The sequence below is a fragment of the Seohaeicola saemankumensis genome, from assembly GCF_021021435.1.
Taxonomy (GTDB): Bacteria; Pseudomonadota; Alphaproteobacteria; order Rhodobacterales; family Rhodobacteraceae; genus Seohaeicola.
Genome location: NZ_JAINWI010000010.1, coordinates 171,581 through 281,701, shown reverse-complemented (window position 1 = coordinate 281,701; position 110,121 = coordinate 171,581). Strand labels below are relative to the sequence as shown.

The window sequence follows — 110,121 nt, the reverse complement described above, 5'->3', positions numbered from 1 at the left end:
GCAGGCCCGTGGAATCGCGCTGTTGGTGCCCGCGCAGGCAGGGCTGCATGTTGCGGAATACGCACCGAATGCGGTGAAGAAAACGGTTGTCGGCGTCGGACATGCGGCCAAGGAACAGGTGCAGCATATGGTGCGGATGCAATTGCCGGGTGTTGTGCTTGCGGGGGCTGACGCGGCCGACGCGCTTGCTGTTGCGATCTGCCATGCCCATCACGGCGCTGCGGGCAATCCATTGGCCAATGCGATCCGGAAGGCCAGCGCATGATCGGCAAGCTGACAGGCCGCATCGACTACCGCGCCGAGGATCACTTGCTGCTTGACGTGGGCGGTGTCGGATATCTTGTCTATTGTTCGGACCGCACGCTGGCGTCTTTGCCCGGGCCGGGCAACGTTGTGGCACTTTATACCGATCTGGTGGTGCGCGAGGACCTGATGCAGCTATACGGCTTTCCGACCCTGCTGGAAAAGGAATGGCACCGCCTGTTGATGGGCGTGCAAGGTGTGGGTGCCAAGGCGGCGCTGGCTATTCTGGGGGCTTTGGGGGCCGAAGGTGTCAGCCGTGCGATTATGCTGGGCGATATGAACGCGATCAAGGCGGCCAGAGGAGTCGGTCCCAAGACTGCACAGCGTGTTGTGATCGAGTTGAAGGACAAAGCACCCGGCGTGATGGCAATGGGAGGCACACTGGCGGCAGCCATGGGCACAGCGCCCGCGGCGGCGGAAGGTGAAGTGATTGACCAAGCCCCTGTGACACGAAAGGTTGCAGAGCCCGCGCGCCCTTCGGGCAGTGCGGCGGCGCAATCGGATGCCTTGTCGGCCCTGACCAATCTGGGCTATTCCCCCGGCGATGCTGCGGGGGCTGTAGCCCGCGCCGCCGCTGACGCGCCCGAAGCTGATACCGCTGCATTGATCCGTGCCGCGCTCAGGGCGCTGGCTCCGAAAGGCTAAGCCATGACGCAGCCCGACCCCATATTGGACCCGACCCGCCAGCCCGAGGATTTCGACCGCGCCCTGCGCCCGCAGGGGCTGGACGAGTTCATCGGACAGGCCGAGGCCCGCGCCAACCTGCGCGTCTTTATCCAATCGGCCCGCCAGCGTGGTGAGGCGATGGATCACACGCTGTTTCATGGCCCCCCCGGTCTGGGCAAAACCACGCTGGCGCAAATCATGGCGCGCGAATTGGGGGTGGGGTTCCGCATGACATCCGGCCCCGTGCTGGCCAAGGCGGGCGATCTGGCGGCGATCCTGACCAATCTGGAAGCGCGCGACGTGCTGTTTATCGACGAGATTCACCGCCTCAACCCTGCGGTGGAGGAGGTGCTGTATCCCGCGCTAGAGGATTTCCAGCTTGATCTGGTGATCGGCGAGGGGCCAGCCGCGCGCACCGTGCGGATCGAATTACAGCCCTTCACGCTGGTGGGGGCGACAACGCGGATGGGGCTGCTGACGACGCCGCTGCGCGACCGTTTCGGGATACCCACGCGGTTGGTGTTTTACACTGATGCCGAGCTTTACGAGATCGTTATCCGCAATGCCCGCCTTCTGGGTGCGCCCGCCGAGGAAGGTGGCGCGATGGAGATTGCGCGGCGGTCACGCGGCACGCCCCGCATCGCGGGGCGACTGCTGCGCCGTGTGGTCGATTTCGCGCTGATCGAGGGCAATGGCCGCGTGACGCGCGAGATTGCCGATTACGCGCTGACGCGGTTGGGCGTGGATCATCTGGGGCTGGACGGTGCCGACCGGCGTTATTTGCGCCTGATCGCCGAGAATTATCAGGGTGGCCCGGTGGGGATCGAGACGTTGTCTGCGGCCCTGAGCGAGAGCCGAGATGCGCTGGAGGAGGTGATCGAACCTTTCCTGCTGCAGCAGGGACTGATCCAGCGCACACCGCGCGGACGGATGCTGGCGCAGAAGGCATGGACCCATCTGGGCCTGGATGCGCCCAAAAGCCAGTCCGATCTGTTCGGCTGAGGCTTGGGTTTGAGTATTTCTGGCAAGATGAATGAAGGGGGCGCGGCATGGCGGAAGCGTTGAGCGCGAGTGATATCGAGACCTTGTTCACAAGGTCTGACGGCGGTTATGTCTTTGCGCGCTGGGGCAGGCCGGTCGCGCCTGTGGTTTTCGGTGTCGAGGCAGAAACCTTGACGGTGATCAAAGGTGCGCTGGAGGCTGTCGTCACGCTGGCAGGGCACCAGATGGCCGAGACCGATCCAGAACTGGGCGCGAACCTGATGGTGTTTTTCTGCCGTAACTGGGACGAGTTGCCGGAGGTTCCCAATCTGGACCGTCTGGTGCCCGATCTGGTGCCACTGGTGGCGCGACTGAAAGAGGCGGAGGCGAACCAGTACCGGATTTTCCGCTTCGATGCCGATGGCGGGATCAAGGCCGGTTTTGTGTTCCTGCGGATGGATGATCATTTGCAAGCGGTCAGTGCGGATGTGCTGGCGCTCAGCCAGATCGTTCAGACGATCCTGCTCTGGTCCGACATGGCGTTCCGCGACCGCTCGCCCTTGGCGGTGCGGGAGGGGCGCACGATCCTGCGGCCCGATATCGCGGGGCTGATCCGTGCAGCCTATGATCCGGTGCTGCCGGTTGCGGCGCAAGACGCGTCGCATGCCTTGCGGCTGTCTGCGCGGCTGCAAAAGGCGCAATAGGTTCAAGCAGGCGGCGTGCCGCCAAGTGCCGCTGTGATTCCGGCTGCGGCATCGGCAACCTGTCGGCCATATTCCGGAATATTGCGTGCATGGAACCGCGCAGAAGGCCCCGAGATCGACACGCCGCCCAACGCCTCGCCCTGCGCGTCGAAAATGGCGGCGCCGATGCAGGACATGCCCAAATGACGCTCTTCGCTGTCAAAGGACCATCCCCGCGCGCGAGACAGGTCAAGATCTGCAAACAACGCTGCGGGTGTAGACAGGGTGTGATCCGTGAAGGCTGGCAGGCCTGACGACTGGATCAGGATGCGTAAACGGTCTGGCGGCAGGCTCGCCAGAATGGCCTTGCCAGTGCCGGAGGCATGCATAGGCGTTCGCGTGCCGGGATTGAAGAGGGCCCGGATCGGGTTCGAGGTCTCGATCTGGCCGATGAACACCACTTCGGCCCCGTCACGCAGCGCCAGATTGGCCGTCTCGCCCGTGGCTTGCATCAGGGCGCGCATCACGGGGCGGCTGATCTCGGCCAGATTCATCCGTTTGAGAAAGGAAGCGCCGGTGCGATACGCCTCGATACCGACCATCCAGTCTTGCGTGGTCTCGTCGAGTTCGGCGAAGCGGTGTTTTTGCAGCGTGGTCAGGATGCGGTGCGTGGTGGCGGTCGGGATGCCCAGGCTGAGCGAGAGGTCCGTCAGTGATGCACGTTCCTGCCGCGCCAGCGCATGAAGCACCCCCAAGGCCCGATCCAGCGATTGCATGGTCTGCGCGCCCGTGTCGGTGAAAGGCGATTTCGGACGACCCCGCGACTTGCGTTCTGTCTGTGCCATTGCGTCCTCCATAACTGCCATCCAGTAATAAAACAATTTTGAAAAATACTTTCAATAACTTTCCATGAGAGGGCATTGAAAATATAAATAATAAATAAAAACAGCAGATAAGGTGATTAATTCTAATTTTGGATAATCTTTTTGAGAAAATTGCCGGATGTGGAAATTCTGCTACCGTAAGGATACCTTTGGAGGAGGAATCCCATGTCCGACCAGAATCCTGTGTTCATCCCCGGCCCGACCAATATCCCCGACCGGTTGCGGCTGGCGATGCAGGTGCAAACCCGCGATCACCGCGCGCCCGATTTTGTCGAGACCTTTGCCCCTGTGCTGGAGGATACCAAGCGCGTCTTCGGCACCACGTCGGGGCGGGTCATCACCTTTCCGTCCAGCGGGACAGGCGGTTGGGAAGCGGCGATCAGCAATACGCTGTCAGCGGGTGATACGGTTCTGGTGGCGCGCTACGGCATGTTCTCGCATCGCTGGATCGACATGTGCCAGCGGCATGGTCTGGATGTGCAGATCATCGAATGCGACTGGGGCGCAGGCGCACCGGCGGCGCGGTTCGCCGAGGCGTTGAACGCGGATAAAGCGCACAAGATCAAGGCGGTGCTGGTCACGCATAACGAGACGGCGACGGGTGTTGTCTCGGATATCGGGGCCGTGCGGCGGGCACTGGATGGGGCGGGGCATCCGGCGCTGTTGATGGTGGATTGCGTGAGCTCGCTGGCCTCGATGCCCTTCGAGTTGGACGCGTGGGGTGTCGATATCGCGGTGGCGGGTTCGCAAAAGGGGTTCATGTTGGCGACGGGCATGGCGATCCTGGGCGTCAGTGAAAAGGCACTGGATCATATGGAAAGCGCCAAGCTGCCGCGCACCTTCTTTGATTTCCGCGACATGCTGGCGGCCAATGCCAAAGGGGGCTTTCCCTATACGCCGCCTTTGCAACTGATTTACGGGATGCGCGAGAGCCTGAAGATGCTGTTCGAGGAAGGGTTGGACAATGTCTATGCCCGTCACACACGGCTGGCGGGGGGAGTGCGTGCCGCTGTGAACGCTTGGGGGATGGGCTTGGTGGCGCAATCGCCGGAGCTTTATTCCGATACGGTGAGCGCGATCTATGTTCCCAAGGGGTTCGACAGTAACGCCCTGACGGAACACGCCTTTTCAGCTTATGGCCTGTCCTTTGGCGTGGGACTGGGGCAGATGAACGGTTGCGCCTTCCGCATCGGGCATCTGGGCATGCTGACGGATGTGATGGTCCTGTCCGGGCTGGCAGGGATCGAGATGGCGATGGCCGATCTGGATTATCCGGTCACGCTTGGTGCAGGCGTGGCGGCGGCACAGAGGCATTTCCGGGTAACACGGACGGCCGCCTTGAAATCAGCGGCATGAGGGCGTGATGAAAGACATGACATATCCGACATTTGACGACGTGATTGCCGCGCATGAGCGTATCCGGCCCTATATCCATCGCACTCCTGTTCTGACATCGACCTATCTGAACGACTTGAGCGGAGCCGATTTGCATTTTAAATGCGAGAATTTCCAGAAGGCGGGTGCCTTCAAGGTGCGGGGTGCCTGCAATGCGGTGTTCGGCCTGCCGGAGGAGAAGCTGGCGCGCGGGGTGGCGACGCATTCCAGCGGCAACCATGCGCTGTCACTGGCTTATGCGGCGGGGCGGCGGGGCATTCCCTGCACGGTTGTGATGCCGCGCACAGCGCCCGAGGCCAAGAAGGCTGCCGTGCGGGGCTATGGCGGGCAGATCGTGGAATGCGCGCCATCGACCAGCAGCCGTGAGGCGGTGTTCGCGCAGGTCGTCGAGGAGACTGGTGCGGAATTCGTGCATCCCTACAATGACTTGCGCGTCATAACGGGGCAGGCGACATGCTCGCGGGAATTGATGGAGCAGGTCGAGGGTTTGGACGGGGTCGTAGCCCCGATCGGCGGGGGCGGCATGATCTCGGGCACCTGCCTGACGGTGGCGAGCACCGCGCCCGACGTAAAGATCTACGCCGCAGAGCCGCACAATGCCGATGACGCGGCGCGCAGTTTTCGCGCCGGGCATATCATAGCGGATGATGCGCCGATGACGGTGGCCGATGGCCTCAAAGTGCCTCTCAAGGAGAATACTTGGCACTATGTCTCGAACCATGTGACCGATATCCTGACCGCGACGGAAGAAGAGATCATCGCGGCCATGAAGCTGACATGGGAGCGGATGAAGATCGTGATCGAACCAAGCTGCGCTGTGCCGCTGGCTGTGATCTTGAAGAATAGGGACGTTTTTGCCGGCAAGCGCATCGGCGTCATCATCACTGGCGGCAACGTCGATCTGGATAAATTGCCTTGGATGCAAGGCCGAGGAGAACACCGATGACCAAACACATGAATCTGTCGGATTATGAAGTGGGCTATGACATTCCCGCATCCATCGGGATGGACGAGGCGGAGATCCAGACGCCTTGTCTGATCCTTGATCTGGACGCGCTGGAACGGAATATTGCAAAGATGGGCCGTTTTGCACAAGAAATGGGCGTCAGACACCGCGTGCATGGCAAGATGCACAAGTCGGTGGATGTGGCGCTGTTGCAGGAACGTCTGGGCGGGTCGGTCGGTGTGTGCTGTCAGAAAGTGTCGGAGGCCGAGGTTTTTGCGCGTGGCGGGATCAAGGATGTGCTTGTGTCCAATCAGGTGCGCGATCCGGCCAAGATCGACCGGCTGGCGCGATTGCCCAAGCTGGGCGCGCGGGCGATTTGCTGCGTCGATGATCTGGCCAATGTGGCCGATCTGTCCGAGGCAGCGGTGCGGCATGGCACGCAGATCGAATGTCTGGTCGAGATCGACTGCGGCGCAGGGCGCTGCGGTGTGACGACGACGCCCGCTGTGGTCGAGATTGCACAGGCGATTGATGCGGCACCGGGGCTGCGGTTTGCGGGCTTGCAAGCCTATCAGGGCGCGATGCAGCACATGGACAATTACAATGACCGCAAGGCCAAGATCGACATTGCCGTGGCGATGGTGCGCGACGCGGTGGACGGTTTGAAGGCTGTCGGGCTGGACTGCGATATCATTGGCGGTGGCGGCACAGGCAGCTACTATTTCGAGGGGAATTCCGGCGTTTACAATGAATTACAGTGCGGCTCTTACGCGTTCATGGATGCGGATTATGGCCGTATTCTGAACAAGGATGGCAAGCGCATTGATCAGGGTGAGTGGGAAAATGCGCTGTTCATCCTGACCTCTGTGATGTCCCATGCCAAGGCCGACAAGGCGATTGTCGATGCCGGTTTGAAGGCGCAGTCGGTGGATAGCGGCTTGCCGGTGGTCTTCGGGCGCGACGATGTTAAATATGTGAAATGTTCGGACGAACATGGCGTGGTCGCCGACCCTGAGGGTGTGTTGAAGGTCAACGACAAGCTGCGTCTGGTGCCCGGTCACTGCGATCCGACCTGCAATGTGCATGACTGGTATGTCGGTGTAAGGGGCGGCAAGGTCGAAACCCTATGGCCCGTGTCGGCGCGCGGCAAGGCGTTCTGAGATGCCGCAGATCAGCATCATTTCCGAGGATGTCTGTGCGCAGGTGGTGACGCCCGAGGCCGCTTTTGCCGCGGTCGAGGGTGTCTTCGCCGCCATGGCACGGGGCGAAGCGCGGAACTTTCCGGTGGTGCGCGAGGCCTTGGGCCATGCGGATGCGCTTTACGGCTTCAAGTCGGGTTTTGACAAGACTGGTATGGCGCTTGGTTTGAAATCAGGCGGTTTTTGGCCGGGAAACATCTCCCTAGGGTTGACCAATCATCAGTCCACAATCTTCCTCTTCGACCCTGATACTGGGCAGTTGCAGGCCCTTGTCGGTGGCAATTACCTGACCGCGATCCGCACGGCGGCGGCATCATCCGTGTCCATCGCGCATCTGGCGCGCAAGGATGCGAAGGTGCTTGGCATGGTGGGGGCCGGGCACCAATCGACGTTCCAGTTGCGCGCGGCCGCCCGCCAGCGTGACTTTGATAAAGTCGTCGCATGGAACCCCCATCCCGACATGTTACCAAAACTGGCGGCTGTTGCGGCAGAACTGGGTCTGCCGTTCGAGGCGGTGGACCGCGAAAGCTTGGGCGCACAGGCGGATGTGATCATCACCATTACCTCGGCGTTTGAACCTCTGATGCTGCGCGACTGGATCAAGCCGGGCACGCATATCGCCTGTATGGGCACCGATACCAAGGGCAAGCAGGAGGTGGACTCCCATCTGCTGGCCGCGGCAGCGGTGTTTACCGACGAGGTGGCGCAATCGGTGAGCCTTGGCGAGGCGCAGCACGCCATCAGTGCCGGTCTGATACAGGAAGGCGATATCACGCCTCTGGGCACCGTGATCAATGGCACGCATCAGGGCCGCGCAAGTTCAGATCAGATTACGCTGTTCGATGGCACCGGTGTCGGCCTGCAGGATCTTGCGGTGGCCCATGTCGCCATGCGTGCGGCGCAGGCGCAGGGCTTGGGGGCAAGTGTGACCCTGTGACCCTTGCGGTCGGGGTGGTTTGTGGCCAATCATGCCTGCAAAGATCCCAGATAGAAGGCCGATCCCATGCCCCATACCTTGCCGATCCGCGTTTACTACGAGGATACCGATATGGCGGGCATCGTCTATTACGCCAATTACCTGCGCTATATCGAGCGTGCGCGCAGCGATTGGGTGCGGGGGCTGGGGATCGACCAGAACGCGATGAAGGCACAGGGGTTTGTTTTTGCGGTCAGGCGGGTTGAGGCGGATTACCTGATGCCCGCGCGTCTGGACGACGAACTGGTAGTCGAGACCGAGGTTTTGCAGGTCACAGGTGCGCGTCTCGTCATGGATCAGGTCGTCCGGCGCGGTAAGGACCGGCTTTTTCATGCGATTGTGACGGTTGTTGTGATCACCGAAAGCGGCCAACCGGCGCGCATGCCGGCAAATATTCGCCAGATGTTGCATTGATGTGATCGAATGACGCAGATGTGTTGGCCTTCCCCTTTCAACTAGGGTAGTTTGCCTGACAAATGGACCGCCAACGCGGCCGATAGTCAGAGCAGGCAATATGGAAACCGATATCATCGCTGGCGCCGCCGGGGCGGACTACACAATGTGGGCGTTGTTTGCCCGCGCCACAATCGTCGTTAAACTGGTCATGATCGTTCTGGTCCTGTGTTCGTTCTGGACATGGGCCATTGTTGTGCAGAAAACGATCCTTTACCGCAAAGCACGAAGTGAATCCTCTGTATTCGATCAGGCTTTCTGGTCGGGCGAGCCGCTGGACGAGCTGTTCCAGCAGATCGGCCCCGAACCCGCCGGCGCATCCGAGCGGGTGTTTGCCGCAGGCATGATGGAATGGCGACGCAGCCATCGCAATGATGGCGGGCTGATCGCGGGGGCCGCCTCTCGGATCGACCGCAGCATGGATGTGGCCATCGCCAAGGAAGCGGACGAATTGCAGTCCGGTCTGACGGTGCTTGCGACAATCGGTTCGGCCGCTCCGTTTATTGGTCTGTTCGGGACGGTCTGGGGGATCATGCATTCCTTTATCGAGATCGCCAAGGCGCAGAACACATCGCTGGCCGTTGTGGCCCCCGGTATTGCCGAGGCGCTTCTGGCGACCGGTATCGGCCTTGTCGCAGCGATTCCGGCGGTGATCTACTACAACAAGCTGAGCGCGGATGCGGATCGCATCATCGGAGGCTATGGTGCCTTTGCCGATGAATTCTCGACCATTCTCAGCCGCCAGTTGGATAGCTGAGCCATGGGTGCAGGGGTTATCAAAAACGGTGGCGACGGATCGCGGCGCGGGCGGCGGCGCGGTGCAGGCCGTGCCGGTGTCGTGTCGGAAATCAACATCACGCCCTTTGTGGACGTGATGCTGGTGCTGCTGATCATCTTCATGGTGGCAGCCCCGCTGATGACGGTCGGTGTGCCGGTGGAACTGCCAAAGACCGCAGCGACATCTTTGCCAGCCGAACAGGAAGAACCGCTAAGCATTACCATGACCGCCGAAGGGCAGGTGATGATCCAGATGACCGAAGTGCCGCTAGGCGATCTGGTGCCGCGTCTGCAGGCGATTGCGTCCGAGCGTGAGGGTGACCGCATTTTTCTGCGCGCCGACGGGGCTGTGCCCTATGCAGATGTGGTGACCGTGATGGGCGCACTTAATCGTGGCGGCTTTTCAAACATTGGTCTGGTGACCGATCTTGGTGGTCCTGCGCTGGACGGAACCCAGCCCGCAGGGCAGGGCAACTGAGGGCGCCGTGCGGATCGGCTATTATATCTCTGGTGCCGGACATATCGGTCTGATCCTGTGGATGTTCTTCGGGGAGATGTTCAACACGCCCCCGCAGTCATTCGAGGTCACCGAGGTTTCGGTTATTTCCGGCGCGGAATTTGATGCGATGATGGCGGGTGTTCAAACCCCTGAAGTCACGACGGATGTGGCCATGCCTGCCCCCGCATTGCCTGCCGAGGTGGTGCCGCCAGCCGAAAGCCGGCCTGACCCCACACAGCCAACACCGCCCGAGCCGCAAGTCACCGAAGCGCCGCAGTCCGATCCCGTGCCACAACAGCCGGACCCGTTGCCGCAGCGGGCCGAGGCCGAGGTCAGCGACGAGGCGCCGGTTATCGCGCCACCGCCGCAAGAAGAAGTCGTGCTGTCCCCGAATATCTCGGATCGTCCGGTGCCGCGCCCGTCCGAGCGCGTGGCCCCTGAACCTGTTGCCGCACCCGAGCCTGATACACAGGTCTCGGATTCCGTGACCGAGGAGGTTGTTCCCGACGAGGAGGCCGAGGTTGTGCGCGAGGAGACCGAGGGCGGTGCGCCCGAAGAAGCGACGACGCGGATCGTGACTGAAGCGATGGAAGAACCCTCTGCCGCGCCGACAACGTCGATCCGCCCGCGCACGCGGCCCGCGCGGCCCGAACCCGCCCCCGTCGCGGAAACCCCGCAAGAACCTGCGCCGCAGCAACAGGCACAAGAACAACCGGCCCCGCAATCAGACAGCACGGCCGATGCAGTGGCCGATGCCTTGCGTCAGGCGCTGGAAGGCGGCGCAGCCAGCCCTGCAGCGGGCGGTCAGAGCGGCCCGCCGATGACCTCGGGCGAGCGTGACGCACTGCGCGTGGCCGTGCAACAATGCTGGAATGTCGGATCACTTTCATCTGAGGCGCTGCGCACAACGGTTGTGGTCGCGGTGTCGATGTCCGAAGATGCCCGGCCTATGGGCGACACGCTACGCATGCTCAGCTATGATGGCGGTTCCGCCGAAGCGGCAAGGCAGGCGTTTGAGTCTGCACGCCGCGCAATCATCCGCTGCGGGGCCAACGGTTTCAACCTGCCGCGCGACAAATACGCCCAATGGCGCGACATCGAAATGACGTTCAATCCCGAGAACATGAGGATCAGATAATGACACGTTTGTTGACCCTGCTGGCGGCCTTGCTCGTCTTTGCCCTGCCGGCGACGGCACAGAACGGTCCTCTGCGGATCGAGATCACCGAAGGTGTGATCGAGCCACTGCCTTTCGCAAATCCGGCGTTCGTCGCGGAAAACGCGGCTGCGACCGAGCTTGCACAGAATATCGCGCGGGTTGTCTCGGACGACCTGATCGGCACGGGCCTTTTCCGCGAAATCCCGCCCAGTGCCTTCATCAGCCAGATCACCAGCTTCAACAGCCCGGTCCAGTTCGCCGACTGGCGCGCGATCAATGCACAGGCGTTGATTTCGGGCGCGGTGAGTGTGGGCAGTGACGGATCCGTTGCGGTCAAGTTCCGGCTTTATGACGTGTTCGCAGGACAGGAACTGGGCGAGGGATTGCAATTCAACGGCACACAGGCCGGATGGCGACGGATGGCCCACAAGGTGGCTGATGCCGTCTATAGCCGGATCACCGGCGAGGGCGGGTATTTCGACAGCCGCGTGGTTTATGTCGCCGAAACCGGCCCCAAGGATGACCGCCGCAAGCGTCTTGCGATCATGGATTACGACGGGGCTAACGTCCAATATCTGACAGACAGCAATTCCATTGTGCTGGCCCCGCGCTTTTCCCCCACAGGCGACCGTATTCTTTATACCAGCTACGAATCGGGCTTCCCGCGTATCTATGTAATGGATGTGGCCTCGGTCGGGCGGCGGGCCTTGCCCACACAGGACGGCACCATGAGCTTTGCGCCGCGCTTTGCGCCGGACGGCAATACGGTTGTCTATTCGCTGACCACGGGCGGGAACACCGATATCTACCGTATGGATGTCAGTTCGGGCAATGCATCACGCCTCACCTCGACACCTTCGATCGAAACCGCGCCCAGCTTCAGCCCAGATGGGAGTCGCATCGTTTTCGAAAGCGACCGCAGCGGCACCCAGCAGCTTTACATCATGGGCGCGAACGGGGGCGAGCCACAGCGCATCAGCTTTGGTCAGGGCCGCTATGGCACGCCGGTCTGGTCGCCACGTGGTGACCTGATCGCCTTCACCAAGCAGTCCAAGGGCCGGTTCCATATCGGTGTGATGCGGACCGACGGTTCCGAGGAACGTCTGTTGACGGCGTCCTTTCTGGACGAGGGGCCGACATGGTCGCCCAATGGCCGCGTGATCATGTTCACCCGTGAAACGCAGGGCGAGGCCGGTGCGGCATCGCTTTATTCGGTTGATATCTCGGGGCGCAACCTCAAGCAGATCCGGACCGAGGGCGGTGCGTCCGATCCGGCATGGTCGCCGCTGCAAAGATAACCAGATTGCGCGCGCAGATTCCCATGCGCGCGCAACTGTGGTAAACACAGGTAAAGACACAGGCACATCTTGATGACACACAACAAAAACGGGGCATCCTCCATGACATTCCTTACGCGCGGCATTCTTCTGGCATCGGTTCTGGCGCTGGCCGCTTGCACAAATCCCGACCGTTTCGACAGTGCCGGCGCCGGCACCGGTGGCGCGGGCGGTGTGGGTGGCATTGGCGCGCCCGGCAGTGCCAGCGATCCGCGTTCGCCCGCCTATTTCCAGCAGACCATCGGTGACCGGGTTCTGTTTCAGGTCGACCAGTCCAGCATCACGCCCGAATACCAGACCGTTCTGAACGGGCAGGCCGAATGGCTGATGACCAACAGCGATTATGTTGCGATTGTCGAAGGCCATGCCGACGAGCAGGGTACGCGGGAATACAACCTTGCCCTTGGCGCGCGCCGTGCGAACGCTGTGCAGGAATACCTGATCTCGCGCGGGGTGGCCCCCAGCCGTTTGCGGGTGATCAGCTATGGCAAGGAACGCCCGATCGAGCTTTGCAGCGTCGAATCCTGCTATTCCCAGAACCGCCGCGCCGTGACGATCATCTCGGCCGGTCTGTCAAGCTGACCTGATGGAGCGGATGATGCGGTTTACAACCTCGGGCAAAGTGGTCGGCCCCCTCGGTCCGGTCCTGCGATCCGTTCTCGGGTCAGGGCGCGCGACTGTTCTGTCCGCCGCCTTGCTGGTAGGGATTGCCCTGCCACAAGGCGCCGAGGCGCAGGACGCGCAGACACTGGCGGATATCCGTCAGGAAATGTCGGTCCTTTTCGTCGAGGTCCAGCGTTTGCGCCGCGAGTTGTCGACTACCGGCGCGCCCGGTGTCGCCATACCGGGCGGTAGCGTGATCGACCGTGTCAACGTGATGGAAACCGAATTGCAACGCCTGACGCGCAAGACCGAGGAACTGGAATTCCGTATCAACTCGGTTGTCTCGGACGGTACAAACCGGCTGGGCGATCTTGAATTCCGGCTCTGCGAACTGGAAGCGGATTGCGATATCAGCAAACTTGGCGACACCAGCACATTGGGCGGCGGCACGGTCCCTGCGACGACCGGGATAATCCAGTCGCCGTTGCAACCTGCGACCGAAGCTCCGGACCAACCGACAATGGAACTGGCTGTCGGCGAAAGAGCAGACTTCGAGCGGGCGCAGGAGGCGCTCGCATCAGGTGACTTTCGCAGCGCCGCGGACCTCTTTGCGACCTTTAATGAGACCTATCCGGGCGGACCGCTAAGCGCCGAGGCCGATCTGAACCGTGGTCAGGCGCTGTCCCAGCTTGACGATGTCCGTGGCGCGGCGCGCGCCTACCTGTCCGCCTTCACATCCGATCAATCCGGTCCAAAAGCACCTGAGGCCTTGTTCCGGTTGGGCGATGCACTGGGACGCTTGGGCCAGACTCAGGAAGCCTGCACCACCCTGCAGGAAGTGGGCTTGCGATTTCCGCAATCACCAAGCGTGACGCAAGCGCAAGAGACCCGCGCGCGTCTGGGTTGCCAGTGACGCAGCAGGCGGTTGCGGCGCAAGGTCTGGCACTGCGGGCGGTGACGGCTGCCTTGCAGGGGAATGACAGGGTTGGGATCGCAGTCTCGGGTGGCGGCGATTCAATGGCGCTTCTGTGTTTGGCGCAACAGGCGGCAGCCCCTTTAGGGTGCAAGCTTGCGGTCGCAACAGTCGATCATGGTTTGCGCGCCGGCAGCGCATCAGAAGCCGCAGATGTCGCACGCTATTGTGCCGCACAGGGTCTTCCGCATGATACACTGCTCTGGGAACACGGGCCAGTCTGCGGAAACCTGCAAGCCGCCGCGCGCGATGCCCGCTACGGCCTGCTTGCAGCATGGGCGAGGGCGCGCGAAATCCCTACCGTTCTGCTGGGCCACACGTTGGATGATCAGGCCGAGACTTTTCTGATGCGCCTCGGCCGCGAAGCGGGTCTGGACGGATTGTCTGGCATGGCGCGCCAGTTTGCCCGCAATGGCGTGCAATGGCACCGGCCACTACTTGATACTACGCGCGCGAAATTGCGCGATACCTTGATCAGCGCCGGTTTGGGCTGGAGCGATGATCCCTCGAACGAGGATCATCGTTTTGACCGGATCAAGGCGCGGACAGCGTTGCAGGCGCTCGGACCATTGGGTATCGACGCGGCTGGGCTGGGGCGGGTCATGTCGCAGTTGCAGGATGCGCGCGATGCGCTGCGCCACGCGGTGCATCGGGTGGCTGTGCAAGCGATCCGGCAGGACTATGGCGCTCTGGTCATTGACTGGCCCGCGCTGGAGGCGGAACCACCCGAGATTCTGCGCCGCTGCATGGTGTCCGCACTGGTCTGGGTGTCCGGCGCACCCTATCCGTCGCGCCGCGAGGATCTGGCCTTGGTGATTGCCGCGATGGCGGACGAAGGGCAGAAAACCCTGTCCGGCTGCATTGTAAAACGGCAGGGGCAGGCGGTGCGGATCATGCGCGAGCATCGCGCTGTGCGGGATCTGGTGACGCGCACGGATGCGATCTGGGACCATCATTGGCGCTTGGACGGACCACACGCGTCGGCCCTTCATATCGGTGCCTTGGGTGAGGCAGGCTTGCGCAACTGTCCGGATTGGCGTGCAACAGGGCTGCCGCGGGCAATGCTGCTGGCCTCGCCCGCGATCTGGGAGGATCAGAGGCTTGTCGCCGCGCCTCTGGCGGGCCACGGAACGGAGTGGACAGCGCGGATTGTCGCGGATTTTCATGACATGCCGGTTTCGCATTGAAGTAAACCATTTGTTGCCTATTTTAGGCGTATGGTGCGCCGCGTCTTGTGGTGCGCCAAAAGATTTGTGGGAGATATGCCTTGGGCAACGCGAGAAACATCGCTTTTTGGGTCGTTCTGTTCCTGCTGATACTGGCCCTATTCAACCTGTTCAGCGGTTCCGGAAATACCCTCCAAAGCCAGAACATCAGCTATTCGGAATTCGTCCGTGCAGTGGAAAGCGAGCAGGTCAGCCGCGCCACACTTGATGGCGAACAGATCCGCTATCGCGGGGCCGATGGCCGTGACTACGTGACGATCAAGCCCGAAGATGCGCAGATCACCGAATTGCTGATTGCTAACAACGTGCCGGTGACCGCAGAAAGCCAGCAGCAATCGGGTTTCCAGACTTTCATCCTGTCGCTCCTGCCCTTCCTGCTGTTGATCGGCGTCTGGGTCTATTTCATGAACCGGATGCAGGGCGGCGGCAAAGGTGGCGCGATGGGCTTTGGGAAGTCCAAGGCCAAGCTTCTGACCGAAAAGCATGGGCGCGTCACATTTGATGACGTCGCGGGCATCGACGAGGCCAAGGAAGAGCTTGAAGAGATTGTCGAGTTTTTGCGCAATCCCCAGAAATTCAGCCGCCTTGGTGGCAAGATCCCCAAAGGCGCGCTGCTTGTTGGCCCTCCGGGTACCGGTAAGACGCTTCTGGCGCGCGCGATCGCGGGCGAGGCGGGTGTACCCTTCTTCACCATTTCCGGCTCCGACTTTGTGGAAATGTTTGTGGGTGTGGGCGCGTCCCGTGTGCGCGACATGTTCGAACAGGCCAAGAAGAACGCGCCCTGCATCGTTTTCATCGACGAGATCGACGCCGTGGGCCGTGCCCGTGGTGCCGGTTACGGCGGTGGCAATGACGAGCGTGAACAAACCCTCAACCAGCTTCTGGTCGAGATGGACGGTTTCGAGGCCAACGAGGGTGTGATCATCCTAGCCGCCACCAACCGCCGCGACGTTCTGGACCCTGCGCTGTTGCGTCCGGGCCGTTTCGACCGTCAGGTGACCGTGCCCAATCCCGACATCAAGGGCCGCGAGAAAATCCTTGGTGTGCATGCTGCAAAGGTGCCGCTTGGCCCCGATGCCGATATGCGGATCATCGCACGCGGTACGCCCGGCTTCTCGGGCGCCGATCTGGCCAACCTCGTCAATGAGGCGGCTTTGATGGCCGCCCGTGTGGGACGCCGTTTCGTGACCATGGTGGATTTCGAGAACGCCAAGGACAAGGTGATGATGGGGGCCGAACGCCGCTCGATGGTGCTGACGCCCGATCAGAAGGAAAAAACCGCCTATCACGAGGCTGGCCATGCTGTGGTCGGTCTGGCCTTGCCGAAATGTGATCCGGTCTACAAGGCCACGATCATTCCGCGCGGCGGTGCTCTGGGGATGGTGGTATCCTTGCCTGAAATCGACCGCCTGAACTGGCACAAGTCGGAATGCGAGGAAAAGCTGGCCATGACCATGGCGGGCAAGGCGGCGGAAATCCTCAAATACGGCGAGGAGAATGTCTCGAACGGTCCGGCCGGTGACATCCAGCAGGCCAGCGCGCTGGCCCGTGCGATGATCATGCGCTGGGGCATGTCGGACAAGATCGGCAATATAGACTACGCCGAAGCGCATGAGGGCTATTCCGGCAATACCACCGGTTTCTCGGTCTCCGCGCATACCAAAGAACTGATCGAGGAAGAGGTGAAGCGCTTCATTCAGGAAGGCTATGAAACCGCGCATCGCATTCTGACCGAGCGCAAGGATGAATGGGAACGCCTGGCGCAGGGCTTGTTGGAATACGAGACTCTGACCGGCGAGGAAATCAAGCGCGTGATGCGTGGCGATCCCCCCAAAGGCGACGAGGATGAGGAGGACAAGTCCGACAAAGGCAACGCCGCCTCGGTCACGGCTATTCCGAAGACCAAGCCCAAGGCGAAGCCCGCCGGCGGGCTGGAGCCCGAGCCGACGTAATGGTCGCACCACGCGACACTGACTGGAACCCCGGAACCTATCACAGGTTTCGGGGTTTACGTTTGCGCCCCGCGCTTGATCTGCTGCGCGCCTTGCCCCCGCTTCCAGACGGTCCTGTGGTGGATCTTGGCTGCGGCAGCGGATCCGCCGCTGCTGTGCTGGCGGGTTTTGGCAGGCCCGTGACTGGCGTCGATGCCTCGCCCGCAATGCTGGCCGAAGCGCGCGCGCTGGGGATCTACCAAACACTTCACCAGATGGATATTTCCGACTGGCACCCGGATGGTCCCGCTCCGGCGCTGATCTTCTGCAATGCCGTTTTGCATTGGTTACCGGATCACGAGAGGCTGATTCCGCGCCTTGCCGGACATCTGGCCCAGGGCGGCACATTGGCGGTGCAGGTGCCGCATCAGAACAACGCCCCGTCACACCGGCTCTGGCTCTCGCTCGCCGAGGAGATGTTTCCCGGATGCGTCGACACGGCCCATGGCCCCGATGTCCTGCGCCCCGCCGAATACCACCGGCTTCTATCCCCGCTGGGAGAGTTGTGTCTATGGGAAACCGAGTATTACCAGCAGCTTGATCCTTGCGAGGATGGTCACCCCGTACGCCGGTTTACTGAAACCACCTATGCGCGGCCTGTGCTGGCGGCGCTGGAGGCGGGCCAGCAGGCGCAGCTGATTGCGGCTTATGAGGCGGTGATGGACAAGATCTATCCAGCCTCTGCGGATGGCTCTGTGTTGTTTCCCTTTAGGCGCATGTTCTTTACGTTGACGGTCTGACCGTTCTGCTGGCAGTTGCTTGCGATATCTACTTCCCTGACCGCGATATTAGGCCGGAAAAAAGGACCAGCACCGACCATGCCCGCCTTGAAACCTACCGATTTCACCGGCCATATCACGTGGTTGGGCCTTGTCCCTGACCGCAATGCCAGTCTGCGCGCCGAAGCCCGGGATCATGTGATGGCGACATTCGCGGGTGTGGCGGGCGAGGACCATGCCGGACTGACTCGCCATTCCTGCAGTCGCGTGCTGTCGCAATACAAGCGCAACACCGAAATCCGCAATGTACGCCAGTTCAGCATCGTCGCGGCCGAGGAACTGGCCCAGATCGCAGACCGTATTGGGCTGGCGCGTTTCGATCCGGCATGGATTGGCGCGTCGATGGTTGTCGAGGGCCTTCCCGATTTCAGCCATCTGCCCCCCGCATCGCGTTTGCAAGGCCCATCGGGCGCGACACTGGTGATCGACATGCAGAACCGCCCTTGCCACCTTCCTGCCCCCGTGATCGACAGTGATCATCCCGGCATCGGCGGCGCGTTCAAGACCGCTGCCAACGGACGGCGCGGCGTCACTGCTTGGGTGGAATGCGAGGGTAAGCTGGCCGTGGGCGACTTGTTGACGCTGCATATTCCTGACCAGCGCGTCTGGAAACATCTTGCCGAGGCACGCAAATAGACGAAGTAGGACGGGTTTGGGTTATGCATCAAAATGCGCCCTTTCTCCTTGCTGGCCGCAAGTTGTGGTCCGAATGTCGGAAACGCGATCTTTACCCGCGCAACCGCTCTGTATAGCCAATGAATGGCCTGACAAAGGCCTGGAACAAGGGACACGACATGACCTTCAAGTCCGATATCGAGATAGCCCGCGAAGCCTGCAAGCAACCGATTCAGGATATCGGCGCCAAACTGGATATCCCTGCCGCGCATCTGCTGCCCTATAGCCATGACAAGGCCAAGGTCGATCAGGACTTCATCGCCTCGCTAAAGGACCGACCCGATGGCAAACTTATTCTTGTGACCGCGATCAACCCGACCCCTGCAGGCGAAGGCAAGACCACCACCACCGTGGGCCTGGGCGATGGGCTGAACAGGATCGGCAGGAAAGCGGCCATCTGTATCCGCGAGGCAAGCCTTGGCCCCTGTTTCGGTATGAAAGGCGGCGCTGCGGGCGGCGGATATGCCCAAGTGGTGCCGATGGAAGAGATGAACCTGCATTTCACCGGCGATTTCCACGCGATCACATCGGCCCACAACCTGCTGTCGGCAATGATCGATAACCATATCTATTGGGGCAATGCGCTGGAAATCGATGCCCGCCGGATCGTATGGCGGCGGGTGATGGACATGAACGACCGCGCCCTGCGCGACACCGTGGTCAGTCTTGGCGGTGTCTCGAACGGCTTTCCGCGCCAGACCGGATTTGACATCACGGTCGCATCCGAAGTCATGGCGATCCTGTGCCTGGCCACCGATCTGACCGATCTGGAGCGGCGTCTGGGCGATATCGTCGTGGCCTACACGCGCGAGCGCAAGCCGATTTTTGCCCGCGACATCAAGGCCGATGGCGCCATGACAGTGCTGCTTAAGGATGCAATGCAGCCCAATCTGGTGCAGACGCTGGAAAACAATCCCGCTTTCGTTCATGGCGGCCCCTTCGCCAATATCGCGCATGGCTGCAATTCGGTCATCGCCACGACAACGGCATTGAAACTGGCCGATTACGTGGTGACTGAGGCGGGGTTCGGCGCCGATTTGGGGGCCGAGAAATTCATGAACATCAAATGCCGCAAGGCAGGGCTTTCCCCCGCTGCGGTTGTCGTCGTTGCCACAGTGCGCGCGATGAAGATGAATGGCGGTGTCGCCAAATCCAATCTGGGCACCGAGAACGTCGCGGCGGTGCAGGCAGGTTGTCCGAACCTTGGACGCCATATCGGCAATATCAAGTCCTTCGGTGTGCCGGTCGTGGTTGCGGTGAACCATTTTGCGGGTGATACAGAGGCGGAAATTCAGGCCGTGCGCGACTATGTCGCCGAACAGGGGGCCGAGGCGGTGTTGTGCAAACACTGGGCCCTGGGCAGCGCGGGGATCGAAGAACTGGCCCACAAGGTTGTGGCGCTTGCGGATAGCGGGCAGGCGCAGTTCGCCACGCTCTATCCCGATGAGATGCCGCTGGTCGACAAGATCGAGACGATCGCGAAACGGATCTACCATGCCGACGGGGTGTTGGCCGATGACAAGATCCGCGCCCAACTGGCCGAATGGGAAGCGGCAGGCTATGGCCATCTGCCGGTCTGTATGGCCAAGACGCAGTATTCCTTTACGACTGATCCGACACGGCGCGGCGCCCCCGAGGGGCATACCGTGCCGGTGCGCGAGGTGCGTCTGAGCGCGGGGGCTGGTTTCGTGGTGGCAATCTGTGGCGAGATCATGACCATGCCCGGCCTGCCACGCGTGCCAAGCGCCGAGGCGATCCGGTTGAACGATGCGGGCCAGATCGAAGGCCTGTTCTGAAATGCTGCTGGGGAAGCCTCCGGCGGGGATATTTGAAGCAAGAAGAAGCAAGGAGTGCGGCCTATGACAGCCAGCATCATTGACGGTAAGGCATTCGCGGCGCAGTTGCGTGGCAGGGTGGCAAACCACGTCGCGGCACTGACAGACCACCACGGGATCGTACCGGGGCTGGCAGTTGTCCTGGTGGGGGAAGACCCTGCCAGTCAGGTCTATGTCCGCTCCAAAGGCAAGATGACGGTCGAGGTGGGAATGCGGTCCTTCGAGCACCGTCTGGCGGCGGATACCGATGAAGCCAGCTTGCTGGGCTTGATTCAGGCTCTCAATAACGATCCACAGGTGCATGGAATCCTTGTGCAACTTCCGCTACCGGACCATCTGGATTCCGATCTGGTGATCAATGCGATTGATCCGGCCAAGGATGTAGATGGTTTCCATATCTCTAACGTGGGCCTGCTGGCGACGGGGCAGAAGGCGATGGTGCCTTGCACGCCGCTGGGCTGCTTGCTGATGTTGCGCGCCCATCACGGAAGCCTTTCGGGGATGGACGCGGTGGTGATCGGCCGCAGCAATATTGTCGGCAAACCGATGGCCCAATTGTTGCTTGGCGAAAGCTGCACGGTGACGGTGGCGCATTCGCGCACCCGCGATCTGGCAGCGGTAGTCGGGCGTGCGGATATTGTTGTGGCCGCTGTCGGGCGACCCTGCATGGTTCAAGGGGACTGGATCAAGCCGGGGGCCACGGTGATCGACGTGGGTATCAACCGCATCGACGCGGGCGAGGGCAAATCGCGGCTTGTAGGCGATGTGGATTTCGACAGCGCCAGTGCCGTGGCCGGTGCGATCACGCCCGTGCCGGGCGGTGTGGGTCCGATGACCATCGCTTGTTTGTTGGCAAATACGGTTACAGCCTGCTGCCGCGCCAATGGCCTGACGGAGCCTGAAGGGTTGGGCGTCTGAGGGGCAGCCGCCAAAGACGACCTGATACAGAACCCGACCGGGCAACGGGATGAAAAGGCCTGCGCCGATCAAGGCACCGCGTGTCAGACCTTTCACGGTCTGCCGGTGATCTTTGATCCGGTGCCCGCACGCCGCAGACCAGCGTGACCAGTGTCAGCACGGATGGCCCACGGATCGGGCTGAACGGTTCGATCTTGCGGATGTCGTGAATGGGAAAGCTTGATGCGGCCATCGCCGCAAGCCCCAAACCCATATCCAGCCACGTATACGGTGAAGAGGCGACACTGGGGGTGGCGCAGAGATGATGCAGGTCAGCGGACCAAGCGCCGGTGTCCGCATGGCATGGGACGGGACCCACCCCTCCTGTGCGAGAGGTGGCGAGAATATGTGCGTCATCTTTACAATCGGCGATCGCGTGGTCCGCTTTGACTTTCAACAGATTGGGAGCCGTGCATTATACCATATGTATTTAAAATAATAACTTCGTGATATGTCCGGAGTATTCGTGAATGACCGACAAGCTGCGTGTTTTGATATCCGCGCTTCGTGAACGGCGAGACATTTGGTTTCCACTTGGGCTATGGGTGCTGATGACCGCGGCGGCAGCCATCACGGGACCGTTTCGGACTTACGATTGTCTGGCTCCTCTGCCAAGGACCTTCTATTGGGGTTTTGTGGTTGCTGTTTCGATAGTGGTCAGTATCGCCCACCTGCGGTGTGTCAACAAATATAGCGGCGCAGCGCGCATCATGTCCTGGGCACCCTTCGCATTTGGATTTGCGGCATTTCTGCAGGCTCTGAACACCGCAGTGTTCGATTCCTGGTCAGGTTGGCCGGATTACTTTTGGCTGGTCGGGGTTGTGTTCGCGATCAGCATGTTGACGGAATTTGCCGCAGCCCTGTTGAAGCCCGAAAGCAAAAGCCAACCAGTGCCGCAACAGGATCCTTTCGCGACCCTGATGGAAAGGCTGCCGCTTGAGAAACGTGGCCGCCTGATCCGGATCGAGGCACAGGATCACTATTTGTCGATTGTCACATCTGCGGGTGAAAGCCTGATCCTGATGCGCCTGTCAGATGCCGAGGCGCTTCTGGCCGGCGCCGAAGGCCTGCGGGTGCATCGTTCCCATTGGGTGATGCAGTCCGAGGTCCAGCAGCATATCAGACGGAAGAGGCGCGATTTTCTGGTGATGTCGGACGGTGCCGTGGTGCCAGTCAGCCGCGGGTCTCGTGATAAGGCGGTGGCGGCTGGCTTGATTCTCGGCAGAAGTGCTGCGTAAATTCAGACAAGTCCTTCGAACGGCACCATCGTCCCTTGCAGGATGGCGATCAACGTCCATTTGACAGGCTTTCAGGTTTTGGTCGTAGCGTCACGGCACTTGGGCAGGGTCCCCGCACTTGTCCGGACGGATAACGCTCGACAATCTGTGCTGGAGACCCATACCTGCCACAAGTATCGTCCATTTTTGAATGTAATTGAGCAGTTTTATGATTAATGTGCTTGTTTCAGCATTTTTACGGTTTCTACGCCCCTTGAAGGCGCAGGGGCGGCTCACTATTGCAGCTATGGTGTTCCTCGCATCCGTGGCCGCAGGGCCTTTCGATACTTTGACACGAATTTCACTGGGCGAGCGGTTTGTCTATTGGGCCGGTATCGTCATTACCGCGCTCGTTACGGCACGGCTTGTGCGGATGCTGTTTCGCTCTGTCGCCGCGGGGAAACCGCAATGGCAGATGTCCCTGATGTATTCGGCAACCATGACACTGGTTTTCACTCCGTTTGTCTATGGCTGGACCCATCTGCACGTCCCGCCGCGTGGCGATAGCCTGATGGGATATCACTGGTTCGCCATATATGTCGCCCTGATCAGCATGATCATCTTCCATGCGCACGGGCTGGTCGGGCGGACTCGCCGTTCAAATGATTTCCGCCATTCCGAGGCAGGAACGCTTCCTTTCATTACTCAAGAGGACAAGGACGTCGTCCCCCGCCTTTTGCGCCGGATCAATGCGGATGATCCTGGTCCGATTATCCGCATCGAAGCGATGGATCATTTCGTCACCGTCGTCACGATGCAGGATCAGTACATTCTGCGGCTCAGGTTCGCGGATGCAGTCGATGAGATGGACGGTGTAAAAGGGTTGACCACGCACCGCTCGCACTGGGTCGCCCTTGCCGGTGTGATAGGGCACAAACGCGAGAAAGGCAGGCTGTTCTTGCACATGTCCTGCAACACCTATGTCCCTGTCAGTCGCAAATATTTTCCGGATGTCACCGCGAGAATTCTGAACGCATCGACATCAACGGGGCATCGGAACCGCCAAGGTCCGCTTGCCGATCAAAACAGCGATAGCATTGGCGCCCAGTAAGCCGGCCAGCGCCACATCGCTGCTTCGCAATCCTCCGGTATAGGTGCCATAGGCGGGTAGGATGACCCTGCGGTCGTCGATCAGGAAGGCGGGACGGCTCAGGCGGCCTGCGCGGCTGTGAAGCACGGCTTTGGGATGGTAATGCCCTGAAATTTCGCCGGTTTCGCCGGGCATAGCGATATGCCGGAATGACAGGGGCGGCAGGCTGACCTCGGCCAGATGCGTGCCGCCCAGATCAACGGGGCCGGGGTCGTGGTTGCCCTCGACCCAGATCCAGCGCCGCCCTGCCTGAAGCCGGGCGATCCACAAGCGCGCCTCTTCGGGAAGACCGTCCGAGGCGGCCATATCGTCAAAGCTGTCACCCAGACAGATCACGGTTGCGGCGCTTGTCTTGTCCAGATCGGCTTGCAGCCGCGTCAGGGTCTCTTGCGCCTCGTAGGGGGGCAGCACCATGCCGCCATGCCGTACACGGCGTTCGGATTTGCCGAAATGAAGATCCGACACGCAAAGCAGTGCCTGCGCCGGCCAGAATAGCGCGCCCGATGGCAAGGCGTGCAGGGTTTCTCCTGCTAGAGTAAGGGCGTGATGGGTCATGGTTTGGGTGATGGCAGGCGCTTGCGGTCAAGACAAGAGGGGTCAGGACAGACCGGCCTCGCGCATCAAGTCCTCTGCGGCTTCGGCCATCAGACGCTCGCGCGCCACCCCTTCAACGGGGACGCGGCCGACTTCCAGCAGCAGGGGGGCCGCAAAGGGTGTAAGGCGGTTCAGCCGCAGATGGTCGATCCGGTCGCCGACCCGCTCCAGCATCTCGCGCACGCGACCGAAATCGACAAGGCCGCGCATTGCCTCGGTTCGCGTGATCCTGAGCAGCAGGTGATCGGGGTCGTATTTAACCAGCGTATCATAAAGGATGTCGGACGAGAATGTCGCCTGCCGCCCTGACTTGCGTTGTCCGGCGCTCATGCGGTCGATCAGACCCGCGATCGTCGCCGAGGCGCGGAAGGTGCGCTTCATCACAGCATTGCCTTTGAGCCAGTCTTCCAGACCGTCCTCCAGCCGTTGCGGATCAAGCAATTCCTCCGCATCGGTCAAGGGTTTTAAGCTCCAGATCAGCGTCGCGTAATCGGTGGCGACAAATCCCAAGGGATCAAGACCCATCTCTTCCATACGCTTTGTCAGAAGCAGTCCCAGAGTTTGCTGCGCGTTGCGCCCTGCGAAACCGTAAATGCAGGTATGTTCGCGCCCTTCATGCGGAAAGCTTTCGATCAGTAGCCGCCCCGGTGCCGGCAGTTTGCTGTAGCGGCGCTGCAGGGCAAGCCATGTCGTGGTGTGGTCGGGAAGCTGTGGCCAGTCCGTGGCTTGCAGCAGATGCAGGATACGGGCGCTGAGCTGGGTCGATGTTGCAAATTTCGTTCCCATGAAGGTGGCGATCTTGGGCTTGCGGCCCGGATCGCGGCTGACCTCGACGGTCATTTCGCGCAGCCCTTCATAGCGCACGATCTGCCCGCCGATCAGGAAGGTATCGCCTGCGGTGAGTGTGGCGGCAAAGGCCTCCTCGACCTCGCCCAGCGGCTTGCCGCCGCGATTGCGTTTCAACCTGACCTTCAGTGTGTCGGTGTCCTGAATGGTGCCGATATTCATGCGGATCTGCCGCGCGGCCCGGGGATCGCGCAATTGCCACAGCCCGTCAGGGCGCTGCAACAGCCTTTGCCAGCGGTCATAGGCGCGAAGGGCATAGCCGCCGGTGGCCACGAAATCCAGACAGGCGTTGAAATCGGCGCGCGCCAAGGAGGCATAGGCACCGGCTGTCGTCACCTCGGTGAAAAGTGCATCCGCATCGAATGGACCGGCACAGGCGGCAATCAGGATCTGCTGACAGAGCACGTCCAACGGGCCATCCCCGCGCGCTTCGCCATCCAGATCATGGGCGCGCACGGCCTCGAGTGCCGCCAGACATTCTATAACCTCGAAACGGTTGGCAGGCACAAGTAGGGCTTTGGAGGGCGCGTTATAGCGGTGATTGGCCCGCCCGATCCGCTGCACCAGACGTTTGACATTCTTGGGCGCGCCGATCTGGATCACAAGGTCCACATCGCCCCAGTCGATCCCCAGGTCCAGTGAGCCGGTGCAGACAATGGCGCGCAGATCGCCGCGCACCATCGCAGCCTCGACCCGCTGGCGCTGCACCTTGTCAAGCGAACCATGATGGATGCCGATGGGCAGGCCTTCATCGTTGGCAAGCCAGAGGTTGTGAAAGAAAATCTCGGCCTGCGCGCGGGTGTTGTGAAAGATCAGCGTCGTGCGATGCGCTTTGACTTGCTCCAGCACGGCTGGGATGGCATAGGCAGCCCCCCCACCGGCCCAAGGGGGCGGTTGGTCGGTTCTCAGCATGGCGATATCGGGATCAGGACCGGGATCGGCGGTCAGGATCGGGCAGGGATCAGGGTGGCGCGCCAGAAAGCGTGCGATAGCCGCCGGATCATCCACCGTGGCTGACAGCCCAACCCGCCGCATGTCTGGGCAAAGATGCTGGAGGCGGGCCAGCGCCAGCATCAACTGGTCGCCGCGTTTGCTGTCTGCCAGGGCGTGGATCTCGTCGACAACGACACGTTTGAGACCGGCAAAGATGCGGGGGGCATCTTCGTAACTTGTCAGCAAGGCCAGACTTTCCGGCGTGGTTAGCAGGATATGTGGCGGATCGGCGCGCTGGCGGCGTTTGACATGGGCCGAGGTGTCGCCGCTGCGATCCTCGATCCGCACAGGCAGGCCCATTTCTGCCACGGGTATTTCCAGATTGCGCCGGATGTCGGCGGCCAGCGCCTTGAGCGGCGAGACATAGAGCGTGTGCAACCCCTTATGCGGCGCAGTGGCAAGATCGGCCAATGTGGGCAGAAACCCGGCCAGCGTTTTGCCACCCCCCGTAGGCGCGATCAGCAGCAGGGCCGGATCATCATCGCGGGTCAGCATATCCAACTGATGCGGGTGCGGGGCCCAGCCCTTGTTCTGGAACCAGTCGGCGATGATGGCGGGCAAGGCGGTGCTCATGCGGGCTTAGGTAGGGCAAGCGCGGCACCGAGGCTAGGGGGAGACAGGGCCGCATGTGCCTTGTCCGCGGTGTCATTCGATGGATCCCTTTCCAAGGAGTGTGATTTCAAGACGTTACGCGGACGTGTTACGGATTTTTTTAAGTGATCGGGGGGCGCTATGGCTTGTCGGTCGTGCTGGTTTCGCTTGTCTTGAAACTGGCACACATCGAACCGTCATACACATCGCGTTTCGCATAGGACGCCGTGTAGTAATGGGCGTTTTCTTTACCATTCGACTGGGCAACGATTTTGGCAAGACCGCATGCGATGACATCCATGGCATGGCCGCCAATGCGGGATTTTTCTTGTAGCTGAATACCGATGTCATAGCGGTTGAAACGGGTGGTCGTGATCGCCGTTGCTGCGCTGCGGAGGGGGTCAAGCGCCTCTCCGGTGTGGAAAAGGCGATAGATTACGGGCCAGTCCTGGGTGATCTCGTTGTTGTTCAACGCCATCCATGACCAGTTGGTGACGGGCGAACTGTTGAACGCGTAGACAGCCTTGATCTGGGAGAAGCGATACCCGGCCTGCTGTGCCAGACCGCCGCCTAGCGAATGGCCGGCGGCGTAGATCGAGAGGCCCTCATATTGCGGCTTTTGGAATTCCTCGAACAGTTTTTCAAGTTCTTGCAGCGCCCTACGATATTGCAGGGGTTCAATCCCTGTCACATTGGAGAGGTTCGCGCTCCAATCCCGTAGGCTTGGGCCTTCTGTGCCACGGAACACGATGACCGCTTCCAAGATATTGCTGTTGGGCGATGTGAAGAGAAAGGTTTCGTAGAAAACCCCGCTGGGATCGTCGAGACAGAAATTAACGCCGGGCAGGTTTGCGGCCCGTTCCCACTTTCCCAGGTTGGTATCACTGGGCAGCTTCATGAGTGCGGGATCATCGGCGGGTCGCTGGCACGGCGTGGGATGGCTGAAAGGCGCGCGGTAGTAGACCATTTCGGATAGGACCGCCATGAATCCGAAACGGGCGGCAATCTCTTGGATGAAGGGATCCTGGCCAAGAAAAGGCTCTTGTATCTTGTTCTTATGAACCAGATAGGCGACCGGCGTGACCACCGCACCACAAGCGGCCAGCAGAAGGGCGCAGATCAGAAGGGCGATGAGGTTCTTGATGCAAAGGCTTTGGCGCAACAGTCTACTCGCAAACGGCAATTGTCAAAAAAGGGTTCGTCCCGACAGGCTGGCATGCAGCGCCATGCAGATCAAGCCGTTTCCCAAGCTGTGGTGTTTGAACGGACGATCACTACCGCCTTTTGGGAAAGGGGGGGGCGGCTGTCACTGCTCTGACACCCCGGCCCCCCCTTGCCGCGCGGTTCGTCTTGCGCGTTTTAAGTCGTGGCGCTAGGCCAGTGGGATGAGTATTCCGATGACCCCGAAACAGCACCTGCGCGCGATTGCCGTGCTGGGCTTGCCCCTGATCCTCAGCCATGTGGCGCAGTTCTCGATCTCGTTGACCGATGCGCTGATGCTGGGCTGGTATGATGTGACGGCACTGGCCGCACAGGTGCTGGGCGGCATGATGTTTTTCGTGCTCTTCCTGTTCGGATCGGGCTTTGCATGGGCCGTGATGCCGATGGTCGCCGAGGCCGAGGCAGCGGGACAAAGCCAGCAGGTGCGCCGCGTGACGCGCATGGCGATGTGGTTGTCGATCCTGTTCGGGGCGGTGTCGATGCCCATGATGATCTGGTCCGAGCCGCTATTGCTGATGCTGGGCCAGACCGAAGAGATCGCGCGCGAGGCCAGCCGCTATCTGCGGGTGGCAGGCTGGGGCATTTTCCCCGCGCTTCTGGTAATGGTGCTGAAATCATACCTGGCGGCACTGGAACGCACACAGGTCGTTCTGTGGGTCACGGTTGGTGCTGTCGTGGTGAATGTGATTGTCAACTATGCCTTGATTTTCGGCAATTGGGGCGCACCGGAACTGGGGATTGTCGGGGCGGCCTGGGCCTCGGTCGCGGTGCAGGTTGTGTCGCTACTGTTGCTTGCGGTCTATGCGGCGATTGTCACACGGGAACACGCGCTTTTCATCCGCTTCTGGCGTCCCGACTGGGAGGCGTTCGGACAGGTGTTCCGCCTTGGCTGGCCCATCGGGATCACTACCCTGGCCGAGGTCGGGTTGTTCGCTGCCTCGTCCGTGATGATGGGCTGGCTTGGCACGCTGCCGCTGGCGGCGCACGGGATCGCGTTGCAGATATCCTCGCTGATGTTCATGATCCATCTGGGTCTGGGCAATGTAGCCACGGTGCGCGCGGGCCGTGCGCTGGGGGCAAGGGATATTTACAGTTTGCGGCGTGGCGCGCAGGTGGTGCTCGGGCTGTCACTGGTGACGGTGGTTATCACGATTGTCCTGTTTCTGGCGGTGCCCGAATTCCTGATGGGCCTGTTTCTGTCGCCGGACGAACCGGACCGTCCGGGCGTGATCGCAATCGGTGTGGTCCTGCTGGTAGCAGCAGCGCTGTTTCAGTTGGCGGATGCCGCGCAGGTGATGGCGCTGAGCCTTTTGCGCGGTGTGCAGGACACGCGCGTGCCGATGATTATCGCAACCCTGTCCTATTGGGCGGTCGGGATGCCTGTGGCCTATGTGCTGGGTTTTGTCTTCAATTGGGGCGGTTTTGGTGTCTGGCTGGGGCTTGCCATTGGTCTGGCGCTGGCAGGGGTTTTCATGATGTGGCGCTTCTGGGGCGTGATCCTGCCCCGCCTGAGCCATCAGCCGGAACCGGCGCTGCGCTGACATAGTGTCACCGTCCGGACTTGCAGGAAAGCAGGCAATACAGCGCGCCTACAGCGCCGCGCGCAATTTCGCCCCCGGCGCACTGATTTCAAAGCCGGTGATCCGCTTGAGCGCTGGCAGCAGGGCCAGATCGTCAATGGCCTTGGCTGTGATATTGGTCGGCATATCCCCCGCGCCAGAGTCCCAGAAACGATGCAGATGCTGCATGTCGGCCAGTCCGCCGTCCAGACACCGCTGGACTGGTCCAATGACGCGACCTGCTCCAATAATGCAGGCGGCAAAGGCGTGTCTGTCGAAGCGCGGCCCCAGAAGAGATCGCCGATACATCACCCCCTCGATCACGAGCAGTTTCAGACCGCTATCCCAAAGCAGATTGCCCTCTTCTCCAGCAAGTGCGCGGGCCGTCAGACGGGCGCGGACAAGACCGGCAACAGCAGGCACAATGTCGGGGTGCTTGTCCAGCAAGGTCAGTGCTGCGGGATTGCGCGGGGCGAGAAAGGCTGCCAGCGGATCGGGACAAAGCGGCTTGATTTCGACCTGTAATTCCTTGGTCAGAACTGTCCCATAAGACTACATGCGCGCTGTGAAGGCGCAGGATTTTGTTGACCACGTCCGATAGTTTTCCCATATGGCAAGGGGCACAGGCGGGCAGATCGAGCTGTCGGTCATACCGCGCAACTGTAAAAAAACAGGTTGGAAAAACCGGATGATTCTGGCCAAGCTCTTCAAATATAGCGAATTTTGCAAGCTGGCTACCGTTTGCAAAAAGCAAGACATCGGCTATCCCTGCTGCGGCTGCGGCTGCGGCTGCGGCTGCGGACGGGGACAGATTGCTTTCATTACGGCAATGAGCGATCAGGGCTGTAGCGGCGTTGTGGAAGGTGGCGTTTTACAGCGCTGTGCGTGTCGGTGGCTGATCCAGTTCGGCTGGCCACGCAGCATGGATTTGCTGCCTGTCCGCATGACTTGCCGGATCGCTGTTCGCCATCTCAAGAAGACTTAACAGGTCTGCAAGAGCGTTCATGCGCCCTTGAGCAAGCGATCCGCCTTCTTGCGGACAAGAACCATCCGCAAATCATGCATGGCCAGAAGCAAAGTATCGGTCACCGCATCCAACTGGTCGTCGGTGGCACGGGTCTGCACCCACTGCGTCGTCAGGTTCATGTGATCGACCGCGCGCAGGATGTCATCCACGTCGCGGGCCGCAAGAAGTGCTGTGCGCTGGGCCATCCAGTCCGTGATGGCGGCCATATCCCCGTCGCTCAGGCGGCGGTCGCCATGAGGTTTGACCTCGCCGTTGCGGATATTGATAGTCGCAATCTGGTCCATCTCGATCCGGCGCTGCCGGTTCTCGGTATCCACCCGAAACACCAGCGCACCGTTTTCCCGCACGCGGAAATAATAATCTGGAAGATCGCCTGCCATCCTGTCCGCTCCCTTGTCTTTCAGACCAGACCACCGCAGAACCGCTGAATCCGGGCGCAGGCCTCGGTGAGCGCTGCGTCGGATGTAGCGTAGCTGATGCGGAAGTTGGGTGAAAGGCCGAAGGCAGCCCCGAAAACAACGGCAACACCTGTGTCCTCGAGCAGTGCGCGGGCAAAGACCTCGTCATCCGTGATGACCTTGCCTGCGGGTGTCTTTTTGCCGATCAGACCCGCAATTGACGGGTAGACATAGAAGGCGCCTTCCGGAACCGGGCAGGACACACCCTCGATCTCGTTCAGGGCCTTGACGACAAGATCGCGGCGACGGGCGAACATCTTATTGTTGGGGGCGATGAAATCATGCGTGCCGTTCAGCGCCTCGACCGCTGCCCATTGACTGATCGAACAGGGATTCGATGTACTTTGTGACTGCACTTTTCGCATTGCGTCGATCAGGGGTTTCGGCCCCGCGGCATAGCCGATCCTCCAGCCGGTCATGGCATAGGCCTTCGACACGCCGTTCATCGTCAGTGTGCGGTCGTAAAGTGCCGGCTCCACCTGCGCGGGTGTGCAGAATTTGAAATCGTCATAGGCAAGATGCTCGTACATGTCATCGGTCAACACCCAGACATGCGGGTGGCGCATCAGCACATCGGTCAGGGCTTTCAACTCGTCCCGGTTATACCCCGCTCCGGTCGGGTTGGAGGGAGAGTTGAAAAGGAACCATTTTGTCGCAGGCGTGATCGCTGCCTCAAGCTGGTCGGGCGTGATCTTGAAGGCGTTTTCAAGCGTCGCTTCGATAAAGACCGGCGTGCCGCCCGCCAGAAGGACCATATCGGGGTAGCTGACCCAATAGGGCGCGGGGATCACCACCTCATCGCCGGGGTTCAGCGTGGCCATGAAGGCGTTGTAAAGCACCTGTTTGCCACCTGTCCCCACGCTGACCTGTGCGGGGATATAGTCTAGCGCATTGTCGCGCTTGAACTTGGCGCAGATCGCCTGCTTCAACTCGGGAATGCCATCGACGGCGGTATAGCGTGTCTTGCCGGCATTGATCGCTTCGATCCCTGCGGTGCGGATATGCGCGGGCGTATCGAAGTCGGGCTCGCCCGCGCCGAGACTGATAATATCCCGCCCCTGCGCCTTCAATTCCATTGCAAGATTGCTGACCGCGATGGTCGGTGACGGTTTCACGCGGTCAAGTGTCTTGGACAGAAAGGACATGGTGGGGGCCTCTGGTTTGAATTTGGCAAGTCAATGTCTTAGGATGCGTAGCAATGCCGATCAAGCAGGATCGGTGGATAGGGGAAATATGACAACGGACCAAGAGAATACCCATATCGAGGCCGACGGACCGGATATTGACGAAAACTGGTACGGACCCGAGATGGCCACCTTCGGTGACCGTGTTGCAGCCGCCCGCGAAGCCGCCGGTATGAGCCAGAAACAGCTGGCGCGGCGGCTTGGTGTCAAGCAAAGCACCGTGCGCGGATGGGAGGACGATCTGTCGGAACCCCGCGCGAACAAATTGTCGATGATGGCAGGGCTTCTGAATGTCTCGATCGTCTGGTTGCTGACCGGCGAGGGCGATGGGGTTGCGGCCCCTGTTGACGAAGCGGCCATTGCGCCCGATATCAATGCTGTTCTGGTCGAGATCCGCGACCTGAAAACCCAGATCGGTGCCGCAGCCGAGCGTTTGGGGCGGCTTGAGAAAAGCCTGCGGATGAAGCTGAAGGGCGAATGAGATGCTGATCGAACAGGCCCCGCAAGGCGAATTGCCGGAAACACGCCTGCGCCGTTTGGTGATGCGGTCGATGCGGCGCGGCATCAAGGAGATGGACGTAATCCTGTCGCGCTTTGCCGAAACGCGTCTGGCCGGTCTGGATGCGGATATGCTGGACAGCTATGACGCCTTGCTGCGCGAGAATGACCATGATCTTTATTACTGGGTCAGCGGGGTGCAGGAACCACCCGAAGCCTTTGCCCCGATCGTGGGCGAAATCCGCTCGATGCTGACCGGAAATTCTCATAACACGCCACGCTGAAACGGGGCTTTCCAGCCCAGCTTGTGAAAATCCGAAGGTTTTTAGGGAATTACGTCCCAGCTTAACGCAATTTTCGGTTTTTCACGTCAGTCTCCCTTTCGGTATCAATACCGTCGGAGACATTCATGACGATGCACAATCCCTTGGCCGCCGGTTCCCGCAGCGGTTTCATTCCCAGCTATCTGGAAGCCCTGTCGCTGGTGGAACGTCTGCACAGATTGCTGCTTGACGTCATCAAGGACGAATTCGAACGCGTCGGCATGCTTGAGGTGAACGCTGTTCAGGCGCTGCTGCTGTTCAACATCGGCGATCACGAGGTGACCGCCGGCGAGTTGAAAACGCGCGGCTACTATCAGGGCAGCAATGTCAGCTATAACCTCAAGAAACTGGTCGATATGGGTTTCATGCACCATCAACGCTGCGAGATTGACCGCCGCTCGGTCAGGGTCAAGCTGACCCCGCGCGGGCGCGAGATCAGAGATGTGGTGGCACGCCTTTTCGCCCGCCACGCCGAAGGGCTGGAAAGCCGCGGCGTGTTGGGGCCTGACGGTATTGACGTGATCACCACCTCGCTGCGACGGGTGGAACGCTATTGGGCTGATCAGATCCGCTATATTTACTGATAACAATGCCTGCCGGGATGGGGCCTCCGGCGGGGATATTTAAGGCAAGAAGAAATGGCGGGGATCTAACGGCGCCTGTATCAATCTTGGGTCTGCCCGACCTGTATCTGCAATTCGCGCAAGAGTTTGCGCCGCATCGCGCGGGCGAAATCCTCGAACCCGTCCGCCCTTTCGACAAAAGCGCCGGGGCCGTGGATCACCTCGGCTTTGAAATAAGCCGCAAGACCTTCTTCCGCGCCCTCGCTCAGCCCGTGATCGGTGCCGGTTTCTTCGACTTCGATGGCCAGCGCGTTGACCGTGATGTCGCTGTAATCGCGCATGGCATAGGCTTCGGCTGCGCTTGGACCGTCATTGTTGACGCCGTCCCCCGAAAGGTCGAGCACCCGCGCATCACAGACCGGACCTTCGCGGAAAAGATCATAGGCATAGTCTACTGCATGGCCGATCGCGGTGGAAAACTCGGCATAGCTGCGCCTGCTCGTGGCGATGCGGTCGGCGGTGGCAAGGATTGCCGCACCATCGGTCAGCATCACCCAAGGCAGGACTATATCCTGCTGTACCCGCCCGCTCCATTCGAACATGGCCAGTGCTACGGGGCGGTCGGGCTGGCTGAGGATTGCATCGGCCACATCAGGGGCGCGCAAAGCCTGCGCCAGACCGCCACGCTGCAGAGCATCTTCCAGCGGATCGACCGAGGAAGAGATATCCATCCCCAGCACCAACGCCAGACGGCAGGGGCCTTGCGCGGCGGCGGCGCTTGCACAGCCCAACACCAGCGCGCAAGCGAGGATTGCCCGCAGGGCAGACGTGCCCGCCACCGCCTGACCTTACCAGTGGCCTGTATTGGGCATGCTGAGCCAGGGTTCCGCAGGTGTCAGCGCCTCGCCTTTTTGCAGCAATTCGACCGAGACATTGTCTGGGCTTCGGACAAAAGCCATACGACCGTCGCGTGGCGGCCGGTTGATCGTCACGCCATTGTCCATCAGGTGCTGGCACATGGCGTGGATATCGTCCACCTCATAGGCCAGATGACCGAAATGGCGGCTGTCCGATGGCAGACCGTCATCGCCGTCCCAGTTATGGGTCAGTTCGACCGGACATTCCTCCTGCCCGGGAGGTGCCATGAAAATCAGGCTGAACCGACCCGCTTCGCTGTCATACTGCCGCGTCTTGACCAGCCCCAGCAATTCAAAGAAGGCCTGTGTCTTTTCAAGGTCTTTCACGCGCACCATTGTGTGCAGATACCGGATGTTCATCATAGTTCCTTTCTAGGTCCGATTGCGTCGGGACAGTCTCAGAACCGTGACTGAATGCCAAACGATACTGAGACCTCGCTGGCTTCAAAACGGCTGACATTGGACCGTGTCTTCTGAGCCCGCAAGGTGAGAGATGGGGCAAATCCTGCATAGTCCACCCCGTCGAACACCATTCCGATACTTCCGAACACAGTTTCGTCCTGTCGCCCACCGGGAACGAATATGAAACCAACCGCATAGTCCGGGTAAGTGGTCTGTTGAGTCCCCAAGGTAAGGGAGAGGCGTGCAGGTCCGACAGGCTCCGCCATCTCGTATCTGGCATATGCGCTCTTGCTGACGGAATTGGCATTGCGACTACCGCTTTCGCTTTCACGCCATGACAGGCCAAAGGTTAGGCGGTCGTCATTTGCAAAGCTGTGGGCCAGTGCGGCTTGCAAGGATGCGGTCTCTACAGGCAGGTTGTTGCCCCTGTCGAACCTGCGCTTTTCGAGGCCACCACCATAGGTCAATCGCATGACGTCGCTGATGAGCACACTGTGCGAAAGCCCGATGCGGGTAAAGTTCTGATAGGGGTCCTCCCCGTACCAGGTCTTGCCGGCCGCGATCTCGCCGGACAAAAAGCCTGGACCTGTGGGACCGTCAAGGCGAACCGCATGGCGCAATCCCGCCTCTACCAATGCAAAGCTGAAATCGGAATTCGAGACATTCGGACCACGACCGCTATTGGCCAACTCGAAGGAGCTACTGTCAAGCCAGACGCGTGATGTGAAGGCTCTCGCCAAGGCAGATGTCTCGCTTGTCTGTGATTGTAACAGCCGATAGCTCAGCGACAGGTCTGCAGACGCTGTCACACCGGACAGCGCTTGCGACAGGCCATCAAGCAGGCCGATAACAGGCACGCCGTCAATCAACGCATAGGCGCTGTCGCTTCCATTGTTCACATTAGAGGAAGGCGCGATCGAGAAGTTGAAACGGAAACGCAGCGGGTCCATCGCGCGCACCCTGCGAAAATCATCCTCAACCTGAGGCTGAAACTCTGGACCGGGCGTATGGAGGATAGAGCGTCGCAGCCAGAATTGTGCTTGGGTAAACCGTCCTTCTTCAACCGACAAGCGGGCAGCAAGCTGGGACGCCGCGAATTTCTCGTCCGATGTATCAGCATGGCGGTAAGCTGCAGCCGCCGCGCGGCGGGCTTGCGTCGTGTCGGATGTTTGGCGATACGCCTGAGCAAGCAGCATATGCGCGAAAAAGCTTTCAGGTTCCGCTTGCAACAGACCTTTGCCGATTTCCAGCGCAAGCACGGCGTCGCCGCTTTCCAGCGCCTGAACGCCTATCATGCGCGCCTGATCGAGGGTCAGGTTCACTTCGGCCTGCAATGGCGCGTCGCTTGGCTGACTCTTTGCCGGACTGCTGAAAATCAGGACGCACAGAAGAATGCAGAACAGGCAGGCCCAAGGGCGATCAGTTGACATCATCGCAAAGAACAGGGTCCGAGCCGGAAACCCCGCAACGGCTCAGCACGAACACGCCAATCTCGCGTTCAGCCGTGAAGCCCAGATCATCGCTTGGCCCGTCGAATTCCGTTAGGGCAACGACGCCGCCAACAGCGGATGCATCTGTTCCACCGAAAATGCCACCATAGTCGCCGATATCACGGTTTGGGACGTTCTCGTAATTCACCAATCCGCCGTAGAATGTGCTGTCGGTTCTGTTGATATCAGCAACGCGCAGTGTCACGTTGCGCAATTCATTGTTGCCGCCGCCGGGCAATGTGGCCCCGTATTGCGAGAAGCTTCGGTCGAATATACTTCCGTTGACAGTGTTCTCGGCAAAATCGACGTTCAGGAAAATTGTCCCGATGACCTGCGCGCTTTGGATCGGGCGCAAAGATTGGTCGATGGCGGGGTCGACGACGAGAAGTTGATCTCCCGGCGCATTCACGTTGGTCTGTGCAACATAGCCACCCGCGTAGGACACAAGACCTGTTGTTGGCAATGTATAAGGAACAGGTGGGTCCAGAACGGGTTCGTTGCGTTCGTAAAAGCCACCGCTGAAGAAGGTGTTGAACTGTCCGCCATCCGACGCGATACCTGCTTGCACGGATCTGCCAGGGTCTGTGCTGCGGGCCACCATCGCGGTAACATGTCTGTCCAGCGGGTCATCCTGAAGCGTGTAGGCATGATATCCCGGACGGTCCAGAACAGGTGTCCGCTGATAAGTTGCATCCAGCGTTCCGGCGTTGAGCGATGTCAGCCGCATTACCAGCGTATTCGTATCCGCGTTATAGCTCACGGTCGATAGATTCTGTGCCAGGGAGCTAGGAAGCGCACTTGCAGCACCGGGGTCAGGCGTGGCCGGTTGTTCCGTCTCGTCAAGAGGTGGAGAGACCACAACAGTTGGCGCAAAGGGATTTCCACTACAAGCCGCCAGAATGCAGGCAGCAAGAAGAAAGGCGGGAAATCTGGTCATGGAAATGGCCCCTAAGCTTTGTCTCAAGATATTGCCGCACGGTCCCGCCTGTGGCTGTGAAAGTCAATCAGCCACACTCATAAGCAGACCATTTTCCAAGAGTTGTTGCCCGGACAGCCACCCCACTATTGTGGTTTTCCCTCATAGCCCACTCAAGATATAGTGTCGGACGACTCATGCCCGCAGATGAAGGAACCACCGATATGCCTCTTACACCAGACCAGCAGGCCGAGGTTGATGCACAGCGCGGGCAGACAACGCCCACACGCCGCGCCGTGTCGCCCGGAATGGAACAGCATCTCTATACCGCGATCCCCGTGCTGGATCACGGCTTTGTCCGTGTCATCGACTATATGGGCGACGATGCGGCGATCTGTCAGGCGGCGCGTGTGAGCTATGGCCGTGGCACCAAATCAGTGCAGAATGACGAAGGCCTGATCCGCTATCTGATGCGGCACTGGCATTCGACCCCGTTCGAGATGTGCGAGGTCAAGCTGCATGTCAAACTGCCGGTTTTCGTGGCGCGGCAGTGGATCAGGCACCGGACGGCGAATGTGAATGAATACTCCGCCCGCTATTCTATTCTTGACCGCGAGTTCTACATCCCTGCGCCCGAACATCTGGCGGCGCAATCGGTGGTCAACAATCAGGGCCGTGGCGCAACTTTGGAGGGCGAGGAGGCGGCGCGCGTTCTCGAAATCCTCAAGACCGACGCGAACCGCGCCTATGACCATTACGAACAGATGATTTCGCAAGAAGGGCAGGCGGGACTTGCGCGCGAGCTGGCGCGGATGAACCTGCCCGCGAATATCTACACCCAGTGGTATTGGAAAGTCGATCTGCACAACCTGCTGCACTTCCTGCGGCTGCGGGCGGACGCCCACGCGCAATACGAGATCCGCGTCTATGCCGATGCGATCTGCAACGTCGTGGCCGACTGGGTGCCCTTCGCCTACAAGGCCTTCGAGGATTATCGCATGGGTGGCGCCACGATGAGCGCAACAGCCCTTGATTGCGTGCGCCGGATGCTGAAAGGTGAAGAGGTCACGCAGGAAACATCCGGCATGAGCAAGGGGGAATGGCGGGAGTTTATCGATACTTTGGGGTGATCCCCCGCGCGGTACAAAGCGCAGCAAGCGCCGCCGCGCGATCGCCGTCACGCCCCCCGGGGCGGCGATTTTGCGACGGTGGCGGCAACCGGACAACGCGTATGATGTGGCGGGGATAAACTGCCTCTCTTTGGCCGGAGTTCGCCGCCCCGCGTGACGGCGACCGCGCGGCTTGGGGATTGCATCGTCACCCCGCGTGTCGTCTATCTCGCTTCTTGGAGCCGATTTCGGGCGTTTCGCCACCACAAGTCTTGCAGGGCGATTGCCGGCTACATACCTCCCTCCAGTAAACCACAAGGAGGTGACCGATGCAGTTCCAGTTCAACACCGACAGCCATATTCAGGGTGATGACCGTCTGGCCGAGATCGCGGAAAATACCGTGATCCATGCGCTTGGCCATCTGACCGCCCGTCTGTCGCGGATCGAGGTGCATCTGGCCGATGTGAACGGGGCCAAGGGCGGGGCCGATGATATCCGCTGCACCATCGAAGCGCGTCCCGAGGGCATGCAGCCGCAAACCGTCACGCATAATGACGCGGATGTAGGGTCTGCCCTGCGTGGCGGGGGCAAGAAAATCCGCGCGCTTCTGGACAGCGAGTTCGGCAAGCTCGACAATAAACGCTGACATTTTGTTTTTTATCGCGTGAGCGGAGTTGGTTGGAGTGTAAACCGCACTCAAAGTTTCCCTTCCAACCCCTGTTTGCATTCCTTCGGAGGGAAACCATCACTGCTGTAGGCGCGTATTCCACAACGTGAGCAGCGCCAACGCTTCAGATTTTGGCCACCATTCGCTTCCCAAGGGCAGTGAGGCAGGCAAGCACTGCTGCTGCGATGATATGGTGCTTTGTGAGTGATTTTGTCTGCAAGAGAACTCGTCCGATGTGCTGCTGCATGTATCCGCTTTAGTGATCGACCAAGAAACCACCACAACAAAATGCAAATCGCGAAGAACGCAAGAAGTATCCAGATCTCCCCTTCGACGGGGGCAATCACATTGCGAGCATTTTGAAAATGGGAAGGATCAATAGCCATTGGTCGGAGAGTTTTTTGTCATAGGAGTGTAAGTGCCAAGCTGTCTGAAGAAGTGGGCAAGACTAAGGCTTCACCCAAAGAATGACGCTAGAATTCGGCTTGAGAACTGACCGTTTGGTTAACGCCAGTCATCCAAAGTGGCAGCGGGCCCGTATCCCCTCGACACAATGCGAAAGGCAGCCCCCTTGCACATGATTATCCTCTACGTCTCGACCGCGCTGGTTTTTCTGGTGCTTGATGCGATCATGCTGACCCGTGTGATCAAACCCTCGTTCGAGACCCATATCGGCCCGCTGCTGGCGGAACCGATCCGCATCGGGCCTGCGGCGGTGTTCTATATGTTCTACGTGGGCGGGCTTTTGTATTTTGTGTCCTTACCCGCCCTGCGCGAGGACAACGCGGTGCAGGCACTGCTGGGCGGCGCGTTTCTGGGCGCGATGGCTTACGGCACCTATGAGTTTACCAATTATGCCACCCTTAAGGACTGGCACTGGCAGATGGTGGCGCTGGATCTGACATGGGGCTCTGTTCTGACAGGCGTGTCGGCCTGGGCGGGGGTAATGATCACCCGCGCCCTCACCTGATCGCATATCGGCAGGCTTTACAGCAGCTTGAGGTCTGCCGCCATTTGCCGCCCGTCACGGCCTTCTTGCAAATCGTAGGACAGTTTCTGGTTGTCGGCGAGGCCCGTCAGGCCGGATCGCTCCACCGCCGAGATATGCACGAAAACATCTTTGCCCCCGTCATCGGGAGCGATAAAACCATAGCCTTTGGTCGTATTGAACCACTTCACGGTGCCGTTGGGCATGTTCCGTGTCTCCTTCATATTCGATCGTTTCCACGCCTTTTGAGGCATGTTGCGCGGCGCGCATGGGAAAAAGATTGCACGGGATTTGTAAAAATCAAGAAAAAGGCCTGTGATCTTGCAGGGATCAGAGGCTATTGAGGCCCGAATGACCGATTGGGAGGCAGCAATGAAGCTCTATGGATTGAAAACATGTGACACCTGCCGCAAGGCGCTCAGGGCATTGCCGCAGGCCGGGTTTGTCGATGTGCGTGCGGAAGGCGTGCCGGTGGATGTGCTGGAACGGGCCCATGCGATCCTTGGTGACAAACTGCTCAATACAGCCTCGACCACATGGCGCGGTCTGTCGGACGCCGAGCGTGCGCGCGACCCACTGTCCTTGCTCGCTGCGCATCCCACGCTGATGAAACGCCCACTGATCGCGGCGCAGGACGGCACGTTCTATCTGGGATGGGGCAAGGATGTGCAGGCCGCGCTGCTTGCGTGACGGCGTGGCACGGCTTATCTGCACAGGAACGGAGGACGGATCATGCGGAATGCGGCATTGATGCTGGGGATTATCGGCGGGTTGCTGGCCATGCTGGTGGGATTTTTCAGCTATGGCTACACCGAGGCGGTCAGCCGCTATGGCGAGATCGAGGGTCTGTTCGAGCAGGTCGCCAATATCGAGGTGATCCGCGCCGCCAGTTTTCTCTCACCGCTGCTGGCGATCGCAGGGGGCGCAATGGCCAAGGTGCGCGCGCTTTGGGGGGGCATCCTGCTGCTGCTATCGACGGGCGGGATGTATTACGCCTTTGGCTTCAATGTCTTTACCATGTTCCCGATTGGCTTTTGTCTGGTCGGTGGGCTGCTGGCCTTGGCCGCTGGTAAACCGGACGAGCCGCGCGCACATTTCTGATCAGGCTTTGGCGGGGCGCAAAAGCCTGTCCAGCGACAATGCGCCCGCACCTTTGACAACAAGCACCATCAGGAGCAGAAGCCAGAGCGCGCGCTGATCCATGATCGGGCTGTCGGGAATGCGGTCGAACCATGCGCCCAGTGTTTCGGGATGCGCCAACGCGCCGTGGCCGATCAGGTCGGTGGCAGTCTGCACGAGAACAAAACCGATCATGCCCAGGGCAGCCAGCCGTGTCAGCAGCCCCAGCAGGATCAGTAGCGGCAGGATGAACTCGGCCCATGTTCCTGCCAGTACGACCAGCGTATGAAACAGGCTTAGCTGGCTGGTGTCATAGCCTGCCGCCTCCATCGCGCGCGGGAAGATCTGGGCATAGGCCCCGACCGAGGGTGTAAAGATCCCGCCTATACCATCCCCCAGTTTGGTCAGTCCAGAGGCCCAGAAATAGGTCAGCAGGACGCCGGCAAAGACAAGCCGCGCCAGCAGTGGAAGCAGCCACTCGGCACGGTCAAACCGCGCAAAGACCGAGTTGTGAAGACGGTTCAGGGTGTTCATTCAACGGGTTCCAATCGTAAGGCTGCAATGGCCTCGCCCGCGATCAGCAGTCCGAGGGTTTCTGTCGGATCGAATTGCAGGTTTGCCGATACCGCGTGATCATGCGCGGCACCCAGGCTGTGCCCGTTCATCAGAGAGGTGATGAATGCCGCGCCACCCGTGGCAAGGGCATGAGGTTCAGGGTCGAAATCGGGGCGCATGACCAACACATCCTGCGGGGCGGCCTGCGGTTTGGGGCTGCCCTGCACCATCGTATAGGTCCAGATCGCATGGACCGGCCAAGTTGAGGCGAGCGTTTGCACAGAGGGTGCAAGATGAAATGCGGTTGCTGCCAGTGTGTCGGGTGACAAGGCGCCAAGAACGGCGGGGTCAAGCGGCGTGCTGTCGGCGGCGTGATAGGCGCGGCGCATGGCCAGTTCCAGCCGCGCTACATCCGCAAGATATCCTAGATGCGCGACCGCGGGCAGTTTGGCCAGAAAGGTGGGAAAAGCCGCGCCGTAATGCATCATCAGTTGCGATTGTGGCGGATTTTCGCGCACGAAGATGCGGGCCACATTCGCGAAGTTTTGCGGCCCCAGTAGTTTCGCGACAGCCGGAAAGCCCTGTTCCAGCGCCTCCATCAACGAGACCGTGACGTTGTTGCGATAGACGTTGAAGCGCCGTCCTGCGGGCCGGCCCTTGCCGTCCTGCAGCCCTGCGGGCACTGGCAGATCGGGATCGACCAGCGCGGGCAGGAAATCTGCGCCAAGGCTGGTCACGCGACCGCCGCGGATCTGGCGGGGCGCTGCATTCGCAGCGCGGCCAGCGCCTTTTCGGCGCGCCGCGCCTCATCGGCCAGAACGGGCCAGTCTGGCACATCATTGTCCCATTCCACCAGCACAGGGCGCGGGCCGGATTTTGCCAGCACATGATCCAGCAGCGTCCAGACCGGATCGGCGACTGCCGTGCCGTGGGCATCAATCAGCAAAGGTGCACCATGATCATCGGTATCCGTGTCATGCCCGCCAAGATGGATTTCGCCCACCGCGTCCAGCGGGAAGGCGTCGACATAGCCGCGCGGATCAAATCCGAGGTTGGTGGCAGAAACAAAGACGTTATTCACATCCAGCAGCAGGCCACAGCCGGTACGGCGGGCCAGCTCGCGCAGGAAATCGGGCTCGGCCCATGTGCTTGTGGCGAAAGCCAGGTAGCTGGAGGGGTTTTCGAGCAGCATTTGCCGCCCGAGGCAGTTCTGCACCTGATCAATATGGTCGCCCACGCGGGTCAGCGTCTTATCTGTATAGGGCAGGGGCAGCAGGTCGTTCAGAAAGGCGCTGTCATGGGTGGACCACGCCAGATGTTCGGAAAAGCTGGCAGGGTTCAGCCAGTCGCACAGATGTTTGAGCCGCGCGAGATGGTCAGGGTCAAGCGGGGTTTCGCCTCCGATCGACAAGCCGACGCCATGCACCGAAACGGGGAATCGTTCCGCCAGATGCCGCAATTGCGCCAGCGGTCGGCCACCGCCACCCATATAGTTCTCGGCATGGATTTCCAGCCAGCGCACGGGGCGCGCATCGTCCATGATGGCGCTGTAGTGCTGCGGCTTGTAACCGATGCCGGGTGCTGCAGGTAGGGTGCTGTGCTGGGTCATGGCAAGGGCCTCGATCTTGTGCGGGGCGGGCGCATGGAGAGGGCAGGCTGGTGTAGCAGAGGCGGGTGGTTGCGGCACCCGCCCCATCTGAATTTTATGCGGGCAGGTCGCGATCCAGCGCCTCGAGCGAGCCATTACGCTCTGTGCCGTCTGCCATGGCGGGCAGGTCGATTTCGGTGCAGGTGCCGGCGTCTACCAGCGTCCATGCGTTGCCCTGATAGTCAACCTTGGACGTGCCCGCACAAGTGGTGCCGGGACCGGCGGCGCAGTCATTCTGGCCAGCCAGAGACACGCCGAAGCATTTTTCCTTGGCCTGCGCTTGTGCAGGTGTGCTATGAGCGGCCAGCGCGGTAGCCATTGCACCAGCGATTGCAAGTGTTTTCATCGTGTTGGACATCGGGGTTCTCTCCCTTGAGGTTGATTTCGGTCTCGCATCTTGGCGATAACATAGTCGTAGCGGGTGGGGTTCGTCACGCACCAGTCACGACAAAGTGTGTCACGGCCGCGTGACGAAAGCCCGCCAAATTTTACGTTCAGGCCTTCCAAATCGGCGGAATCAGGCGCGTCTCCCTGTCGGGGAATGCGCTTTTTTCGGGCGAAGTGTTACAACAGGTCTGGCGGTGCCGCTTCTTTTGCGAGGCTGTCCACAATTGCGTCAAGCGGTGTAACGGATGTCGAATTCTCGCCAAGTCTGCGCGCGGACACTGTGTGATCCTCGATTTCCTTCATCCCGCAGGCCAGAATGACAGGCACTTTACCGACCGAATGTTCACGGATCTTGTAGTTGATCTTTTCATTCCTGAGATCGGCCTCGGCCCTGATTCCACGGGCTTTGAGGGCCTCGACAACCTTGCGACAATAGTCATCCGCATCCGATACGATCGAGGCGACAACCACCTGACGCGGGGCCAACCAGAAGGGCAGCTTGCCCGCGTGGCTTTCGATCAGAATACCGATGAACCGCTCGAAACTGCCCAGCACAGCGCGGTGCAGCATGACGGGGCGGTGTTTCGCGCCATCCTGCCCGATATAGGAGGCATCCAGCCGCTCAGGAAGGTTGGGATCAACCTGCAGGGTGCCGCATTGCCAATCGCGGCCAATCGCATCGGTCAGCACGAATTCCAGCTTGGGGCCATAGAACGCGCCTTCGCCTTCCTGAATCTCATAGTCGTATCCTGCGGCACGGCACGCATCGCCAAGCGCTTTTTCAACTCGGTCCCAACTCTCGTCCGAGCCGACGCGCTTTTCGGGGCGAGTGGACAGTTTGATGGTCCAGTTCTCGAATCCCAGATCGGCATAAATGCGCGCCAGAAAGTCGATGAATTTCTTGGTTTCCGGCTCGATCTGCGCGTCTGTGCAGAAGATATGCGCGTCATCCTGCGTAAAGCCGCGCACACGCATGATGCCGTGCAGCGCACCGGATGGCTCGTAGCGGTTGCACGATCCGAATTCAGCCATCCGCAAAGGCAGGTCGCGATAGGATTTCAGACCGTGATTGAACACCTGCACATGGCAGGGGCAGTTCATCGGTTTCAGCGCGTTGACGGTTTTCTCGCGCGCATGATCCTCGTCAACCTCGACGATGAACATGTTTTCCTGATAATTCTCCCAATGGCCCGAGGCCTCCCACAGCTTGCGGCTGACGACTTGGGGCGTGTTCACTTCGACATAGCCGCCCTTGCGCTGCTGGCGGCGCATATAGTCTTGCAGCGTGGTGTAGATGTTCCAGCCGTTGGGGTGCCAGAAAATCTGTCCCGGAGCCTCCTCCTGCATATGGAACAGTTCCATCTCGCGGCCCAGCTTGCGGTGGTCGCGTTTTGCGGCCTCCTCAAGCATGGTCAGATGCGCCTTGAGGTCGTCGCGGTTCAAAAAGGCCGCACCATAGATGCGCTGCAGCATCGCGCGGCTGCTGTCACCGCGCCAGTAGGCACCTGCGACCGACATCAGTTTGAACGCGTCTGCGGGCAGTTGGCCGGTGTTTTGCAGATGCGGACCACGGCACAGATCCTGCCATTCGCCGTGCCAATACATGCGCAAAGGCTCGTCGCCGGGGATCGCCTCGATCAGTTCGACCTTGTAGGGCTCGCCTGATGCCTCGTAATGCGCGATGGCGCGGGGGCGGTCCCAGACTTCGGTGCGCACGGCGTCACGCTTGTTGATGATCTCGCGCATTTTCTTCTCAATCACGACAAGGTCTTCGGGCGTGAACGGCTCTTTGCGGTCGAAGTCGTAATACCAGCCATTGTCGATCACGGGGCCGATGGTGACTTTCACATCGGGCCAGATTTCCTGCACTGCACGGGCCATGACGTGGGCCAGATCGTGGCGGACCAGCTCGAGCGCGGGCGCGCGGTCGGCCATCGTGTTGATGGCGATCTTCGCGTCAGCGATGATCGGCCATTGCAGATCCCAATGCGCGCCGTCCACAGTGGCGCTGATCGCCTTTTTCGCCAGCGATTTCGAGATATCGGCGGCAACATCGGCAGCGGTGACGCCTGCGTCATAGCTGCGTGCATTGCCATCGGGGAATGTGAGAGAGATCTGTGCCATATCGGCCTCCTCGTCGGTTTGGCGCCCACGGAACGCCCGGTTGCGGGTTATATTGTGCGCGGCCTATGTGACGGGCGGTGCAGGCCAAGTCAAGTCAGGCGATCTGGCCTTTTGTTTGCCGCCAGTCTGCGGCAAGTTCCGGGGGACGCACGGATTACAGGACGAAGGACCGACAAATGCCGGATTATCTGGATACCGATCAGGGGCGGCGCATTGCCTACCACCTTAGCGCAGGAGCAGGCCCGGGCATCGTGTTTCTGGGCGGCTTCCGGTCGGATATGGAGGGCACGAAAGCCATCCATCTGGAACACTGGGCCAAAGCCCAAGGTCGCGCCTTTCTACGCTTCGACTATTCGGGGCATGGCCAGTCATCTGGGCTGTTCGAAGAGGGCGCAATCGGCGACTGGGCTGCGGATGCGGTCGCGGCTGTGCAGGGTTTGACCGAAGGCCCCCAGATATTGGTCGGTTCGTCCATGGGGGGCTGGATCTCGCTTCTGCTGGCGCGGTCCCTACCCAGAAAGGTCGCGGGGCTTGTCACGATCGCCGCCGCCCCCGATTTCACCGAAGACAGCATGTGGGCGGGATTTGATGTGGATCAGCGGGCAGCCCTGCAAGACGTGGGGCAGGTGGCCCTTCCTTCGGAATATGGCGATCCGTTGGTGATCACGCGCCGCATGATCGAAGACGGGCGCAACCATCTGGTTCTGCGCGCACCGCTGTTGCTGCCTTTCCCTGTCAGGATGCTGCAAGGCACGGCGGATGCCGATGTGGATCAGGCGGTCGCCCTGCGGTTGTTGGCGCATGCAACGGGCGGGGATATCCGCCTGACGCTGGTCAAAGGGGCCGATCACCGCTTTTCCGATCCTGCATGCCTCGATCTGATCACCGCCGCAGTCACCGAGGTTGGCACCTCAAGCCAACCGGAGGTTTGAGCGTAACCTATAAAGACGCCTGAAGGGACAAATCAATGGATCAACGCATAAGCCTTGTGACCCTTGCGGTTGCCGATCAAGCCCGCGCCGCGGCCTTTTACGAGGCGCTGGGCTGGACCCGCGTTGATAGCGAGGCGGGAATCATCGTCTTCGATCTCTTGGGCCAGTCGCTGGCACTTTACCCGCGCGCCGATCTGGCCCGTGACATGGGGCTGAGCGAGGTCGAGCTTGGCACCGGCGGCATGACGCTTGGCTGCAACACCCGCGACCGCGCGGAAGTGGCACAGATTATCCAGCGCGCGAAAGCGGCAGGCGCGCGGATTCTGAAGCCTGCGCATGACGTCTTCTGGGGTGGGCATATCGGCTATTTTGCTGATCCTGATGGCCATATCTGGGAGGTGGCGTTCAACCCCTTCTCGCCTTTGTCATCCGATGGCGCCTTCCGCTGGGCCGGCTACTCCGAGACCCCGCCCCAATCCGGTTGACGCCGTGGCCTGTTCTGTCACCTTTACGGCAACGTTGATGCAAGTTAGGTTTGGATACGCATGATCGACCCCCTTGTTCTGTTGCCCGGCATGATGTGCGACGCGCGGCTTTTTGCGCCGCAAATAAACGATCTGTCACGTGATCATGCGGTTATGGTCGCCCCGATCACTCAAGGCGAAAGGGTCGAGGAGATCGCATCAGCCCTGTTGCCGCTGTTACCTGCGAAATTCGCGCTGGCGGGCCTGTCCATGGGCGGGATCGTGGCAATGGAACTGCTGCGCCGTGCGCCTGAACGGATCACGCGCATCGCCCTGATGGATACAAATCCGTTGGCGGAAACGCCGCAGACCGCTGCAGCGTACGAGCCTATGATCATCGGGGCCCGCGCCGGTCGTCTGGACGAGGTGATGCGCGGCTTCATGCGCCCCGATTTTCTGGCTCCGGGTCCGGGGCGGATCTCTGTGCTGAACAAGGTTTTCGAGATGGCGCAAGATTTGGGCCCCGAAATACTGGTGCGGCAGGTCCGCGCGTTGCAGCGCCGCCGCGACCAGCAACCGACTTTGCGCCGCTGCAAGGTGCCCGCACTTGTGATGTGCGGTGCCCATGACGCGCTGACACCCCTGAAGCGCCATGCTTTCATGGCAGAGTTGATCCCCTATGCGCGCCTTGAAGTAATCGAGGATGCCGGTCATCTGCCAACGCTTGAAGCGCCCGAAGCTGTGACCGCCGTGTTGCGGGCTTGGTTGAAACAACCTTTCGTGCTGCAATGAACAGGCATCTGCCGAGTCTGGTGGCAGGTTACGGTCCGTTGACGCCTTTTGATGTGACCCTGGAATGTCCGGTGCTGCCTGTGCTGCCCCTGCGCGCGGATGCCGGAACGGCTGACAAGCGCCTCCCGGATCTGGCCGCTGCACTGGCTGCCGCGGGGGTGCGCGACGGCATGACGATCTCGTTCCACCATCATTTGCGAAACGGTGACGGGGTACTGAATGCGGTGATGCAGGCCCTGGCGGGTGCAGGGATCGGGGATCTGACCCTTGCGCCAAGCTCGGTCTTTGCTGTCCACGCGCCGCTGGTCGGGCATATCGCGCACGGCACGGTCAGCGGGTTGCATACGGCCTATATGGCGGGACCCGTTGCACAGGCTGTCGGGCAGGGGGCGTTGTCACGACCGGCCGTCCTGCAAACTCATGGCGGCCGCGCCCGCGATATCGAGACCGGTCGCCTGCGCGTCGATGTGGCTTTCGTCGCGGCGGCCATGGCCGACCGCTCCGGTAATCTGACCGGTGCGCATGGGCCTTCGGCCTTCGGGCCGCTGGGTTACGGGCAGGTCGATGCGGCGAGGGCGCGATGCGTCATCGCCGTCACCGATTGTCTGGTGGACAAGTTGCCCTGCGCGCCAGACATTCCGGCCGCACAGGTGGACCATGTCGTCGTAGTCGAGCGGATCGGTGAAGCGGCCAATATCGCCTCGGGCACAACGCGGATCACAACCGATCCTGCTGGGTTGCACATTGCGGCCATGGCCGCTGACCTGATCGCAGCATCCGGTCTGATGCAAGACGGCATGAGCTTTCAGACAGGCGCGGGCGGCACGTCCTTGGCGGTAGCGGCACGTCTGGGGCATCTGATGGCCGGTTCGGGTGTTGTCGCAGGGTTTGTCAGTGGCGGAATCACGGCACCTATCGTGGCGCTGCACCGCGCGGGTCTGGCCAGACGTCTGTGGAATGTGCAAAGCTTCGATCTGGATGCGGTGCACAGCTATGCCCATGACGCGCTGCACAACGGGATGAGCGCGAGCCTCTATGCCAATCCGGCGCGCAGCGACGCTATCGTGAACAAGCTGGATGTCATGATCCTTGGCGCAACCGAAGTGGGCGCGGCGTTCGATGTCAACGTGACCACGGGCAGCGACGGAGGTATTATGGGGGGATCGGGCGGACATGCCGATGCGGCGGCGGGCGCGAAACTGGCTATCGTCGTTACCCCGCTTGAGACTCGTGGCTGGCCACGGCTGGTCAAGCATCTGACCTGCCGCACAACGCCGGGTGCGCATATCGACGCGGTGGTGACACCTGCGGGTATCGCGATCAACCCCAAGCGCCCCGATCTCGAGTCGCGCGCGCGCCATGCCGGGCTGCCCGTGATGACGCTGGAAGCGATGCGTGCGCTTTGTCCGCCCAGGCCTGACAAGCCACTGCATGCGCCGGATGCCCCCGTAGTGGCGGTCTGCGAGTATCGCGACGGGCGGGTCATTGATCTGGTGCGCCAGCAGCCAGGTTGAAAAGATGAACCGCAAGCCTTCCAGCTACACGCAGGGAATCAAAGGGATGAACCGGCGCTTTCTGGTCAGAATGCGCCGGTTTCTGCCGCCGGGAACCAGATGGATCGTCGGGTTGTTGCTGATTGTCGGCGGCATTCTCGGCTTTATGCCGGTGCTTGGTTTCTGGATGATCCCGCTTGGCTTGGGGGTCGCGGCGCTGGATATCAAGCCGGTCATACGATGGGTGCGGGGCAGTCCGCGCAAATAAAAAGGCCGGGCAACTGGCCCGACCTTCACGTATTTTTCAAAACACAAACGCTTATTTCGCGGCTGCGTTCTTGTTGGCCGGTTTGCCCTTGGACATCGGGGCGGAACTATTGGCGTCGATGAAGTCCAGCACCAACGGGCGGATATTGTTGCGCCAGCTTTTGCCCGCGAAAATACCGTAATGCCCTGCATCGGGTTCGACATGGCTGGCTTTCTTGCTGTCCGGCAGGCCGGTGCAAAGTGCCAGTGCCGCGATACACTGACCCGGTGCCGAGATATCGTCCTTTGCACCTTCCACGGTTTTCACGGCCACATCGGTGATCTTGCCGATATCGACACGGCGGCCTTTCACGGTGAACTGGTTTTTCGCAATTTCGCCGTTCTTGAAAATCCGCTCAACCGTGCTGAGGTAGAATTCTGCCGTCATGTCCATCACGGCAAGATATTCATCATAGAAACGGTTATGGGCATCGTGATCCGAGGCCTCGCCCCGCGCGACGCGGTTGATCTGGTCAAGGAACGCCTTGGAATGGCGCTCGCCATTCATCGACATGAATGAACTGAGCTGTAGCAGACCTGGGTAAACCATACGCCCGACGCCCGGATATTTGAAGCCGACGCGCTGGATCATTGTCTCTTCAAGCTGTCCCATTGTGACGCGGCGACCAAAATCCGTAACATCGGTCGGGGTTGCGTCAGGGTCGATCGGTCCGCCGATCAGGGTCAGGCTGCGCGGTTGCGCGCTTGGGTCTTCTTCGGCAAGATAGGCGGTCGCGGCCAATGTCAAAGGCGCGGGCTGGCAGACCGCGATCACATGGGTGTCCGGCCCCAAGTGGCGCATGAAATCCACCAAATAGAGGGTGTAATCTTCGATATCGAACTTGCCGGCGCTGACGGGAATGTCGCGCGCATTGTGCCAGTCGGTGATATAGACCTCGCAATCAACCAGAAGACTTTTCACGGTCGAACGCAGCAGCGTCGCGTAATGGCCTGACATCGGCGCGACGAGAAGCACCTTGCGCGGGCTGGGCGTGCGGCCTGCGATGCGGAAGTGGATTAGGTCGCCGAAAGGTTTCGTGACCACGGTATCCACATGGACAAGATGGTCCTTTCCGTCTTCGCAGGTATGGGTGCGAATGCCCCAGTCAGGCTTGACCGCCATGCGCTTGAATGTGCGTTCGGTGACGGCACCCCATGCCGCCATCCAGGGCAAAGCAGGGTTTGGCAACATGCTGAAAACCGGATAGGATGCCATTGCTAGGGCGGAGGCACCCAACCATTGGTTCGTATTACGCATCGTTTCAATAAGGTCGTAAGTGGCCATGTACCGCATAGGCGTCTCCTAAGTGTTACGCACGCAGGTAAATTCACTGTGCCGCTGGCCTCCCCGACAGGGCGGCAACAATGCTGCGTAGCAGCGACGATACGAGGGATTTGTTAATATGACAACTAAAGAGGCTGGTTCGGGCGAAAATTTAGAGCGTCTGAACGCGAATCTGGCAAAAGTCGAGGAATTGTCGCAACGCCTTGTTACTGCGATGTCACACAGAAAGGCGGCAAATCCGACCTTGAACGCCCCAGATCAGGAGATGTTTGCCAAGGCAGCCAGCACATACTGGACCCGAATGATGCAGAATCCGGCGCATATGTTCGAGACCCAGCTGGAATATTGGGGTCAGTCGGTCAAGCATTTCATCGAGGCACAACAAGCCCTTGCCAGCGGTAAACTGGAAGCGCCCGAGGATCACACGCCTGACGACCGCCGCTTTGCCAACCCGCTTTGGAAGTCGCATCCCTATTTCAACTTCATCAAGCAACAATACATGATGAACGCGCAGGCCATCGAAAAAGCCGTGTCCGAAATCGACGACATGTCGCCGCGTGAGAAGAAACGGCTCGAATATTTCTCGCGCCAGATCATCGACATGCTCGCCCCGACCAATTTCCTGTCCACCAACCCCGATGCGCTGGAGCGCGCCGTGGCGACCGACGGCGAATCGCTGATCAAGGGGCTGGAGAATCTGGTCGCCGATATCGAGGCCAACGATGGCGAGATGCTGGTGCGTCTGGCCGATGAAAGCGCCTTCAAGCTGGGCGAGAATATCGCGACTACTCCGGGGCAGGTAGTTTACCGCAACCGGATGATGGAACTGATCCAGTTCGCGCCGACGACCGACAAGGTCCACGCGATCCCGCTGATCATTTTTCCGCCATGGATCAATAAATATTACATCATGGACCTCAAGCCGGAAAACAGCCTGATCAAATGGGTCACCGATCAGGGCTTTACCCTGTTCATTGTCAGTTGGGTCAATCCCGACGAGACCTATCGTGATGTCGGGCTGGAGGACTACATCACCGATGGCTATCTGACTGCCTTCCGCGAGGTCAAGGCGATCACGGGCCAGAAGCAGGTCAACACGGTCGGCTATTGTATCGCGGGCACCACCCTGTCGATGGTTCTGTCGTTGCTCAAGCATCGCGGCGATAAATCCGTCAAATCCGCGACCTTCTTCACCGCGCTAACGGATTTCTCGGAGCAGGGCGAGTTCACACCCTTTTTGCAAGATGATTTCATTGACGGGATCGAGGCAGAAGTGGCCGAGAACGGCGTATTGCGATCCTTCATCATGGCGCGGACATTCTCGTTCCTGCGCTCGAATGATTTGATCTACGGACCCGCGATCAAAAGCTACATGATGGGAGAGGCGCCTCCGGCGTTCGACCTGCTCTACTGGAACGGGGATGGCACCAACCTTCCCGCGCGGATGGTTGTGGAATATCTGCGCTGGCTCTGCCAAGAGAACCGTTTTGCCGAGGGCGGGATTGATCTGATGAATGACAGGCTGCATCTGGCGGATGTGGATTTGCCTGTCTGCCTGATCGCCTGCGAGACCGATCACATTGCCGCATGGAAAGACAGCTATCGCGGCGCGCAGGGGATGGGGTCGAAAGACCGGACGTTCATTCTATCCCAGTCGGGGCATATTGCAGGAATCATCAACCCGCCCACGAAGAAGAAATATGGTCACTATATGAACGAGGATATGAGCCTTGCGTCCGAGGACTGGAAAGCGGGGGCCACCTTCCACGAGGGAAGCTGGTGGCCGCGTTGGGGCGAATGGCTGGCGAAGCGTTCCGGCAAGATGGTTGACGCCAGGGAACCGGGCGATTCGGGACATCCTGTCCTGTGTCCGGCCCCAGGAATTTATGTTCTTTGATCGACAAGTGTTTGATTTTGAGAGACAATAAAAAAATGCTGCATTGCGGCATAAAACTCTTGAAATGCCGCAATGCAGCATGCATATTGGTGTCAGCTTGAAGCCGGGGCGGACCCGGGTAGCAGACAAGGAATACACCAATGACAAAGACACCTGACATGACCGCCATGATGAAAGACATGATGGGCGCATTCCCCGTCGACACCAAGGCGATGGAAGACGCATTCAAAACCCAGGCGACGCTGAACGAAAAGCTGTCCAGCCTCGCGCTGGGCGCGGCTGAAAAGTCGACCGAAATCTCGACCAAATGGACCAAAGACACTCTGGCCAAACTGTCGGACATGACCAAAGTCAAAGCAGAGCCTGCTGACTATGCAAAAGCCATGACCGACTTCGCATCGGCGCAAGCCGAAGCCGCTGCAGAGCACATGGCCGCCTTTGCCGAAGTAGCCAAGAAAATGCAGATGGAAACAGTCGAATTGATGATGGCCGCTGGAAAAGACATGACCGAGGAAGCGACTGCCGCAGTGCAGAAGGCTGCCAAGGACGCGACAACCGTGGCGAAAAAAGCAGCCGCGAAATAAGAACGCTGTCTCTCGCATCTCTCTCCTCCTCCCTGGGATGCAAGACGCGCGGGCGGGCCATTGTGCCCGCCCTTTCTTTTTGTGCTGCGCTCGCATAAGCTTGTGATCTAATCTGGATCAATGGGGGGATCGCCCGTGGCCGAAACCAAGAAACCGCTTCTAATCAAGCGTTATGCCAGTCGCCGTTTGTACAACACCGAAACCAGCGATTATGTCACACTTGAGGATATCGCCGGTTTCATCCGTGAAGGCCGGGAGGTGCAGATCGTGGATCTGAAGTCGGGCGATGACCTGACACGCCAATACCTTCTCCAGATTATCGCCGAACATGAAAGCCGTGGGGAAACCATGTTGCCTGTGAATGTTCTCACAGATCTGGTTCGTAGCTATACCACGCAAGCGGGATCGGTCGTGCCTCAGTTTCTGGCGATGTCCTTCGACATGCTGCGCGATGGTCAGTCCAAGATGATGGAAAACATGGCCAAGGTCAGCCCCATTGCCAAGATGCCGGGTTTCGAGGCGATGCAGGCCCAGCAGGAAGCCTTTATGAAAGCGATGACCAGCGGTCTGAAAGGCGGTTGGCCCGCTGGGGCATCCGGCCCCGCGCGCGACGAGAACGAGGCCAAACCAGCCTCGGATGAAGGCCTTGACGAGATCAAGCGCCAGCTGCACGAGTTGCAGACGAAACTTTCTAAGATGGGAAAGTAGCTCCTTCATGGTCGACAGCCCCGGCCGGATAACCCTGTGGGGGATCGAAGTCTTCGTGGCCACCGCCGAAGAAGGAAGTATTTCGGCGGCGGCGCGGCGCCTGGGGGCCAGCGCCTCGGCAGTCAGCCAGCAATTGACCAATCTGGAAGGGGCGATCGGGGCCACTCTGTTGCAGCGCAATGCCCGCCCCGTCACCTTGACCCCTGCGGGCGAGTTGTTCCGACGCCGCGCAGGGATCATCCTGAACGAGGCGTCACTGGCACGGGCAGAACTGGCGATGGCCGATCTGTCGGCGCTCACCCGATTCCGACTTGGGATGATCGAGGATTTCGAGGCCGATGTGACGCCGCGCCTTCTGACCGATCTGTCGGCAGGCCTGAAAGGGTGCCAGTTCCTTTTGGAAACCGGTGCCAGCCATCATCTGCATGACCAGTTGGACGCCCGCGCGCTGGATGTGATTGTGGCCGCCGATATGGGGGCCGAAGCGGACTGGATGGAACTGCACCCGCTTTTGTCCGAAGGCTTTGTGGTGGCGGCGGCCAAGGGTGTGCTGAAATCCGAACGCGATGTGCTACGGCAACTCAAATCCTTGCCCTTGGTGCAATATACCACGCGCCATTACATGGGCCGCATGATCGCGGCCCACTTGGCGCGGCAGAACCTGACGCTGGCGCACCGGTTCGAACTGGACAGCTATCACGCAATCCTCGCACTTGTCGCGGAAGGAGCGGGCTGGACGATCCTGACGCCTTTGGCTCTGATGCGGGCAAGGCGCTTTGCGGACCGGCTGGATGTGTTCGACCTGCCCTTCGCGCCCCTGTCACGTACGATCTCGCTGACAGCGCGCAAGGGGGTGTTGCAGGACATGCCCGCGCAAGTGGCGCGGCAGTTGAAGCCACTCTTGCGCGATATCATCGTTGCGCCGGCCATTCAGGCGCATCCCTTCATGGCCGACCATCTGCGTATTCTCTGACGCGGTCAGGTGCCGTAGGCGCGCAGATTGCCCATCACATCCTGTGCCGCAGCAACCAACGCGTCCGCGATCAGGTCCAGTTCCGGCAATTGCAACCGCGCGGGCAGGCGGGTGTCGCAGGCTTTCATCAGCATGGCGCGTGTCTGTGGTAGATCGGGGATTTCTCCCAGAAACTGCCAATTCCAGAAGGCGCGCGCATTGTCGGCGCTCATACCGAAGATCTGCACCTTGATCCCACGCGCCGCAGCCGCCTGACCGAAGGCGCGGATATCTTCATCGCTCATGCCGACTAGATTGAACTGGATGGAGTCCGGCGCGCGTTCTTCTGGGGCCAGCTTTTCAGGCACCTCGATCCAGGGTGAGTCATTCAGCTTGGCCGCGACATAGTCGTGGTTGCGCCGCCCGTCGGCAACGCGGCGCGCCATTTCGGCCAGCTGCGGGCGGATAATGGCCGCGCTCAGGTTGTTCAGGCGCAGGTTATAGAGCGGCAGCTTGTTCTGCCAGCGGGCAAAGGCCGCCTCAAGATCGGCCTGCGCTCCGACGCTCTGGCCGCCATGCTTTTTCCAGTTATGCTCGTATGCGCCTGACATGATCACGGCGCGCGCCACCAGATCGGCATCATCGCTGATCAGGATACCGCCTTCGCCCGCGTTCAGCAGCTTATAGCTCTGGAAAGAGAAACAGCCGATCTTGCCGATGCTGCCGATGATCTTGCCATGCCATGTGGTGCCCAGCGAATGGGCCGCATCCTCGATCACGGGAATGCCGCGCGCATCGCAAAGTGCCATGATCGCATCCATATCCGAGGTGTGACCGCGCATGTGGCTGATCATCACCGCCTGCACATCTTCCAGCTTGGCGGCGAAATCGGCCATGTCGATGCGGTAATTCTCGGCTACTTCGCACAGGACAGGCACGCAATCGGCATGCACGATCGACGATGGCACGGCGGCAAAGGTAAAGGCCGGGATCAACACGCGGGCCCCGCGTGGCAGGTCCAGCGCCTTGAGCGACAGGAAAAGGGCCGCCGAACAGGACGACACCGCAAGCGCATAGCGCGTGCCCATCAGCTTTGCGAATTCCTGCTCCAGTAGCGCTACAGGGGCGGCGTCCGGCGCGGTATAGCGGAAAAGATCACCCGATTGCAGCAAACGGTCAATCTCAGCCCGTGCAGCGGGCGGGATGGGTTCGGCATCATAGGTGTTCGGGGGAAGGATGGCAGGTGTATCGAGCGACATGCGTTTCGGCTTTCCTGAATTCTCTTTTCAGGATTTCTAAACGATTGTGGCGCTCACTCAAGTGCCAAATGCGCGCAGGACCTGCTTTGGCGCGTCTTTGCCTCAAATCCCCAAGCGGTCACGCAGGCTGAACCATGTCATGGCAAGGACCAGAAGCGGGTTGCGCAGCGCTGCACCGCCGGGAAAGGGCGGGGTCGGAAGCCGCGCCATCGTGTCGAACCCTTCGGCCTGGCCTGCAATCGCCCGCGCCATCAGATAGCCTGCATGGGTCGCGGTGCCGACACCGTGACCGGAATAGCCCGAAGCAGACAGGATATTGGGCGCAACCCGCGCCAGATAGGGCAGGCGTTTCATGGTGATCGCCAGCGTGCCGCCCCATGCGTAGTCAAGTTTCACATCCGCCAGATGCGGAAAGATCTCGGTCATAGGTTTGCGCACAACAGCCCCGATATCGCGCGGGAACCGGTAGCCGTAGCTTTCACCGCCCCCGAACAGCAACCGTTTGTCGGCGCTCAGCCGGAAATAGTTGACCACGAACTTGCTATCCGCCACTGCCACGTCCTGCGTCAGAACGCGCGCGGCATCCTCGCCCAGAGGTTCTGTTGCGACGATGAAATTGTTGATCGGCATCACCCGCGCTGCGACCTTGCGGTTCAGTCCGCCCAGATAGCCGTTGCAGGCCAGTACCAAATGATCCGCCTCAACGCGCCCCTGTCCGGTCTGGATGGTGACTTTGCCACCCTCCTTAATGTGATGCACATGGGAATTCTCGTAAACCCGCACCCCGGCAGCCGCTGCCGCCCGCGCCAGTCCCAGCGCCAGGTTCAGCGGATGCAGATGTGCGGCCCCCATATCCAGCATCCCGCCCTTATAGGCAGGCGAGGGGCATAGCGCGCGGCAGGCATCGGCATCCAGCGCGGTCACTTGATCATAGCCGTAATCGCGCTGCAACAACTCGGCATAGCCGCGCAAGTCGTCAGTCTCGCGCGTGGAAAACCCTGTCCATGCCACACCCGGCTTCAGATCGCAGTCGATGCCGTGTTTTGACACCAGCCCCTTGACCAGTTCCTTGGCCTCTTCTCCCAGATCCCACAGCTTGCGCGCCTCGTCCTTGCCCAGCATCGCCTCGAGACTGGCCTGATCCTGCCGTTGGCCCGATCCCAATTGCCCGCCATTGCGCCCCGAGGCCCCAAAGCCCACACGATGCGCCTCAAGGAGCACCACATCAAAACCGCGTTCCGCCAGATGCAGGGCGGCAGACAGGCCAGTATAGCCTGCGCCCACAACGCAGACATCAGCCCGCACCGATCCCTTCAGCTCTGGATGAGCGGGGGCCTCATGGGCGGTCGTCGCGTACCAGCTTGGCGGATACTGCCCCTGGCGGTCATTGGAAAATAGCAGGTTCATGGCGTACCTCCGTTGGGACCGAACGCCTGTCGGTTTCTTCTTGCCTCAAATATCCCGGGGGAGGCCGCAGGCCGGGGGCAGCGCCCCCAAACCCCGCAGATCACACGTTCAACAGCAGATGCTCACGCTCCCACGGGCTGATTACTTGCAAGAATTCCTCGTATTCGGTGCGTTTGACGATGGAATAGACGCGCGCGAAATCGGGGCCGAGGGTCTCGTGCAAATCCTTGGCGTCTTCGAAAAGGTCCAGTGCCTCGCCCATGACGCGGGGGATATCACCCTCGCCCTCATAAGCGTCGCCCTTGAACTGCTTTTCGGGCCAGATTTCCTGCATCATGCCCAGATAGCCGCAAGCAAGGCTGGCCGCGATCCCCAGATAGGGGTTGCAATCCATGCCCGCCAGACGGTTTTCCACGCGGCGTGATGCGGGGCCGGAGAGCGGCACGCGGATGCCAGTGGTGCGGTTGTCGCGGCCCCATTCCAGATTGATCGGGGCGGCATGGTCTTTCACATAGCGGCGGTAGCTGTTGACATAGGGCGCAAGCACCGCAATGGCCGAGGGCAGGTGCTTCTGCATGCCGCCGATAAAGTGGAAAAACGCATCTGTCTCGCCACCCTGCGGGCCTGAGAACAGGTTCTGCCCTGTTTCCATATCCAGCACCGAATGGTGGATATGCATGGCACTCCCGGGCTCGTCGGCGATGGGTTTGGCCATGAACGTGGCGAAACAGTCGTGACGCAGCGCCGCCTCGCGGATCAGGCGTTTGAAATAGAACACCTCGTCCGCCAGCTTGATCGGATCGCCATGCAGCAGGTTTATCTCCAACTGGCCCGCGCCGCCTTCTTGCGTGATGCCGTCGATCTCGAAGCCCTGCGCCTCGGCGAAATCGTAGATATCGTCGATCACGGGGCCGAATTCGTCCACCGCAGTCATCGAGTAGGCTTGACGCGCAGCGGCAGGGCGACCCGAGCGGCCCATCATCGGCTCGATCTTCTTGGCAGGGTCCAGATTGCGGGCGACCAGATAGAATTCCATCTCGGGGGCCACCACAGGCTCCCACCCCTGTTTGTGATAAAGCTCGACCACGCGTTTCAGCACATTGCGCGGCGCATAAGGGATCGGGTTGCCCTTGCGGTCATAGGCGTCGTGGATCACCTGCAAGGTCCAGTCGCCTGTCCATGGCGCTGCTGTCGCCGTGCTCATGTCAGGGCGCAGGATCATGTCGCGCTCGATAAAGCCCTCGGCGCCCGCTGCCTCGCCCCAGTCGCCGGTGATGGTCTGGTAGAAGATCGAATCCGGCAGGTGGAAATAGTCCTGCCGCGCGAATTTGCTGGCAGGCACAGCCTTGCCGCGCGCGATGCCGGGCAGGTCCGAGATGATGCATTCCACCTCGTCCAGACGACGGTTTTCCAGAAACAGACGCGCTGCTTCGGGCAGTTTTTCGGTCCAGTCGCTCATTGTGTTGCGGTCCTTTTGAAGAAGGCCGCCATGCGCTGTGCAAAGCGGTCTGAGTCAAGCGATGTGCCAAGTTTCTCGCGGGCCGCAGCGATCTGATCTGCGGGAACCACCCCCGGCGCGCGATGGGTGATCAACCCGTCCAGCAGGGCCGCGCCGAATTCCGGATGCGGCTGGATGGTCAGGATCGTATCGCCGATCGCCAGGGCCGCATTGGCGCAAAACGCGTTTGATGCCAGCACCTTGGCACCTTCGGGCAGTTGAGTCACCTGATCCTGATGCCATGCATTCAGGGTCAGCATACCATCTTCGAACGCGTATTCTGTGGCGCCCACGGCCCAGCCGCCTGCGAATTTCTCGACCTTGCCGCCAAGGGCCTGCGCGATAATCTGATGCCCGAAACAGACACCGATCAGCGGTTTGCCGGCATCGCGAATGGCGCGGATCAGATCCTCCAGCGGCGGGATCCACGGGTGATCCTCATAGGCGCCATGTTTCGATCCGGTGATCAGCCAGCCATCCGCCGCCTGCGGGTCGTCAGGAAACTCGCCGTCAACCACGTTGTACGTGATAAAATCAAAACCATGCCCGCCCAGCAGGCGTGTGAACATATCGGAATAGTCGCCGAGATCGCCCTTGACCTCGTCAGGGGCGTGGCCGGTTTGCAGGATGCCGATTTTCATGGATCACCAGTGTTGGAATGGCCGTGATGGTAGCCAAGCCCCCCCGCCACAGCAAGGGGGCCAATGGCATAAAGAAGGGTCAGACCGTATCGAGATAGATTTCGACGCGCTCTTCTGGGGTCAACTCGCCCATGTAGTGGAGTTCCTGCCGCTTGGTCAGCACAAAGTTGCGGATCAGTTCGGGCGCAAAGGTGCGCGCGATCTCGGGGCAGGTTTCGAAGGCGTGAATCGCGTCTGTCCATGTCGTGGGCACTTGTGGCAGATCCAGCGCATAGGCGTTGCCGGTGATTGGAGCAGGCGGTTCGACCTTGTCCTCGATCCCGTTCAGGGCTGCGCCCAGAATGGCCGCCAGCATCAGATAGGGGTTCACATCCCCGCCCGCGACACGATGTTCGATCCGCCGCGCCTTGGAACTGCCCGACGGAATCCGCACTGCGGCTGTCCGGTTCTCGTAGCCCCAGCAGATGCCGGTGGGCGCATGCGCGCCGGGCACCATCCGATCATAGCTGTTCCAGTGCGGTGCAAAGACAAGCGTTGATCCGACCATCGCGTTCAGGCATCCCGCCACGGCGTGACGCAACTTTTCTGTTCCCAAAGGGCCGTCATCATCAAAAATATTGCGCCCATCACTGTCGAGAACAGAGAAATGTGTGTGAAGGCCGGAGCCAGCGTAATCTTCATAGGGTTTCGCCATGAAGGAGGCGGCAAAACCGTGCCGACGTGCCAGACCTTTGACCAGCATCTTGAAGAGCCATGCGTCATCCGCTGCGCGCAGGGCATCGTCGCAATGCATCAGGTTGACTTCGAACTGGCCCAGACCCGCCTCGGAAATCGCGGTGTCGGCGGGGATGTCCATTTCCTCGCAAGCCTCATAGAGGTCGGTGAAGAAAGTATCGAACGCATCCAGCGCACGGATCGACAGGGTTTCTGCCGCCTTGCGCCGTTTACCCGAACGCGGGCTGACGGGCACTTGCAATTTGCGCCCCGAGTCGTCGATCAGGAAAAACTCAAGCTCGACCGCCACAACAGGTGTCAGGCCAGCGGCCCTGTAGCGGTCCACGACCGCGCGCAGAGCGTGGCGGGGATCGCCCTCATAGGGGCGGCCATCCTCGCGGAACATCCAGATCGGCAAGAGGGCAGTGGGGGCTTCCAGCCACGGCATCGGCATGAAGCCGCGTTCCGTGGGCTTCAGAACACCATCCGCATCGCCTGTTTCAAAGACCAACGGGCTGTCGTCGATATCCTCGCCCCAGATATCGAGGTTCAGCACGGAAAGCGGAAAGCGTGTGCCATCGTCAACCACCTTGTCGGCAAAGCGCGTGGGCACCCGTTTGCCGCGCGCCTGCGCGTTCAGGTCGGCCGCAGCCACGCGGATCGTACGCACTTCGGGGTGCTTTCTCAGCCAGTTCTTCATCGTCTCACCTGACGGGTTGAGGGCTGGCTTGTCCCGCACCGGCGCAGCGGGCACCAGTGTCGGGAGTGAAGGTCCATGCCCTTGGTCCTTTGTTTATGATCAAATTTCATCACGCGGGTTGTAGCAGTCCAAAACACTAATCCAAGCACTTCGGATCACACCCGTAAAATATGATCAAAAACTTGATACTACCTGATAAGATTGGGGCGCAAGCGAATTTTGCGTCTTTGTTCGGCGGGCAGATGGCGGTTGAGACGGCGGTTAACCAGCCCGAACAGGCCGATAATCACGAGCGTCAGCAGGATAAAATAGGCCGCAAGGATCGGATAGGGCACGAAAGGGTTGAAGGTCTGATCCGCGAAATAGCGTGCATAATAAAGGGCATCGCCCTTTTGTTGCTGCGCTGGAAAGCCGGAAAAGAATACCAGCGTGGTCGCGTGGAACAGGAATATCGCCTCGTTCGTGTAACCCGGCCAAGCAAGCCGCAGCATCGTGGGCCAGATCACGCGGCGAAAGCGCGGCCAGCCGGACATGCCATAGGCATCCGCTGCCTCGACATCGCCGCGGGGGATGGATTTCAGCGCGCCATAGAAAATCTCGGCGGAATAGGCGGCTGTGTTGAAGAAAAGAACCACCAGCGCCCCCGCCCAAGCCGAACTGAACGGATCAAAGAACGGATGCACCGATTTCAGGCTGAGAAACAGGAAGTAGGCAAAGAAGAACTGGATGAACAAAGGCGATCCACGGAAAATGAAGATGAACCATTCAGAGGGTTTGCGAAGCCAGCGGCTACGCGCGCCCTTGCCCAAGGCCAGTGCCGTGGCCAGAAAAAACCCTGCCGCCAGAGCAATGACCCCGAAATAGATATTCCAGACCAGTCCGGACCCGATCAGCGTGAATTGCTGGCACAAGGTAAAATCGCTGCGCGGCAACAGACGCTCGCCGATGCCGATGCTCCGCAAGCCATAATCCATGATGGTTTGCGCGCAACTCATGCCTCTGCCCTGCGCTGTGCTTCGCCGCCGGTTGTGGCCTGCCCTAATGTCAGCCGCGCCATCACGCGGTCAAGCACCACCTCAGAGACCCGTGTGAAGGCCAGATAAAAGACCAACAGGACAAGGAAGTACCACATCCGCCAGTCACCATGCGGGTAATCGGTAAAGCGTGGTGTCTTGGAACCGCCAAGCTCGCGCGCCCAGTAGACGATATCCTCGACACCCAGCAGAAACAGCAGCGGGGTGGATTTAATCAGGACCATCCAAAGGTTCGACAGACCAGGCAGGGCATAGACCCACATTTGCGGCACAACGATACGCCAGAATGTCTGGCGCTGCGTCATTCCGTAAGCCTCGGCCGTTTCAAGCTGTGCGCGGGGAACCGCGCGCATCGCGCCGAAAAGCACGTTGGCGGCAAAGGCCCCGAACACGATAGCAAAGGTGAAGACCGCCACGAAGAAACTGTAGGTCTTATGCACCCATTGCGCCGAATTGCCCAAGGGCACCTTGGCGGCCTGACAGACGATGAAGTCATTGCCTTGCCGGACCGGTTGATCCCAGTCGGGACAGACCCATTGGTGTTTGAGGTATTCCAGCCCCTGATCCAGTGCGATCACGAAAAACAGGAAGAACGCAATATCGGGCACGCCCCGCACAATGGCAATATAGCCCTTTCCAAACAGGCTGAGCGGCAGGAAACGCGAGCGTGCGGCGGATGCGCCAGCAAAGCCGAAGGCCAGCGCGGTGGGGGCGGTGATCGCTAGCAGAACCAGCACAGTGCCGAAAGCGTAGTAGAAACTCATATGCTTGCCGGTCGTCAGATAGCAGGCCATCCATGCAAAATCGGACAGCGTGGCTGGATCTGTGCAGAAACTGAACATGACTGGCCCTGACGCAGAGGTTCGGAATGCGTATTTGTCGCAAGATGAAACAGGGGACGCCGCGCATCAAAGGCGGCATCCCGTTGGGTGGCTAAAGGATCAGAACGTGTCCACGTCCTCGCCGAACCATTTGACGATCAGCGTATTGAGCGTGCCGTCATCCTTCATCGACTGGATCGCCGCGTCAAATTTGTCGCGCAGTTCGGTGTCGCTTTCGCGCAGACCCATGCCGACGCCGCCGCCCAGTTGGACGTCCTCGGCCACGAAGGTCAGCGCGCCGCCGGATTCCTCGACGATCGGCACAAGGTAATCCTTGTCGGCAAAGACGGCATCCGCCTCGCCGTTACGGACCGAGGCCACGGTTTCCTCGGGGGTTGCGAATTCCAGCAGGGTGGCACCGCTTTCCGCGACATATCCCGCCTGAATGGTCGAGGCCTGAGCCGAGATAACACCGGAGGCAACATCGACATCTGCGGACAGCGCGACATAGGCAGACGCTGCGGGCGGAATATAGTTCTGTGTGAAGTCGATGACTTCGTCACGCTCGGCGGTGATGCTCATGCCCGCGATGATCGTGTCGTAGTTGCCCGACACGAGGTTGGGGATGATCCCGTCCCAATCGGTAGTGACCCATTCGCAGGTCAACTCGGCGCGAGTGCAAAGCTCGTCACCCAACTCGCGCTCGAAACCATCGACCTCGCCCTTGTCGTTGAGGAAGTTGTACGGAGGGTAGGCGCCCTCGGTGCCCATGCGGATGGTCTGGCTTTGCGCCAGTGCCATGCCGGCGGTCAGCGCCAGTGCGGTTGTCGTCAGGATCATTTTTTTCATCAGTCGTTTTCCCTTGGTTGGATTTGATCCGGGTTCGGGTCCCGGTTGTATCAGCCCCGTCGCAGTTGTCAGGCCGGAACGGAGGCAGAAAGAAATTGTTGCAGACGCTCGGTTTTGGGCGCGCTGAGGACGGTTGCAGGCGCGCCCTGTTCTTCGATCCGGCCCTGATGCAGAAAGACCACGTGATCGGACACGTCGGCCGCCAGTCGCATGTCATGGGTCACGATCATCATGGTGCGCCCTTCGGCGGCCAGATCCTTGATAACCTTGACGACTTCCTGCTCCAGTTCGGGGTCCAGCGCCGATGTCGGTTCATCGAAAAGCAGCGCCTCGGGTTCCATGCACAGGGCGCGGGCGATTGCGGCGCGCTGTTGCTGCCCGCCGGACAACTGCGCGGGATAGACGTCGCATTTCTCGCCGATGCCGACCTTGTCCAGATAGCGGCGCGCGGCCCGTTCCACCTCGGAGCGGTCACGTTTGAGGACGGTGACCGGCGCTTCCATCACGTTTTGCAGGATCGTCATATGGGCCCACAAGTTGAACTGCTGGAACACCATGCTGAGATTGGTCCTGATCCGCAGCACCTGCTTTGCATCCGCCGGATGGCGGTTCAACCCGGTGCCACGCCAGCGCACCGGTTCCCCTTTGAAAAGGATTTCGCCCTGCTGGCTGTCTTCCAGCAGATTGGCGCAGCGCAAGAGCGTTGACTTGCCAGAGCCCGAAGAGCCGATCAACGAGACCACATCGCCGCGTCTGGCAGAGATATCCACGCCTTTGAGCACTTCCAGCGCACCATAGGCTTTGTGCAGGTTGCGGATCTCGATGACTGGCGGCGCGTCGGTCACGGGGTTGTCCATCATTCAGGGCTGCTGCGGCTTTACGTTAGCGTCACAATAGGACGGAAAAACTGGCTTAATGCAACTTCCAATACGGAATGTCGGGGGCCGAAACGACCGAAGTGACCCTTGGTCAGGCCCATATTGCACAGTCTTTGCGCGTCATTGGATCAAAGCGGCGCTATCAGCTTGCGGGGGATGTGGAACGGGCAGGGCCAGATAGGCGGGCGCGGGGATCTTCTGCAATCCGCGCAAAAGCAATGCCGCGCGCACAGAGGCGTCAAGGCTGTCGATTGCGGCGCTGATGGCCGCGCGCAACGATGCGGGGTCGTGACCCGGCGCGCAGATATAAGGCAGGCCCGGTGTCGGAATGGTTGTGTCTATCACGCGCAAGGATGTTGCAGCGGGCTCATAGCGCAGGGCAAGTTCCCACGTGACCGCATCTATCGCGGCCAAATCTGCATGACCTGCGGCGACCGCCTTGATTGATGCGCGGTGCCCGCCTGTTTCCATAAACCGCGTGGCCTGCAGCCCCTGCTGTGACAGATGCATCTGGGCCGCCGCCCATCCCGATTGCGAGCCGCCATCATTATAAGCGAATATCCCGTCCATGAAATCGGACAGATGGGCGCCATCCGCCAGTGTGTTCACCACAAGAACGCTGTGATAATGGGCCGGCGGGTTGTCCGGCAATCCGAAATCGGGTGTCCCGATCAGGGTTACCTTGCCATGAAGATATGCCCTGTATGGCATCCCGCAGGTCTGCGACAGCAGCAGGTCGGGATCAAGCCAATGCGCGGCGTAATCGGTAAAACCGCGCGTGAGCTCCAAAGGACCAAAGCCGAGGAAATGCCGGATCGCCTGCCAATACCTGTCCTGATGTGCTTGAACCTCGGGCCAGTCATACATCGGCAGGCTGGCGATCATCCGCGTGACTGCATCCGTTGGCGCGCCATGGCGCTGTCCTGATCCGTGACCCCCAGCATACTGGAGACCATCCGCACCAGCGCATCCTCGGCCCCGTCGCGCGCACCATCGGCAAGTGCGACCTGCCACAGCGCCTCGATCACCGCCAGACGTTCCTCATAGGGGACGGCATCCTTGATCGCGCGGGTGAAGCGCACCGTATCGGGGGCTTCGCCTTCCAGCACTTCGGCCTCTTTGCGAAGGGCAATCACCTCGTGCGGGGACAGCGCGTAGCGTGACATCAGGATTCGGTCGATCCTGTGCACCTCTTCTGCGGCGTAATCCTCGTCGGCACGGGCGATCCTGACCAGAAGCGCTGCCAGCGCTAGCCGCGCATCGGTATCGGGCAGGGGGCGGTCTGTTGCAGGTTGGGTCAGGCGTTTCAGCAGGTCGGCAAACATCGGGTGGGGTCTTTCCTGTGTGCGGGTAGATTGCGGCAAGGGCGTTTTGTATTCAACCTTGCGCAGCGCGGGCGCGGATAAGCGCTTCACGCAAGTCCTCTTCTGTCAGACCCAGAAGAAGGCGGGTCTCGTGGATTTCTTCGATTTCCTCTACATGCGGCGTACCATCCGCAAGCATCACCTCACAAAGCGCCTCAAGCGCCGCAAGCCTGTGGACTTGGTCCAGACCCTCGCGGATCAGTGCGGCGAAAGCGTCTGTATGGGGTGCGCTTGCATCAAGTTTCTCACAGGTAGCGCGCATTTTCGCGGCCGCCACCGGATTGAGGTTGAACAGCCGCGCAAGCACCCTGTCGATCTGCTGGATTTCGGACAGCAGATACGTGTGATCCGACTTTGCGACACGCACCATCAAAGCCCCCAGTGCCAGTTGTGTATCCGGCTGGGGCAGGGGCGCCTCATGGCTGGCGCGGAAGGTTTTGAGAAGTTTTCCTAGCATGTAGAAACGCTATCGTCCCTGAACCAGCGTGCCAAGAGTCCGTGCGCCAATTCTGCGCGGGGTGTTGCATCTTGCCGACCATCGGGGCCCTTGCGAACAGGATGTCGTCAACCGCAATCCCGCCGGGATCGGTGTTGAGGATGACAAGCCCTGCAATTTCGGGGGCACCGCTGGCCGTTTCAAATCCCAAGGCCGTGATCCCCTGTTCTAGACCGGCTTCTATTCTGGCCAGAACATGCCCCTCGCGGGACATAAAAACCACCTCGATAGCGCCACGGCGGGCAGGGCGGGTGCCAAGCGGATCAGCATAGTCGGAATGGGCCAAGAACCCCGTGGCGCGCTGGTCGTGATCGAAAAGGATTGCCAAGGCACCCTCACCCCGCCCTGAAATCACGGCAAACCCGTCCGGACCGATAGGGAATGCGGCGTTTGTGCCAAAGCCGTTATGATACGCAACCGCCAATCCCTGACCATCCGGCCCCATTACGAGCGAGAGCGGCGCTGTCGCTTGCGCGTTGGTGATCGTATCGAAACGCGCGCCGCTGCTTTGGGTCACGATGCCAAGGGTCTGGCCTTTGAAGTGGCTGGCCACACGAATGCCATCGCCGCGATGCGGCGCCTGCAACAGATACCCGGGCTCGGCACGTTTTGGCCAACTGTCGAATCCCTCGACCGCGTCCAAAACCTGCTTCAGGGCGGCATAGGGGCGCGGGCGGACCTGATCGGCGCTGACAGGAACTGCCGATGGAAAGAATGTGGCAAGACAAAGGGCAAGACCATAGGCGGAATTCATATCATTCCCCTTGAGGCCGGATAAAAGCGCAGGTTGCACAGGCTTGTCACATTCACTCCCTACATTTTTCAAACTGCGTGCGCAGAATGGGACACCGCAGCGCGCAAGGAAACACCACTTCATGACCAAGATATCAAAGGCAACTGTCACGAATGCTGATCAATCGGTGCAGCAGAACATACCTGCGTTGAACAGGGAAGTTCTGACGGTCAACTGGGATCACGATGATCTGGAACGGCTGCGTCGATTGATGACGCGGGCGGGTATCGACCTCGAGACCGCGGTTCAGGTCTTTTTCAAAGGCGCGCCGCAGCGATTCAACATGGTTGCGAAACCGGATTTGCTGCCCGAAGCCAAGGCTCGCTGCAACTTGCTGGATTCGATCCATCGCCGCATCGTTTGTGGCTTCTACCTTCCCGATCCTGAGATCGGTCTGGGGCAGTCACGCCCGATGATGCAGGACTGGATCAACCGGCAAGCTGCCGATGGCGGCGCGGGACGCGCGGGGCGCTGGATATTTACCCCTGACATTCTTGAACATACGACAGATATCGGCTTCCACCCTGTGGTCACGGCAGCTGTTGTCCCCGCACCATCGGGTCGCGGTCTTGGCTTGCGCCTGATGCAGTTATTCGGTCGCTTGCGCCGGTTCAAACCGACCAGTCTGTAGCGTGACCTGACAGAGCCGGGACGGTGGCCTAACCCGGTTTGGCTCCGTCACACCAGACGCGATGTTTCCAACGCGGCGCGCACGAAATCCGCAAATAGCGGGTGCGGCGCGAAGGGCTTTGATTTCAGTTCGGGGTGAAACTGCACGCCGATGAACCACGGATGGTCTTGCCATTCCACGATCTCGGGCAGGCGTCCATCGGGTGACATGCCGGAAAAGCGCAAGCCGCAGCCTTCCAGTTTCTCTCGGTAGCGGATATCCACTTCGTATCGGTGTCGGTGGCGTTCCTCGATCGCGGTCGTGCCATAGACCTTGGCCACCAGCGAGCCTGCCGCTAAGGTCGCATCATAGGCACCAAGGCGCATCGTGCCGCCCTTGTCGTCACCGACCTTGCGTTCAACCTTGTGATTGCCCTGCACCCATTCCTTGAGGTGATAGACAACAGGCTCGAAGCGCTTCTTGCCTGCCTCGTGATCGAATTCCTCCGATCCGGCAGTGGTCAGACCCGCCACGTTGCGCGCGGCCTCGATCACGGCCATCTGCATGCCCAGACAGATCCCCAGATAGGGAATTTGCCGCGTGCGGGCGAATTCGGCAGCCTTGATCTTGCCTTCAGTCCCGCGCTCGCCAAAGCCGCCGGGAACCAGAATGGCATGGAAGCCTTCCAGATAGGGCGCGGGATCTTCGGTATCGAAAATCTCGGCATCGACCCATTCCACCTTGACCTTGACGCGATTGGCCATGCCGCCATGCGTCAACGCCTCCTTGATCGACTTATAGGCGTCCTCAAGCTGGGTGTATTTGCCGACAATGGCGATATTCACAGTGCCGTCCGTGTTGCTGATACGATCAACCACATCTTCCCAGACAGTCAGATCGGGGCGCGGGGCGGGACTGATCTGGAAAGCATCCAGCACCGCCTGATCAAGACCCTCGCGGTGATAGGCAAGCGGCGCCTCGTAAATCGAATTCAGGTCATAAGCCGCGACAACCGCCTCTTTGCGGACGTTGCAGAACAGGGCGATCTTCTCGCGTTCCTTTTCGGGGATCGGATGTTCGGACCGGCAGACAAGGATATCGGGCGCGATACCGATGCTTTGCAGTTCCTTGACGCTGTGCTGCGTGGGTTTCGTCTTCAGTTCTCCACTCGCCGCCAGATAGGGCAGCAGGGTCAGATGCATGAAGATGCACTGACCCCGCGGACGGTCATGGGAGAACTGGCGGATCGCCTCGAAGAAGGGCAGGCCCTCGATGTCACCGACGGTGCCGCCGATCTCGCAGAGCATGAAATCAACCTCATCCGCACCCACGGCAAGGAAATCTTTGATCTCGTTCGTGACGTGGGGGATCACCTGAATCGTCTTGCCCAGATAGTCGCCCCGCCGCTCTTTTTCGAGAACATTGGAATAGATGCGTCCCGAACTGACCGAGTCGGTCTTGCGCGCGGCAACACCTGTGAAGCGTTCGTAATGGCCAAGATCCAGATCGGTTTCCGCGCCATCGTCGGTCACAAACACCTCGCCATGCTCGAAGGGCGACATCGTGCCGGGATCGACGTTCAGATAGGGGTCCAGTTTTCGCAGCCGGACGGAAAATCCGCGCGCCTGCAACAAGGCGCCCAAAGCCGCCGACGCCAGGCCTTTGCCAAGCGACGATACAACCCCACCTGTGATGAAAATATAGCGTGCCATCGGTTGGCGTCCCCCGTCGTTCAGGCTGCGTCTGTCAGCGAATAAGCGCCTTTTGCGGACGAAAAAAACCGCAGCACCACGGGATTTGACCCATAGAGGATTCGCGGACAAAAGGCAAGCTGGCCGCAAGATGGTGTTGCGGCCTGCAATGGTTTCTCAATCCCTAGTGGATCAGTCGGCGCGTGGAACCAGCGGAGCCGTATCGCCCGCAGGCGGCGGCAACAGATCGCCCGCCGGGGCCACAGGATCAGCCGCAGGCGCCGAACGCTCGCTACCGATCCGGTCCAGCACGGAAGAGCCTGCCGATTTCTGCGCCGCGATGATCGTCAGCGAGATCGACGTGCAGATGAAGGCGATGGCCAATATCCATGTCACCTTGCCCAAAGCCGTCGCTGCAGCGCGGCCCGACATGGCACCGCCGCCGCCACCGCCGCCCATGCCAAGCCCGCCACCCTCGGAGCGCTGCATCAGCACAACGCCGATCAGCGCGAGGGCCAGAAGAAGGTGGATGATAAGGATGACGTTTTCCATTGACGATCGCCTGACTGGTCTAAGTGGGCCGTGTTCTGCCGTGCTATCTAGGCAATTTGGTCTCGGGGAGCAACCCGCGAAACTCGGGCATGTGCAAGGACGGCCTGCCACAGGTGGGCCGCGAGAGCAGGGTTGCGCCGGAAAGCTGCGTGATCGCGCGTCAGGCCCGAAATTTCGGTTTCATGTGCCCGCGCGTCCCGATATGACGGGCACGGGTTTGATCCAGAGCGAAAAAGGACAGTCAATGGCAAACGTGGTGGTAGTCGGCGCGCAATGGGGCGACGAAGGCAAGGGCAAGATCGTTGACTGGCTGTCCGAACGTGCCGACGTGATCGCGCGCTTTCAAGGCGGTCACAATGCCGGTCATACGCTGGTCATTGACGGAACCGTGTTCAAACTGGCGATCCTGCCCTCGGGCATCGTGCGCGGCGGCAAGCTGAGCGTGATCGGCAATGGCGTGGTGCTGGACCCCTGGCATCTGGTCAAGGAGATTGCGGGCCTGCGTGCTCAGGGGGTGACGATCAACCCAGACACGCTGATGATTGCAGAGAATACACCGCTGATCCTGCCTTTCCACGGCGAGTTGGACCGCGCCCGTGAGGACGCGGTCGGTGTTGCCAAGATCGGCACCACAGGTCGCGGCATCGGCCCCGCCTATGAGGACAAGGTCGGACGCCGCGCGATCCGCGTGGCCGATCTGGCCGATCCCGAAACGTTGGAAACTCGCGTGGACCGCGCGCTGGTGCATCATGACGCGCTGCGTCGAGGCCTGGGGATGGAACCTGTGGACCGCGCCGCCCTGATCGCTGCGTTGAAAGACATCGCGCCCGCCGTGCTGGAATATGCTGCCCCCGTCTGGAAGGTGCTGAACGAAAAGCGCAAAGCAGGCAAACGCATCCTTTTCGAGGGCGCACAGGGCGCGCTGCTGGATATTGATTTCGGAACCTATCCGTTTGTGACCTCGTCCAACGTCATCGCGGGACAAGCGGCGACAGGTGTAGGCCTTGGCCCCGGCGCCATTGATTTCGTGTTGGGGATCGTGAAGGCCTATACCACCCGCGTGGGCGAGGGGCCTTTTCCGGCGGAACTGAAAGATGCCGATGGCGAACGTCTGGGACAGCGCGGGCATGAATTCGGCACCAACACAGGCCGCAAGCGGCGCTGTGGTTGGTTCGATGCCGTGCTGGTGCGCCAGACCTGCGCCACATCGGGCGTCAACGGGATCGCGCTGACCAAGCTGGATGTGCTGGACGGGTTCGAAACCCTGAAAATCTGCGTTGGCTACGAGTTGGACGGAGAACGCATCGATTATCTGCCGACAGCCGCCAACCATCAGGCGCGCTGCATCCCTATCTATGAAGAGATGCCAGGTTGGAGCGAATCGACAGAAGGCGCGCGTAGCTGGGCCGACCTGCCTGCCGCTGCGATCAAATATGTGCGCCGCGTCGAAGAGTTGATCGAATGCCCTGTCGCCCTATTGTCCACCTCACCCGAACGCGAGGATACAATCCTGGTGACGGACCCGTTCGAGGATTGAGACACAAAGGCAGGGAAAACCGATGGCGCTTAGCTACAAAGCCCGCAAACGTTGGTCGCTGGTCATCCTGCTGATCGGCTTGCCCGCCTATATCATGGTGGCTGTAACGGTTGTGGGGCTGATCGACCGTCCGTCCATATTGGTTGAATTGCTGGTCTATATCGGCTTGGGTTTTCTGTGGATCATGCCGTTCAAATTCGTGTTTCGCGGGATAGGCCAGCCCGACCCAGACGCGCCGCAAGACAGCGACCCGCGCTAGAGCATGTGCCAAAACCGTTCTGAAAAAAAGGGCGGCCTATGAAGGGCCGCCTTTTTTTGTTGGTTTGTCTTTTGATCAACCGACGCGGCGCGCGGCAGGTTTGAAGCTGATATCTTCCGAGGCCGTAAACCGCCCGCTGCGGATTTTCTGGATCTTGCCCTGCCGCAGCAATTGCCCGAACGAGCGCAGCCCGTCTTCACGGCTCAGCGATTTGCCTGCAGCCTGACGCGCCTTGGTCATCAGTTGCGGACGCGAGAACTCGGCCCGTCCCTCGACATGCACCAGATAAGCGGCGGCGGCTTCAAGCAGATCGGGCAGGGCGGTGGCTCCCATCTTGCGGGCAAATTCGTCAAAACCACCCTCCGATACGGTCGCTGTCGCGGGGGGCGCAGTTTCGGCTCCATCATCGGGCGTGGGCGCCAGCGAGACACGGCGCGGGCGCACCTGCTCGGACGGGCGGGTTTGCGGCAGATCAACGCGCTGCTCGGCCACCAGCTTGAGCGGCGCGGGACGCTGTTCGGACGGGCGCGCAGTTGCCCCTGCCGCCTCGCCCACGGGACGCCGTGGCCGCACAACATTGTCCAGATCGTCGCGGAAGCTGCTATAGGACGGATCGCGCGACGATGTGGTGCCTGCGGATTGTTCTGCTTTGGTGGCCGCAACAGCCGCCCGCAGATGTGCGATCGCATTGCGGCGGCTGGCACTTTCCGGCTCGATCAAGGCGTTTTCCGCCTTGGCCAGAAGACGCGACATATCATCCTCGGCCTTGACCTTCACCAACTGGTCGCGCGGATCGCGCAAAACCAGCGGCGCATCATCCGCGTCATCCGCATCTTCGTCATCCTCGAAGAGCGAGGTCACGTCCTCATCGTCGTCGGAATCGTCTTCGATTTCCTCAAGTTCATCTACTGTTGCAGCGTGACCGTTCGTATCGCGGTTGAGATCAAGCAACTCGGCCTCGACAGCGGCCAGTTCGCGGCGCAATTCGGCTTCGTCCTCGGGGCTCAGATCATCGCGCGGCACCATCTGCAACGGGTCAAGGCGTGCAACCGGGGCCTCTTCTTCGCCTTGGATGTCTTCAAGATCGTCTTCAATCTGCTCCAACTTGCCCTTGGCAATGGCATCTTCCAGTTCGACCCGTTTGATCTTGACCACATGGCTGGGTGTCGCAGCCTGCGGTTCCTCGACATCGACATCTGTTTCCGCTTCGGCTTCTTCGGCCTCAACCTCATCAGCCTCGGCTGTCTCCGTTTCGAGATCGACCTCAACGGAATCCGGCGCAGACGGCACAGCTTGCGTCTGTGCGACGTCTTCAAGGCCGGTTTCATCGACCTCACGCAAGTCCATATCAACAGCAACAGCAACAGGCTCGGCAGGGGCGGGGACCGCCTCGCGCTCTGCCTTGTCTTCGCCGGCAAGCCTGCTCAGCAGGGCCGCGATCTCATCATCGTCCCCGTCCGTATCATCGGCGCTTGTCTGGTCATCCAGTTCAAGGGCCGCTTCAAAACTCTGCGCAGTTTCGGTCAGGAAACTTTCAGCGTGCTCGTCTTCGGAATAAGCTTCCGGCGCGGGCGTGGCTGCGGATTTCGTCACAACATCGCGGATGCGCTGCAGCTTGGCCGCGACGCTTTCAGGGTCGGGATGCGGCACAGGTGTGTGGCGCAAGGGCTGTGCGGCCATCGGGACGACACTGGCGGTTTCGACAGAAAAGTCGTCAAGCGCAACATCTTCCCATTCATCCGCGCCGCTATCTTGCGCCGCAGGCGTCTGTGTAACAGGATCTTCCGCAACGACAGTCGATTCCACCGCAGGGGCGGTCGCAGGGTCTTGCACGACGGGCGCTGTAGCCACATCCGGTGTAACCGCAGGTGCAGGCTGCACTTTCGAAACTTCGGGCGCCTCTTCAGCTTGGGTGGCAGGCGCTTGCGCAACAGGTGCTGCTTGCGGGGCCAGCGGTGCCGCGACGGCCCCGTAAGGTGCTGCCCGCAACACGATTCCCCCACGTTCCTCGCGCGCTTCGACACGGCGTGCGATCTCGCGCTCAGCGATTCGCGCCAGCATCTCGGCATCTGGAACCGGCGGCTCCGCACCAAAATACCGGTCCTCGGACGCCAGATCGCGGAAATATTCCGCGATCGCTTTCATGGTTTCGAAAGAATCGTCGAATCCTTCGAGTGTGCATGAAAATGTCCCGTAGGAGACCGTCAAAATCTTGCTGGTGCTCACCATTGGTCACTCGCTTTCTCTTTGCCCGTAGCTCATGTGTTTACCATGGCATAGGCGTCGAAACGTGAACGAATCTTCGATATTTACAGTATCATTTTGTGTTTACATTGTGATCTGTTTCCAAAAAGGGCGATAATCCTCTCATGCAAGACATCATTGTTCTCTCTGACGCTCCGGTCACTTTGATCGGAGGTGGAGAGACGGAAACAAAAACGTTGCGGGAAGCGCTTGAATTGGCCCCCCGGCTGGTGGCTGCCGATGGTGGGGCCAGGGCTGCGCTGGATGCAGGCCACGTTCCCGAAGCTGTGATCGGCGACATGGATTCGCTCCAGGCCCGTGACCGCGCCCGTCTTGACGCGGGCAGTATCCACCAGATCGACGAACAGGACAGCACCGATTTCGACAAATGCCTGTCGGCGATCCGCGCGCCGCTCTTGCTTGGTCTGGGTTTCACCGGTCCAAGGCTGGATCATCAGCTTGCGGTTTTCAACAGTCTGGTGCGGCACCATCGCCAGCGCTGCATCCTGATTGGAAAAAAGGAGCTCGTCATGCTCGCGCCGCCCTCGTTGCGGCTGGATCTTGTGCCGGGGGCGGTTGTCTCGCTCTTTCCCATGGGGGCGGTCGAGGCAAAATCCGAAGGCCTGCAATGGCCGGTAGGCGGTTTGAGCTTTGCCCCCGACGGGCGGGTGGGCACATCGAACCGCGCAACAGGGCCGATCTGGTTGGCTGTCACGGCTCCCAAGATGCTGTTGATCCTGCCGCGTGATACGCTCGCCCCCCTGACCGAAGCGCTGATGGCCCGCCCCTACGGTTGGGGCTGAGGCGCTACGGTCGCCCGGGCGACATCTTGACTGAGGCGACGTTCGCGCAGAACAATATAAAGACCCGACGCCACGGTGATCAGGATACCAATGGCGGCCAGCCCGTCAGGCAGGTCGCGCCAGATCAGCCAGCCGATTAGGGTGGCAAAGGGGATCTCTAGATATTGCATCGGGGCCAGCGTAGCTGACGGCGCAAATCGCAGTGACCATGTCATCAGCAAATGCCCCAGCGTGCCCAACAGCCCGACCCCGAATAACAGCGCCCAGTCCAGCGGCGTTGGTATCACCAGCCGCAGCGCCTCGGGCCCCGATGAGCCGAAGACCAGCAGTACCGGCAGCAAGACAACACTGGCCATTACACCGCTGACCGCCTGCAAGCCGACAGGGTCCGTGTCGCGCGCCACAAGACGGGTCACCAGGATGAAGGCGGCAAAGACAACCGCGACGCCGACAGGCAGCAGCGCTGGCCAGCCCACTTCGGCAAAGCTGGGCTGTATCACCAGGAGCGTGCCAATGAACCCAACGATACAGGCGATCAGACGGCGGGGGCCGACCTCTTCCTTCAGAATTGTATGGCCCAGAAGAAGCAACACGAAGGGCATGACAAAGGCGATCGCAATGGCATCGGCAAGCGGCAGGAATTTCAGCGCGCTGAACATCAGCGTGATCCCCGCGATATGCAGCGCGGTCCGCAGCACAACAAGATGCAGCATCCTGCCGTGCAGCCGCCAGACACGTCCCGTTGTCAGCACCAGAGGCACCAATAGCAGGGCCTGCACCGCGAAACGCGCAAAGACCGCCATCAGCAGCGGCACAGTCTCGCCCAGTATCTTGGCCAGCGCATCGGCCATGGGCGCCACCGCACAGAAACCGAACATCAGCAGGATACCCAGCATGGGACGGTCAGGGGGATGCAAAGCGTTCATGCGCCGCAGGCTAAGGCGGCGCTGCGGGAATGGCAATTGCGCCTGTTGCTAGGGCTTAAGACGTCGCGCCGCGCGCTCCTGCAGGCGTTCGCGGTGGAAGATATACAATCCCGAAGATGTGATCACAGCCATCCCCGCAAAGGTCATCGCATTGGGCAGATCCGAGAAGAACAGCCAGCCAAAGGCCACAGCGCTCAATATCTCAAGGTAGTGCATCGGGGCCAGTGTGGCCGAGGGTGCAAACCGCAGCGCATAGCTGATCATCAGATGTGACAGCGCCGAGGCGGCCCCCACGGCCACTAGCCATGTCCATTCGGTTCCCTGCGGCCAGACGGGACTGATGCTGGGAATCTCGATCCCCGTCCCTAGCAGAATGACCGGCAAGCAGATCGTCGCCGCAAAGACCGAGGTGTGGAACTGCATCGGCACCGGATGCATCTGGCGCGACAGGCTGCGTGTCACCAGCATGTAGAACGCAAAGAACAGCGCCGTGCCCAGCGGAAACAGCGCGACCAGCCCGAAAGCGGCAAGGCTTGGTTGGATCACCAGAAGCGCACCTGCAAATCCCACGATACTAGCCCAAAGGCGACGCGGGCCGACCTCCTCGCCATACATGTATTTGCCCAGCAATAGCAGGATGAAAGGTTCCACGAAGACGATGACCAGCGCATCGGCAATCGGCATCACCTTGACGGCAGCCACAAAGAAATAGGTCGACAGGATCAGAAACAGCGCGCGCAGAACCAGCCGCGTGACAACACCGGACGGCAGGCGTAACCCGTGCCCCAGCAGCAAGCAGAGCGGCAGCATCAGCGCACCCTGCACGATGAACCGCGCCGTGGTGATCTGCCCCACGGGAATCGTTTGCGCTGCCAGTTTCGAAGCCACGTCGATCAGCGGGGCCGTCAGGCAAAAGCCCAGCATCAGGACGACACCAAGGATGATGCGATCATTCAGATAGGGCAGGGCAGGGGCGCGGATATCACTCATGCCACGGCATTAGCGCGGCCCGCGCTCGCCCGCCATTCCAAATGCGACGCGGCTTTCACCTTGCCAAAAAATACTCGAACTCCGGACCTCGCTGCGGGGATCAGCAGTTGGGCACATTCACCGCCAGCCCGCCCAGAGATGTTTCCTTATACTTCTCGCTCATATCGACCCCAGTTTGGCGCATTGTCTCGATACAGACATCCAGCGACACCAGATGTTGCCCGTCGCCGCGCATCGCCAGCGATGCGGCGGATACCGCCTTGATCGCGCCCAGCCCGTTGCGCTCGATGCAGGGCACCTGCACCAGCCCTTTAACGGGATCGCAGGTCATGCCCAGATGATGCTCCAGCGCGATCTCGGCGGCATTCTCGATCTGCTCCGGCGTGCCCCCCAGCACGGCGCAAAGCCCCGCTGCGGCCATGGCGGCGGCGCTGCCAACCTCGGCTTGACACCCTGCTTCCGCGCCCGAGATTGAGGCGTTGTATTTCACCAGCCCTCCGATGGCGGCGGCGGTCAACAGAAACTCGCCCACCCGCGATGGGTTCGCCCCCGGCACATGGTCCAGCCAGTAGCGGATCACGGCGGGCATCACACCTGCCGCCCCGTTTGTGGGCGCGGTCACAACCTGCCCGCCTGCCGCGTTCTCCTCGTTCACGGCCATCGCATAGGTGCTCATCCAGTCGTTGATGACATGGGGGGCTGTCAGATTCAGGCCCCGTTCGGCCAGCAAAGCCTGATGGATGCCGCGCGCGCGTCGGCGCACATTCAACCCGCCGGGTAGGATGCCGTCATGCTCCAGCCCTCGGTTTATGCAGTCATTCATTACCTGCCAGATGCGTTTGACACCCTGATCCAGTTCGGAGCGCGGGCGGCGTGACAGTTCGTTGGCGCGCTTCATCTCGGCGATGCTCTTGCCTGATGTCTTGGTCATTTCCAGCATCTCATCCGCCGATTTGAACGGATAGGGCACGGGCGCGCCATTGTCTGTATTCTTGCCAGCGGCCAGTTCGGATTCGGTCATTACGAAACCGCCGCCGATGGAATAATAGGTCTCGCGCAGGATCACGTCGCCCTGTTTGTCGGTCGCCATCAGCTTCATCCCGTTAGCGTGTCCAGGCAGGGCGGAGCCGAAATCGAAGACCAGATCGGCCAGCGGATCGAAATGCAGGGACGGCAGGCCATCAACCTCGATCGTCTTGGTGTCGCGGATGCTGACCATCACCGCCTCGGCGCGTGCATGGTCGTAGGTTTCGGGGCGTAGCCCCGCCAGCCCCAGAATGGTGGCGCGGTCGGTGGCATGTCCCACGCCGGTAAAGGCCAAAGACCCGTGGAGGGAGGCGCGTACCCCATGCGCAGTGAAAGGCTGGGCGCGCAGCAGGTCCAGAAACCGCGCGGCAGCCACCATCGGGCCCATCGTGTGCGAGGACGAGGGGCCGATGCCGACCTTGAACATCTCGAAGACAGACAGAAACATCAGACGGCACTTCCTTAGGGAGGGTTGGGATAATCCGGTGCTGTGAAAGGCCGCTCTCCCAACCCTTCGGCACGGGCACATCGGGCAGCGGCAGGCCGCGCCTCGATCCGCGCGCAGAGGGCGTCCAGATGCAGAGCCGCCTTGCGGTCCCACCAGCCAGCCGTATCACGGGGATAAAGGGCGATCCAGCGCAGGCAGGCCACAAGGTAGAGATCCAGCACCGAAACATTGTCGCCGTTGAACCATGCATGACCCGCGCCCGCCACGGCATCAAGCCGTTCCAGATGGGCGGCCAGTGACGCACGCAAACCGCGTCGCAAGGCGGCATGATGCGTCAGGTCGGGGCCGGTATAAAGTTCGGGATAGAACAGCATCCTGAGTTCGGCATGCAGCGTGTTGGACAGAAAGAACAGCCATTTCAGCGCGTCCCCCCTGTCGGGATGCGCGAGGGCGGGAATCATCGCGGCGTGTCTGTCGGCGAGCCAGAGCTGAATCGCGCCGGTCTCGAAAATCGCCCCGTCGGGCGTTTCCAGCACCGGAATACGGCCATGCGGGTTCAGCGCGAGATAGGGCGCGCTTTTCTGGGCGCTGGCGCTGCGATCCACCAGCACCGCATCATAAGGCAGGCCCATTTCCTCCAGCGTCAGCCGGACGATCAGCGAGGCGTTATCGGGCGCGTAATGCAGGCGGTATCTCTGTGTCATCCGCCCAATCTGACGTCATTTTTGTGCGACTGCATCATTGGAAAGCGACCTGTGCCGCAGCTTTCGCGCAATTCGACGCGATTGCCCTCTCGCACTGGCGGGGCTTCTTTCCTATAAGCGGGCAACCCTCAGAACGGAGTCGCTGCCATGCCCGGAGAATTGTCACCCATCGACAAGGCGAAATTCGTTGCCGCCAAACGGGCGGTCGATTTTGTCGAAAACGGGATGCGTGTCGGACTTGGCACCGGATCGACAGCGGCATGGATGGTGCGCTGTCTGGGCGAGTTGGTGCGCGAAGACGGGTTGAAAATCAAAGGTGTGCCGACATCGACACGCACAGCAGCCCTTGCCCGTGATGTGGGCATCGAAGTGATCAGTCTGGACGAGGCCAAATGGCTGGACCTGACAATCGACGGTGCGGATGAATTCGACGGTGATCTGAACCTGATCAAAGGCGGCGGCGGCGCATTACTGCAGGAAAAGATCGTGGCGACAGCATCGGACCAGATGATCGTAATCGCCGACGTGGGTAAAGAAGTCGAGGCGCTGGGCGCTTTCCCTCTGCCCATCGAGGTGATTCCCTTCGGCTGGCAGACCACACGGGCATTGGTCGAGGAAATGCTGATCTCGATGGATGTGCTGGGCCGCGATGTGACCCTGCGGATGAACGGAGACCGGCCATTCATCACCGACGAAGGCAACCACATCCTTGATCTGCATCTCAACCGCATCGGTAATGCGCGGCAACTGGCGATGGTTCTCAATCAGGTTCCGGGCGTTGTGGAGAACGGGTTGTTCATCGACATCTGCGATGTTGTCATCGTCGGCTACGGCGACGGGCGCGTGGAAACCCGCGATATCAATCAGGGCACGATCGAACAGGACCGTCTGGATTTCGTTGAAAACGATAATCTGTTCACCGATTTGGCGGATTAGAACAGCAAAGGCGCGTCGCGGTGCAACGCGCCTTGCCGGACAGGGCCAACAGTCCTGCCCCTTAATAAGACAGGCAATTTCTGCTTACCGGCCGCGCAGCAACAAAGCGATGCCAGCAACAATCCCGATCAGACCGCTGACCAGATAGAGCATCGTATTCTCTGTAAAGCGCCCTGTCAGAGCCTCCGAAATCTGGTCAACTGGTGCCTGCGACGCGCGCCACGCGAAAAACAGCAATATGCTGCCGATTGCCAAAACAACGAGGCCGATGGTTTTCGACTGGGACATGTGCGTTTTCCTGTTTCCGTTTGCCGTCGCACAACAAACGCGCCGATAGCGCCATCGGTTCCGCATCTGCGACCGCGACGCGCCAGATCTGTGCACGCCCCAAGCATCATTTTGTGCAGGCCACCAATCCTCCAACTCCGAACAGTGCACCGCAGCAACAATTCCCTTGCGGGATGGAACGCAAACCGTGAGGCGCGCGTTGGGTGTGTGATCGACAGACAGAAAGGATGCAACGCGCCGACTGTCTTCCTAATTCGCCGCAGATCAGCTTGGCTGCGGGGCAGAATCAACATCAAGGCGCGGGTCTAGGCCGTGCAGGAAAGTGTGTGACCAAAATGAACCAGATTATTTACCTTGTCGGCCTCATCGTCATTGTTCTCTTTATCCTGAGCTATTTCGGCTTGCGGTAGGCCGGTCGGCAGGTGCGTAGTCTGTCCGAAGCGCTACTGCGCGGTCCACCCGCCATCCACGGGGATTGCTGTGCCTGTCAGGTTATGTGCGACCGGATCGCAAAGCCAAAGCGCCAGCGCGCCGATTTCAGCGGGATCGGACATGCGGCGCGAGGGTTGTTTTTCTGACAGCAGATCGGCAATTGCTGCCGCGCGGTCACCGTCATGATCCGCAGCGCGGGCATTGATTTGCGGATCCAGAATGGACGTTTCCGTCCAGCCGGGGCAGATGCAATTGACGGTGACGCCACCGCTCGCACGGGTTCCGACCGTTGCATATTCAAGTGCCGCCACGCGCGACATGCCCACCAGCCCGAACTTGGACGCGACATAGGGCGCCTTGTTCACCGAAGCGACCAGCCCGTGGACCGAGGCGATATTGATCACTCGCCCATAGCCGCGTTCGGCCATCGCGGGCATGGCCGCCTGCATCGTGGCAAAAGCAGCGGTCAGGTTGATCGTCACGATACGCTGGAACACCTTGATATCCATGTCGGCCAACGGTGCCGTCTGCTGAATGCCCGCGTTGTTCACCAGAATGTCGATTGGTGTCCATGCTGCGACCTGTTTGACCAGATCGCCGGCCGCCTGCGGATCGGACAGGTCATGCCCGAAAAACCGTGCCTCTGGCGCGCCTGCGGCTTTCAGGGCTTCACAGGCTTCCCGCGCCTGTGCCGCATCGGCCAATCCGTGCACCGCAATGCTGGCCCCCGCCATGGCCAGCGCCTTGGCAATCTCGAAGCCGATCCCCTGAACCGAACCTGTCACAAGGGCGGCCTTGCCTGTCAGATCGGTCATTCTGTATCCTTGGTCAGCATGCGGCGCAGGTCAGTTTTCAGAACCTTGCCATAGTTGTTCTTGGGCAGGTCCGGCACGAACCTGTACTGCTTGGGCCGCTTGAAACGTGCGAGTTCCGACAGGATCAGCGCATCCATCTCTTTCTCATCCGTGCGGGCGTCCTTTTGCAATACGATGAAAGCCACGATATCCTCGCCCCATTCGGCGCTCGGGCGACCGACCACGGCGCATTCATGCACCATGGGATGTGTCAGTAGAACATCCTCGATCTCGCGCGGATAGATGTTCGTGCCGCCCGAGATGATCACATCCTTTGAGCGGTCCTGCAGTGTCAGATATCCCTCGGCGTCCAACTGCCCCATATCACCTGTCATCAGCCAGCCATCCCGGATGGTCTTGGCCGTGGCCTCGGGGTTTCGCCAGTAACCCGGCATGACCGGCGCGCCGCGCACCATGATTTCGCCCATCTGGCCTGCGGGCAGGGGATGGCCGTCGGCATCGCCAATCGCGATCTCGACAGCCGATTGCGCGCGCCCGACCGAGACCAGCCTTTCACGCCAGCGGGAATGGCTGCGATCTGCGACCTCGTGCCGCGACAGAGCGGAAATCGCCATCGGACATTCGCCTTGCCCGTAAATCTGCACGAAACGAGGCCCCAGAACCTGCACCGCGTCCTCGATATCCGCGCGGTACATCGGCCCGCCTCCATAAACGATGGTCTTGATCCCTGCGCCATCCGCCCCGATTTGCTTGGCTGCATCGACAAGGCGGCGCACCATCGTCGGGGCTAGAAACATCGACAGCGGCCCTTGATGGCTTGCGACCTCCAGAACCTGGGCGGGATCGAAACCGTCCGAGGTGGGGCAAATATGGCGCGCACCCATGCGAATATGGACCGGCGCATAAAGCCCTGCGCCGTGGCTCATCGGGGCTGCATAGAAGGCCGCGTCGGTTTGGGCCACAGAGTCTACGTCGACGGGATAGCATAGCGACACCGTGGCAAGCATGCCGTGGGTGATCTGCACCCCCTTGGGCCGTCCGGTTGTGCCCGATGTATAAAACAGCCACGCCATATCGTCCGGCCCGCGCGACAGCGGGGGAAGGCCTGCGCCTTGGATCATGGCGGCGTAACCCGAAGACGAAACATCCATGCGGGCGACATCAGAGGCATCAGCCAGTGCCGTGCCGCAGTCCGGCGTGACAAAAGCCAGACGCGCGCCGCTGTCGTCAATGATCCAAGCGGCTTCCTTGCCGTGCAGTTTCGCGTTGATCGGCACAGCTACTGCCCCTGCATACCAGATACCAAACAGCACAATCAGGTAGTCGGGGGTGTTCTTCATGAAGATCGCCACGCGGTCACCGGGGCCGATACCTTGCCGCGTCAACGCACAGGCCAATGCTGCCGCGCGGCTAGCAAAACCCGCGTAATCCGCAACGCAGTGATCCCCGTGGAAAAGCGCGGGCGTTGCGGCGAACTGCTGCGCGCTGCGCTCCAGCCAATGGGCTATGTTCATGCTGTTCCTCCCCTGTTGGCGGGGATGATGCCAGCAGATCAGGACGTATTCCATGCCGAAATGCATGGCACGCTTTTTGTCTTGAAACGGCCAGTCCGATCAGTCCAGCGTCGGATCCAGTTTGTCGCGCAACCAGTCGCCCAGCAATGAAACGGCCAGTGTTGTCAGCACGATCAACGTGGCAGGCGTCAGCATGATCCACGAGGCGCGGGTGATATACTCGCGCCCGTATCCGACCATATTGCCAAGACTGGTCATCGGGGGCTGCACACCCAGCCCCAGAAAGGACAGGCCGGATTCCAGCAGAATCACCTCGGGGAAGATTAGCGTCATCGACACGATCAGGGTCGAGGCGATATTGGGCAGGATATGGCGCAGATAGACGCGGATGGGTTTGGCACCCAATTGCGTGATAGCCGTGGCATAGCCCTGCGCGCTGGCTGAAATCGCAAGGCCGCGGGCGATACGAGCATACCGTTCCCAGCCATAAAGACCCATTAATCCGATCAGCAGCGGCAGCGAGTTGCCGAAAAAGGCAAGCACGGACAAAGCAAGGATCAAGAAAGGCAAAGCCGCCTGAAAATCAGCCAGCATCAGCACCGCCTGTTCCACGATGCCGCGAAAATGCGCCGCTAGAAAGCCAAGCGTCGTGCCCAGCACCGCCGAGATGACAGTTGCCCCGAAGGCGATCAGCAAGGAGACACGGATCGACACGATCAGCCGCGACAGAACATCACGGCCCAACTCGTCCGTGCCCAGCGGATGCGCAAGGGTCTGGAAAGGCGGGACAAGCCGGTAGTTCAGATCCATCGCCGTAAAGACATGGGGCGTTATCACATCGGCCAGTAGCGCCACGGCCAGCACCAAAAGCAGCCATACTGTCGCCAGCGTCACATACCACGGCATGTCGGGCCAGCGCAGGATGTGCCTTGCGCGGATCGGCGGATTTGCGGATGTGTCGAAAATGCTCATGTCGTCCCTTTCATGCGGATCACGCGGCAGCCCGGGCGCCCTGCCGCAAACGCGGATCCAAGGCGCCATAGAGGAAATCGACGATCAGGTTCGAGGTGACCATCGTTGTCGCCACCAAGAGCAGGATACATTGCACCACAGCCAGATCACGGTTGGCGACAGCCACGACCAGCAACCGCCCGACGCCGGGCCACGAGAAGACGCTTTCCACGACCACGGCCCCGGCGATCAGGCTGCCCACCAGAAAGCCGATCAGTGTGACAGTCGGGATCGCGGCATTGGGCAAGGCATGGCCCCGCACGACAACAGCCCATAACAGGCCCTTGGCCGATGCGGTGCGGATATAAGGCCGCCCCAGCACCTCTAGCATGGCCGAGCGGGTAAACCGCGCGAGGGCCGCCGCCCCGCCTGCGCCCAGCGTGATGATCGGCAGGACCGCATGCCAGACCGTGTCGCGCCCGCCCGATGGCAGCCAGCCCAGATTGACTGCAAAAACCAGCACCAGCCCGAGGGCCAGAACGAAGCTGGGAATGGCAAAGCCGAATACCGCCGCCACCATGACAGAGCGGTCAAAGGCTGTGCCCTGATGCAGCGCGGCATAGACACCAGCAGGCAGGCCAAGGGCCAATTTCAGCATGAGCGCGGGCAGGGTCAGGGCTAGTGTTGCGGGAATACGCTCGACCACCAGTTCGAAGGCGGGACGACCGTCGCGCATCGACATGCCCAGATCGCCCTGAAAGATGGCCGCAAAATATTGCAGATATTGCACCAGCACCGGCTGATCGAGACCCCAGCTTTTGCGGAATGCCTCGATCGCCTCGGGCGGCGCTTCGGGTCCCAGAATGATCGTGGCCGGATCGCCCGACAGACGCAGCACGACAAAGGCGAAGGTCACGACGAGAGCAATGGTGATCAGCGCGCGCAAGAGGCGCGTCAGAATGAAAGGGATCATCGGGCGGCGACCTTCGCGGCTGGGGATAACAGATGACAGGCAGCGCCGTGATCCGCGCCGACTTGTGCAAAGGCGGGAATGTCGGTCCTGCATCGCGCCACCGCCACGGGACAACGCGGATGAAAGGCGCAACCCGACGGGCGGGCGGCGGGGTTGGGCGGCTCGCCCGTCAAGATGACCCGCTCGGTCCGGCGTGGTCCGGGGGCGGGGGCTGCGGACACAAGTGCCCGGGTATAGGGGTGACGCGCGTTCTGGAACAGGATGGTTGCAGGGGCCTGTTCGATGATACGGCCCAGATAAATCACCGCGATACGTGTGCTGATCTGGCGCACGACACGCAGGTCATGGCTGATGAACATCATCCCAAGTCCGCGACGGCGTTGCAGATCAATCAGCAGGTTCACCACCTGCGCCTGAATCGACACATCCAGCGCCGAGACCGGCTCGTCACAGACCAGCAGATCAGGATTGGTGATCAGCGCGCGTGCGATCACGACCCTTTGGCGTTGCCCGCCCGACAGTTCGTGCGGATAGCGTTGACCGTGATCGGCGGACAGGCCCACGGCTGTCAGCGCGTCCTGTCCTGCCTGATGGTGATCCCCGTCACTGCCGTGGATCGCCAGCGGTTCGATGATCTGGTCCAGCACCAGCAAACGCCGGTCCAGCGCGCCAAGCGGGTCCTGAAACACCATCTGCATCCGGCGGCGCAAACTTCGCCAAACAGGGGTGCCATAGGCCGGCATCGGCCCGCTGTCGAAGTTGACAGATCCCTCATCCGGTGGCTCCAGCCCCAGCGCCATACGGCCAAGGGTGGATTTGCCGGAACCGGATTCGCCGACAATGCCCAAGGTCTCGCCAGCCGTCACCTCAAGGCTGATCCCGTCCACCGCGCGCACAAGGCTGCGCTTGCCAAGTAATCCTTTGCGGCTGACATAGGTGCGTGCCACATCCTGCATGCTCAGTAATGCGGTCACGATGACACCTCGGCTATCACAGGCGGCGTTCGCGCGGGCGTCTGCAGGACCAGTTCAGGGCGGGCGCAGGCCACGCGCCGGCCCGGTTTGACCACCTTCAAAGGCGGCTCTTTCAAAAGACAAACAGGCGCTGCATGGGCGCAACGGGGCCCAAAAGCACAGCCGCGCGGCATGTCGCGCGGATCGGGCACGACGCCGGGAATGGCGGTCAGGCGGCGCGTGTCGGCCAGGGTCGGCAGGGCATCGATCAAGCCGCGCGCGTAGGGATGGCGGGGCTGTGAGAAGATCGCATCGGCGGGACCTGTCTCGACGATACGGCCCGCATACATGACGGCCACGCGCTCGCAGTTTTCCGCGACAACGCCCAGATCATGGCTGATCAGCACAAGCGCCATGCCCAGTTCGCGCCTGATGAGTTGCAAAAGATCAAGAATCTGCGCCTGAATGGTCACATCCAGCGCCGTGGTCGGCTCGTCCGCGATCAACAGGTCAGGTTGTCCGGCCAAGGCCATCGCGATCATCACGCGCTGGTTCTGTCCGCCCGACATTTCATGCGGGTAGGAGTTCAGGCGTCCCTCGGCGTCGGGAATACCCACCAGATCCAGCAGGCGTTTTGCCTCGGCTTTCAGCGCAGCACCGGACAGGCCGCGATGCAGGGCCAGCACTTCGGACATCTGGCGACGGATCGACAGGACGGGGTTGAGCGCCGAAGACGGGTCCTGAAAGATGATCCCGATGCGCCCGCCTCTGATGCGTTCCACATCGGGGATCGGTCGGGCCAGCAGATCGGTGCCATCCAGTAGCACGCGTCCCTGCACTTGGGCCTTGCCGGGCAACAACCGCAACGCGGCCAGCCATGTGACGGATTTGCCGGAACCGGATTCCCCGACGATACCAAGCGCTTCGCCGGGGTGGACCGCAAGGTCCACCCCGCGCACCGCTGGAGCACCGTCGAAGGCAACGTTCAGGTCTTCTATCTTGACCAGTGGTGTTTTCATCGGATCAGACCGCGAAATTACCGGGGCCGAAATCCATCGCGAAAGCAGGGGATGCCTGCCATGTGATCGCACGTGATTTGGCCGTGAAGGTCGCGTTCTGGTGCAGTACGGAATAGGCTGGGTCTTCGCGCTCGCAAATTTCCAGCATCCGGCGGAAAGCCTTGCGCCGTGCGGGGCGGTCCAACGATGTTTCAAGGAAATAGCACAACTCGTTCATTTCGGCATTGGTCCATTCGCCGATTTGTTGCTGCTGGCCATTGGGACCGTGCTGGTTGACAATGGACGACACCGGATCATTGAAGGGGGCCGAATTAGACCAGTCGCGGATCGCCCGTGTCTCGCCGCGCTCCATGATCTGCGCCCAGTTTTCCTTGGATTCGATCTGCACGTTCAGGCCTACAGACTTCCACATCTCGACCAGAATCTGCGCGGTGGCATTCTGGTTGGTGTAGTAGTTGTTCAGCAGTCGGTAGGGGATCGTATCGCCTTTGTAACCTGCCTCTTTCAGCAGGCTTATCGCCAGTTCGGGATTATACTCTGGCACGGTCCAGTCGGCGTGGAACATGTCGTCGTAATAGGGCCATTGCAGACCCGCAGGCACCACGGTGCGGCCTGCCCAGAGGCTGTCAACGATGGCCTGGCGATCCACTGCATGTGTCATGGCACGCCGCACGCGCGGATCAGCCAGTTGGGCATGGTTCTTGTCGAAGACCGTCAGGCGATGGTTCAGAACGGTGCCACCCTGCACCTCGAAACCGGCATTGGATTCGACTTCGCCGATCAGGTCGGGGGGGATATCGCAGGCGAACTGGTATTCGCCCGACAGCAAGCCGTTGACGCGGCTGGCAACTTCGGGAACCTCGATAAAGCGGATCGACGCCAGAGGCGGCAGACCACCCCAATAGTCGTCATGCGAGACCAGCAGCAATTCGGTATCCGGAACAAAGCGTTCCACCTTGTAGGGGCCGGTGGTGACGGGCTTGCGCGCCCAATCCAGATAGGAGGCGGAGTCTTCCCAACCGCGCCGCGACATGATGTCGGAACCATAGCGCAGCAGACGGCCTTCCAGCGTCACGTCGGGTGTCGAGTTGACGAAACGCACCGTGTATTTGTCCACGATATCGACGCGCGCCAGATCGGGCCATGCGCGACGGGCCACAGCGGGCACCTCGGGCGGCAGTTCCTTGCCCGCGCGCGGTGTCGGGATAGCCTCGAATGCCTTGATTGTGGTGCGGTTCTTGGGTTCGGTGTCGCCGAACATCCGCTCGCGCGAGAAGGTGAAGGCCACATCCTCGGCGGTCATCTCGTCACCATTGTGAAAGCGCACGCCCTCGCGCAACTTCAATTCGACTGTCTGATCGTCGATACGCTTCCATTCCGTCGCCAGCATCGGCTGGGCCTCAAGCTGTCCGCGCAGGTTGCGCCCGATCAGCGATTCCCAGATCGAGCCGAAAAAGACGCGCTCGCCGACATTGGACTGCTCGCGCAGCACGTCAAGCGTATTGGAGTTGACGATCTTCTGCACAGCAATCGTGATCGAGGGGCGGCCAGCCTGACCGAAGGCAAGGCGCGGCATGGCAAGGCTGCCAGCAGCGGCAGCGCCCAGTCTAAGAGTGTTGCGGCGGGTGATCAACATAGGGGCATCTCCTGATAATATTTGGCAGGGCTGGGGTCTTGGTCCCCATCTGCACCCCAAACTATGACCCTGCGGTGAACCCTGAATGACGCCTGCATGACCCTTTGCTGACGGTGATGATTCAAATATGCGACAGGGCTTGCGCGTCCGGTTGATAGTCATGGTCTGGCCTTGCCCATGCAAAAAAGGCCGCGGGATTATCCCACGGCCAAACCCTGTAAGGCTTTGATTTATAAACGGCGATCTGCCCGCATCCTGCCGAAATTGTCGGCGGCAATCACGGGGTGGCGGTCAAGAAAGCTCTCGAAATGCACCACGCAACTGTCATGATCTGCCAAAACCACGGCATATTGCCCTGGTCCTTCCAACCGCTCCTGCGGGGTGGCATGGCCGGGCAGGTTGACGCTGACATTGTAGTGCCCGCCTGCAAGAGTCGTGAAAGGCACGCCGTGCCAGATACCTGTCGTGGTGATATGCACATGTCCCGCAATCACCTGCCGGATATCGGGATGACTGCGCAGCACATCCACAAGGCCTGCACCGTCGCGCAGGATGATGCTGTCGACGGGCATCGCCAGCGGCAGAACGTGATGATGCACGATCACGATCACGGGCCGGTCGCGCGCCTCGTCCAGCCGCGCTTGCAACCAGTCCTGCCTTGTCTGGCAGATCACACCCTCAACGACTCCCGGTTCGGTGCTGTCCAGCAGGACAATCCGGTGGCCCTTGATGTCGATAACCTTTTGCACATGCCCGTTCTCATCGGCATGAGCCTGTCCGAACACGTCCAGAAACACAGGCCGGTCATCGTGATTGCCCAGCATCAGATGGGATTCGATCACCAGTGGCGCGATGATGTCGCGCAGGCGCGTATAGGCTGCGGCTTCGCCCAGATCGGCCAGATCGCCTGCCAGAATGCACAGATCGGCGTCAGCATGATGGGTGTTGACGCTGTCCACTGCTGCTTGCAACCGCGCCGCGGTGTCCAGCGTGTTCGATACCTCGCCCTGCGGCACAATATGCAGGTCAGACATGATGACCAGCTTGAGCGATCCGGTCACTGTCCCAGCCCCATCTCTTCGAGAGTGGCCATCGACGCGCCAATCCCCGCTTTGTCGCGCAGTTCGAGGATCAGGCGCGGCTTGACCTGCAGTGCGGCGATAGCGCGGAAGACGGCGTGCCAGCGGATCGTACCCTCTCCGATGGCCCAGTGGCGGTCGGCATAGCCTTCGGCATCTTGCAAATGGATATGGTCCAGCAGATCGCCCGCTGCGGTCACGAAGTAATCCACGGGCGGTGCGCCATTGCTGCCATGGGCATAGTGCGCGTGGCCTGTGTCGATCGACAGCTTCAGCGCAGGTGACGCGAAGCTTTCCACCAACCGTTTGCGATCAAGCGGGTCGATATCCTCGATATTCTCCATCACCAGTGTCACGCCCTGATCTGCAGCCCGTTTGACGGCAGCACCGATACAGGCATGGACATTGTCCATCAGGTTGCGGCGGTTTTCGGGGTAGTTGTCGATATTGTTGTAATCCCATGTCGTATAGGGCGAGTGGATGACCATCTGGGTTGCACCCAGAGCGGCGCAGATACCCAGCCCCTGATCCATGCGCCGGGCGACGATCTTTTGCACATCGGGGTCCGAGGTGCCGATTGTGAAACCCCAGAACGGCCCGTGAATGCCCAGACGCCCCGAATATCCATCCAGCAGCTTGAGGGTATGCGCGGCTTCGGCGCTCCAGTCACCGTCCAGAACAGCGGCTGTGTGGAAAGCCTGCAATTCAAGGTCGCGGTTCTTGTCAAGAATCCAGTCGCGCCAGGTTTCAAGTCCGGCAGTTCCAAGGGCTGCACCGATGACGGGAAGTGACATGTTGTCTCCTTTGATCGCATGTTCCGGGGCAGCGGTAGGCAGCGGACATGAACAAGACGTGACACTGCGATGATGGTTTGTTGACGGGGCTTGTTCGCGTCAGGTGTGCGGTCCGACAGGGTGGCCATCGTTCAGCCCCATGTGATCGCAAGGGTCGCCGCTTTCTCTGGCCCTTCGTGTTGTGATGTGAAATACCTGTGCGCGATCAAGGCAGAGGGACCACATGAGCGATTTCGACTATGATCTGTTCGTCATTGGTGGCGGTTCTGGCGGTGTACGCGCGGCGCGTGTGGCCGCTCAGCGCGGTGTGCGCGTGGCGCTGGCCGAGGAAGACCGCTATGGTGGCACCTGCGTGATCCGTGGCTGCGTGCCTAAAAAGCTGATGGTGTTTGCCAGCGAATACGCCGGTGTCGTCGACGAGGCGCGGGCCTATGGCTGGGATTTGCAGGCGGGGGCGTTTGACTGGACGAAGTTCCGCACCAGCCTGCATGCCGAACTGGACCGTCTGGAAGGCATCTATCGCAACCTGCTGAAATCCAACGGTGTCGAGACCTTTGATACCCGTGCTACATTGGTCGATCCGCATACCGTGGAACTGGCCGATGGACGCCGCAAGACCGCCAAGCATATCCTGCTCGCCATGGGCGGGCGACCCGTCAAACCCGAGATGCCGGGGGCGGAACTGGCGATCACCTCGAACGATATCTTCCATCTGGACGCGCTGCCCAAATCCATGCTGATCATCGGCGGTGGATATATCGCATGTGAATTCGCCTGTATCCTCAACGGACTGGGTGTCGAGGTCACGCAATATTACCGCGGCGCGCAGGTCCTGCGCGGATTCGATGACGAGGCGCGCGGCCTTGTTGCCGAGGAAATGCAGCAAAATGGCATCAGGCTGCATCTTGGCACCAATATCCTGTCGCTGGAACGTGACAAGTCGGGCCTGCGGGTCAAAGCTACCAACGGGGATGAAGAACTGTTCGATCAGGTGATGTTCGCCACAGGTCGTGCCCCCAATACCGAAAACATGGGGCTCGAGGCGCTGGGCCTTGAACTGGGCCGCAACGGGCAGGTTCTGGTCGACAAGTATTCGCAATCCGCTGTCCCGTCGATCTATGCGGTGGGCGATGTGACCGACCGGGTGAACCTGACGCCTGTCGCGATCCGCGAGGGGATGGCCTTTGTCGAGACAGTGTTCGGCGGCAATCCGACACCCGTGGATCACGACCTGATCCCGACCGCCATTTTTACACAACCCGAAATGGGCACCATTGGCCTGTCCGAAGAAGCCGCCCGCGACATCGAACCGGTCGAGATCTACTGCACTTCCTTCAAGCCGATGCAGACAGCCTTTGCGGGCAGCAAGCAGCGTGTGCTGATGAAACTGGTTGTCAGCCAGGCGACACGACGGGTAATGGGCTGTCATATCGTCGCGCCCGGAGCGGGTGAAATGATCCAGCTTGCAGGCATTGCGATCAAGATGGGGGCAACAAAAGAGGATTTTGACCGTACGGTTGCCGTTCATCCCACCATGTCGGAAGAGATCGTGACCATGAAATCACCGGTCCGCACGGCTTGAAATTTCGCGCCGGCCTCACAGGTAAGGGGCAGGTATTTAGAACCGTTGAAAAGAAGACAACTAGGGGAACACAGGTAAATGGCTGGAAATTCGGGCGGCCCATGGGGCGGCGGCGGCGGCAACAAAGGCGGCGACGATGATCGTCGCAACAATGGTGGTGGACGACGCCCCAGCGATGAAGGCGGGCCGCAAATCCCCGAAATCGACGAGCTTATGCGCAAGGGTCAGGAACAATTGCGCGTCCTGATGGGCGGTCGCGGCGGCCGGAACGGTCAGGGTGGCGGTTCGGGTGACGGGGGATCGCGCGGTCCGCTCTTCACACGCTCTACCGTTGGTCTGGGAATTCTGGCGGCTATCGGCCTTTGGGCATTCTCAAGTTTCTACACAGTGCGTCCCGAAGAACAATCGGTCGAGCTGTTTCTGGGCGAGTTCTACAAGATCGGTAATCCCGGTCTGAACTTCGCACCTTGGCCTCTGGTGACCGCCGAAGTTGTGAATGTCACCTCGGAACGGACCGAAAGCATCGGGATGTCGCGCGGCGGGCAGGAAGCTGGCCTGATGCTGACCACGGATGCCAATATCGTCGACATCAACTTCCAGGTGGTCTGGAACATCAACGATCCGTCGCAGGTTTTGTTCAACATCCGCGATCCGCAACTGACGGTTCAGGCCGTGTCTGAATCCGTGATGCGCGAGATCATCGCGGCGTCGACCCTTGCACCGATCCTCAACCGTGACCGTGGTCTGATCGCCGATACAGCGATGCAGAACATTCAGGCCACGATGGATCAGTACCAGAGCGGGATCACGATTGTCCGTGTCAACCTCGACAAGGCCGACCCGCCCGCCGAGGTGATCGACAGCTTCCGTGAAGTGCAGGCCGCCGAGCAGGAGCGTGACCGTCTGCAGCGTCAGGCCGATGCCTATGCCAACCGCGTTCTGGCGGAAGCCCGTGGTGAGGCTGCGCAGATTCTGGAGCAGGCCGAAGGCTATCGCGCACAGGTCGTCAACAACGCTCTGGGTGAGGCAAGCCGCTTCAGTTCGGTTCTGGCTGAATATGAAAAAGCCGAAGATGTGACCCGCAGCCGTCTGTACATCGAAACCATGGAGCGGGTGATGAGCCAGATCGACAAGACGATTCTGGACAACTCGATCATCGGCAGCGAGGGCGGGCAGGGTGTCGTACCCTATCTGCCGTTGAACGAATTGCGGCGTTCCGCACCTGCAACACAGGGGAATTGAGATTATGCGTAAGACAACATTTCTTCTTCCCATCCTCGTGGTTGTGATCGCCACAGCGCTATCCTCGATTTTTGTCGTCGATGAACGTGAAAAGGCGCTGGTCCTGCAATTTGGCCAGATCAAGGCCGTCAAGGAAGAGCCCGGTCTGGCCTTCAAGATCCCGTTGATCCAGGAAGTCGTGCGCTATGACGACCGTATCCTGTCGCTCGACACCGATACGATCGAGGTGACACCATCCGATGACCGTCGTCTGGTTGTCGATGCCTTCGCGCGCTACCGTATCGCTGATGTGGTGCAGTTCCGGCAGGCCGTGGGCGTCGGCGGTCTGCGCGCCGCCGAGGATCGTCTGTCGTCGATCCTGAATGCACAGATCCGTGAGGTGCTGGGTGCCGATCAGGTGACGTCGGATACAATTCTGTCCGAGGATCGCCGCATCCTGATGAACCGTATCCGCGATCAGGCGCAGACATCCGCGCGTGGTCTTGGTCTGGACGTGGTCGATGTGCGGCTCAAGCAGACCAACCTGCCATCCCAGAACCTTGACGCTACCTTTGCGCGGATGCGGGCAGAACGGGAACGCGAGGCCGCAGACGAGATCGCACGCGGTAACGAGGCCGCGCAACGTGTCCGCGCCCTGGCCGATCGTACCGTGGTCGAAACCCTGTCCGAGTCCGAGCGTGAAGCCCAGATCACGCGTGGTGAGGCAGATGCCGAGCGCAACGCGATTCTGGCCGAAGCATTTGGGGCAAACCAGGAATTCTTCACATTCTACCGCTCGATGCAGGCCTATGAGGCGGCATTGCAGGGGGGGAATTCCTCGATGGTAATGACGCCTGATAGCCAGTTCTTCGATTACCTGCGCTCGGATCGCCCCAACGCGGACCGCCAGTAATGATCGAAACGGCGCTTCTGGCCCTCGGGCTGGTGCTGATTGTGGAGGGGCTGGCCTATGCGCTGGCCCCTTCGCTTATCGAGACCCTGCTTGCGGCGCTGCGGGAAATCCCCGAACCTGCACGCCGGACACTCGGCTTATTGGCGATCCTGGCAGGGGTTGCCTTTGTCTGGCTGGCGAAATTGTTGGGGGCATGAAGTGCCGCCCGCCCGATCCGCTGCTATCACACCCTCTTGAGCGAACGGATCGGGACTTTGCGTTGCCTGTCGCGCATACTACATAATTGGTCCGAGGATGACGCGGCGTGCCGTGATGCAACAACGCTTGGCAGACACGCTGGAGCAAGAAAGGAGTTACGGGAGTGAAAAACGCAATTGTTTTGATCCCTGATCAACGGTCAGGCACGATGAGGGCCTTCTGGACGGGATTGATCGCCAGCGCGATGATGCTGCTGATGGCAGTTCAGGTGCAGGCGCGTCCCGAGAGTTTTGCTGATCTGGCCGACAAGATCAGCCCTGCGGTGGTCAATATTACAACGTCAACCACGGTGGCGGGCCGGACCGGTCCCAACCCGATTGTCCCCGAAGGCAGCCCTTTCGAGGAATTTTTCCGCGAGTTTCAGGACCGCAACGCACCTCCGGGCAACCGTCCGCGGCGGTCTTCCGCCTTGGGGTCGGGCTTTGTAATCTCCGAGGATGGTTTTATCGTCACCAATAACCACGTGATTGAAAGCGCCGACGAGATCACCATCGAGTTTTTCTCGGGCAAGACACTGATCGCCGAGGTGGTTGGAACCGATCCGAACACCGACATTGCGCTACTGAAAGTCGAAGCGGACGAACCTTTGCCTTTCGTGAAATTCGGCGATAGCGATACAGCCCGTGTCGGTGACTGGGTTGTCGCGATGGGTAACCCGCTGGGGCAGGGTTTCTCGGTCAGTGCGGGTATCGTGTCGGCCCGCAACCGTGCCTTGTCGGGCAGCTATGACGATTATATCCAGACCGATGCTGCCATCAATCGCGGCAACTCGGGCGGTCCGCTGTTCAATCTGGATGGCGATGTTGTGGGCGTGAATACCGCGATCCTGTCCCCCAACGGGGGCTCGATCGGGATCGGCTTTTCGATGGCCTCGAACGTGGTGACACGCGTTGTTGACCAGTTGCAGGAGTTCGGGGAGACCCGTCGCGGCTGGCTTGGTGTGCGTATTCAGGACGTGACCGAGGATGTAGCCGAGGCAATGGGGCTTGAGGAAACGGCCGGTGCTCTGGTCACCGACGTACCCGAAGGCCCCGGCAAGGAAGCGGGCATCCTGCAAGGTGACGTGATCCTGTCCTTCGATGGTCGCGAAGTGGCAGACACTCGCGCGCTCGTGCGTCAGGTCGGCAATACCGAGGTTGGTAAGGCCGTGCGCGTTCTGGTCTGGCGGGAAGGGGAAACCCAGAACCTGCTGGTCACTCTTGGTCGCCGTGAAGAGGCCGAAGGCGCGATTCCTGCCGCGCAACCGGGTGAAGACGCCCCGGAAGAGCCGACCCAGATGATGGGGCTGACCCTTCAACCGGTCACAGATGAGTTGCGGACTGAATTGGAACTGCCTGCCGGTTCCACAGGTCTGGTTGTGGTGGATGTGGACGAAACCACCGAAGCCTACGAGAAGGGCCTGCGCGCAGGCGATCTGATCACGGAAGCTGGCCAGCAGAAGGTCGAGACCGCAAGCGATCTGACGTCCCGCGTGGAAGAGGCCCGCGAGGCAGGGCGCAAGTCGCTTCTGCTGCTGGTGCGCCGCGGTGGAGATCCCCGTTTTGTGGCACTGACACTGGAGTGATCGGCAGTTCAGTTTGAGCTAAAAAAAGAGCGTCCCGAGGGGCGCTCTTTTTTGTTGCAGAGGATTGCATCACCTCGTTAAATGTTATGTAATAACATAACATATAGAGAGTGCCATGTCAGCGATGCATTCACGTCTGCCCGTTACCGTCCTGTCCGGCTTTTTGGGGGCGGGTAAGACTACCCTTCTGAACGCCGTTCTGAACAATCGTGATGGGCGGCGGGTGGCCGTGATCGTCAATGACATGGCCGAGGTGAATATTGACGCAGATCTCGTCCGCGAAAGCGCGACCCTGTCCCAAACCGAGGAAACGCTGGTGGAAATGTCCAACGGCTGCATTTGTTGCACCCTGCGCGACGACCTGCTGAAAGAGGTCCGTCGCCTGTCCGAAGAAGGGCGCTTTGACTATCTGCTGATCGAGTCCACCGGCGTGTCGGAACCTTTGCCCGTCGCCACAACCTTTGAATTCCGTGACGAGGATGGCGACAGCCTGTCTGATGTGGCGCGGCTGGATACGATGGTGACTGTCGTGGATGCGGTCAACCTGCTGCAGGATTATGCCAGCCATGATTTCCTGTCCGACCGTGGCGAGGTCGCAGGCGAGGGGGATGCGGGCACGCTGGTGCATCTGCTGACCGACCAGATCGAATTCGCCGATGTGATCATCCTCAACAAGATCACCGATGCCGGACCTGACCGCACAGATGCCGCGCGCAAGATCATCCGCGCGCTGAACCCCGATGCCTGCCTGATCGAGACCGATTATTGCCGCGTTGATCCCGCCGCGATTCTTGACACCGGCCTGTTTGATTTCGACACCGCCCACGAACACCCGATGTGGGCGAAAGAGCTTTACGGCTTTGTCGATCATGTGCCTGAAACAGCCGAATACGGCGTGACGCATTTCACCTACCGCGCGCGGCGACCCTTCCATCCGGCGCGGCTGCACAGGGTGCTCAATGGGGATCTGCCCGGCGTGATCCGCGCCAAGGGGCATTTCTGGCTGGCCTCGCGCCCCGACTGGGTGGCCGAATTCAGCCTTGCCGGTGCGCTGAGTGGAGTCACACCGCTGGGCACATGGTGGGCGGCGGTGCCGCGCAATCGCTGGCCGGACAATCAGGCCTCGCGCGAATATGCGCAACGTCACTGGGTCGCGCCTTGGGGCGACCGCCGGCAGGAGTTGGTCTTCATCGGATCGGGCATGGACGAGGCCGCGATCCGCGCGGCGCTGGATGCCTGCCTGCTGGGGCAGGATGCAACGGGGCTTGAGCCGGAATGGTCGGATCTGGATGATCCGTTCCCCCACTGGCGGCGACAGCAACCGGCGTGAGGTGACGACCCTATGCCCGCCAATCTCTCCAGCGCGCTGTGCCGGCGCCGCAAGGCGCGGTCTGGGCGCGATCCGATGACGGAATTCGACAGGCTGCCCGCCGATCTGCGGCGCTGGCTGTCAACCGCCGCCCTGCCATGGAGCCCGCGCTCAGCCCTCCGCGCCTATCAGCGCGCATTATCCAAGGCTCGCGCCCCGCAAGAGGCGCTGGCAATGCTGGATGCGTTGCAAGCCAAAAGACTGGCCCGTGATGGTCTGGCACCGCGATTTTCGCGCTAGTCCGCCTCAGCCATCTTCCAGCTGATCCAGTGGAGTGGCCAGCAGGCCAAGGGCGCGGGCGGCGGCCAGTGACAGGATCGGGCTTTGCAATCCGGTGGCGGACTGGTAGCGGCCCACGGCCTCGCTGGTGGCGGCGTCGATACGGCCTGTGACAGGCCCCTGATAGACGTTGCGCACCGCAAGGGCGCGTTGTAGCGAGGCGATCACCTCGGGCGTCATGTCATCGGGGCAGGGGGTTTCGAACCACGTCACCTCGCGCTCGGTCACGATGCGCTGGCGTGTCTCGGTACGAAAGATCGCCTGTGTCGCGACACCGCCATCGGCGGCCAGCTTGGCAGGCGCAACCAGCACCTGTTCGGTCACGGTCTCGATCAGGGCGGGGCTGACGATTTTGCCCCAGCATGTCCCCGCAGGCGCGCCGGACGGTGTGTCCATCATGCTGCCGACCAGCGCATCGGCGGGATTGCCGGATGAAGCGGTTACGCAGGCTGACAGGGCAAGGACCGGCATGATCAGGCAAAAGGCGTGGTACGGTCGGATCATTGGGAATTTATCTGCTCTGCTGCTCGGGTCTGTGCACCGGCGTGGTTTCCGGCGTCAGATCCGGCAGATGCAATCTAGCGGCTTTTGTATCCTGCGCAAACGATCTTGGCAAAGGCCCGCCGTTGCAGTTTCCGCTCTAGTCCCCTCGGGCTTTCAGGCCGTTCTGGTCCGGTTTAGCGCTGCATCCCCCTGCACCAACAGGTCCAGCATATCCGAGATATCCTCGATATGTTCGGCGATCAGATGGGTCACGCCGCCCTCGTGCTGCAAGCGTCCGGTCACGCGCAACAAGCGTCCCGCGATGATGGCGCGGCGGAACACCTCGTAGAGTTTGCGCCAGACGATCACGTTGATCACCCCTGTCTCATCCTCAAGCGTCAGGAAGATCACGCCCTTGGCCGTTCCGGGACGCTGGCGCAGGATCACCAGCCCCGCGACGGTGACGCGGGCCCCCGTGCTGACAGGACCCAGCGCTGCCGCAGGGATGCAGGCGGGGGCGTGTTTTTGTGCGGGGGCAGGCGGGGATGCGGGCATGAGAACAATATAGGAACATCTGTGGCGTGCCGCAAGTCGCGATCACACGCCGCACACAGTGCCAAGAAAACTGCACAAAAGGGACTGGAACGCCCCGCGATGCTTCTCTAGGTAAGGAAGGAACAGGATACCAACCGGAGTCTGCACAGACATGGCGAAAATCACCTATATCGAGCATAACGGAACCGAACATGTGGTCGACGTCCCCAACGGGTTGACCGTGATGGAAGGCGCACGCGACAACAACATTCCGGGGATCGAGGCCGATTGCGGCGGCGCTTGCGCCTGCTCGACCTGCCATGTCTATATCCATCCCGACTGGGTCGAAAAGCTGCCTGCCAAGGATGACATGGAAGAGGACATGCTTGATTTCGCCTATCAGCCCGACACGGCCCGCTCGCGCCTGACCTGCCAGATCAAGGTGACGGATGCGCTGGAGGGGCTGGTTGTCCAGATGCCGGAAAAGCAGATCTGATCCAGTCAAAGCTGGCCTCGCGCGCGAGCAATGGCGCGCGAGGCCGCAATCTGCCCCGTACCGGACTAGCGGCCTAGGCCTGCTCCAGTTCCGCGATCAGTTCGGCCGGTGAGCGGCGTGTCACTCCTCGACCGGGCGCATAGCTGCGGATCATGGCCAGACCCAGCAGGCCGATCAGGGCCACGGGGATCGACCAGTTCATCCATGCCATGATGTCCTGTCGCGTCGCCAGCGCCAATCCAGATGCCACGACAGCGCCTGCGAGCAGAACCACCCCGCCCAGCCGCAGCCATGCCGCCATCGTCGCTGTAGGCCCGCTGACCACATCCAGTTCCGGTTGCACGGCCATCAACGCGCGCAACACATCGCTGACGCAAGCGCGGAAGGCCATATCATCGGGGCCGCCCAGCAACGCGCGGCGATAGAGATGCTGCCGGATCGCGCGGCGCTGCCTGCCGTCATCCAGTTCCAACACGCGGGTCAGGCTTTGCCCTGCCCGCGATGCGGTCCAACGCGCGGTCTGCACCGTCGCAAGCTCAATTTGCCAGAGCGTGCCGCCCTTGGCATCCTCGCATTTCAGCGCGCCATCTGCCAGAATATAGGTCAGTGGCGGTTTGATAAGCGCGGGCTTGACCGCGTGGCGGCGCGCTTTTCTCACAGCGCCCGCCAACCGATATCCCCGCGGCAGAACCCGCCGGACCAGTCGATCGCATCCACCATGCTGTAAGCGCGCGTTTGCGCCTCGGCCAGTGTGGAACCCCGCGCGGTGACGTTTAGAACGCGCCCGCCATTGGCCACGAACTGCCCTTTCTCGCGGGCGGTGCCTGCGTGAAAGCACATGTGGAAACTGTCGGCGGGCAGTGTATCCAGCCCACTGATCACGCTGCCCTTGGCATAGTCGCCGGGATAGCCGTTGGCGGCCATCACCACGGTCAGCGCATGGTCATCGGCCCAATGCACCTGCGCTTCCGCCAGCTTGCCTTCGGCGCAGGCCAGCATCAGGTCCAGTGCCTGTGCGCCCAAGCGCATCATCAGCACCTGACATTCGGGATCACCGAAGCGCACGTTATATTCCACCAGACGCGGCTGTCCGTCCTTGATCATCAGCCCTGCGTATAGCACCCCCTGATAGGGCATCCCGCGCCGCGTCATCTCGGCCATGCAGGGTTTGACGATTCGCTCCATCGCCACTGCGGCAATGTCATCCGACAGCACGGGGGCAGGGGAATAGGCCCCCATACCGCCCGTATTCGGCCCTGTATCGCCATCGCCGACCCGCTTGTGATCCTGCGCCGTGCCGATCGCCAGCACATCCTTGCCATCGCAGAGCACGAAGAACGACGCCTCCTCGCCCTCCATAAACTCCTCGATCACCACTTCCGCCCCGGCCGCGCCGAATTCGCCGCCGAACATGTCATCGACAGCGGCCAGCGCCTCGGCTTCGGACATGGCGACGATCACGCCTTTGCCTGCGGCCAGACCATCGGCCTTGACCACGATCGGCGCGCCATGCGCCCTGATATGGGCGCGGGCCGCATCCGCATCGGTGAAATGGCCGTAGCCGGCTGTCGGCGCACCGACTGCGGCGCAGATTTCCTTGGTGAAGGCTTTGGACGCTTCAAGCTGTGCTGCGGCCTGTGAGGGGCCGAACACCATGAAACCGGCCTCGCGCAGGCGGTCGCTGATACCAGCGGCAAGCGGTGCTTCCGGTCCGACGATGATGAAATCAATGGCATTCTCGTCGCAGAAATTCACCACCGATGCGCCGTTCAATATGTCTAGCGCCGCGCATTCCGCGATCTGCGCGATGCCCGCATTCCCCGGTGCTACGATCAGCTTGTCGCATTTGGGGTTCTGCATCACAGCCCAGGCCAGCGCATGCTCGCGCCCGCCGCCACCGAGGATCAGGATATTCATGGCGCTCTCCCGCTTGGCCTTTATCGACACCCGCTTTAAGGTGCTGCAACCCTAGTGACAAGCCAGACGGAAGGCCCGCACGCATGTCCGATCTTCTCGACGATGACGGCCCCGCCTCGCCGGCAGGACAGAATAACCCCGAATACACGGTGTCCGAGATATCCGGAGCAGTCAAACGTGTGCTGGAGGGCGAGTTTTCCCATATCCGCATCAGGGGTGAATTGGGCCGCGTGACCATGCCGCGCTCGGGCCATGTCTATCTGGACCTCAAGGATGACCGTTCGGTTCTGGCGGCGGTGATCTGGAAAGGCGTTGCAGCGCGTCTGACGATCCAGCCCGAAGAAGGGATGGAGGTGATCGCCACAGGGCGCATCACCACCTTCGGGGGGCAGTCGAAATACCAGCTGATCATCGAGGATATCGAACCGGCAGGGGCGGGCGCGCTGATGGCGATGCTGGACAAGCGCCGTCGCGCATTGGCCGCCGAGGGGCTGTTCGACGAGGGACGCAAGCAACCGATTCCCTATTTGCCCGAGGTGATCGGCGTGGTTACATCGCCGACAGGGGCGGTAATCCGCGATATCCTGCACCGTCTGCGCGACCGTTTCCCGCGCAAGGTGCTGATCTGGCCTGTAGCCGTGCAGGGCGCGAAATCTGCGCCCGAAGTGGCCCGTGCAATTGCGGGTTTCAATGCGCTGACGCCGGGTGGTGCGCTGCCGCGTCCCGATCTGATTATCGTGGCACGTGGCGGTGGCAGTCTGGAAGACCTCTGGGGCTTCAACGAGGAGATCGTGGTGCGCGCTGCCGCGGCCAGCCGGATTCCCCTCATCTCGGCCGTCGGGCACGAGACCGATACGACCTTGATCGACTATGCCGCCGACCGCCGCGCGCCGACACCTACAGCGGCTGCGGAAATGGCGGTGCCGGTGCGGCTGGACCTGCTGGCATGGCTGGACGGTCAATCGGGGCGTCTGACCCGCGCGCTGACAGGTGGCGTCAGTTTGCGCGCCCAGCGGCTACGCGATCTGTCGCGCGCCATGCCGCGCGCCGAGACCTTGCTTGACGGACCGCGCCAGCGTCTGGATGTGCTGTCCGACCGCCTGCCTGCTGCGCTGATCCGTGCCGTCCAGTTGCGGCGCGTGGCCTTGTCAGATCATGCGGGCGCGCTGCGTCCCGCCCTGTTGCGGCGCGCGATCCAGAGCGAACGGCGCAATTTGGCTGTGGCGTCCGAGCGGTTAAGCCTTGACCGCTTCCGCACCGATCTGGACCGCAAGACCCGCGATCTGGCGCGCTTGTCGCAACGTATGTCTGATGCAGGGCAGCGGCAGGTCAAGGGATGGCGGCAACGCACCCTCGAACTGGATCGTTTGCGCCGGACACTGGGATACGAGGCGACGCTCCAGCGTGGCTATGTGGTTGTGCGCGCCGAGGGCGGTGCTGTGCTGACCACCAAAGCCGAGGCCGCCAAGGCCCGCCTGCTGGAGATCCAGTTTGCCGATGGACGCCTGACCGTGGGAGGACGTGCGACCGGAGGCAAGGAGTCAAAGACGTCAGGCAAACCCCAGACCCCGCCGGAACAGGGCAGCCTGCTTTAGGCAGCAGGCTGCGCCCAAGCCTGTGCGCGCCCGTCCATCATCCGCCGCCACAGCGGGGGAAACAGGGCTGCAACAGCCATCACAGGCACAGCACGCGGCAGCACCGGCATCGCGCGATCAAGCCGGAGGCCCGGATAGGGGCGGTTCGGGTTGGCGTGGTGGTCGGAATGGCGCGGCGCGTTCAGCATCATGGCGCTCGACCAAAGCTGCGGTGCATTCCACGAATGATGCGGTCCGACCGGTTCAAGCCGCCCGTCCGGCATGACGGCGCGGCGCAAGCCGTAATGCTGGATATAGTCCGACAACAGGACTTGCAGTTGGGCATAGGCCGCGATGCCCGCAAGGGCTGCAATCCCGCCCCCTCCAGCCAGTGCGTAGGCGACCAGAATTGCCAGCAGCCCGCCCGATATATGCCGGATATAAGGATGGCTCCAGACAGGCAGGGGGGCTGCGGCACGGGCGCGCAATGCGGTTTCGGCGTGAAGGCCGGCCATGAAAGAGCCCGCCCAAGCGCGCGGTGCATATCGCCAGAAGCCCATGCCCAGCGGGGCCGAGGCGGGATCGTCGCCCGTGCCAACATGCCGGTGATGGACGCGCAAATGGCTGGAGGCGTGATGGCCCATCAGCACCGCCGTATAGAGAATCCGCCCCAAGCCGCCCATCCATCGGGCAGGGCGGTGGATCAGCTCATGCGCTGTGGGATGGGCGATCTGGCCAAAGGCCAGCCCCCAGCCGATCAGCAGCAAGATCCGCGTCGCCACACTGAAACCGCGTTCGCCTGCGATGGCGGGAACCGCCATTGCCAGACCCGCCAGCAGCACCAGCGCCAAAGTGACGGCCAGCGCGTCGCCGGTCGGAAATTCGTCGGGGCTGCCTGATACATCAGCGGCCCGCCGCATCAGGTGGTCGGCGGCCCATGTGAAGAGGGTGATCGTCAAAACGCCCGCCAAGGCCCATGGCCCGCCCATAAAATTGCCGAGGACCAGCAGAACCAGCGGGGCGAGGGTGGCAGACTGGAACAGGAACATGACCGGTATCCGCGTTGATGAAACTGGCAAAATTTTGATCAAGAAGGCCCGCCGATGTCAAAGCCGTCGCCTAAGTACCCACTTCGGGGCCAAGACACATCATCGGCTCGGGTGTTTTGGTGATCTCGTAGAGCGTAGTCAGAGTCGGATCATCCTCGAAACGGGCGACAATGCCACGCGAGGACTGGTAGAAAGTCCAGCATTGCGGCTCGGGATTGTCCTCGTAGACAAAGCAAATCATGCCATTATCCTCGTACCACTCGCCGTCCTGACAGCGTCCGTCCAGAAAGGACCAGCGCACACGGCGGTTATCCAGATATTCCTCGGCGCCGTAAGGCTCTGAGCCCGTGCCATAGGTGAAGGTCTGCCCGCGTGTATAGGCGTCAAACGCTTCGGCGCTCATCGGGGTCTGGGATTGCGCCATCAGCGCCGGTACCGAAAGCAGCAGGTAAACCGAGACAAGCAATGCCAGCGGCAGGCAGCGGCGGAAAATCGAAGCGGGAATGGATGCTGTTGTCATTCCCTCATTCTGCCCCAGCCTGACAAGGTTTGACTAGTGAGCAATCGGTCGCGGCGCGTCATTCAGCGGAATCCCCCGAATGCCTGCTACCCGGTCAGAGACAGCTTGTCGGACAGGCTATTCGGATACGGGGGCTTTCAAAACCGCGTCGAAGGGACTAGGTGAAGGCAAACCATTCCGGAGGCAGAGATGTCATTCTTCGGCAAACTCAAACAGCGGCTTTTTACCTCCTCGTCCCGACTGGATCAGGGGCTGGACGATATTGTGTCCCAAGGCGGAGCCGCAGACCCGGAAGAAGAACAGCGCGCGCAGGCACTGGACATCGCGCCGCAACCCGACCCTGAACCCGCGCCAGAAGTTCCGACCGAACCAGAACCGGATGAACCCCAACCCGACGTGCCGGAGCCGGAACAGCCCGAACCTGAAGAGCCGGAGCCGGAACAGCCCGAGCCTGCGCCCGTGCCGGAGGTTCCTCAATATGAACCCGATGACCGGCCCGACGAACTGCCTGGCATACAGCCCGAAGAGATGCCGCAGGACTGGCCGTCCGAGGTTCCCGAACCTATGGGCGACCGGATGCCCGCCCCCGCGCCGATCGAGATGCCCGTCGGCACCCCGACCGAGATTCCCGTGAATCCCGGTACGGCCAAGGTCGGCTTTCTGGGCCGCCTTCTGGGCCGCTCGGGTGCAGCAGAGGACACGGCAGCGCCCGCCGCCAAAGTGCCCGCCGCCAAAGTGCCCGCGGGCCCTGTGGTGCGGCGCGTGCTGGACGATGCGATGCTGGAGCAGCTTGAAGAATTGCTGATCGCGTCCGATATGGGCGTGGATACAGCCCTGCGCGTCACCGCGAACCTTGCCGAGGGGCGCTATGGCCGCAGGCTTTCGGTCGCCGATATCAAAAAGGCGCTGTCGGACGAGATCGCACGGATCATGGAACCGGTCGCGCGCCCGATGCCGATTTTCACCAAGACGCCGCAGGTCGTGCTGGTCGTGGGGGTCAACGGCTCGGGCAAGACGACGACCATCGGCAAGCTGGCCAGCCAATTCCGCGCCGCGGGCAAGACGGTAATCATCGCCGCAGGCGATACATTCCGCGCGGCCGCCGTCGAACAATTGCAGGTCTGGGGCGACCGCGCGGGCGTGCCCGTGCTGACCGCGCCCGAGGGGTCGGATCCTGCCAGTCTGGCCTTCGACGCCATGACCAAGGCTGAGACCGAGGGCGCTGACCTCTTGCTGATCGACACGGCAGGACGTTTGCAGAACCGCGCTGACCTGATGGAAGAACTGGCCAAGATCGTCCGCGTGATCCGCAAGAAAGACCCGACAGCGCCCCATAACACCCTGCTGGTGCTGGATGCGACGACGGGCCAAAACGCGCTGAGCCAGGTCGAGATTTTCCGCAAACTGGCCGATGTATCGGGCCTTGTGATGACCAAACTGGACGGCACGGCCAAGGGTGGCGTTCTGGTGGCGCTGGCTGACAAGTTCGGCCTGCCGATCCATGCCATCGGCGTGGGCGAGCAGATCGACGATCTGGCCCCTTTCGACCCTGATGATTTTGCAAAGGCGCTGACCGGCCTTGATGCTTGAGATAAGACGCACCACCGATTTCCAACCCGATATCACGGCCCTTGAGACCGTGATTGATACCGCGCGCCTGCGCGAGGCCGACGAGTTCGAGGACTGGCCGGATGACCGTCTGGTGATGAGCGAATGTGTTGTTCTGAACGACAACCGCGTCGTGGGCTTTGGTCGCATGATCTGGGACGCTCATATTGATGCTGCACCTCGCATCTATGATCTTTGCCTGCTGCCGGAACACCGCACGGATTTCGTGCTGGATACACTGGAGCAGGAACTGATCGACGAATATGCCTTTTCGGCAGAAGGCGGGGATGTCGTGATCGACCGCGACGGACAACCGGTCGACATCTCGCGCCGCGCGCGGGAACTGCATGACGAAAGCCTTGGGCGCAGCCCCGGACGGCTGCGCGCATGAGCGCCTGGCTTGTCTCGCTGGAGGGGACGCCAGCGGGAAATCAGGCAGCGATGCTGCTGGCGCTGCTGGCCGCGATCCTGCATGCGATTTTTGGCGCGATGCAGAAGGGCCGTCACGATCCATGGCTGATGCGCGGGGCCATCGATGTCAATTATGCGATGATCGCAGCCCCGTTCGCACTCATCTTGGTGCCATGGCCCGAGCCGCATATGTGGCCCATCTTCGCGGGCGCTTTCGTGATCCACACGGCTTACAAATTTCTCCAGGCCATGGCCTATACCCGCGGCGCCTATACAGTGGTCTATCCGGTCGTGCGCGGCACAGGGCCATTGTTCGCCGTAATCGGGGCATGGCTGATCTTTGACGAGGTGTTCTCGCTGACCCAATGGCTGGGTGTGTTGGTGCTGTTGACCGGTATTTTCGGGCTGGCCGTCTACAACCTGATCCATATCAAGTTGAACCGCGACACGCTGCACATGGCGTTAGGGCTGGCGGTGTTGACCGGGCTGTTCGTGGCGCTTTACACCACCTATGACGCCTACGGCATTCGCGCTACAGCGGACCCTTTCACCTTTCTGACCTGGTTTTTCATGATTGACGGTCTGGTCATGCCCGTTGTGGCCGCCTTGCGCTGGCGGGCGATGTCTGCTCACTTGCGACCGGCTGTTTTGCCCTTGATGCAGCGAGGCGTGATCGGGGCTGTGATCGCCTTTTTCAGTTTTGGCTCTATCATGCTCGCAACGCGGCTGGACAAGGTCGGCGAGGCAGCGGTTCTGCGCGAGACATCGACTGTTTTTGCAGCGCTGATCGGCTGGCTGGTCTTGAAGGAAACCGTAGGGCCACGGCGCATCGCGCTGATGTGCCTGATCGCGCTGGGCGCGGTGATTGTGCAATTCGGAGGTTAAGGGGCTTTCATGGCGGACAAAGATATCAACCCGATGCTGAAAACCGCGCTGGAGTTGGGGCCGGTGGTGGTGTTCTTCGTGGCCTATCTCTGGCTCAAAAACGAGGTTTTTACCATTGGTGGCGCGGAATATGGCGGCTTTATCCTTGTTACGGCGGGGTTCATTCCGCTGATGCTGCTGTCGACGGGTATCTTGTGGCGGCTGACCGGAAAATTGTCCAAGATGCAGGTGGTGACCATCGTGCTGGTCGTTGTCTTTGGCGGCTTGTCCGTCTGGCTGAACGATGACCGCTTCTTCAAGATGAAACCGACCATCATCTATCTGATTTTCGCCGGCATTCTGGGCTTTGGCCTGCTACGCGGCCAGTCCTATCTGCGTCATGTGATGGAAGAGATGATGCCGCTGGCGCAAGAGGGCTGGATGATCCTGACCCGCCGACTGGCGCTGTTCTTTTTCGGGCTGGCCATCCTGAACGAGGTGATCTGGCGTCTGATGAGCACCGAGGCTTGGGTCTATTTCAAGACCTTCGGTCTGACGGCCGCGATCTTTGTTTTCTTTATCCTGCAAGGTGCGCTGTTTCGTAAATATGGCGAGGCAGCGGAAGACGGGGCAGGCGACGACAAGGGCTGATATCCGGCCTAAGGGCGAAATCGCAGGGTCAAGGTGCCTGCGGCGCGGATATTTGAGGCAAGAAGAAGCATCGTCTTTGCCTGATGGCAGGAGTTGACGCTTTCTTGCGACAAGCGTATCAGACGCGCGTGGCGATTTGTTACCGGATTGCGGGCCACGTTAAATATCCCGCTAAAGAGGTCAGGATGAGGGAACCCCCTTTCGCTTGACCGCGACGGGGGTTTTTTTATCGGGGCCGCGTGCCTCACGGAGAGAAAAATGAGTAAGGACTGGAACAAGCGCACCACGCTGGTGCATGGCGGAACCCGCCGGTCGCAATATAACGAAGTGTCCGAGGCGATTTTTCTGACACAGGGGTTCGTCTATGACACGGCGGAACAGGCCGAGGCGCGGTTTCTGAAGGCCGGACCCGACGAGTTCATCTATGCCCGCTACGGTAACCCGACCGTGGCGATGTTCGAGGACCGGATCGCGGCGCTGGAAGGGGCCGAGGACGCTTTTGCCACGGCCTCTGGCATGGCAGCGGTCAGCGGGGCGCTGACGGCGATGCTGCGGGCGGGGGATCATGTGGTGGCCGCAAGGGCGCTTTTCGGATCGTGTCTTTATATCCTCGAGGAGATCCTGACCCGCTACGGCGTCGAGGTGACGCTTGTGGACGGCACCGACCTGGACCAGTGGCGCGCCGCGATGCGCCCCGGTACCAAAGTGGCGTTTTTCGAGTCGATCTCGAACCCGACTATGGAAGTCATTGATATTGCAGGTGTTTCTAAGATTGCCCATGCGGTAGGTGCAACAGTTGTGGTCGATAATGTCTTTGCCACACCGGTCTATTCGCGGGCCATCGAGCTGGGCGCGGATGTCGTGATCTATTCCGCGACCAAGCATATAGACGGGCAGGGCCGTGCGCTGGGCGGGGTGATCCTTGGCAGCAAGGACTATATCCGCGGGGTGGTGGAACCCTATATGAAACATACCGGCGGCTCGATGAGCCCCTTCACGGCATGGATCATGCTCAAGGGACTCGAGACGATGGATTTGCGGGTGCGGGCGCAAGCGGCCTCGGCCCTCGCCATTGCCGAGGCGTTGCACGGTCATCCCAAACTGTCGCGCGTGATTTATCCCGGCCATTCCAGCCATCCGCAACAGGCCCTGACGCTGGCGCAGATGGAGGCAGGCGGCACCGTCATCGCCTTTGATCTGGCAGGCGGACAGGAGGCGGCTTTCCGGTTTTTGAACGCGCTTGAGATTGTCATCATCTCGAACAATCTGGGTGACGCGAAATCCATCGCGACCCATCCGGCCACAACCACGCATCAACGCCTGCCTGCCGAACAGAAGGTGACGCTGGGCATCGCGCCCGGACTGGTACGTCTGAGTGTCGGGATCGAGGATGGCCGCGATCTGGTTGCCGATATCCTGCAGGCACTGGAACAGGCGTGATCCGAGCGGCGAGGCGGAAGGGGGGCTAAAGCTCCAGCCAAAGCTGGCCGTCGCGGTAGCCGCCCCGGACGAGGGTCGAGGACTGTGCGACCTCGGGAAAGCTGTCGGCCCAGTCGCGGAACCTGTCATTCGTAACGATCCGCACGCCATGGTCACGCGCCGCGGTCAGGATCGTGCCATCTGCCTGTTCGCCTTTGGGCACGACCATGACCTGTTTGACCTGCAACCCCAGCCTTTTCGCCAATTCTGTATCGTCCAGATAGCGGTCTTCGAGTTTGTAGCCGGCATTGGCATCAAACACGACGCCGGGAACGAAATCGCGCTCCTGCAAGGCGGCGATCACATCGCGCAGCGGTGCAAACTGGGGTGTGCCGCCGTTCCAGTGCATCACGTTAGAGCCGTCGATGATGATCCACAGACCTTTGGCCTTGGTCCGGTCTCGCCATGCGCGAAACAGGATGATCGCACCCGCAATCAGGCATGGCACCGTCAGAAGC

General features: G+C 60.7%; 117 protein-coding genes and 1 riboswitch (2 of these 118 only partly in view). Of the genes, 62 read left to right on the top strand and 55 right to left on the bottom strand.

The window, feature by feature from the left end:
- The 4 genes in view from ruvC to K7H22_RS08080 are tightly spaced (at most 47 nt apart) and all read left to right on the top strand, a layout consistent with a single transcriptional unit that may run on beyond the window.
- On the top strand, positions 1-265 hold the 3' portion of the coding sequence (gene ruvC / locus K7H22_RS08095; protein ID WP_230800227.1) for a crossover junction endodeoxyribonuclease RuvC. It extends 242 nt beyond the left edge of the window; 265 of the gene's 507 nt are visible here — the last part of the coding sequence; its start codon lies beyond the left edge, outside the window; its stop codon occupies positions 263-265.
- Positions 262-948, top strand: a complete 687-nt coding sequence (ruvA, locus tag K7H22_RS08090; protein WP_230800226.1) for a Holliday junction branch migration protein RuvA — start codon at positions 262-264, stop codon at positions 946-948. Before ruvC ends, ruvA begins: the two co-directional genes overlap by 4 nt.
- Positions 949-951: 3 nt before the next feature.
- Positions 952-1,971 carry a Holliday junction branch migration DNA helicase RuvB gene (gene ruvB, locus K7H22_RS08085; RefSeq protein ID WP_230800225.1) on the top strand — a complete coding sequence of 340 codons (1,020 nt, stop codon included), beginning with the start codon at positions 952-954 and terminating at the stop codon, positions 1,969-1,971.
- A 47-nt stretch (positions 1,972-2,018) separates the two neighbouring features.
- The gene (locus K7H22_RS08080; protein WP_230800224.1) at positions 2,019-2,654 is read left to right on the top strand and encodes a DUF2927 domain-containing protein; all 636 of its coding nucleotides are present in this window, start codon (positions 2,019-2,021) and stop codon (positions 2,652-2,654) included.
- A gap of 2 nt (positions 2,655-2,656) precedes the next feature.
- Here the strand turns inward: K7H22_RS08080 and K7H22_RS08075 are convergent, their stop codons facing one another.
- The gene (locus tag K7H22_RS08075) at positions 2,657-3,478 is read right to left on the bottom strand and encodes an IclR family transcriptional regulator (protein WP_230800223.1); all 822 of its coding nucleotides are present in this window, start codon (positions 3,476-3,478) and stop codon (positions 2,657-2,659) included.
- A gap of 204 nt (positions 3,479-3,682) precedes the next feature.
- Between K7H22_RS08075 and bhcA the strand changes: the two genes are divergently transcribed.
- The 19 genes from bhcA to K7H22_RS07980 all read left to right on the top strand — a co-directional run bounded on the left by bhcA (position 3,683) and on the right by K7H22_RS07980 (position 23,625).
- Positions 3,683-4,873 (top strand): L-aspartate--glyoxylate aminotransferase BhcA, encoded by a 1,191-nt coding sequence (gene bhcA, locus K7H22_RS08070; RefSeq protein WP_230800222.1) that lies wholly within the window; start codon positions 3,683-3,685, stop codon positions 4,871-4,873.
- 7 nt (positions 4,874-4,880) lie between these two features.
- Complete coding sequence (bhcB, locus tag K7H22_RS08065; RefSeq protein ID WP_230800221.1) at positions 4,881-5,858, top strand: beta-hydroxyaspartate dehydratase BhcB; 978 nt, start codon at positions 4,881-4,883, stop codon at positions 5,856-5,858.
- Positions 5,855-7,018: a 3-hydroxy-D-aspartate aldolase BhcC gene (bhcC, locus tag K7H22_RS08060; RefSeq protein ID WP_230800220.1), complete on the top strand. Its 1,164-nt coding sequence runs from the start codon at positions 5,855-5,857 to the stop codon at positions 7,016-7,018. Before bhcB ends, bhcC begins: the two co-directional genes overlap by 4 nt.
- Position 7,019: 1 nt before the next feature.
- Positions 7,020-7,994, top strand: coding sequence for an iminosuccinate reductase BhcD (gene bhcD / locus K7H22_RS08055; protein ID WP_230800219.1), 975 nt, complete (start codon positions 7,020-7,022; stop codon positions 7,992-7,994).
- Positions 7,995-8,060: 66 nt separating this feature from the next.
- On the top strand, positions 8,061-8,447 hold the full coding sequence (gene ybgC / locus K7H22_RS08050; protein WP_230800218.1) for a tol-pal system-associated acyl-CoA thioesterase: 387 nt from the start codon (positions 8,061-8,063) through the stop codon (positions 8,445-8,447).
- A gap of 100 nt (positions 8,448-8,547) precedes the next feature.
- Entirely contained in the window at positions 8,548-9,243 is a 696-nt protein-coding gene (tolQ, locus tag K7H22_RS08045; protein WP_230800217.1) for a protein TolQ, read from the top strand.
- 3 nt (positions 9,244-9,246) lie between these two features.
- Positions 9,247-9,741 (top strand): ExbD/TolR family protein, encoded by a 495-nt coding sequence (locus K7H22_RS08040; protein ID WP_230800216.1) that lies wholly within the window; start codon positions 9,247-9,249, stop codon positions 9,739-9,741.
- A 7-nt stretch (positions 9,742-9,748) separates the two neighbouring features.
- Complete coding sequence (locus K7H22_RS08035) at positions 9,749-10,900, top strand: energy transducer TonB (protein WP_230800215.1); 1,152 nt, start codon at positions 9,749-9,751, stop codon at positions 10,898-10,900.
- Positions 10,900-12,219 (top strand): Tol-Pal system beta propeller repeat protein TolB, encoded by a 1,320-nt coding sequence (gene tolB / locus K7H22_RS08030; RefSeq protein WP_230800214.1) that lies wholly within the window; start codon positions 10,900-10,902, stop codon positions 12,217-12,219. The genes K7H22_RS08035 and tolB overlap by 1 nt, the downstream gene beginning before the upstream one ends.
- 102 nt (positions 12,220-12,321) lie before the next feature.
- Complete coding sequence (gene pal, locus K7H22_RS08025; RefSeq protein WP_230800213.1) at positions 12,322-12,840, top strand: peptidoglycan-associated lipoprotein Pal; 519 nt, start codon at positions 12,322-12,324, stop codon at positions 12,838-12,840.
- 16 nt (positions 12,841-12,856) lie between these two features.
- On the top strand, positions 12,857-13,774 hold the full coding sequence (gene ybgF / locus K7H22_RS08020) for a tol-pal system protein YbgF (RefSeq protein WP_230800212.1): 918 nt from the start codon (positions 12,857-12,859) through the stop codon (positions 13,772-13,774).
- Positions 13,771-15,021, top strand: a complete 1,251-nt coding sequence (tilS, locus tag K7H22_RS08015) for a tRNA lysidine(34) synthetase TilS (protein ID WP_230800211.1) — start codon at positions 13,771-13,773, stop codon at positions 15,019-15,021. The genes ybgF and tilS overlap by 4 nt, the downstream gene beginning before the upstream one ends.
- A gap of 80 nt (positions 15,022-15,101) precedes the next feature.
- Positions 15,102-17,012 carry an ATP-dependent zinc metalloprotease FtsH gene (gene ftsH / locus K7H22_RS08010; protein ID WP_230800210.1) on the top strand — a complete coding sequence of 637 codons (1,911 nt, stop codon included), beginning with the start codon at positions 15,102-15,104 and terminating at the stop codon, positions 17,010-17,012.
- Entirely contained in the window at positions 17,012-17,791 is a 780-nt protein-coding gene (locus tag K7H22_RS08005) for a methyltransferase domain-containing protein (RefSeq protein ID WP_230800209.1), read from the top strand. The genes ftsH and K7H22_RS08005 overlap by 1 nt, the downstream gene beginning before the upstream one ends.
- 78 nt (positions 17,792-17,869) lie before the next feature.
- A complete protein-coding gene (locus tag K7H22_RS08000) occupies positions 17,870-18,466 on the top strand; it encodes an MOSC domain-containing protein (protein ID WP_230800208.1) in 597 nt (198 codons plus the stop codon).
- A gap of 158 nt (positions 18,467-18,624) precedes the next feature.
- Positions 18,625-20,301 carry a formate--tetrahydrofolate ligase gene (locus tag K7H22_RS07995; RefSeq protein WP_230800207.1) on the top strand — a complete coding sequence of 559 codons (1,677 nt, stop codon included), beginning with the start codon at positions 18,625-18,627 and terminating at the stop codon, positions 20,299-20,301.
- Between the two features lie 63 nt (positions 20,302-20,364).
- A complete protein-coding gene (gene folD, locus K7H22_RS07990) occupies positions 20,365-21,258 on the top strand; it encodes a bifunctional methylenetetrahydrofolate dehydrogenase/methenyltetrahydrofolate cyclohydrolase FolD (RefSeq protein WP_230800206.1) in 894 nt (297 codons plus the stop codon).
- Positions 21,259-22,007: 749 nt separating this feature from the next.
- Positions 22,008-22,535 carry a LytTR family DNA-binding domain-containing protein gene (locus K7H22_RS07985; protein ID WP_230800205.1) on the top strand — a complete coding sequence of 176 codons (528 nt, stop codon included), beginning with the start codon at positions 22,008-22,010 and terminating at the stop codon, positions 22,533-22,535.
- A 208-nt stretch (positions 22,536-22,743) separates the two neighbouring features.
- Positions 22,744-23,625, top strand: a complete 882-nt coding sequence (locus K7H22_RS07980; RefSeq protein WP_230800204.1) for a LytTR family DNA-binding domain-containing protein — start codon at positions 22,744-22,746, stop codon at positions 23,623-23,625.
- Here K7H22_RS07980 and pdeM read toward each other — a convergent pair.
- The 3 genes from pdeM to K7H22_RS07965 all read right to left on the bottom strand — a co-directional run bounded on the left by pdeM (position 23,557) and on the right by K7H22_RS07965 (position 27,775).
- On the bottom strand, positions 23,557-24,219 hold the full coding sequence (pdeM, locus tag K7H22_RS07975) for a ligase-associated DNA damage response endonuclease PdeM (protein WP_230800203.1): 663 nt from the start codon (positions 24,217-24,219) through the stop codon (positions 23,557-23,559). The genes K7H22_RS07980 and pdeM overlap by 69 nt on opposite strands.
- Positions 24,220-24,261: 42 nt before the next feature.
- Positions 24,262-26,670 (bottom strand): ligase-associated DNA damage response DEXH box helicase, encoded by a 2,409-nt coding sequence (locus K7H22_RS07970; RefSeq protein WP_230800202.1) that lies wholly within the window; start codon positions 26,668-26,670, stop codon positions 24,262-24,264.
- A gap of 157 nt (positions 26,671-26,827) precedes the next feature.
- Positions 26,828-27,775, bottom strand: a complete 948-nt coding sequence (locus K7H22_RS07965; protein WP_230800201.1) for a DUF6792 domain-containing protein — start codon at positions 27,773-27,775, stop codon at positions 26,828-26,830.
- Between the two features lie 298 nt (positions 27,776-28,073).
- Between K7H22_RS07965 and K7H22_RS07960 the strand changes: the two genes are divergently transcribed.
- Positions 28,074-29,450: an MATE family efflux transporter gene (locus K7H22_RS07960; RefSeq protein WP_230800200.1), complete on the top strand. Its 1,377-nt coding sequence runs from the start codon at positions 28,074-28,076 to the stop codon at positions 29,448-29,450.
- 48 nt (positions 29,451-29,498) lie between these two features.
- Here the strand turns inward: K7H22_RS07960 and K7H22_RS07955 are convergent, their stop codons facing one another.
- Positions 29,499-29,915: a hypothetical protein gene (locus K7H22_RS07955; protein ID WP_230800199.1), complete on the bottom strand. Its 417-nt coding sequence runs from the start codon at positions 29,913-29,915 to the stop codon at positions 29,499-29,501.
- Between the two features lie 163 nt (positions 29,916-30,078).
- Between K7H22_RS07955 and K7H22_RS07950 the strand changes: the two genes are divergently transcribed.
- Entirely contained in the window at positions 30,079-30,453 is a 375-nt protein-coding gene (locus K7H22_RS07950; protein WP_230800198.1) for a hypothetical protein, read from the top strand.
- A gap of 17 nt (positions 30,454-30,470) precedes the next feature.
- Here K7H22_RS07950 and K7H22_RS07945 read toward each other — a convergent pair whose 3' ends face one another.
- Together K7H22_RS07945 and K7H22_RS07940 are read right to left on the bottom strand one after the other, a co-directional pair.
- The gene (locus K7H22_RS07945; RefSeq protein WP_230800197.1) at positions 30,471-30,875 is read right to left on the bottom strand and encodes a hypothetical protein; all 405 of its coding nucleotides are present in this window, start codon (positions 30,873-30,875) and stop codon (positions 30,471-30,473) included.
- A gap of 20 nt (positions 30,876-30,895) precedes the next feature.
- Entirely contained in the window at positions 30,896-32,098 is a 1,203-nt protein-coding gene (locus K7H22_RS07940) for a pyridoxal phosphate-dependent aminotransferase (RefSeq protein WP_230800196.1), read from the bottom strand.
- 88 nt (positions 32,099-32,186) lie between these two features.
- Between K7H22_RS07940 and K7H22_RS07935 the strand changes: the two genes are divergently transcribed.
- The 3 genes from K7H22_RS07935 to K7H22_RS07925 all read left to right on the top strand — a co-directional run bounded on the left by K7H22_RS07935 (position 32,187) and on the right by K7H22_RS07925 (position 33,542).
- The gene (locus K7H22_RS07935) at positions 32,187-32,618 is read left to right on the top strand and encodes a helix-turn-helix domain-containing protein (RefSeq protein ID WP_230800195.1); all 432 of its coding nucleotides are present in this window, start codon (positions 32,187-32,189) and stop codon (positions 32,616-32,618) included.
- Between the two features lies 1 nt (position 32,619).
- On the top strand, positions 32,620-32,919 hold the full coding sequence (locus K7H22_RS07930; RefSeq protein ID WP_230800194.1) for a succinate dehydrogenase assembly factor 2: 300 nt from the start codon (positions 32,620-32,622) through the stop codon (positions 32,917-32,919).
- Between the two features lie 125 nt (positions 32,920-33,044).
- Positions 33,045-33,542, top strand: coding sequence for a MarR family winged helix-turn-helix transcriptional regulator (locus tag K7H22_RS07925; protein ID WP_230800193.1), 498 nt, complete (start codon positions 33,045-33,047; stop codon positions 33,540-33,542).
- A gap of 80 nt (positions 33,543-33,622) precedes the next feature.
- On the opposite strand, the gene K7H22_RS07920 is transcribed toward K7H22_RS07925, so the two are convergent.
- Genes K7H22_RS07920 through K7H22_RS07905 form a run of 4 tightly spaced genes read right to left on the bottom strand, consistent with a single transcriptional unit; the run spans position 33,623 to position 37,267 of the window.
- A complete protein-coding gene (locus tag K7H22_RS07920; protein ID WP_230800192.1) occupies positions 33,623-34,360 on the bottom strand; it encodes a DUF1194 domain-containing protein in 738 nt (245 codons plus the stop codon).
- 9 nt (positions 34,361-34,369) lie between these two features.
- Positions 34,370-34,798 (bottom strand): VOC family protein, encoded by a 429-nt coding sequence (locus K7H22_RS07915; protein ID WP_230800191.1) that lies wholly within the window; start codon positions 34,796-34,798, stop codon positions 34,370-34,372.
- Positions 34,799-34,836: 38 nt separating this feature from the next.
- Positions 34,837-36,273: a surface lipoprotein assembly modifier gene (locus K7H22_RS07910; protein ID WP_230800190.1), complete on the bottom strand. Its 1,437-nt coding sequence runs from the start codon at positions 36,271-36,273 to the stop codon at positions 34,837-34,839.
- Positions 36,260-37,267 (bottom strand): thymidylate synthase, encoded by a 1,008-nt coding sequence (locus tag K7H22_RS07905; RefSeq protein ID WP_230800189.1) that lies wholly within the window; start codon positions 37,265-37,267, stop codon positions 36,260-36,262. The genes K7H22_RS07910 and K7H22_RS07905 overlap by 14 nt, the downstream gene beginning before the upstream one ends.
- Positions 37,268-37,470: 203 nt before the next feature.
- On the opposite strand from K7H22_RS07905, the gene thyX reads away from it, so the two are divergent.
- From thyX to K7H22_RS07890, 3 genes are all read left to right on the top strand, one after another.
- Positions 37,471-38,376 carry an FAD-dependent thymidylate synthase gene (gene thyX, locus K7H22_RS07900; protein ID WP_230800188.1) on the top strand — a complete coding sequence of 302 codons (906 nt, stop codon included), beginning with the start codon at positions 37,471-37,473 and terminating at the stop codon, positions 38,374-38,376.
- A 308-nt stretch (positions 38,377-38,684) separates the two neighbouring features.
- Positions 38,685-39,002, top strand: coding sequence for an HPF/RaiA family ribosome-associated protein (locus tag K7H22_RS07895; protein ID WP_230800187.1), 318 nt, complete (start codon positions 38,685-38,687; stop codon positions 39,000-39,002).
- 592 nt (positions 39,003-39,594) lie between these two features.
- A complete protein-coding gene (locus tag K7H22_RS07890) occupies positions 39,595-39,993 on the top strand; it encodes a DUF2177 family protein (protein ID WP_230800186.1) in 399 nt (132 codons plus the stop codon).
- 17 nt (positions 39,994-40,010) lie between these two features.
- Here K7H22_RS07890 and K7H22_RS07885 read toward each other — a convergent pair whose 3' ends face one another.
- Entirely contained in the window at positions 40,011-40,217 is a 207-nt protein-coding gene (locus K7H22_RS07885; RefSeq protein ID WP_230800185.1) for a cold-shock protein, read from the bottom strand.
- A 166-nt stretch (positions 40,218-40,383) separates the two neighbouring features.
- On the opposite strand from K7H22_RS07885, the gene K7H22_RS07880 reads away from it, so the two are divergent.
- Together K7H22_RS07880 and K7H22_RS07875 are read left to right on the top strand one after the other, a co-directional pair.
- A complete protein-coding gene (locus K7H22_RS07880) occupies positions 40,384-40,701 on the top strand; it encodes an arsenate reductase family protein (protein WP_230800276.1) in 318 nt (105 codons plus the stop codon).
- 42 nt (positions 40,702-40,743) lie between these two features.
- Positions 40,744-41,112, top strand: coding sequence for a hypothetical protein (locus K7H22_RS07875; protein ID WP_230800184.1), 369 nt, complete (start codon positions 40,744-40,746; stop codon positions 41,110-41,112).
- Here K7H22_RS07875 and K7H22_RS07870 read toward each other — a convergent pair whose 3' ends face one another.
- From K7H22_RS07870 to thrS, 5 genes are all read right to left on the bottom strand, one after another.
- Positions 41,113-41,664 carry a DoxX family membrane protein gene (locus K7H22_RS07870; protein WP_230800183.1) on the bottom strand — a complete coding sequence of 184 codons (552 nt, stop codon included), beginning with the start codon at positions 41,662-41,664 and terminating at the stop codon, positions 41,113-41,115.
- Positions 41,661-42,422, bottom strand: a complete 762-nt coding sequence (locus K7H22_RS07865) for a putative DNA-binding domain-containing protein (RefSeq protein WP_230800182.1) — start codon at positions 42,420-42,422, stop codon at positions 41,661-41,663. The genes K7H22_RS07870 and K7H22_RS07865 overlap by 4 nt, the downstream gene beginning before the upstream one ends.
- The gene (locus K7H22_RS07860; RefSeq protein WP_230800181.1) at positions 42,419-43,294 is read right to left on the bottom strand and encodes a DUF692 domain-containing protein; all 876 of its coding nucleotides are present in this window, start codon (positions 43,292-43,294) and stop codon (positions 42,419-42,421) included. The genes K7H22_RS07865 and K7H22_RS07860 overlap by 4 nt, the downstream gene beginning before the upstream one ends.
- 94 nt (positions 43,295-43,388) lie before the next feature.
- Positions 43,389-43,691: a DUF2282 domain-containing protein gene (locus tag K7H22_RS07855; RefSeq protein ID WP_230800180.1), complete on the bottom strand. Its 303-nt coding sequence runs from the start codon at positions 43,689-43,691 to the stop codon at positions 43,389-43,391.
- 206 nt (positions 43,692-43,897) lie between these two features.
- Positions 43,898-45,844, bottom strand: a complete 1,947-nt coding sequence (thrS, locus tag K7H22_RS07850; protein WP_230800179.1) for a threonine--tRNA ligase — start codon at positions 45,842-45,844, stop codon at positions 43,898-43,900.
- 176 nt (positions 45,845-46,020) lie between these two features.
- Between thrS and K7H22_RS07845 the strand changes: the two genes are divergently transcribed.
- Genes K7H22_RS07845 through K7H22_RS07825 form a run of 5 tightly spaced genes read left to right on the top strand, consistent with a single transcriptional unit; the run spans position 46,021 to position 49,793 of the window.
- On the top strand, positions 46,021-46,776 hold the full coding sequence (locus K7H22_RS07845; RefSeq protein WP_230800178.1) for an alpha/beta fold hydrolase: 756 nt from the start codon (positions 46,021-46,023) through the stop codon (positions 46,774-46,776).
- A 35-nt stretch (positions 46,777-46,811) separates the two neighbouring features.
- Complete coding sequence (locus K7H22_RS07840) at positions 46,812-47,261, top strand: VOC family protein (RefSeq protein WP_230800177.1); 450 nt, start codon at positions 46,812-46,814, stop codon at positions 47,259-47,261.
- Between the two features lie 60 nt (positions 47,262-47,321).
- A complete protein-coding gene (locus K7H22_RS07835) occupies positions 47,322-48,032 on the top strand; it encodes an alpha/beta fold hydrolase (protein ID WP_230800176.1) in 711 nt (236 codons plus the stop codon).
- 38 nt (positions 48,033-48,070) lie between these two features.
- On the top strand, positions 48,071-49,546 hold the full coding sequence (locus tag K7H22_RS07830) for a citrate lyase subunit alpha (protein WP_230800175.1): 1,476 nt from the start codon (positions 48,071-48,073) through the stop codon (positions 49,544-49,546).
- A 4-nt stretch (positions 49,547-49,550) separates the two neighbouring features.
- Positions 49,551-49,793 carry a hypothetical protein gene (locus tag K7H22_RS07825; protein ID WP_230800174.1) on the top strand — a complete coding sequence of 81 codons (243 nt, stop codon included), beginning with the start codon at positions 49,551-49,553 and terminating at the stop codon, positions 49,791-49,793.
- Between the two features lie 51 nt (positions 49,794-49,844).
- On the opposite strand, the gene phaZ is transcribed toward K7H22_RS07825, so the two are convergent.
- Entirely contained in the window at positions 49,845-51,125 is a 1,281-nt protein-coding gene (phaZ, locus tag K7H22_RS07820; RefSeq protein ID WP_230800173.1) for a polyhydroxyalkanoate depolymerase, read from the bottom strand.
- 109 nt (positions 51,126-51,234) lie between these two features.
- On the opposite strand from phaZ, the gene K7H22_RS07815 reads away from it, so the two are divergent.
- From K7H22_RS07815 to K7H22_RS07800, 4 genes are all read left to right on the top strand, one after another.
- A complete protein-coding gene (locus tag K7H22_RS07815) occupies positions 51,235-53,013 on the top strand; it encodes a PHA/PHB synthase family protein (RefSeq protein ID WP_230800172.1) in 1,779 nt (592 codons plus the stop codon).
- A gap of 140 nt (positions 53,014-53,153) precedes the next feature.
- The gene (locus K7H22_RS07810; protein WP_230800171.1) at positions 53,154-53,597 is read left to right on the top strand and encodes a phasin, PhaP; all 444 of its coding nucleotides are present in this window, start codon (positions 53,154-53,156) and stop codon (positions 53,595-53,597) included.
- 135 nt (positions 53,598-53,732) lie between these two features.
- Positions 53,733-54,305 (top strand): polyhydroxyalkanoate synthesis repressor PhaR, encoded by a 573-nt coding sequence (phaR, locus tag K7H22_RS07805; RefSeq protein ID WP_230800170.1) that lies wholly within the window; start codon positions 53,733-53,735, stop codon positions 54,303-54,305.
- A 7-nt stretch (positions 54,306-54,312) separates the two neighbouring features.
- On the top strand, positions 54,313-55,278 hold the full coding sequence (locus tag K7H22_RS07800) for a LysR family transcriptional regulator (protein WP_230800169.1): 966 nt from the start codon (positions 54,313-54,315) through the stop codon (positions 55,276-55,278).
- 5 nt (positions 55,279-55,283) lie between these two features.
- Here the strand turns inward: K7H22_RS07800 and K7H22_RS07795 are convergent, their stop codons facing one another.
- The 13 genes from K7H22_RS07795 to K7H22_RS07735 form a co-directional block, all read right to left on the bottom strand.
- Positions 55,284-56,516, bottom strand: coding sequence for a DegT/DnrJ/EryC1/StrS family aminotransferase (locus tag K7H22_RS07795; protein WP_230800168.1), 1,233 nt, complete (start codon positions 56,514-56,516; stop codon positions 55,284-55,286).
- Positions 56,517-56,618: 102 nt separating this feature from the next.
- Entirely contained in the window at positions 56,619-57,923 is a 1,305-nt protein-coding gene (locus K7H22_RS07790) for an NAD(P)/FAD-dependent oxidoreductase (protein ID WP_230800167.1), read from the bottom strand.
- Between the two features lie 100 nt (positions 57,924-58,023).
- A complete protein-coding gene (locus K7H22_RS07785) occupies positions 58,024-59,382 on the bottom strand; it encodes a glutamine synthetase family protein (RefSeq protein WP_230800166.1) in 1,359 nt (452 codons plus the stop codon).
- Positions 59,379-60,062, bottom strand: a complete 684-nt coding sequence (locus K7H22_RS07780) for a type 1 glutamine amidotransferase (RefSeq protein ID WP_230800165.1) — start codon at positions 60,060-60,062, stop codon at positions 59,379-59,381. Before K7H22_RS07780 ends, K7H22_RS07785 begins: the two co-directional genes overlap by 4 nt.
- A 79-nt stretch (positions 60,063-60,141) precedes the next feature.
- The gene (locus K7H22_RS07775) at positions 60,142-61,476 is read right to left on the bottom strand and encodes a glutamine synthetase family protein (RefSeq protein WP_230800164.1); all 1,335 of its coding nucleotides are present in this window, start codon (positions 61,474-61,476) and stop codon (positions 60,142-60,144) included.
- A 188-nt stretch (positions 61,477-61,664) separates the two neighbouring features.
- Positions 61,665-62,471 (bottom strand): ABC transporter permease, encoded by an 807-nt coding sequence (locus K7H22_RS07770; protein ID WP_230800163.1) that lies wholly within the window; start codon positions 62,469-62,471, stop codon positions 61,665-61,667.
- Positions 62,468-63,352 (bottom strand): ABC transporter permease, encoded by an 885-nt coding sequence (locus K7H22_RS07765; protein WP_230800162.1) that lies wholly within the window; start codon positions 63,350-63,352, stop codon positions 62,468-62,470. Before K7H22_RS07765 ends, K7H22_RS07770 begins: the two co-directional genes overlap by 4 nt.
- A gap of 99 nt (positions 63,353-63,451) precedes the next feature.
- Complete coding sequence (locus K7H22_RS07760) at positions 63,452-64,180, bottom strand: transporter substrate-binding domain-containing protein (RefSeq protein WP_230800161.1); 729 nt, start codon at positions 64,178-64,180, stop codon at positions 63,452-63,454.
- Positions 64,181-64,248: 68 nt separating this feature from the next.
- Positions 64,249-65,025 (bottom strand): amino acid ABC transporter ATP-binding protein, encoded by a 777-nt coding sequence (locus tag K7H22_RS07755; protein ID WP_330165846.1) that lies wholly within the window; start codon positions 65,023-65,025, stop codon positions 64,249-64,251.
- Positions 65,026-65,178: 153 nt separating this feature from the next.
- Positions 65,179-65,943, bottom strand: coding sequence for a phosphate/phosphite/phosphonate ABC transporter substrate-binding protein (locus tag K7H22_RS07750; protein WP_230800160.1), 765 nt, complete (start codon positions 65,941-65,943; stop codon positions 65,179-65,181).
- Entirely contained in the window at positions 65,940-66,383 is a 444-nt protein-coding gene (locus K7H22_RS07745) for a TerB family tellurite resistance protein (RefSeq protein WP_230800159.1), read from the bottom strand. Before K7H22_RS07745 ends, K7H22_RS07750 begins: the two co-directional genes overlap by 4 nt.
- 52 nt (positions 66,384-66,435) lie before the next feature.
- On the bottom strand, positions 66,436-66,879 hold the full coding sequence (locus K7H22_RS07740) for a TerB family tellurite resistance protein (protein WP_230800158.1): 444 nt from the start codon (positions 66,877-66,879) through the stop codon (positions 66,436-66,438).
- Entirely contained in the window at positions 66,839-67,672 is an 834-nt protein-coding gene (locus tag K7H22_RS07735; RefSeq protein WP_230800157.1) for a hypothetical protein, read from the bottom strand. The genes K7H22_RS07740 and K7H22_RS07735 overlap by 41 nt, the downstream gene beginning before the upstream one ends.
- 121 nt (positions 67,673-67,793) lie before the next feature.
- On the opposite strand from K7H22_RS07735, the gene K7H22_RS07730 reads away from it, so the two are divergent.
- Positions 67,794-68,342, top strand: a complete 549-nt coding sequence (locus tag K7H22_RS07730) for a hypothetical protein (protein WP_230800156.1) — start codon at positions 67,794-67,796, stop codon at positions 68,340-68,342.
- 47 nt (positions 68,343-68,389) lie between these two features.
- On the opposite strand, the gene K7H22_RS07725 is transcribed toward K7H22_RS07730, so the two are convergent.
- Positions 68,390-70,033 carry a CTP synthase gene (locus tag K7H22_RS07725; protein WP_230800155.1) on the bottom strand — a complete coding sequence of 548 codons (1,644 nt, stop codon included), beginning with the start codon at positions 70,031-70,033 and terminating at the stop codon, positions 68,390-68,392.
- Between the two features lie 171 nt (positions 70,034-70,204).
- A complete protein-coding gene (gene secG, locus K7H22_RS07720; protein ID WP_230800154.1) occupies positions 70,205-70,564 on the bottom strand; it encodes a preprotein translocase subunit SecG in 360 nt (119 codons plus the stop codon).
- A gap of 244 nt (positions 70,565-70,808) precedes the next feature.
- Here secG and K7H22_RS07715 point away from each other — a divergent pair, with 244 nt between their 5' ends.
- Complete coding sequence (locus K7H22_RS07715) at positions 70,809-72,101, top strand: adenylosuccinate synthase (RefSeq protein WP_230800153.1); 1,293 nt, start codon at positions 70,809-70,811, stop codon at positions 72,099-72,101.
- A gap of 22 nt (positions 72,102-72,123) precedes the next feature.
- Positions 72,124-72,360, top strand: coding sequence for a DUF2842 domain-containing protein (locus K7H22_RS07710; protein WP_230800152.1), 237 nt, complete (start codon positions 72,124-72,126; stop codon positions 72,358-72,360).
- Positions 72,361-72,435: 75 nt separating this feature from the next.
- On the opposite strand, the gene K7H22_RS07705 is transcribed toward K7H22_RS07710, so the two are convergent.
- The gene (locus K7H22_RS07705) at positions 72,436-74,589 is read right to left on the bottom strand and encodes a chemotaxis protein CheA (protein ID WP_230800151.1); all 2,154 of its coding nucleotides are present in this window, start codon (positions 74,587-74,589) and stop codon (positions 72,436-72,438) included.
- A gap of 140 nt (positions 74,590-74,729) precedes the next feature.
- On the opposite strand from K7H22_RS07705, the gene K7H22_RS07700 reads away from it, so the two are divergent.
- Positions 74,730-75,407: a thiamine diphosphokinase gene (locus K7H22_RS07700; RefSeq protein ID WP_230800150.1), complete on the top strand. Its 678-nt coding sequence runs from the start codon at positions 74,730-74,732 to the stop codon at positions 75,405-75,407.
- On the opposite strand, the gene K7H22_RS07695 is transcribed toward K7H22_RS07700, so the two are convergent.
- The 4 genes from K7H22_RS07695 to K7H22_RS07680 all read right to left on the bottom strand — a co-directional run bounded on the left by K7H22_RS07695 (position 75,392) and on the right by K7H22_RS07680 (position 79,501).
- Positions 75,392-76,333 (bottom strand): DMT family transporter, encoded by a 942-nt coding sequence (locus K7H22_RS07695; RefSeq protein WP_230800149.1) that lies wholly within the window; start codon positions 76,331-76,333, stop codon positions 75,392-75,394. The genes K7H22_RS07700 and K7H22_RS07695 overlap by 16 nt on opposite strands.
- 48 nt (positions 76,334-76,381) lie before the next feature.
- The gene (locus K7H22_RS07690; RefSeq protein WP_419248161.1) at positions 76,382-77,323 is read right to left on the bottom strand and encodes a DMT family transporter; all 942 of its coding nucleotides are present in this window, start codon (positions 77,321-77,323) and stop codon (positions 76,382-76,384) included.
- A 100-nt stretch (positions 77,324-77,423) separates the two neighbouring features.
- The gene (locus K7H22_RS07685; RefSeq protein WP_230800148.1) at positions 77,424-78,797 is read right to left on the bottom strand and encodes an L-serine ammonia-lyase; all 1,374 of its coding nucleotides are present in this window, start codon (positions 78,795-78,797) and stop codon (positions 77,424-77,426) included.
- A gap of 14 nt (positions 78,798-78,811) precedes the next feature.
- Positions 78,812-79,501, bottom strand: a complete 690-nt coding sequence (locus tag K7H22_RS07680; protein WP_230800147.1) for a glutathione S-transferase family protein — start codon at positions 79,499-79,501, stop codon at positions 78,812-78,814.
- A 147-nt stretch (positions 79,502-79,648) separates the two neighbouring features.
- On the opposite strand from K7H22_RS07680, the gene rpiA reads away from it, so the two are divergent.
- Entirely contained in the window at positions 79,649-80,437 is a 789-nt protein-coding gene (rpiA, locus tag K7H22_RS07675) for a ribose-5-phosphate isomerase RpiA (RefSeq protein ID WP_230800146.1), read from the top strand.
- A gap of 84 nt (positions 80,438-80,521) precedes the next feature.
- Here rpiA and K7H22_RS07670 read toward each other — a convergent pair whose 3' ends face one another.
- Entirely contained in the window at positions 80,522-80,725 is a 204-nt protein-coding gene (locus tag K7H22_RS07670) for a DUF3185 family protein (RefSeq protein ID WP_230800145.1), read from the bottom strand.
- Between the two features lie 227 nt (positions 80,726-80,952).
- Here K7H22_RS07670 and K7H22_RS07665 point away from each other — a divergent pair, with 227 nt between their 5' ends.
- Entirely contained in the window at positions 80,953-81,135 is a 183-nt protein-coding gene (locus tag K7H22_RS07665) for a hypothetical protein (RefSeq protein WP_230800144.1), read from the top strand.
- A 33-nt stretch (positions 81,136-81,168) separates the two neighbouring features.
- Here K7H22_RS07665 and K7H22_RS07660 read toward each other — a convergent pair whose 3' ends face one another.
- The 9 genes from K7H22_RS07660 to K7H22_RS07620 all read right to left on the bottom strand — a co-directional run bounded on the left by K7H22_RS07660 (position 81,169) and on the right by K7H22_RS07620 (position 90,891).
- Complete coding sequence (locus K7H22_RS07660; RefSeq protein ID WP_230800143.1) at positions 81,169-81,972, bottom strand: SDR family NAD(P)-dependent oxidoreductase; 804 nt, start codon at positions 81,970-81,972, stop codon at positions 81,169-81,171.
- On the bottom strand, positions 81,969-83,486 hold the full coding sequence (locus tag K7H22_RS07655) for a class I adenylate-forming enzyme family protein (RefSeq protein ID WP_230800142.1): 1,518 nt from the start codon (positions 83,484-83,486) through the stop codon (positions 81,969-81,971). Before K7H22_RS07655 ends, K7H22_RS07660 begins: the two co-directional genes overlap by 4 nt.
- Before the next feature lie 99 nt (positions 83,487-83,585).
- Positions 83,586-84,458 (bottom strand): ABC transporter permease, encoded by an 873-nt coding sequence (locus K7H22_RS07650; RefSeq protein ID WP_230800141.1) that lies wholly within the window; start codon positions 84,456-84,458, stop codon positions 83,586-83,588.
- Positions 84,459-84,477: 19 nt separating this feature from the next.
- Positions 84,478-85,410, bottom strand: a complete 933-nt coding sequence (locus K7H22_RS07645; RefSeq protein ID WP_230800140.1) for an ABC transporter permease — start codon at positions 85,408-85,410, stop codon at positions 84,478-84,480.
- Positions 85,407-86,384: an ABC transporter ATP-binding protein gene (locus K7H22_RS07640; RefSeq protein WP_230800139.1), complete on the bottom strand. Its 978-nt coding sequence runs from the start codon at positions 86,382-86,384 to the stop codon at positions 85,407-85,409. The genes K7H22_RS07645 and K7H22_RS07640 overlap by 4 nt, the downstream gene beginning before the upstream one ends.
- Positions 86,381-87,382, bottom strand: a complete 1,002-nt coding sequence (locus K7H22_RS07635; RefSeq protein WP_230800138.1) for an ABC transporter ATP-binding protein — start codon at positions 87,380-87,382, stop codon at positions 86,381-86,383. Before K7H22_RS07635 ends, K7H22_RS07640 begins: the two co-directional genes overlap by 4 nt.
- Positions 87,383-87,386: 4 nt before the next feature.
- Positions 87,387-89,018 carry an ABC transporter substrate-binding protein gene (locus K7H22_RS07630; protein WP_230800137.1) on the bottom strand — a complete coding sequence of 544 codons (1,632 nt, stop codon included), beginning with the start codon at positions 89,016-89,018 and terminating at the stop codon, positions 87,387-87,389.
- A gap of 230 nt (positions 89,019-89,248) precedes the next feature.
- Positions 89,249-90,052 carry a phosphodiesterase gene (locus K7H22_RS07625; RefSeq protein WP_230800136.1) on the bottom strand — a complete coding sequence of 268 codons (804 nt, stop codon included), beginning with the start codon at positions 90,050-90,052 and terminating at the stop codon, positions 89,249-89,251.
- Positions 90,053-90,075: 23 nt separating this feature from the next.
- Positions 90,076-90,891, bottom strand: a complete 816-nt coding sequence (locus K7H22_RS07620) for a sugar phosphate isomerase/epimerase family protein (protein WP_230800135.1) — start codon at positions 90,889-90,891, stop codon at positions 90,076-90,078.
- 223 nt (positions 90,892-91,114) lie between these two features.
- Between K7H22_RS07620 and gor the strand changes: the two genes are divergently transcribed.
- The 7 genes from gor (at position 91,115) to K7H22_RS07585 (ending at position 98,038) form a co-directional block, all read left to right on the top strand.
- On the top strand, positions 91,115-92,473 hold the full coding sequence (gene gor, locus K7H22_RS07615; protein ID WP_230800134.1) for a glutathione-disulfide reductase: 1,359 nt from the start codon (positions 91,115-91,117) through the stop codon (positions 92,471-92,473).
- 78 nt (positions 92,474-92,551) lie between these two features.
- Positions 92,552-93,715, top strand: a complete 1,164-nt coding sequence (gene hflK, locus K7H22_RS07610) for an FtsH protease activity modulator HflK (RefSeq protein WP_230800133.1) — start codon at positions 92,552-92,554, stop codon at positions 93,713-93,715.
- Between the two features lie 4 nt (positions 93,716-93,719).
- The gene (hflC, locus tag K7H22_RS07605) at positions 93,720-94,607 is read left to right on the top strand and encodes a protease modulator HflC (protein ID WP_230800132.1); all 888 of its coding nucleotides are present in this window, start codon (positions 93,720-93,722) and stop codon (positions 94,605-94,607) included.
- Positions 94,607-94,804 carry a DUF2065 domain-containing protein gene (locus K7H22_RS07600; protein WP_230800131.1) on the top strand — a complete coding sequence of 66 codons (198 nt, stop codon included), beginning with the start codon at positions 94,607-94,609 and terminating at the stop codon, positions 94,802-94,804. The genes hflC and K7H22_RS07600 overlap by 1 nt, the downstream gene beginning before the upstream one ends.
- A gap of 245 nt (positions 94,805-95,049) precedes the next feature.
- Positions 95,050-96,429 carry a Do family serine endopeptidase gene (locus K7H22_RS07595; RefSeq protein WP_230800273.1) on the top strand — a complete coding sequence of 460 codons (1,380 nt, stop codon included), beginning with the start codon at positions 95,050-95,052 and terminating at the stop codon, positions 96,427-96,429.
- Between the two features lie 115 nt (positions 96,430-96,544).
- The gene (locus K7H22_RS07590; protein ID WP_230800130.1) at positions 96,545-97,759 is read left to right on the top strand and encodes a GTP-binding protein; all 1,215 of its coding nucleotides are present in this window, start codon (positions 96,545-96,547) and stop codon (positions 97,757-97,759) included.
- A gap of 12 nt (positions 97,760-97,771) precedes the next feature.
- Positions 97,772-98,038: a DUF6525 family protein gene (locus K7H22_RS07585; RefSeq protein WP_230800129.1), complete on the top strand. Its 267-nt coding sequence runs from the start codon at positions 97,772-97,774 to the stop codon at positions 98,036-98,038.
- Between the two features lie 6 nt (positions 98,039-98,044).
- Here K7H22_RS07585 and K7H22_RS07580 read toward each other — a convergent pair whose 3' ends face one another.
- Together K7H22_RS07580 and K7H22_RS07575 are read right to left on the bottom strand one after the other, a co-directional pair.
- Positions 98,045-98,581 carry a peptidoglycan-binding domain-containing protein gene (locus tag K7H22_RS07580; protein WP_230800128.1) on the bottom strand — a complete coding sequence of 179 codons (537 nt, stop codon included), beginning with the start codon at positions 98,579-98,581 and terminating at the stop codon, positions 98,045-98,047.
- A gap of 153 nt (positions 98,582-98,734) precedes the next feature.
- Positions 98,735-99,115 carry an OB-fold nucleic acid binding domain-containing protein gene (locus K7H22_RS07575; RefSeq protein ID WP_230800127.1) on the bottom strand — a complete coding sequence of 127 codons (381 nt, stop codon included), beginning with the start codon at positions 99,113-99,115 and terminating at the stop codon, positions 98,735-98,737.
- Between the two features lie 151 nt (positions 99,116-99,266).
- Here K7H22_RS07575 and K7H22_RS07570 point away from each other — a divergent pair, with 151 nt between their 5' ends.
- Positions 99,267-99,590: a 2Fe-2S iron-sulfur cluster-binding protein gene (locus K7H22_RS07570; protein ID WP_230800126.1), complete on the top strand. Its 324-nt coding sequence runs from the start codon at positions 99,267-99,269 to the stop codon at positions 99,588-99,590.
- Between the two features lie 73 nt (positions 99,591-99,663).
- Here K7H22_RS07570 and K7H22_RS07565 read toward each other — a convergent pair whose 3' ends face one another.
- Positions 99,664-100,248, bottom strand: a complete 585-nt coding sequence (locus tag K7H22_RS07565) for a hypothetical protein (RefSeq protein WP_230800125.1) — start codon at positions 100,246-100,248, stop codon at positions 99,664-99,666.
- Positions 100,245-101,507 carry a phosphoribosylamine--glycine ligase gene (gene purD, locus K7H22_RS07560; RefSeq protein WP_230800124.1) on the bottom strand — a complete coding sequence of 421 codons (1,263 nt, stop codon included), beginning with the start codon at positions 101,505-101,507 and terminating at the stop codon, positions 100,245-100,247. The genes K7H22_RS07565 and purD overlap by 4 nt, the downstream gene beginning before the upstream one ends.
- Positions 101,508-101,590: 83 nt before the next feature.
- On the opposite strand from purD, the gene xseA reads away from it, so the two are divergent.
- Positions 101,591-103,102, top strand: coding sequence for an exodeoxyribonuclease VII large subunit (xseA, locus tag K7H22_RS07555; protein ID WP_230800123.1), 1,512 nt, complete (start codon positions 101,591-101,593; stop codon positions 103,100-103,102).
- Here xseA and K7H22_RS07550 read toward each other — a convergent pair.
- Together K7H22_RS07550 and K7H22_RS07545 are read right to left on the bottom strand one after the other, a co-directional pair.
- Positions 103,099-104,130, bottom strand: a complete 1,032-nt coding sequence (locus K7H22_RS07550) for an alkane 1-monooxygenase (protein WP_230800122.1) — start codon at positions 104,128-104,130, stop codon at positions 103,099-103,101. The two genes, xseA and K7H22_RS07550, sit on opposite strands and share 4 nt — an antisense overlap.
- A 70-nt stretch (positions 104,131-104,200) precedes the next feature.
- Positions 104,201-104,650: a hypothetical protein gene (locus K7H22_RS07545; RefSeq protein ID WP_230800121.1), complete on the bottom strand. Its 450-nt coding sequence runs from the start codon at positions 104,648-104,650 to the stop codon at positions 104,201-104,203.
- 189 nt (positions 104,651-104,839) lie between these two features.
- On the opposite strand from K7H22_RS07545, the gene ftsY reads away from it, so the two are divergent.
- The 5 genes from ftsY to metZ all read left to right on the top strand — a co-directional run bounded on the left by ftsY (position 104,840) and on the right by metZ (position 109,624).
- Positions 104,840-106,240, top strand: a complete 1,401-nt coding sequence (ftsY, locus tag K7H22_RS07540; RefSeq protein WP_230800120.1) for a signal recognition particle-docking protein FtsY — start codon at positions 104,840-104,842, stop codon at positions 106,238-106,240.
- Positions 106,233-106,649 carry a hypothetical protein gene (locus K7H22_RS07535; RefSeq protein WP_230800119.1) on the top strand — a complete coding sequence of 139 codons (417 nt, stop codon included), beginning with the start codon at positions 106,233-106,235 and terminating at the stop codon, positions 106,647-106,649. The genes ftsY and K7H22_RS07535 overlap by 8 nt, the downstream gene beginning before the upstream one ends.
- A complete protein-coding gene (locus K7H22_RS07530; RefSeq protein ID WP_230800118.1) occupies positions 106,646-107,554 on the top strand; it encodes an EamA family transporter in 909 nt (302 codons plus the stop codon). The genes K7H22_RS07535 and K7H22_RS07530 overlap by 4 nt, the downstream gene beginning before the upstream one ends.
- A 9-nt stretch (positions 107,555-107,563) precedes the next feature.
- Complete coding sequence (locus tag K7H22_RS07525) at positions 107,564-108,184, top strand: inner membrane-spanning protein YciB (protein ID WP_230800117.1); 621 nt, start codon at positions 107,564-107,566, stop codon at positions 108,182-108,184.
- 118 nt (positions 108,185-108,302) lie between these two features.
- A riboswitch (SAM riboswitch) is annotated at positions 108,303-108,380 on the top strand.
- Between the two features lie 62 nt (positions 108,381-108,442).
- On the top strand, positions 108,443-109,624 hold the full coding sequence (metZ, locus tag K7H22_RS07520) for an O-succinylhomoserine sulfhydrylase (protein ID WP_230800116.1): 1,182 nt from the start codon (positions 108,443-108,445) through the stop codon (positions 109,622-109,624).
- A gap of 25 nt (positions 109,625-109,649) precedes the next feature.
- Here the strand turns inward: metZ and K7H22_RS07515 are convergent, their stop codons facing one another.
- On the bottom strand, positions 109,650-110,121 hold the 3' portion of the coding sequence (locus tag K7H22_RS07515; protein WP_230800115.1) for an NYN domain-containing protein. It continues 83 nt past the right edge of the window; only the last 472 of its 555 coding nucleotides appear in the window; its start codon lies off the right edge, out of view; it ends in the stop codon at positions 109,650-109,652.

What these genes read in the sequence shown, in the direction of transcription:
- ruvA (WP_230800226.1), top strand. Translation starts at nt 262, where the DNA reads ATGATCGGCAAGCTGACAGGCCGCATCGACTACCGCGCCGAGGATCAC.
- ruvB (WP_230800225.1), top strand. Translation starts at nt 952, where the DNA reads ATGACGCAGCCCGACCCCATATTGGACCCGACCCGCCAGCCCGAGGAT.
- K7H22_RS08080 (WP_230800224.1), top strand. Translation starts at nt 2,019, where the DNA reads ATGGCGGAAGCGTTGAGCGCGAGTGATATCGAGACCTTGTTCACAAGG.
- K7H22_RS08075 (WP_230800223.1), bottom strand. Translation starts at nt 3,478, where the DNA reads ATGGCACAGACAGAACGCAAGTCGCGGGGTCGTCCGAAATCGCCTTTC.
- bhcA (WP_230800222.1), top strand. Translation starts at nt 3,683, where the DNA reads ATGTCCGACCAGAATCCTGTGTTCATCCCCGGCCCGACCAATATCCCC.
- bhcB (WP_230800221.1), top strand. Translation starts at nt 4,881, where the DNA reads ATGAAAGACATGACATATCCGACATTTGACGACGTGATTGCCGCGCAT.
- bhcC (WP_230800220.1), top strand. Translation starts at nt 5,855, where the DNA reads ATGACCAAACACATGAATCTGTCGGATTATGAAGTGGGCTATGACATT.
- bhcD (WP_230800219.1), top strand. Translation starts at nt 7,020, where the DNA reads ATGCCGCAGATCAGCATCATTTCCGAGGATGTCTGTGCGCAGGTGGTG.
- ybgC (WP_230800218.1), top strand. Translation starts at nt 8,061, where the DNA reads ATGCCCCATACCTTGCCGATCCGCGTTTACTACGAGGATACCGATATG.
- tolQ (WP_230800217.1), top strand. Translation starts at nt 8,548, where the DNA reads ATGGAAACCGATATCATCGCTGGCGCCGCCGGGGCGGACTACACAATG.
- K7H22_RS08040 (WP_230800216.1), top strand. Translation starts at nt 9,247, where the DNA reads ATGGGTGCAGGGGTTATCAAAAACGGTGGCGACGGATCGCGGCGCGGG.
- tolB (WP_230800214.1), top strand. Translation starts at nt 10,900, where the DNA reads ATGACACGTTTGTTGACCCTGCTGGCGGCCTTGCTCGTCTTTGCCCTG.
- pal (WP_230800213.1), top strand. Translation starts at nt 12,322, where the DNA reads ATGACATTCCTTACGCGCGGCATTCTTCTGGCATCGGTTCTGGCGCTG.
- ybgF (WP_230800212.1), top strand. Translation starts at nt 12,857, where the DNA reads ATGCGGTTTACAACCTCGGGCAAAGTGGTCGGCCCCCTCGGTCCGGTC.
- K7H22_RS08005 (WP_230800209.1), top strand. Translation starts at nt 17,012, where the DNA reads ATGGTCGCACCACGCGACACTGACTGGAACCCCGGAACCTATCACAGG.
- K7H22_RS08000 (WP_230800208.1), top strand. Translation starts at nt 17,870, where the DNA reads ATGCCCGCCTTGAAACCTACCGATTTCACCGGCCATATCACGTGGTTG.
- K7H22_RS07995 (WP_230800207.1), top strand. Translation starts at nt 18,625, where the DNA reads ATGACCTTCAAGTCCGATATCGAGATAGCCCGCGAAGCCTGCAAGCAA.
- folD (WP_230800206.1), top strand. Translation starts at nt 20,365, where the DNA reads ATGACAGCCAGCATCATTGACGGTAAGGCATTCGCGGCGCAGTTGCGT.
- K7H22_RS07985 (WP_230800205.1), top strand. Translation starts at nt 22,008, where the DNA reads ATGTCCTGGGCACCCTTCGCATTTGGATTTGCGGCATTTCTGCAGGCT.
- K7H22_RS07980 (WP_230800204.1), top strand. Translation starts at nt 22,744, where the DNA reads ATGATTAATGTGCTTGTTTCAGCATTTTTACGGTTTCTACGCCCCTTG.
- pdeM (WP_230800203.1), bottom strand. Translation starts at nt 24,219, where the DNA reads ATGACCCATCACGCCCTTACTCTAGCAGGAGAAACCCTGCACGCCTTG.
- K7H22_RS07970 (WP_230800202.1), bottom strand. Translation starts at nt 26,670, where the DNA reads ATGAGCACCGCCTTGCCCGCCATCATCGCCGACTGGTTCCAGAACAAG.
- K7H22_RS07960 (WP_230800200.1), top strand. Translation starts at nt 28,074, where the DNA reads ATGAGTATTCCGATGACCCCGAAACAGCACCTGCGCGCGATTGCCGTG.
- K7H22_RS07950 (WP_230800198.1), top strand. Translation starts at nt 30,079, where the DNA reads ATGGCAAGGGGCACAGGCGGGCAGATCGAGCTGTCGGTCATACCGCGC.
- K7H22_RS07945 (WP_230800197.1), bottom strand. Translation starts at nt 30,875, where the DNA reads ATGGCAGGCGATCTTCCAGATTATTATTTCCGCGTGCGGGAAAACGGT.
- K7H22_RS07940 (WP_230800196.1), bottom strand. Translation starts at nt 32,098, where the DNA reads ATGTCCTTTCTGTCCAAGACACTTGACCGCGTGAAACCGTCACCGACC.
- K7H22_RS07935 (WP_230800195.1), top strand. Translation starts at nt 32,187, where the DNA reads ATGACAACGGACCAAGAGAATACCCATATCGAGGCCGACGGACCGGAT.
- K7H22_RS07930 (WP_230800194.1), top strand. Translation starts at nt 32,620, where the DNA reads ATGCTGATCGAACAGGCCCCGCAAGGCGAATTGCCGGAAACACGCCTG.
- K7H22_RS07925 (WP_230800193.1), top strand. Translation starts at nt 33,045, where the DNA reads ATGACGATGCACAATCCCTTGGCCGCCGGTTCCCGCAGCGGTTTCATT.
- K7H22_RS07915 (WP_230800191.1), bottom strand. Translation starts at nt 34,798, where the DNA reads ATGAACATCCGGTATCTGCACACAATGGTGCGCGTGAAAGACCTTGAA.
- K7H22_RS07910 (WP_230800190.1), bottom strand. Translation starts at nt 36,273, where the DNA reads ATGATGTCAACTGATCGCCCTTGGGCCTGCCTGTTCTGCATTCTTCTG.
- K7H22_RS07905 (WP_230800189.1), bottom strand. Translation starts at nt 37,267, where the DNA reads ATGACCAGATTTCCCGCCTTTCTTCTTGCTGCCTGCATTCTGGCGGCT.
- thyX (WP_230800188.1), top strand. Translation starts at nt 37,471, where the DNA reads ATGCCTCTTACACCAGACCAGCAGGCCGAGGTTGATGCACAGCGCGGG.
- K7H22_RS07895 (WP_230800187.1), top strand. Translation starts at nt 38,685, where the DNA reads ATGCAGTTCCAGTTCAACACCGACAGCCATATTCAGGGTGATGACCGT.
- K7H22_RS07885 (WP_230800185.1), bottom strand. Translation starts at nt 40,217, where the DNA reads ATGCCCAACGGCACCGTGAAGTGGTTCAATACGACCAAAGGCTATGGT.
- K7H22_RS07880 (WP_230800276.1), top strand. Translation starts at nt 40,384, where the DNA reads ATGAAGCTCTATGGATTGAAAACATGTGACACCTGCCGCAAGGCGCTC.
- K7H22_RS07875 (WP_230800184.1), top strand. Translation starts at nt 40,744, where the DNA reads ATGCGGAATGCGGCATTGATGCTGGGGATTATCGGCGGGTTGCTGGCC.
- K7H22_RS07870 (WP_230800183.1), bottom strand. Translation starts at nt 41,664, where the DNA reads ATGAACACCCTGAACCGTCTTCACAACTCGGTCTTTGCGCGGTTTGAC.
- K7H22_RS07860 (WP_230800181.1), bottom strand. Translation starts at nt 43,294, where the DNA reads ATGACCCAGCACAGCACCCTACCTGCAGCACCCGGCATCGGTTACAAG.
- K7H22_RS07855 (WP_230800180.1), bottom strand. Translation starts at nt 43,691, where the DNA reads ATGTCCAACACGATGAAAACACTTGCAATCGCTGGTGCAATGGCTACC.
- thrS (WP_230800179.1), bottom strand. Translation starts at nt 45,844, where the DNA reads ATGGCACAGATCTCTCTCACATTCCCCGATGGCAATGCACGCAGCTAT.
- K7H22_RS07845 (WP_230800178.1), top strand. Translation starts at nt 46,021, where the DNA reads ATGCCGGATTATCTGGATACCGATCAGGGGCGGCGCATTGCCTACCAC.
- K7H22_RS07840 (WP_230800177.1), top strand. Translation starts at nt 46,812, where the DNA reads ATGGATCAACGCATAAGCCTTGTGACCCTTGCGGTTGCCGATCAAGCC.
- K7H22_RS07835 (WP_230800176.1), top strand. Translation starts at nt 47,322, where the DNA reads ATGATCGACCCCCTTGTTCTGTTGCCCGGCATGATGTGCGACGCGCGG.
- K7H22_RS07825 (WP_230800174.1), top strand. Translation starts at nt 49,551, where the DNA reads ATGAACCGCAAGCCTTCCAGCTACACGCAGGGAATCAAAGGGATGAAC.
- phaZ (WP_230800173.1), bottom strand. Translation starts at nt 51,125, where the DNA reads ATGCGGTACATGGCCACTTACGACCTTATTGAAACGATGCGTAATACG.
- K7H22_RS07815 (WP_230800172.1), top strand. Translation starts at nt 51,235, where the DNA reads ATGACAACTAAAGAGGCTGGTTCGGGCGAAAATTTAGAGCGTCTGAAC.
- K7H22_RS07810 (WP_230800171.1), top strand. Translation starts at nt 53,154, where the DNA reads ATGACAAAGACACCTGACATGACCGCCATGATGAAAGACATGATGGGC.
- K7H22_RS07800 (WP_230800169.1), top strand. Translation starts at nt 54,313, where the DNA reads ATGGTCGACAGCCCCGGCCGGATAACCCTGTGGGGGATCGAAGTCTTC.
- K7H22_RS07795 (WP_230800168.1), bottom strand. Translation starts at nt 56,516, where the DNA reads ATGTCGCTCGATACACCTGCCATCCTTCCCCCGAACACCTATGATGCC.
- K7H22_RS07790 (WP_230800167.1), bottom strand. Translation starts at nt 57,923, where the DNA reads ATGAACCTGCTATTTTCCAATGACCGCCAGGGGCAGTATCCGCCAAGC.
- K7H22_RS07785 (WP_230800166.1), bottom strand. Translation starts at nt 59,382, where the DNA reads ATGAGCGACTGGACCGAAAAACTGCCCGAAGCAGCGCGTCTGTTTCTG.
- K7H22_RS07780 (WP_230800165.1), bottom strand. Translation starts at nt 60,062, where the DNA reads ATGAAAATCGGCATCCTGCAAACCGGCCACGCCCCTGACGAGGTCAAG.
- K7H22_RS07775 (WP_230800164.1), bottom strand. Translation starts at nt 61,476, where the DNA reads ATGAAGAACTGGCTGAGAAAGCACCCCGAAGTGCGTACGATCCGCGTG.
- K7H22_RS07770 (WP_230800163.1), bottom strand. Translation starts at nt 62,471, where the DNA reads ATGAGTTGCGCGCAAACCATCATGGATTATGGCTTGCGGAGCATCGGC.
- K7H22_RS07765 (WP_230800162.1), bottom strand. Translation starts at nt 63,352, where the DNA reads ATGTTCAGTTTCTGCACAGATCCAGCCACGCTGTCCGATTTTGCATGG.
- K7H22_RS07760 (WP_230800161.1), bottom strand. Translation starts at nt 64,180, where the DNA reads ATGAAAAAAATGATCCTGACGACAACCGCACTGGCGCTGACCGCCGGC.
- K7H22_RS07750 (WP_230800160.1), bottom strand. Translation starts at nt 65,943, where the DNA reads ATGATCGCCAGCCTGCCGATGTATGACTGGCCCGAGGTTCAAGCACAT.
- K7H22_RS07745 (WP_230800159.1), bottom strand. Translation starts at nt 66,383, where the DNA reads ATGTTTGCCGACCTGCTGAAACGCCTGACCCAACCTGCAACAGACCGC.
- K7H22_RS07740 (WP_230800158.1), bottom strand. Translation starts at nt 66,879, where the DNA reads ATGCTAGGAAAACTTCTCAAAACCTTCCGCGCCAGCCATGAGGCGCCC.
- K7H22_RS07735 (WP_230800157.1), bottom strand. Translation starts at nt 67,672, where the DNA reads ATGAATTCCGCCTATGGTCTTGCCCTTTGTCTTGCCACATTCTTTCCA.
- K7H22_RS07730 (WP_230800156.1), top strand. Translation starts at nt 67,794, where the DNA reads ATGACCAAGATATCAAAGGCAACTGTCACGAATGCTGATCAATCGGTG.
- K7H22_RS07725 (WP_230800155.1), bottom strand. Translation starts at nt 70,033, where the DNA reads ATGGCACGCTATATTTTCATCACAGGTGGGGTTGTATCGTCGCTTGGC.
- secG (WP_230800154.1), bottom strand. Translation starts at nt 70,564, where the DNA reads ATGGAAAACGTCATCCTTATCATCCACCTTCTTCTGGCCCTCGCGCTG.
- K7H22_RS07715 (WP_230800153.1), top strand. Translation starts at nt 70,809, where the DNA reads ATGGCAAACGTGGTGGTAGTCGGCGCGCAATGGGGCGACGAAGGCAAG.
- K7H22_RS07710 (WP_230800152.1), top strand. Translation starts at nt 72,124, where the DNA reads ATGGCGCTTAGCTACAAAGCCCGCAAACGTTGGTCGCTGGTCATCCTG.
- K7H22_RS07705 (WP_230800151.1), bottom strand. Translation starts at nt 74,589, where the DNA reads ATGGTGAGCACCAGCAAGATTTTGACGGTCTCCTACGGGACATTTTCA.
- K7H22_RS07700 (WP_230800150.1), top strand. Translation starts at nt 74,730, where the DNA reads ATGCAAGACATCATTGTTCTCTCTGACGCTCCGGTCACTTTGATCGGA.
- K7H22_RS07695 (WP_230800149.1), bottom strand. Translation starts at nt 76,333, where the DNA reads ATGAACGCTTTGCATCCCCCTGACCGTCCCATGCTGGGTATCCTGCTG.
- K7H22_RS07690 (WP_419248161.1), bottom strand. Translation starts at nt 77,323, where the DNA reads ATGAGTGATATCCGCGCCCCTGCCCTGCCCTATCTGAATGATCGCATC.
- K7H22_RS07685 (WP_230800148.1), bottom strand. Translation starts at nt 78,797, where the DNA reads ATGTTTCTGTCTGTCTTCGAGATGTTCAAGGTCGGCATCGGCCCCTCG.
- K7H22_RS07680 (WP_230800147.1), bottom strand. Translation starts at nt 79,501, where the DNA reads ATGACACAGAGATACCGCCTGCATTACGCGCCCGATAACGCCTCGCTG.
- rpiA (WP_230800146.1), top strand. Translation starts at nt 79,649, where the DNA reads ATGCCCGGAGAATTGTCACCCATCGACAAGGCGAAATTCGTTGCCGCC.
- K7H22_RS07670 (WP_230800145.1), bottom strand. Translation starts at nt 80,725, where the DNA reads ATGTCCCAGTCGAAAACCATCGGCCTCGTTGTTTTGGCAATCGGCAGC.
- K7H22_RS07665 (WP_230800144.1), top strand. Translation starts at nt 80,953, where the DNA reads ATGCAACGCGCCGACTGTCTTCCTAATTCGCCGCAGATCAGCTTGGCT.
- K7H22_RS07660 (WP_230800143.1), bottom strand. Translation starts at nt 81,972, where the DNA reads ATGACCGATCTGACAGGCAAGGCCGCCCTTGTGACAGGTTCGGTTCAG.
- K7H22_RS07655 (WP_230800142.1), bottom strand. Translation starts at nt 83,486, where the DNA reads ATGAACATAGCCCATTGGCTGGAGCGCAGCGCGCAGCAGTTCGCCGCA.
- K7H22_RS07650 (WP_230800141.1), bottom strand. Translation starts at nt 84,458, where the DNA reads ATGAGCATTTTCGACACATCCGCAAATCCGCCGATCCGCGCAAGGCAC.
- K7H22_RS07645 (WP_230800140.1), bottom strand. Translation starts at nt 85,410, where the DNA reads ATGATCCCTTTCATTCTGACGCGCCTCTTGCGCGCGCTGATCACCATT.
- K7H22_RS07635 (WP_230800138.1), bottom strand. Translation starts at nt 87,382, where the DNA reads ATGAAAACACCACTGGTCAAGATAGAAGACCTGAACGTTGCCTTCGAC.
- K7H22_RS07630 (WP_230800137.1), bottom strand. Translation starts at nt 89,018, where the DNA reads ATGTTGATCACCCGCCGCAACACTCTTAGACTGGGCGCTGCCGCTGCT.
- K7H22_RS07625 (WP_230800136.1), bottom strand. Translation starts at nt 90,052, where the DNA reads ATGTCTGACCTGCATATTGTGCCGCAGGGCGAGGTATCGAACACGCTG.
- K7H22_RS07620 (WP_230800135.1), bottom strand. Translation starts at nt 90,891, where the DNA reads ATGTCACTTCCCGTCATCGGTGCAGCCCTTGGAACTGCCGGACTTGAA.
- gor (WP_230800134.1), top strand. Translation starts at nt 91,115, where the DNA reads ATGAGCGATTTCGACTATGATCTGTTCGTCATTGGTGGCGGTTCTGGC.
- hflK (WP_230800133.1), top strand. Translation starts at nt 92,552, where the DNA reads ATGGCTGGAAATTCGGGCGGCCCATGGGGCGGCGGCGGCGGCAACAAA.
- hflC (WP_230800132.1), top strand. Translation starts at nt 93,720, where the DNA reads ATGCGTAAGACAACATTTCTTCTTCCCATCCTCGTGGTTGTGATCGCC.
- K7H22_RS07600 (WP_230800131.1), top strand. Translation starts at nt 94,607, where the DNA reads ATGATCGAAACGGCGCTTCTGGCCCTCGGGCTGGTGCTGATTGTGGAG.
- K7H22_RS07595 (WP_230800273.1), top strand. Translation starts at nt 95,050, where the DNA reads ATGATGCTGCTGATGGCAGTTCAGGTGCAGGCGCGTCCCGAGAGTTTT.
- K7H22_RS07590 (WP_230800130.1), top strand. Translation starts at nt 96,545, where the DNA reads ATGTCAGCGATGCATTCACGTCTGCCCGTTACCGTCCTGTCCGGCTTT.
- K7H22_RS07585 (WP_230800129.1), top strand. Translation starts at nt 97,772, where the DNA reads ATGCCCGCCAATCTCTCCAGCGCGCTGTGCCGGCGCCGCAAGGCGCGG.
- K7H22_RS07580 (WP_230800128.1), bottom strand. Translation starts at nt 98,581, where the DNA reads ATGATCCGACCGTACCACGCCTTTTGCCTGATCATGCCGGTCCTTGCC.
- K7H22_RS07575 (WP_230800127.1), bottom strand. Translation starts at nt 99,115, where the DNA reads ATGCCCGCATCCCCGCCTGCCCCCGCACAAAAACACGCCCCCGCCTGC.
- K7H22_RS07570 (WP_230800126.1), top strand. Translation starts at nt 99,267, where the DNA reads ATGGCGAAAATCACCTATATCGAGCATAACGGAACCGAACATGTGGTC.
- purD (WP_230800124.1), bottom strand. Translation starts at nt 101,507, where the DNA reads ATGAATATCCTGATCCTCGGTGGCGGCGGGCGCGAGCATGCGCTGGCC.
- xseA (WP_230800123.1), top strand. Translation starts at nt 101,591, where the DNA reads ATGTCCGATCTTCTCGACGATGACGGCCCCGCCTCGCCGGCAGGACAG.
- K7H22_RS07550 (WP_230800122.1), bottom strand. Translation starts at nt 104,130, where the DNA reads ATGTTCCTGTTCCAGTCTGCCACCCTCGCCCCGCTGGTTCTGCTGGTC.
- K7H22_RS07545 (WP_230800121.1), bottom strand. Translation starts at nt 104,650, where the DNA reads ATGACAACAGCATCCATTCCCGCTTCGATTTTCCGCCGCTGCCTGCCG.
- ftsY (WP_230800120.1), top strand. Translation starts at nt 104,840, where the DNA reads ATGTCATTCTTCGGCAAACTCAAACAGCGGCTTTTTACCTCCTCGTCC.
- K7H22_RS07535 (WP_230800119.1), top strand. Translation starts at nt 106,233, where the DNA reads ATGCTTGAGATAAGACGCACCACCGATTTCCAACCCGATATCACGGCC.
- K7H22_RS07530 (WP_230800118.1), top strand. Translation starts at nt 106,646, where the DNA reads ATGAGCGCCTGGCTTGTCTCGCTGGAGGGGACGCCAGCGGGAAATCAG.
- K7H22_RS07525 (WP_230800117.1), top strand. Translation starts at nt 107,564, where the DNA reads ATGGCGGACAAAGATATCAACCCGATGCTGAAAACCGCGCTGGAGTTG.
- metZ (WP_230800116.1), top strand. Translation starts at nt 108,443, where the DNA reads ATGAGTAAGGACTGGAACAAGCGCACCACGCTGGTGCATGGCGGAACC.